The sequence below is a fragment of the Serratia sp. BNK-23 genome (genome assembly GCF_047456145.1).
GTDB classification, from domain to species: Bacteria; Pseudomonadota; Gammaproteobacteria; order Enterobacterales; family Enterobacteriaceae; genus Serratia; species Serratia nematodiphila.
Map to the genome: position 1 here is coordinate 3,406,664 of NZ_CP179900.1, position 111,655 is coordinate 3,518,318.

Sequence of the window (111,655 nt, forward strand, 5' to 3'; positions counted from 1 at the left end):
CACCTGGCCGGAACTGTAGAAGTTGGCCATCATGGCGATATCGGCGGCGCGATCCAGATCGGCATCGTCAAAGATAATCAGCGGCGACTTGCCGCCCAGTTCCATGGTGACTTCTTTCAGCGTCGAACCCGACGCGTTGGCCATCACCTTCTTGCCGGTTTTCACCCCGCCGGTGAAAGAGACTTTGGCGATGCCCGGATGGTCGGTCAGGTACTGCCCCACCTCCGCACCGCTGCCGGTCACCACGTTGAACACGCCGTCCGGCAGGCCGGCTTCGGTGTAGATTTCCGCCAGCTTCAGCGCCGTAAGCGACGTGACTTCGCTCGGTTTGAAAATCATCGCATTGCCCGCCGCCAGCGCCGGCGCGGACTTCCACAGCGCGATCTGAATCGGGTAGTTCCAGGCGCCGATGCCGGCCACCACGCCCAGCGGTTCGCGGCGGGTGTAGACGAACGAGGTATCGCGCAGCGGGATCTGTTCGCCTTCAATGGCCGGGATCAGGCCGGCGTAATACTCCAGCACGTCGGCGCCGGTGACGATGTCCACCGCGGTGGTTTCCGACATCGCTTTGCCGGTATCCAGCGTTTCCAGCGCCGCCAGCTCATCGTTGCGCTCGCGCAGAATATCCACCGCGCGACGCAGGATGCGCGAACGCGCCATCGCCGTCATCGCCGCCCACACCTTCTGCCCGCTGGCCGCGCTGGCCACCGCACGATCGACGTCTTCAGCGCCGGCGGACTGGACTTCAGCCAGAACTTCGCCGTTCGCCGGGTTAATGGCGTTGAAGGTTTTTCCAGCGGTGCTGTCTACATAGGCGCCATGAATATAGAGCTTCTGCAAGCCAAAACGGGACATAGGATCTCCTTGAGTTATCCTCCGGGCGACGTCTGCCCCCGGAGTTGGAACGTGATGTATTCGGTCGTGAGCGCCAGCGCCTGCGCCTGATTGAACGCGGAGCCGCGCAGCGCGCTGCGCAGCCACAGCCCATCGATCAGCGCCGCCAGCCCCTTGGCCGCCAACCGCGCCTGCGGCTGCGGCATAACGCGGCGAAACTCGGCGCACAGGTTGGAATAAAGCCGGCGGCCGTTCACCTGTTGCAGCCGGTTGAGCTGCGGCTGGTGCAGGCTGCTGGCCCAAAAGGCCAGCCAGGTCTTCATCGCCGCGCTGTTGATCTGGCTGTCGTCGAAGTTGCCGGCGACGATCGCCTGCAGCCGCGCCGCCGGGCTGTTATCGGTCAGCGCCTGCAGCCGCAGCTTCACCGCCTCGCCCAGGTGGCTGATCAGATAGCGCATCGTGGCTTCCAGCAGGCCGTTCTTGTCCTTGAAATAATGGCTGATAATGCCGTTGGAAACGCCGGCGCGCCGCGCGATCTGCGCGATGGTGGCGTCATGCATTCCCACTTCGTTTACCGCGGCGAGCGTGGCATCAATCAACTGCTGCCTTCTGATTGGCTGCATTCCTACCTTTGGCATATTTCGACTCTCACAAAACCGACTTCGGCCTTATCTCAGCGGGCAAATTTCACTGCCGTTTCGCCCGTGATTCAGGTCATCATGCGGACTATTAAACTTTTTTTTGATTGAACGTTCAATAAAAATTGCATATATTTTATTGCCGCCTGGTTAAAAATTTGTACTATCTGGTTGTGGAACTGGCTGATTTTTGTGAGGTAATTAACGAATCTGACCAAAATCAGTGGCTGTAAGCGGTTCCCACCGCGAAGCGCTCCGGTGCTTCGGTAACAGGCGAAAGCGGCGTTACTCAGGCCATTCCCATGGGGATGGTCGCCGCCTTCATTCGCCCGTTTTTCGGCGGCGCCAACGCGCCCCGAAATGCGGAGCGGCACGATTTTACTCAGTTCAGAGGATGACGATGACAACACGCGAAACCTCCTCCAAACCGCAGCAGGACCGCCTCAACCCTGTGGTTTTCTTCACCTCGGCGGGGCTGATCCTGGCCTTCTCGCTGATGACCATCTTTTTCACCGACTTCTCCGGGCAGTGGATCACCCGCACGCTGAATTGGGTGTCGACCACCTTCGGTTGGTACTACCTGCTGGCGGCGACGCTGTACATCGTGTTCGTGGTGTTTATCGCCGCCTCGCGCTTCGGTTCCATCAAGCTCGGGCCAGAGCAGTCCAAGCCGGAGTTCAGCCTGATGAGCTGGGCGGCGATGCTGTTCGCCGCCGGCATCGGCATCGACCTGATGTTCTTTTCGGTCGCCGAGCCGGTGACCCAGTACATGATGCCGCCGGAAGGCGACGCGCAAACGCTGGAGGCCGCGCGCCAGGCAATGGTCTGGACGCTGTTCCACTACGGCCTGACCGGCTGGTCAATGTATGCGCTGATGGGCATCGCCCTCGGCTACTTCAGCTATCGCTACAATCTGCCGCTGACCATCCGCTCGGCGCTGTACCCAATCTTCGGTAAACGCATCAACGGCCCGATCGGCCACAGCGTGGACATCGCCGCGGTGCTCGGCACCATCTTCGGCATCGCCACCACGCTGGGCATCGGCGTGGTGCAGCTCAACTACGGCCTCAAGGTGCTGTTCGAGATCCCGGAAAACCTGACGGTGCAGGGCTCGCTGATCCTGCTGTCGGTGATCATGGCCACCATCTCGGTCACCTCGGGGGTCAACAAGGGCATCCGCATCCTGTCCGAGCTGAACGTGCTGCTGGCGCTGGGCCTGATCCTGTTCGTGCTGTTCTTCGGCGACACCGAGTTCCTGCTCAACGCGCTGGTGCTTAACGTCGGCGATTACGTCAACCGCTTTATGGGCATGACGCTCAACAGCTTCGCCTTCGATCGGCCGGTGGAGTGGATGAACAACTGGACGCTGTTCTTCTGGGCCTGGTGGGTGGCTTGGTCGCCGTTCGTCGGCCTGTTCCTGGCGCGCATCTCGCGCGGGCGCACCATTCGTCAGTTCGTGGTCGGCACGCTGATCATACCGTTCGTGTTCACCCTGCTGTGGCTGTCTATCTTCGGCAACAGCGCGCTGTATCAGATCATTCACGGCAACGCCGAGTTTGCTCAGGAAGTGATGCAGTTCCCGGAGCGCGGCTTCTACAGCCTGCTGGCGCAATACCCCGGCTTCACCTTCAGCGCCTCGGTGGCCACCATCACCGGCCTGCTGTTCTACGTCACCTCGGCGGACTCCGGCTCGCTGGTGCTGGGTAACTTCACCTCGCGCCTGGCCGACATCAATAATGATGCGCCGAACTGGCTGCGGATTTTCTGGTCGGTGGCCATCGGCCTGCTGACCATCGGCATGCTGATGACCGACGGCGTGCCGGCGCTGCAGAAAACCACGGTGATCATGGGCCTGCCGTTCAGCTTCGTGATCTTCTTCGTGATGGCCGGGCTGTATAAATCGCTGCGGGTAGAAGACTACCGCAAGGCCAGCGCGCTCAGCACCCTGGCGCCGGTGCCGGTCTCCAGCCACGACGTGCTCAACTGGAAACAGCGCCTGTCGCGGGTGATGAACTACCCGGGCACGCAGTACACGCAGAAAATGTTGGATAAGGTTTGCCGCCCGGCGATGCAGGACGTGGCGCGCGAGCTGGAGTTGCGCGGCGCGAAAGTGGAGTTCAGCGAAGTGCCGCCGACCGAAGACGAACGCCTGAACCACCTGGAGCTGCTGGTACACCTGGGCGAGGAACAGAACTTCATCTATCAGATCTGGCCGATGCGCTACTCGGTGCCGGGCTTCACCTACCGCGCCCGCTCCGGCAAGTCGCACTACTACCGGCTGGAAACCTTCCTGATGGAAGGCACCCAGGGCAACGACCTGATGGACTACAGCAAGGAACAGGTGATTGGCGATATCCTCGACCAGTACGAGAAGCACCTGAACTTCCTGCACATTCATCGCGAAGCGCCGGGGGGCACCCTGACCTATCCTGATTAAAATAATGCCATTCCCACCAGCCTATTAGTTGGTGGGAATATCCCCCCAAAAAATTCAATACATATTTATTCTAAACCTCATCAAAAAACATCATAAGTATCTTTTTTGAAGATTAAAAGACACTCCAAGACAATTAAAACCCTATAAACTACAAATAGTTACTTTATTTTACATAAACAAAAAACATCATTTATACCTTACCAGCATCGATAAAATGATGACCATGCATCCAATATCAGAAATTTCCTCAGCCAGACTTTCAATTCTTTCCTATAATTACTTAGCCTTTAAAAGAGAACTGCAAGTCATTAGTAAAAAACATTATCACAATGAGGAATTAAATTATGGCTGAGATAAAATACGAAAAACAGATTGCCAGCATTTATTATGCAATCACTCGGAAAAGCCCACCTGAAAAAGATTTAAAATCACTTAGTGAAAATTTACAGAAAAATGGACCTGCGGGTTTAGAGGATTTAATCACAAGGCTAATGAAGACGCCTGAAGCAAAAGAAATATATGGTGGATATCATAATAACTTTGAGATCATGTTTTTCTTTTTTAACACCATTCACGGTAGAACCATGGGAGAAATAGAGTTTAAGCTCTGGTCAAACGAGTCATATATCAACCCTAATCTCAATAATAATCTCTTCAAAATTACTAAGGAACTTGTAACTAATACGGCACCATGGCCTCAATTGAACGACGACTGGAGTATAAATAATAGTTATGAATATAATTACCCGGTACAACGTCAGATAGATAGGGAGCATTTTGTAGACAACGGAAATCAGGCTCTTTATCCTGGCTCTCCCTCCCCATCATCAACGAATGAAACTGATAGCACAGCTGATATTCAAGGCGTTTTTCATATCTTAGGGGCAGGAATCACCCGTGATGTGATTGAGTATTGGGCTCCATTAATCAATAACCATGAAAGAACATTACTTCAAGCCACAGAAAAATTTATTAATGATCGTCCATATCTAAGTAAAGTAACTAATAAGACATTTATACAAAAGTTATTCGAGAATGGTTATGAGCGTTCAGCATCTGATAATGAATTGAACTTTTATGTCAATCTATTATCAACGGGAATATCTCGTGGAGAGATTGCAATAAAATTAATGAATACATTAAAAGAAAGTAACAATGAACAAGATCACGTTGCAAGGGAACATTTAAAAGGCGCTTCATATGTTTATAAAGCAGGAGAACTGCCTCCTTTAGAGTATCAGGAGTTTATCGCCGAACTTTATTTAGCTGGCGCGGGAAGAAATCTAAATTCTGAAGCACTATTTGGCTGGAGCCAAAAAATGGCCTCAGGTACCAGCTACGACAAAATGGTAGATATTTTACTCAATACTTCTGAGTTCACTCGCATATCAACATATTTAGAAATTACCGCATACGCGCAAAAAGTGTATAATTTTGTTTATGGGCATGATGCAGATAGCGCCACAATACAGCAACTTGTTACCCTATCCGATAAAGGTGAGATAATTAAAAGTGTAATAAACAGCGCACTAAATACAACCGCGGGCACAACAAATGAATTTCATGAGAAGTTCCAATTCATATTTAGAGTTGCAGACAGCCTGAATTATAAAACCTATGCAACATTGACAAACAATTCAGATAACTATCTTTCTAGTAGTGTTAATTCTGGGTTGCTACATAATATCAGTAAAATAGAAATGTCAAAATTAGAAAAAATAGATATCAATCTTGCAACAAAAAGCAATATTAACCTTAATCAGGCAGCAAACATTAAACAAATAAGCATTAGCGGAAACCAACCTGTGAAAATAGCTTTGCCCGATAATAGTGTTAATGATTTCATTTTCGCTTATATGAACGGAAGCATTTCAGAGTTAACGTCTAAAAAAGCAAACACATTATTAATGTTAACACAGTCAGCTGATATCACCACAGCGCCAACTCATTTTAATTTTGGTATCGGTAACGATTTTCTTGGATGGACAGGAAATAATAGTAACAAATCCGGAAATAAAATAAACACTTTGTTTACGGCAGATGGCGGTAACGGAGTCAACTCAATATCTGCGAACTTTATCAATACTCGATCTGAAATAACAATCACCAAAGGTATTAATGGTGCTCCAGACACAAAGAGCATCCAATATACAAGCAATCTCGACCAGTTTAAAAACTTCTCGCTTATCGACTTATATAAATACACAGGTCAAATATCAACATTAACTTATACAAAAAATGTAGATGGTACTATATCCAGAACATCATCAGTAATCAGCAACACTTTAGATTATGATATATTTATTGAAAACACCAACATCATTAGTGGAGGGAATATTAATCAAATTGGCAAAGCAGGGTTCTCATTTATAAACACAGCGAATCAATCAAAACCTGCCACTGCAGATATAGTTTCCGTCATCAACATACCTAAAGAGGCGGCAAATTTTTATATTGGAAACCGCAGTGACGGACCTTACTCTGTGAGTAATGTAAATTACTCACTGAAATTTAAGAATGATGTAACAGAATTAAACTTCCTTACCAATCAAAAAAATGGTGAAGACACATTAACCAAATCGGTAGAATCATCTGGCACTAAAAGCGTTATTTATGCAGGAGCATTTGAGTTAATAGGGGAAAACCTGAGGAATGTTAATATAAAAACCGTAGGGGAATCAAATGACAAAAATGGTTTGACGTTAAAATTAACCAAGTCACATGTTGAAAAAATAACTATTGAAGGCACACACAAAATAAAATTGAATACTATTCTTGGAGGAGATAACAATACTACTGAATTTACTATTGATGCTTCAAAAAACTCTGGTGTAGATCTTTCGATTGAACCTGATTTATTTACAACAATAAGTAAGAACATCGTCATTTTTGGCGGTTCGCAAGGCAATAAATTTGCACTCTCGAATTCAATATACCGAGAGGTATCAAGCACTATAAAACTCATCGGCGGCGATGGGGACGATTATTTTGACGTGAGTGATATCGTAACAGCCATTGGAGGAAAAGGGGCGGACATGTTTAATATTATGTCAATCGCTAAAAACACCAGTACTCTTTATGATTTTAATGCACGAGAAGATATTATCGCTCTCAGTGATGATAATTTTTATATTTCAGGAAGAAAAAAAGGGGAGAAAATACCTTTCGTAGATAACGTTAGTGGAGGGAGTAGCTTGGACAACTATGGATATATAGAGTTCATTTCAGACCCAGAAAACCCATTGCAATTTAAAGGGAAGGCTGGTGTCGTTTCCACTCTGGACAGTAATTTGAAAAAAGATACGTATATCGTGGTGGATCTTAATAATAACAAAATATTTGATAACTCAGATGCATTAATAAAAATATCCGGACAGCCAGATACTGAACTCCTTGCATCACAACTATATTATTAATAAAAAAAGGGATTAGTTAAAATACAAACATGCAGTAACCATTCTGTCGCTAAAATGTAAAAGCCCGATGAGTACATCGGGCTTTTTAGGGCTAAATTGTGTCAACCATATTAGTATTGGTCACTGCTCGGCCGGCAAGTCGGCTTTCAGCAGCACCAGGGAGCCGGCCAGCAACACCAGATCCTTGATTAAAAAGCTGGTGGCCCCGGCCATGGCGGGAAAACCGCCGGCGGAGGGCTCCCAGGCGCCCGGCGTGGAAAAGATCAGCGTCAGCGTGGTCAGGTAGGTCACCGTCGATCCGATCGCCCCCAGCAACCCCAACCGCCGCGACCAGAATCCCGCCAGCAGCAGCAAACCGAAGCTCCATTCAGCGACGCCTAATGCATAACTGGCGCCGCGAATGCCGAACGCCTGATGCATCCAGCTCAGCAGCGGGCTGTTGCCGATCAACGGCACCAGCCCCTGCGCCTCGTAATCAAACCATTTGGCGTAGCCGAAGGCGGCGAAAATCACCACCAACGCCGCGCGCATAAAGATAACGTCCCCGTTCGAGCGCTGAAAGCGCCGCAGCCATGTCGCCAACATCATCCTCTCTCCTTATGCTGCCCGCAGCCGCCGCGGTTTGCCGCTTGCGGCCGCGGGGTGAGGCGGCTTAGTGCCCCATCGCATCCTTTTTCATCTCGTCTTTCTTCATGCCGTCTTTGGCCATACTGTCTTTCGCCATGCCATCCTTTTTCATGGCGTCTTTGCCCATTTTGTCTTTCTTCATGCAGTCCTTGCCCATGCACTCTTTCTTCATCCCATCTTTCGCCATGCCGTCGTGCGACATCTGGCTCATGCCGTCCTTTTTCATCGCGTCTTTACTCATGCCGTCCGCGGCGTTGGCGCCGGCCACGCCCAGCATCAGCGCGCTGCACATCATCATTGCGAATAACTTTTTCATGGTATTTCCTTCCGTCATGTCAAAGGCACCGGAGTGCCGGAGAATGGCCGGCGGCCGCCTCAGCTGCCGCCAAACCAGTTGTAGCCCTGGTCTTCCCAGTAACCGCCCGGGAAGCGGTTGGTGACCTCGATCACCTGAATGTGTTTCGGATTCTTGTAGCCCAGCTTGGTCGGCATGCGCAGCTTCATCGGGTAGCCGTACTTGCGCGGCAAGATCTGGCCGTCGTAGGTCAGCGCGATAATCGTCTGCGGATGCAGCGCGGTGGCCATATCGATGCTGGTGTAGTAGTCGTCGGCGCATTTGAAGCTGACGTAGCGGGCGCTCAGATCCGCGCCGATTACCTTAAGAAAGGTGGCGAACGGCACGCCGCCCCACTTGCCGATGGCGCTCCAACCCTCGACGCAAATATGACGCGTCACCTGGCTGACCTGCGCCATCCGATGCAGCTGCGGCAGGCTCCAGGCGCGCTTGTCCTGCACCAGCCCCGCCACCTCCAGCCGATAGTCGTCGCCGTTGATGTCGGGCGCGTCCTCCTCGGCGTAAAAGGCGTTGAACGGGAATGGCCGGGTGATCATCGATTCCGGGTAGACCGGCGCCAGGCGATCGCCGTTGAACAGCCAGCCCTGCACCCGATCGTTGAGACGCGAAATGCGGCTCAGCGCCTGTTCAACGTTGGCGTTGCCGCTGAGATCGCAGCCGGTGAGCATGGCGATGCCGCCCAGCGTCAGGCCGTTGCGCAGAAAGCGGCGGCGGGACGACGCGGTCAACAAGCGCTGCGCTTCTTTGACGATCGCCTGCCCTTCAACGATCGTCATGATCGGTTTATCCTTTTTCATCGTGAACTCCTTAACGTCCGCGCAGCATGGCCAGCAGCGTGCGGGGCACCAGCGCCACCATCACCAGATGGATCGCGACGAAGGCCACCAGCGCCGACATGGCGAAAAAGTGGATATATCGCGCCGCCTCATAGCCGCCAAGCAGCGTGCGCAGCAGCGGAAACTGCACCGATTTCCACAGCACCAGTCCGGACAGCACACTCAGCACGCCGAGGAGCATCACCGACAGATAGGCCACGCGCTGCACCATGTTGTAATGGCGCAAATCGGCGTGCTGCAGCCGGCCGCGCAGCGCCGCGCCGACATCGGCGAGAAACTGCTTCGGGCTGAGCGGCCAATATTTGCGTTTGAAACGCCCGCTGGCGAGGTTAAGCAGCAGGTAGCACAGCCCGTTGACGCCAAACAGCCACATGCCGGCGAAGTGCCACTGCAGCGCACCGCCCAGCCAGCCGCCAAGCGTCAGCTCGTTGAGAAAGCTGAAGTTGAACAGCGGCGAGGCGTTATAGATGCGCCAGCCGCTGGTGACCATGATCAGCATCGCCAGCGCATTCAGCCAATGCGTCAACCGCAGCCAGAGAGGATGTACCGTCTGTCGTTGTTCCGGGGTGAGGGTGAAGCTCATAGCGATTCCTGCCAGCTAACGATGCGATGAGCCCAGTATTCCCCGGATTTGTTCCCCAAGACCTCACGCAAAGTTAAATAAAATGTGATAACTCCGCCGGTGGCGGTTGTGTAGACTTCAGAGAGAATCGGGCAATCAGCGGTAATGAGAATGGACAAGCCAAAACGAATTTTGATCGTCGAGGACGACGGCGACATCGCCGAGCTGCTGCAGCTGCATCTGCGTGACGAGGGTTACGCCATCAGCCACGCCGCCGACGGCAATCAGGGCATGGCGATGCTGGAACAGGGCGGCTGGGACGCCCTCATCCTCGATCTGATGTTGCCGGGCGTCGACGGATTGGAGATTTGCCGCCGGGCGCGCACCATGACGCGCTACACGCCGATCATCATCACCAGCGCGCGCTCCAGCGAGGTGCACCGCGTGCTGGGGCTGGAGCTGGGCGCTGACGACTATCTGGCCAAACCTTTTTCCATGCTGGAGCTGGTGGCGCGGGTCAAGGCGCTGTTTCGCCGCCAGGAGGCGATGAGCCGCAACCTGCGCCTGGACGCCGGCGCGCTCAGCTTCAACGATCTGACCATCGATCCTATCGCCCGCGAGGTGCGCCTGCACCAACAGCCGATCGAGCTGACGCCGCGCGAATTCGACCTGCTGTACTTTTTCGCCCGCCACCCGGGCCAGGTATTCTCGCGCCTCAGCCTGTTGAATCAGGTCTGGGGCTATCAGCACGAAGGGTATGAGCACACCGTCAACACCCATATCAACCGGCTGCGCATCAAGATTGAGCGCAATCCGGCGGAACCCGAGCGCATCCTCACGGTGTGGGGCATGGGCTATAAATTCGCGGCCGCGCCGCAAGAGTGAGCCATGAAAAACCTTACGTTAGCGCAACGCCTCACGATTATCTTCGCGCTGCTGATCGTCATCGGCTGCGCCTTTTCCGGCTGGATGCAGGTGCGCAGCAATACCCAGTACAGCCAGGCGGTGATCCAGCGCCTGTCCGGCAACCTGGCGCAGCATATCGCCGACAGCAATCCGCTGCTGGGGGTGAACGGGCCGGATCCGCAGGCGGTGCATACCCTGTTCGATCAGCTGATGGCGGTGAACCCCAGCGTTGAGGTTTATCTGCTCGACAAACAGGGCGCAATCATCGGCAACGCCGCGCCGGCCGGGCATCTGAAACGGCAGCGGGTCGCGCTGCCGCCGCTGCAGGCGCTGCTCGATGGCGCGCAGATGCCGGTGTATGGCGACGATCCGCGCAGCGCGGACGGGCGCAAGGTGTTCAGCGTTGCGCCGCTGAAGGTCGACGGCCGGGTCGAGGGCTATCTGTATGTGGTCTTGCTCGGTGAGGAGTACACGGCGCTGGCCAGCAACGCCCAGTTCAATTCGGCGGCCAGGATGGCGCTGTGGACCTCCGGGGTGATGGTGCTGTTCAGTCTGCTGGCCGGCGGTTTCGCGTTCTACTGGGTCACTCGCCCCATCCGGCGCCTGACCCGTCAGGTCAATGCGCTGGACAGCGGCGGCATCGAGGCGGTGCAGGCCTACGCGGCGCGGCCGGCGGCGCCGGCCGGGCGCGACGAGGTCAGCCAGCTGCAACAGGCCTTTCACCGCATGGCGCAGCGCCTCGCCGAACAGTGGCAAACGCTGGCGCAGCAGGATCGGCTGCGGCGCGAATTCATCGCCAACGTCTCGCACGATCTGCGCACCCCGCTCACCTCGCTGCACGGCTATCTGGAAACGCTGTCGGTCAAGGCCGCCACCCTGAGCGACGCCGATCGGCGGCGCTATCTGGAGATCGCCCTGGCGCAGAGCCGCAAAGTGGGCAAGCTGGCGCAGGAGCTGTTCGAGCTGGCGCGGCTGGAGTACGGCGTGGTGAAACCGCAGAAAGAGCCCTTCTCCCTCAGCGAGCTGTTGCAGGACGTGTTCCAAAAGTTCGAGCTGGCGGCGGAGGCGCGTAATCAGCGGCTGCATGCCGACATCGCCCCCGGCGTGCCGCCGGTGTTCGCCGATCTCAGCATGATTGAGCGGGTGCTGACCAACCTGCTGGACAACGCCATTCGCCATACGCCGCCCGGCGGCGACATCGGCGTGCGGCTGTGGCGGCAGGAAGATCGGGTGATGGTGCAGGTCAGCGACAGCGGCCCCGGCATTCCGCAGACGCTGCGCGCCGATCTGTTCGTGCGGCCGTCTGTCCTGAGCGGCGCCCGGCGCCCTGCGGGCGGGCTGGGGTTAATGATCGTGCGGCGCATTCTGCAGCTGCACGACAGCGATATTCAGCTGATCGAACAACCGCAAAGCGGCGCCTGCTTCCGCTTTGCCATTCCGCCGCGTTAATCCGGCTTAACGGTTATTGCGCTAACGGGAACCGCAGGCTGAAAATGAGGCTGGCGGCAGACGCGCGCCCGGTACATTCGGCGCGCGCCTCACCGCCGTGCAGCGTCATGATGGCGCGTACGATAGACAGCCCGAGACCGCTGGCATGGCTGCCGGCGCTGCGCGCGGGATCGGCGCGGTAGAAACGATCGAACAGTTTTTCCAGCTGTGCCGGCGCGATCGGCGGCCCCTGATTGATGACCTGCACCCACCAGGCATCGGCGCGCCGTTCAGCCCGCAATACGATCAGGCTGTTTTCATCGGCATAGCGCACCGCGTTGGCCACCAGATTGCTCAGCGCCCGCTGGAACAACATCGCGTCCGCCTTCAGCTCGCCTTCCCCTTCGCAGTTCAGCGCGATGCCGCGTTCTTCCGCCAGCCCTTCGAAGTAATCCGCCACCCGCCGCAGCTCGACCGCCACATCCAGACGACTGTAGTTCAGCACGGACTGCGCCTCACCGGCGCGCGCCAGAAACAGGATGTTTTCCACCATGCGCGAAATACGCTCCAGCTCATCCATATTGTTCGACAATAGGGTTTCGTACTCCTCCACGCTGCGGGGTTGATACAGCGCCACCTGACACTGGCCCATCAACGCGCCCACCGGGGTGCGGATCTCATGGGCCAGATCGGCGGAAAACTGCGTCAGCCGCTGATAGCCTTCATTCAACCGATCGAGCATCGCATTAAACGCCCGGGTCAATTGCTGTAACTCCTTCGGCGCCCCCTGTTCACTGAGGCGCGTCGACAATGTATTGGGCGCGATCTCCGACGCCTGCGCCGCCATGCGCCATAGCGGCCGCAATCCGCGGCGCATGACCCCATAGCCCAGCAGCGCAATCAGCAGGAAAGCCACAACGACCGCCGCGACAATGCGCCACAGGTAGCGCGCCAGCATTTTCTGTTCGTTGACCATCACGTGCGCGGCGGAAATCTGCAGCAAACTGCCGTCTTCCAGGCGCACCATTGCCGACGCCGCGCGCAGCGGCACCCCCTGCGCCGTTTCCCCGCCGCGCACGGCGGCCAGCGTCTGCGCCTGTTCGGGCAGCGTCGGCGCGATCGGCGGCAGGGCCACCCTGGCCGGATTCACATTGATGAGCGGTTTTTGCCCCGGAATTTGGAAAATCAACACATCCTGTTCATTGCCCAGCATATTTTCGAACAGGCCGTTATTAGCCGTCAGGCGCGCCAAAGGAAAGCGCTGCCCCAGTAAATGGCGGAAATACTCTACGCGCCCGGTCACCTGCAGATCGCTGCGGAGCGTCATTTCCTGACGCATGGCGCCGAACAGATACCAGCCCGCCCCGCTCACCACGCAGGCGGCCACCAGCGCGAACAGCATGGCGGTGCGCAGCGTCAGCGACACCGGCCGACGTGAAGCGCGGGCGTTCACGAGCGCGGCTCGCAAACATAGCCGATGCCGCGCACGCTGTGGATCAGCTTGACGTCGAACGGCCGGTCGATTTTGGCGCGCAGGCGTTTGATCGCCACATCAACCACATTAGTGTCGCTGTCGAAATTCATGTCCCACACCTGGGAGGCGATCTGCGTGCGCGACAGCACTTCACCTTCGCGCCGCACCAGCAGATGCAGCAGCATGAATTCTTTATTGGTCAACGGGATCACCTGATCCTGGCGCACCGCCCGGCGGCGCAGCACGTCCAACTGCAGATCGGCGATGGCGTAATGATCGGCTTCGCGCGCCGGCCCGCGGCGCAGCAAGGTGCGCAAACGCAGCACCAGCTCGGTAAAGGAAAACGGTTTGATAAGATAGTCGTCCGCGCCCAGCTCCAGACCGTGGATGCGATCCTGTACGCCGTCGCGGGCGGTGAGAAACAGGATCGGCACGTCGCTTTTCTTGCGCAATACCTCGATGATCTGCCAGCCGTCCAGCCCCGGCAGCATCACGTCGAGCACGATCGCATCGTAATCCTGCTCCAACGCGCGAAACAGCCCGTCGGTGCCGGTGCGCGCCAAATCGACGCCGTAGCCCGCTTCCCCCAGCCCTTTCTTCAGGTAATCCCCTGTGCCGATATCGTCTTCAACTACCAGTATTCGCATGCTCGCCACCTCGTTACGTCTGCAAAAATACTAGCAGCTTCGGCGGACAAACTTGATGACATTAATGTCATCAAACGGCCATGGCGCTGACCCAATGGCTCAACCATGCTTAACCGGCAAACTCATTTCAGGAGAACGTTATGATTACCCGTCATCGTATAGCCGGTTTACTGTTATCCACCTTGCTGCTGTCCAGCGGCTTGGCCGCCGCCGCCCAACCGCCGGGCAAGGTGATTGCGCCGCTGCGCGGCACCATCAGCCAGGTTGCCGACGGCAATCTGCAGCTGACCGATCGCAAGGGCGAGACCCTCAGCGTCAAGCTGAACGATCAGACCAAAGTGCTCAGCGTCTCCAAAGCCACGCTGGACGACATCAAACCGGACAGCTTCATCGGCACCGCAGCCGTGCCGCAGCCGGACGGCACGCTCAAAGCGCTGGAGGTGCACGTGTTCGCCGCCAGCCTGCGCGGCACCGGCGAAGGGCACTCTGCCTGGGAATCCGCCGACGGCAAAGTGGACACCATGACTAACGGCACCGTCGGCAAACTGGTGAAATCCAACGGCCGTACCCTGACCGTCACCTACGGCAACCAGCAGAAAACCGTTGTCGTGCCGGAAGACGTGCCGATCGTGACGCTGGATCCGGGCGATCTGAGCCTGCTGAAACCGGGCGTGCACATCGTGCTGTTCTCCGCCGCCAACGAAAAGGGCGAGCGCGTCGCCACCCGCATTTCCGCTGGCAAAGACGGCACCGTGCCGCCGATGTAACCGGAGGAATGCCATGAAGACCAACGCGTCGCCGCCGGTGCATCGCAGGCCGGTTCGCATCACTCATTGGATCAACCTGTTCGCCATGGTGTGCATGTTCATGAGCGGTTGGGAAATCTACAACGCCTCGCCGCTGTTCGATTTCCGCTTTCCGCCGCAGATGACGCTGGGCGGTTGGCTGGGCGGCGCGATTGGTTGGCATTTGGCGGTGATGTGGCTATTGGCGCTCAACGCCGTCTGCTATCTGCTGTGGAGCCTGTTCAGCGGTCATTTTCGCCGCGATCTGTTGCCGCTTCGCATCGGCGCGCTGCGGCAGGATATCTGGCTGGCGTTGACGCTGCGCCTGCGCCACCGGCATGGCCACTATAACGCCATTCAGAAACTGATGTACCTCGGCGTACTGGCGCTGGGGCTATTACTGGTGCTGTCCGGCCTGGCGATTTGGAAACCGGTTCAGCTGCAGGGATTGGTCGCGCTGTTTGGCGGCTTCGACTTCGCGCGCTACGTGCATTTCTTCGCCATGGCCGGCATCGGCCTGTTTGTGGTGATCCACGTCTTTATGGTGGCTGTCGTGCCCAAAACCCTGTGGGCGATGATAACGGGTGGCAAACATGAATGAGAAAAAACAGCGGGCAACCGCGCCGACGCTGGAACCGGACCAAAAAAAGCAGCTGGTCAATCTGCAGCGCCGCCTGATGCTGCGTTCCGGCCTGACGCTGGGCGGCATCGCCATGCTTACCGGTTGCAACCTGCAAGACGGCGATCGGGTGGATAAGGTGCTGTGGGCCATGTCGCGCTGGAACGACCGGGTGCAGGCCTGGCTGTTCAGCGGCCAGCGGTTGGCGCAAACTTACCGGCCGGATCAGATTACCCACCCTTTCCCCTTCAACGCGTTTTACCCGGAATATAACGTCCCCGAGATCGATCTCGCCGGCTATCGGCTTGAGGTCGCGGGGAAAGTGGAGAAAAAAGCACCCTGGACGCTGGAACAGCTGCAGCGGCTGCCGCAGCAAAGCCAAATCACGCGCCTGATCTGCATTGAGGGGTGGAGCGCCATTGGCCAATGGGGCGGCGTGCCGCTGCGCACCTTTCTGCAGCATGTCGGCGCGGATCTGAATGCCGGTTATGTCGGCTTCAAATGCGCCGATCGTTACTACTCCAGCCTCGACATGGCCACCGCGCTGCACCCGCAGACCATCCTGGCGCTGGATTTCGGCGGCAAGGCGCTGCCGGCGGACTATGGCTACCCGCTGCGGCTGCGCGTGCCAACCAAGTTGGGGTTCAAAAACGCCAAACATATCGCCGCGATCTTCGTCAGCGACGTCAATCCGGGCGGCTACTGGGAAGATCAGGGCTACAACTGGTTCAGCGGCATTTAGTTTTGCGCGGCGCTGCGCACAACCTTCATCGGCGGCTGGAGGAGCCTCTCCGCCGCGGTTAATAATCTGTTCGTCATAAAGGGGATAACTATAGGAAAAATAATAGTAAAAAGGATTTTATCATGGATATTGATGTGAGGGAGTCACACACTGGAATAGCAGACACATACAGATATCAGATTGCAGTAAGTAAAGATGATGGTAAAACGGCCATCTATCATTTGGATTTCAAGAGAATTGGGCAAAACATGCACCATTGGTTTGCCCCAGTGTATGTGGACACTGCTCTCCTCAATAATGCTTTCTCTCTGGAGTTTTATGATGTTAAGGCGTTGAGCGACGTAAACAGGCATCGGCGCTCAGCTTTCGATACCTATACCGCAATGCGTTATACCCTTTTCCAACGCGAACGCTTATTCGTAGTTGGCATCGGGGAAACCCTTCTCAAGTTTGCCTATCAGTATCATGCCAGGCTCATCTTAAGCGCACCGTTAAGGCCAGCATTAGCTAAAATTTATGATTTATTGTTGAAAAAATACGCCCACAAAGGGCATTATTTATACAAAATAGAGTTTATAAAGGACGGCCTCTATGTCATCGAAATCCCGCGTAACCCCCATAGCATCCCACACTTACCAGCAGCACGTTAAGGAACAGCGCCTGAAAGAGATGCAAGCTTTCCACGAAGAGTGGTGGGAACAAAGGCGCCGCGAATGGCGTGAACGCGGCGGCGTTGAAGCCAGTGAAGCGCCCGCACTTGGCATCGATACCGAACTTCCATCCTGATTCCGGTTCGTTCTTATTCTTCTTCTTCCGCCGTCAGCAATGCAATCCCCGCGTGCTCAATGGCCTCCCGCGCGGCGGCGGGCAACCCCTCATCGGTAATGATGGCGTCAAAGGCGGCGATCGGCAGCGCCAGATAGGTGGCGACTTTGCCGTATTTGGACGTATCGCTGAGCAGAATGCGGCGGCGGCTGGCCTCGACGATGGCCTTCTTCACCATCACCTTATCTTCGTTCGGCGTCGACAGGCCGCGCATGCCCCACGAAGAGGCGGAGATGAACGCCAGATCGATAAACAGACCGCGCAGCGCCTGCGCCGCCGCTTCGCCGACGCAGGAGCGGTTTTCCCGGCACACGGTGCCGCCGGTGTGGATGATTCGGCACTGGCTGTGTTCGATCAGGAAGCCGGCGATGACAAAGTCGTTGGTCACCACCGTCAAATCGTCACGTTCTCCGATCTGTTTCGCCAGCGCCAGCGTGGTGGTGCCGGCATCCAGATAGATACAGCTGTTGGCGGGAATTTGCCGCGCCGCCAGCCGACCGATGGCGATTTTCTGCCGGCCGAACATCCCCTCTTTGGTCTGGTGAGAAGGTTCGCTCGCCACCCGTTCCGGCGCCTGCACGCCGCCCGAGACCGACTGCACCGCCCCCTGCTCTTCCAGTTTTTGCAAATCACGGCGGATCGTCATATGCGACACCCCCAGCCGTTCGGTCAGCTCGGCGATGCTGACGACGCCGCGTTCGGATACCAGCGCAAGAATTTGTTGATGGCGTTCTACAGGTATCACGGTTCCCTCTCGTTGCTGCGGTGATAATAATTGTGATTTTACGTCAATTTTCGTTCGCCGATAGCCCTAATTTCTCGCGGCGTGACGGCGAGCGCAGTTAGGCCAGCCAAAAACAAACTTATTTAAAAACATAATAGTAATGTTGCTTCAGGCCAGAAATCGCACGAAAAACCCGTTTCACGCATTGTTAATTATTGTGATAACGATCGCGGATAATCGGCCGACAAGCGCTTACATTTAACACAACAAAACAAATTATCACTAAAATTAACAGGAGTGCAGTATGACACACCCAGGGAATTATGCCGTTTGCGTCATCGGGCTGGGGGCGATGGGCATGGGCGCCGCGCGTTCATGCCTCCGCGCCGGATTGACCACCTACGGCGCCGATCTCAATCCGCAGGCGCTGGCGGCGCTGCAACAGGCCGGCGCGCAACAAGCGTCTACCAGCGCGCGCGACTTCGCCGCCGAGCTGGACGCCGTGCTGCTGCTGGTGGTGAACGCCGCGCAGGTGAAGCAAATCCTGTTCGGCGAGCAAGGCCTGGCGCCACAGCTCAAGCCGGGCACGGCGGTGATGGTGTCTTCGACCATTTCCGCCGATGACGCCAAACAGATCGAGCAACGGCTGCTGGACTACGGCCTGGCGATGCTGGACGCGCCGGTTTCCGGCGGGGCGGCCAAGGCGGAGGAAGGCCAGATGACGGTGATGGCCGCCGGCGCCGACGCCACCTTCGAGCGTCTGCAACCCGTGCTGAACGCCATCGCCGGCAAGGTTTGCCGCATCGGCGAGACCATCGGTCTGGGCGCGACGGTAAAAATCATCCACCAGCTGTTGGCCGGCGTGCACATCGCCGCCGGAGCGGAAGCCATGGCGCTGGCCGCCCGCGCCGGCATCCCGCTGGACGTGATGTACGACGTGGTCACCCACGCCGCCGGCAACTCCTGGATGTTCGAAAATCGCATGCGCCACGTGGTCGACGGCGACTATACGCCCAAATCGGCGGTGGATATCTTCGTCAAGGATCTGGGGCTGGTGGCGGATACCGCCAGGGCGCTGCACTTCCCGCTGCCGCTGGCCTCCACCGCTTTCACCATGTTTACTGCCGCCAGCAACGCCGGTTACGGTAAAGAAGACGACAGTGCGGTAATCAAAATCTTTGCCGGCATCGATCTGCCGCAAAAAAAGGAGGCGCTCTGATGCTGCTTGGCGTAATCGCGGATGACTTTACCGGCGCGACCGACATCGCCAGTTTTCTGGTGCAAAACGGCCTGCCGACGGTGCAGCTGAACGGCGTGCCGCAGGACGAAACGCAGGTAAACGCACAGGCGGCGGTCATCAGCCTGAAATCGCGTTCCTGCCCGGCAGAACAGGCGGTCGAACTGTCGTTGCAGGCGCTGGCCTGGTTGCAAAAACAGGGCTGCCGCCAGTTCTACTTCAAATACTGCTCCACTTTCGACAGCACCGCACAGGGCAATATCGGCCCGGTGACCGACGCCCTGCTCACCGCGCTGGGGGAAAATTTCACGGTTGTCTCACCGGCGCTGCCGGTAAACGGCCGCACGGTCTATCAGGGCTACCTGTTCGTCGGGGAGCAGCTGCTGTCTGAGTCCGGCATGCGTCATCATCCGGTCACGCCGATGATCGACAGCAACCTGCTGCGCCTGATGGAATCCCAGGCCGCCGGGCGCTGCGGGCTGGTGACGGCGGCGGAACTGGATCGCGGCGCCGAGGCGGTCAGCGAGAAGCTGCGCCAACTGGCGCAGGAAGGCGTGCGCTACGCGGTACTGGATACGCTCAACGAGCGGCATCTGCTCATCCAGGGTGAAGCGTTGAAAACGATGAAGCTGGTGACCGGCGGTTCGGGCCTGGCGATCGGCCTGGCGCGGCAATGGGCGCAAAGCGGCGATCGTGCGGCTGAGGCAGCCGGCGCGCCGCAGGGGGAAAAGGCAGCAGTGCTGTCGGGCTCGTGTTCTGTGATGACTAACCGGCAGGTGGCGCACTACCGCGAGCGCGCTTCGGCGCAGGCCATCGATATCAGCCGTTGCCTCGAACCACAGGCACGCGCCGCCTACGCCGCCGAGTTGGCGCACTGGGCGCAGCATCACGCCGGGGAAGCGCTTGCCCCGCTGATCTACGCCACTGCGCCACCGGAAGCGCTGCAGCAAACGCAACGGCAGCACGGCGCCGCCGCCAGCGAAGCGGTGGAAGCGCTGTTCGCCGAATTGGTGGTGCAACTGCGCCAGTTGGGATTCAGCCGCTTTATCGTCGCCGGCGGAGAAACCTCCGGCGTGGTCACGCAGGCGCTGGGCATTCGCGGCTTCCATATCGGCCCCGGCATTTCCCCCGGCGTTCCCTGGGTGCGCGCCAGCGATCGGGCGATTTCCCTGGCGCTGAAATCAGGCAATTTTGGCGATGAAGCCTTCTTCTCACGCGCGCAAACGGAGTTTCCAGTATGAGCATGACGACCGAACAGCAAGCGCGTGAAGAGATGGTGCGCCTCGGCGCCTCATTTTTCCAACGCGGCTACGCCACCGGTTCCGCCGGCAACCTCTCGCTGTTGCTGCCGGACGGGGCGCTGCTGGCGACGCCGACCGGCTCTTGCCTGGGCGAGCTGCAGGCCGATCGCCTGTCTAAAGTGAGCCTGAACGGCGATTGGCTGTCCGGCGACAAGCCGTCGAAAGAGATCAGCTTTCACCGAGCGCTGTATCTGAACAATCCGGAATGCAAAGCAGTGGTGCACCTGCATTGCACCTACCTCACGGCGCTCTCTTGCCTGCAAGGGCTGGACGTCGACAACGCCATCAAACCGTTCACCCCCTATGTGGTGATGCGCGTCGGCAAGGTGCCGGTGGTGCCCTACTATCGCCCTGGCGACGAAAGGCTGGCGCAGGATCTGGCGCGCCTGGCGCCGGCCCACCGCGCCTTTTTACTGGCCAACCACGGGCCGGTGGTGACCGGTAAAGACCTGCGAGCGGCGGCGGACAATACCGAAGAGATGGAAGATGCGGCGCGGCTGATCTTCACCCTCGGCGATCGTCCTATCCGCTATTTGACCGATGATGAAATTGCCGAATTACGGAGCTGACCCATGCCTAAATTTGCCGCCAATTTATCGATGATGTTTAACGAAGTGCCGTTCCTAGAGCGCTTCGCTGCCGCTGCCGAACAAGGCTTCAACGCGGTGGAATTCCTGTTCCCTTACGAGCATCCCGCCGAGCTGTTGGCCGAAAAGCTGCGCGAACACGGCCTGCAACAGGTGCTGTTCAATACCGCGCCCGGCGATGTCGCCGCCGGCGAATGGGGGCTGGCGGCGCTGCCGGGCCGCGAGCAAGATGCGCGCGCTGATATCGATCGCGCGCTGGCCTACGCCATCGCCCTTTCCTGTCCCTGCGTGCACCTGATGGCCGGCGTGGTGCCCGCGGGCGCGGATCGGCAACGTTATCTCGACACCTTTATCGCCAATGCGCGCTATGCCGCCGACGCCTTCGCCCCGCACGGCGTCAAGGTGCTGATCGAAGCGCTCAGCCCACCGGTCAAGCCCGACTACCTGTTCGCCAGTCAACATCAGGCGGCGGAGGTGGTGACGGCGATCGAGAGACCGAACGTGTTCATTCAGTTCGACTTTTTCCACGCGCAGTTAGTGGACGGCAATATCAGCGGGCTGCTGGAGACGCTGGCCGGGCGCTACGCGCATATCCAGATAGCCTCAGTGCCGGATCGTCACGAACCGGACGAGGGCGAACTGAATTACCCATGGCTGTTCGACAGGCTGGATGCGCTCGGCTATCAGGGCTGGATCGGTTGCGAATATCGGCCGCGCGGCGACACCGCCGCCGGGCTCGGCTGGCTGAAGCCTTACCGCTAACGTCGCACGCCGACACCAGGAAAACGATTTTATAACAATGAAACGCACCCGTATCGCCACGCGGCGATCGCGGTGCCCAACGCTTACCCAACGAAAGGCTTTTTTCATGTCTACCTCTCTGCTGTTGCTGATTGCCGTACTCGGCGTGGTGCTGCTGTTATTGATGGTGATTAAGGCGAAGGTGCAACCCTTTGTCGCGCTGTTGGTGGTCAGTCTGCTGGTGGCGTTGGCCAGCGGCATTCCGACCGGTGAAGTGATGAAAGTGATGACTGCCGGGATGGGCGGCGTGCTCGGCTCGGTAACCATCATCATCGGTCTGGGGGCGATGCTCGGGCGCATGATCGAACACTCGGGCGGCGCCGAGTCGCTGGCGCAACGTTTCAGCCAGGGGCTGGGGCCGAAACATACCGTCGCCGCGCTGACCCTCGCCGCATTTATCCTCGGCATTCCGGTATTCTTCGATGTCGGCTTTATCATTCTGGCGCCGATTATTTACGGCTTCGCCAAGGTCGCCAAAGTGTCGCCGCTGAAGTTCGGCCTGCCGATGGCCGGCGTGATGTTAACGGTACACGTCGCGCTGCCGCCGCACCCCGGCCCGGTCGCCGCCGCCGGCCTGCTCAACGCCGACATCGGTTGGCTGACCATCATCGGCCTCGCGATCTGTATTCCGGTCGGCGCGATCGGCTATTTCGCCGCCAACTACCTCAACCGCAAAACCTATCCGTTATCGATAGAGGTGCTGGAACAGCTGCAGCTGGCGGCGCCGGAGCCGCGGCCGGAAGGGCGAGCGCCGCTCAGCGATCGCATCAACCCGCCCGGCGCTGGCCTGGTGGCGGCGCTGATCGTCATCCCGATCGCCATCATCATGCTCGGCACCGTCTCCGCCACGCTGTTGCCGGCAGGCTCGGCGCTGCGCGATGCGCTGTCGTTGCTGGGGTCGCCAGCGGTGGCGCTGATGATAGCCCTGCTGCTGGCCTTCTACTTCCTGGCGCTGCGCCGCGGCTGGAGCCTGCAACACGCCGGTGACGTGATGGGCGCCGCGCTGCCAACCGCCGCGGTGGTGATCCTGGTGACCGGCGCGGGCGGCGTGTTCGGCAAGGTGCTGGTGGAATCCGGCGTCGGCAAGGCGCTGGCCGAAGTGCTGACGGCCATCGGCCTGCCGCTGGTGCCCGCCGCGTTTATCATTTCGCTGGCGCTGCGCGCTTCGCAGGGTTCCGCCACCGTGGCGATCCTGACCACCGGCGGCCTGTTGTCGGAAGCGGTCAGCGGGTTGAATCAGCTGCAGCTGGTGCTGGTGACGCTGGCGACCTGTTTTGGCGGGCTGGGGCTTTCCCACGTCAACGACTCCGGTTTTTGGATCGTCACGCGCTATCTGGGGCTGTCGGTGGCCGACGGCCTGAAGACCTGGACGGTGCTGACCACCCTGCTCGGCCTGAGCGGCTTTCTGTTCACCTGGCTGTTGTGGCTGGCGGTGTGATTTCTCTGGCATACTGAACGCCGTTGTTTTTCATCGCCTTTCACCCTGTGCAGGAGCAGCAACATGACCGTAATCAACACCGCGCCAACGCTTATCACCGAACGCCTGCGGCTGGACGCGCACACGCTGGACGACTTCGACTCGCTGGCCGCTCTGTGGGCCGATCCGCTGGTGGTGCGCTATATCGGCGGCACGCCGCGCGACCGGGAAGACTCCTGGGGGCGCCTGATGCGCTACGTCGGCCACTGGGCGCTGTTGGGATACGGGTATTGGGCGGTGCGTGACAAACAGAGCGGCGAGTATCTCGGCAGCATCGGCTTCTCCAACTTCCTGCGCGACATCACCCCGGCGCTCGACGCGCCGGAAATGGGCTGGACGCTGGTGAGCTCGGCGCACGGCAAAGGCTACGCCACCGAGGCGCTGCGGGCGGCGCTGGCCTGGGGTAAAACGCACCTGCCTGGCAAGCAAACCGTCTGCATCATCTCACCGGAAAACCAGGCTTCGCTGGCGCTGGCGAAAAAAGTCGGCTTTAGCGAAAGCCACCGCAGCGAGTATCACCAGAGCCCGATCGTGGTGATGCATTGCCCGCTTTGAATGCCTAAGTGCGTTGCGCCGCCAACGCCGTCTGAATGAAGTTGTCCCGCAGCGCATCGGCGCGCTGCGGATCCCAGGCGATACCGACCTGCCACTCCGTCTCCTCGCCGCTCAGCGGTAAAATGTCGATGCCGGCCGGCGCGATATGCGTGATGCTGTGCGGCAGCAGCGCGACACCGACGCCGGCGGCAACCAGCGCCAGCAACGTCTGGATATCGCCGGCCTGCTGCACCACGTTCGGCGTCAACCGGTGGGCGGCGATAAACCGCAGCGACTGATCGCTGAGCCCGCGCCCGCGTTTGGGAGTCAACTGCAACAGCGGCAGCTGATTGAAACGCGCCATCAGATCGTCGGCGCGCAGCGCCAGCGCGCCCGGCGCGGCCAGCACCAACCGATCGCTCAGCAATGCCACGCCGCACAGCGGCGTATTGACCGGCAAGCGCACGAACCCCGCCTGCAACTCTCCCTGCAGCAACAGCTGATACTGGCGTTCCGACGGCAAGTCCTCCAGGCCGATCGCCACCTCGGGAAACCGTTGGCGAAAGGCTGCCACCAGCTGCGGCGCCAGATGAAAGCTGGAAAGGCCAAACCCCAGCGCCAGCCGCCCCGCTTCCCCGAGCGCCACCCGCCGCGCGCGCCGCTGAAACTGCTGGTACTGCTCCACCAGCGCCTGCGCTTCCGGGTAGAGCCGCTGCCCGCCGGCGGTGAGCACCGCCCCCTGTCGGCCACGCTCGAACACTCGAACGCCGAGCTGGGTTTCCAGCGCCTGAATTTGCTTGCTCAGCGCCGGTTGGCTGATGCATAGCCGGCTCGCCGCCTGCCGATAGTTGCCCTGTTCAGCCAGCGCCACCAGGGCGCGCAGTTGTTTTATATCCATTCCATTAGGTTATCGAATAGGGAATTTAATTGATTATACAGTAATCAAACCACCTGCTGTAATCAACGCAGACCCTAATCGGAGAGACACCATGACCATCTCATTACGCGCCGCCACGGTGCAATTCCAGCATCGCGCCAACGATAAGAATTACAACCTGTCGACTATCGAGCGCTTTATCGCTCAGGCGGCCGAGCAGCAGGTACAGCTGCTGGCCTTCCCGGAAATGTGTATCACCGGCTATTGGCACGTGCGCCATCTGTCCGCCGCCGAAGTGCGGGCGCTGGCGGAACCGATCGCGTCCAGCCCTTCGCTGGCGCGCATTCGCCCGCTGGCTGAGCGTTACAATATGGCGATCGGCGTCGGGCTGATCGAACTGGGCGACGACGGCCGTTGCTACAACGCCTACGCCGTATGCCTGCCGGACGGCGCGCTGCATGTGCACCGTAAACTGCACGCCTTCGAACACCCGGCTATCGCCAGCGGCGATCGCTATACGGTGTTCGACACTCCCTGGGGCGTGCGCGTGGGCGTATTGATCTGTTGGGACAACAATCTGGTGGAGAATGTGCGCGCGACGGCGCTGCTGGGCGCGGAGGTGTTGATGGCCCCGCACCAGACCGGCGGCACCCATTCGCGCAGCCCGCACGGCATGAAGCCGATCCCACAGGCGCTGTGGCAGCGGCGAGCGGAAGATCCGCAGGCGATAGAAGCCGCCTTTCGCGGCGAACACGGCCGCGGCTGGCTGATGCGCTGGCTGCCCTCGCGCGCTCATGACAACGGGCTGTTTTTGTTATTCAGCAACGGCGTGGGCCGCGATGACGATGAGGTACGCACCGGCAATGCGATGATCCTCGATCCCTACGGCCGCATCGTAGCGGAGACCTGGGCGGCGGAAGACCGGCTGGTCAGTGCCGATCTCGATCTGACGCTGATCCCGCTCAGTACCGGACGCCGCTGGATTTACGGACGCCGCCCCGAGCTGTACGGTTTACTGACCGAACCGCAAGGCTATGAGCGCGATGCCCGCAGCGCGCGCTTTTCGACGCAGCCGACGGGGCGCAGCGGCTAATGACAGATAAAAAAAATCCGCCCGAAGGCGGATTTTTTATCCGCGCGGCAACCTGTGCCGCGCATTCACGCCCGCAGGCATGAAGAAATCTTAGAAGCGGTAGCCTACGCCAACGTTCCAGCTGCCAACGTCCACGCTGCGGATGCGGCTCTGCTCGTAGCCAACGTCCAGGGCAACGTTTTCGATTGGGTTGAACTGCAGACCTGCACCGTAGGTGAAGCCGTAGTCGCTGTTGCCACCTTTGTTACCGCCAGCCTGGGCGTTGTCGATGTTTTTGCCGTAGCCAACACCGATCACACCGTAGATGCTCGCCCAGTCGTTGAAGCGGTAAGCTGGACCTGCGGTGATGGAATCGTACTGAGATTTCTTGTAGAAACCGCTTTCAGAACGATTTTTTTCCAGGTGGGTGAAGGAGCCGATCACACCCAGTGGGTTGTTGTCGAACTCGTAACGGTATTTCAGGTTGAAACCGTTGGCCTTGTTAGCAACGCCTTGGAGATCACCCTGCGCATAGCCAGCGGATACGGTGCTCTGACCAGCGAATGCGGTACCTGCGCTAACTGCTAATACGCAAGCTGCTACTGCGGAAAGACATGCAATTTTTTTCATAACCACCTCAAACGCGTTTTATTATTAAGTACATCCATTTGTTCATGCTTTGAAAATATAACAAAAATTAGCGTGAAACTCTGCCTTGAAATGAGTGTCTAATGCTTTATATCGTGTAACAGAAGATTTCAAGAACAGTGTATCTGCTTCTTTTCGCTCTATTTTCGGCCGTATTCTACGGCTTTCTGTGACAAAAATCACCAATTTAATATCCAGATAATTCTTAAGAAAAAGCGCACTTTTTGACCAAATCCGCCACATCTCATCCGAGGATCGGCGGATTTCACCGCGATGCGCGCTTTTCTCAGACAGATTTTCGCCATTTCATTTACACTGCTCGCATCCCCGTTTCGACCGTTTTCTCAAGGCTGAGGAACGGCGCAAAAAAGGCCCGTTAAGGATGTCGTTATCTACTTCCGGCAGAGCGCCCTCCGCGCTGCTGCCCATCTGTCTGTTAATCATCGCCATGGTGTCTATCCAAAGCGGTGCCTCGTTGGCCAAAAGCCTGTTCCCGATCGTGGGCGCGGAAGGCATTACGACGCTGCGTCTTTTCATCGGCACCCTGATTCTGTTCATTATCTTCCGCCCGTGGCGTATGCGCATCGTCGCCGGCAGCCGCTTGCCACTGCTGATTTACGGCCTGTCGCTCGGCGCGATGAACTACCTGTTCTACCTTTCGCTGCGCACCGTGCCGCTCGGCATCGCCGTGGCGCTGGAGTTTACCGGCCCGTTGGCGGTGGCCATGTTCTCGTCGCGGCGGCCGATCGACTTTCTCTGGGTGGCGCTGGCGATCGCCGGGTTGTGGTTCCTGTTGCCGCTCGGCCACGGCGTAGGCGGGATCGATCCGTTCGGCGCCGCCTGTGCGCTCGGCGCCGGCGCCTGCTGGGCGGTCTATATCATTTTCGGCCAAAAGGCCGGCGGCGATCACGGCCCCGGCACGGTGGCGCTCGGTTCGTTGATCGCTGCGCTGGTGTTCTGCCCGATCGGCGCCTGGCAAACCGGCAGCGTGCTGTTCAACCTCGATATTCTGCCGGTGGCGCTGGCGGTGGCGATCCTCTCCACCGCGCTGCCTTATTCGCTGGAGATCATCGCGCTGCCCAAAATTCCGGCGCGCACTTTCGGCACCTTAATGAGCCTGGAGCCGGCGATGGCGGCGCTGTCCGGCATGCTGTTCCTCGGCGAACACCTGAGCGGCGTGCAATGGTTGGCGCTGGCGGCGATTATCGCCGCCTCCATGGGTTCCGCCCTGACCATTCGCCCCAAACCGCGCCTCGAAAGCCTTTCCTGATCGCCTGACTCGCCTGCCGTCCGCAACGCCGGAATGCAGGCGGGTTAACTGTTTTCCTCGTGACAAATCGGCATACTTCCCCTTAGCCTGTATCGCAGGCTCTTTGGACTTTCGCTCACATGGAGAATAACAGTGATTCACAACAGCCTGTTCAACCCACGCTTCGGCCGCGGACTCGCGCCGGCGCTGGTTTCAACCCTGACCGAGTTGCGCCGATGCGACCTGCCCGAACTGGCGCTGGGCCATCACCCGATCGACGGCGACAACATCTTTATGGACGTGATGACGCTGACCACCGCGCCGGCGGCGGAGAAGCGCGCCGAAATGCATCAGGAGTACATCGCGCTGCATCTGCTGATCAGCGGCGAAGAACGCATCGAATACGGCCTGGCGGGCGACGGGCATCGCGAACATCCGCATGCAGAAAATAGCGATCTGCTGCTGCTGGACATCAAACGCCACCCGCAAACCCTTCACATGACGCACGGCATGTTCGCGATCTTTTTCCAGATGGAACCGCATAAGACCGGCTGCCTGTGGCAGCGGCCGCAGCACATCAAGAAAGCGGTGGTGAGGATCCATCACCGCCTGCTGCTGTGAGCCTGCGGCAGCGTCCGTAGAAAATCGGCGGCCTGGCGGGGAGAGCGCAAGCGCTTGAAACGGCCCCCTATATCGGTACGGGCCATCTCCGCCAGGTATTTTCGCCGGTTCTTCGAGTAAGTGCGGATCGTCCACAGCACGATCGACTCGCGGCTAAAGAAAGAACGGCGGAAACTTTCCCGATTGCCGGTGCCCGGCCACAGCTCGCTTTTGCCGGCCGCGCGTCGGCACGCGCGGCGCACGGCCTGCCACAGCGTGCGGCAGAAACCGTAGTCCAGCCACAGGATATAATCGACCTCGCGCCACTTGATCGGTTGCGTGCGGCTGTAGTTGCCGTCCAGCACCCAGCCTCCTCCCGCTTCGGCCAGCGTCTGCTCAAGCCGCGCCAGAAACGCGCCATCGGGCGTCCCCTGCCACTCGGGCCGCCAATAGAGTCTGTCCATCTCGATATAGGGAACGTCAAGACGTTCCGCCAGTTGACGCGCCAGGGTGCTTTTACCGCTGCCGCTGGTGCCGACGACGTTAATTTTCATCACTCGCCAATAAAGACTGGGATAATTTCCATACTTTAGCCGTATCAATTACGCCTATCAATCTGAATAGGCTTGGCATTAACACCACGATAACAAAGTGGATATTTAACCAAACCTGCGCGCCCGCAGAAAATAAGATAACGGGGATAAATTGTCACTGAAAAAAATAATAATAAAAAACAAAATAACAATAAAATTCATAAAATTACACAATAGACAAAAACCAAATAAAAATATTGTCATTAGGCCCCCCCCTATTTGTGCAATAGCCATTTTCGTGCGGCAAAAATAAACATCCCTGCTATAATTAATCCCGTAACGAAATAGGACAACGACTAATCAAGAGGATATCTGATATGAGTACCGCTAAACTGGTGAAAACGAAATCTTCTGATCTGCTGTATACCCGTAACGATCTGGACGAAAAAGTTAAACTGGCCGCCATCAAGGCGCTGAACCATCAGGTCGTGCAATTCATCGATCTTTCGTTGATCACCAAACAGGCGCACTGGAACATGCGCGGCGCGAACTTCATCGCGGTGCATGAAATGCTGGACGGCTTCCGCACCGCCATCATCGAGCATCAGGACACCTTCGCCGAGCGCGTGGTGCAGCTGGGAGGCGTGGCGCTGGGCACCGTACAGGTGGTCAACGATCGCACGCCGCTGAAAAGCTACCCGACCAATATCCACAGCGTGCAAGAGCACCTGAAAGCGCTGGCCGATCGCTACGGCGCGGTCGCGAATGACATCCGCAAAGCCATTACCGAAGTGGAAGACGAAGACACCGCCGATATGTTCACCGCCGCCTCGCGCGATCTGGACAAATTCCTGTGGTTCATCGAATCCAATATCGAATAACGCGAAAGCGTTGCAGATCGCCCGTCGTTCCGGGCAGCGCAGGCTGGGCTTTGCCCGGCCTGTTTTCTTTTGCGCGACCGTTGCATTGTACAAAAAACGGCCCATATTAAACGGTAGGGTTTCCTTGTCAGGAGGTGATGATGGCCAGCGGCTGGGCGGCGGACGGCGCCGTACAAGATCAGATTGATTCCACCGTCGACGATGCGGTGCAGCGCGCGCGTGAAGCGCTCGGGCACGGCGAGAGCGAACGCTATTGCCAGGAATGCGGAGAACCGATCCCCGAGGCGCGCCGCAAGGCGCTGAAGGGCGTGCGTTTTTGCGTCGCCTGTCAGGCCGAACAAGACAAAAAACACGCGGCCACCAGCCTGTACAACCGGCGCGGCAGCAAAGACAGCCAGTTGCGTTAGCATTATCTGCTCCCTTTTTGCCCCTCTCGCAGTCACCCTTGCACCGTCAATGGATCATGAAAGTTAGAGTTAGTTATCAATATTGAAGCAAAAACGTTAAAGAACGGTTGTTTCACAGCCAAAATTTGGTTAATGATAGCCCCGTGCACCAAGATAATTCTTACGCACCATTTCGGTGCCTCATTGTGGTGCATAACCATAACTATTCGCCGTCACGGCACAACATCACGCAGTAACTCTTTGTTTTTATATTAGTTGAAAACATGGCACGATTTTTTCATGGCACCAACTGCAATATAAAAAATGGGTAATCCGCAACCTGTACAGGAATTCCTCTCATGAAGTCGATTTTTAAAGTCTCCCTGGCCGCACTCTCCCTGGCCTTTGCCGTAAGTTCCCACGCAGCAGACAAACTGGTGGTCGCCACCGACACCGCTTTCGTTCCTTTTGAGTTCAAGCAAGGCGACAAATACGTCGGCTTCGACATCGACCTGTGGGCCGCGGTCGCCAAAGAGCTGAAGCTGGACTACACCCTGAAACCAATGGACTTCGGCGGCATCATTCCGGCGCTGCAGACCAAAAACGTCGATCTGGCGCTGGCCGGCATCACCATCACCGATGAGCGCAAGAAAGCCATCGATTTCTCCGACGGCTACTACAAGAGCGGCCTGCTGGTGATGGTCAACGCCGACAACAACAGCGTGAAAAGCATCGACGATCTGAACGGCAAAGTGGTGGCGGTGAAGAGCGGCACCGGCTCGGTGGATTACGCCAAGCAGCACATCAAAACCAAGGATCTGCGTCAGTTCCCTAACATCGACAACGCCTACATGGAACTGGGTACCAAGCGCGCCGACGCGGTGCTGCACGACACGCCAAACATCCTATACTTCATTAAGACGGCCGGCGCCGGCAAGTTCAAAACCGTCGGCGATTCGCTGGAAGCGCAGCAGTATGGCATCGCCTTCCCTAAAGGCAGCGACGAGCTGCGCGAGAAGGTGAACGGCGCGCTGAAAACGCTGCGCGAGAACGGCACCTATAACGAGATTTACAAGAAGTGGTTCGGCACCGAACCTAAGTAAGCTGTGAATTTGGCAAGCGATTAACTTAAGCACAGGGGGCGCTTAACCCCCTGCGCTTTGTTGTATCTGATACCCACGTTTGGGATCACCGGGAGAAATATCATGCAGTTCGACTGGAGCGCCATCTGGCCCGCCATTCCTATCTTGTTAGAGGGCGCCAAAATGACCCTGTGGATTTCGGTCCTCGGTCTGATTGGCGGCCTGATCATCGGCCTCGTCGCCGGCTTTGCCCGCACCTACGGCGGTTGGATCGCCAACCACATCGCGTTGGTGTTTATCGAAGTGATCCGCGGCACGCCGATCGTGGTGCAGGTGATGTTCATCTACTTCGCCTTGCCGATGGCGTTCACCGATTTGCGCATCGATCCTTTCACCGCGGCGGTGGTGACCATCATGATCAACTCCGGCGCCTACATCGCGGAAATCACCCGCGGCGCGGTGCTGTCTATCCATAACGGTTTCCGCGAGGCCGGCCTGGCGCTCGGCCTGTCGCGCCGCGAAACCATCCGCTACGTCATTATGCCGCTGGCGCTGCGCCGCATGCTGCCGCCGCTGGGCAACCAGTGGATCATCAGCATCAAAGACACCTCGCTGTTCATCGTGATCGGCGTGGCGGAGCTGACCCGTCAGGGTCAGGAAATTATTGCCGGTAACTTCCGCGCGCTGGAAATCTGGAGCGCCGTGGCGGTTATCTATCTGATTATTACCCTGGTGCTGAGCTTCGTGCTGCGTCGTCTGGAAAGAAGGATGAAAATCCTGTGATTGAATTTAAAAACGTCTCCAAGCATTTTGGCCAAACCCAGGTGCTGCACAACATCGATTTGAAGATCGACAAAGGCGAAGTAGTGGTGATCATCGGGCCGTCCGGCTCCGGCAAATCCACCCTGCTGCGCTGCATCAACAAGCTGGAAGAAGTCACCAGCGGCGATCTGATCGTCGACGGCCTGAAAGCCAACGATCCGAAAGTGGACGATCGGCTGATCCGCCAGGAAGCCGGCATGGTGTTCCAGCAGTTCTATCTGTTCCCGCACCTGACGGCGCTGGAAAACGTCGCCTTCGGCCCGATCCGCGTGCGCGGCGCGAAGAAGTCCGATGCGGAAAAGCTGGCGCGCGAACTGCTGGCCAAGGTCGGTCTGGCGGAGCGCGCCCACCATTACCCGTCCGAACTGTCGGGCGGCCAGCAGCAGCGCGTGGCGATCGCGCGCGCGCTGGCGGTGAAGCCGAAAATGATGCTGTTCGACGAGCCGACCTCCGCGCTCGATCCGGAGCTGCGCCATGAAGTGCTGAAGGTGATGCAGGATCTGGCCGAGGAAGGCATGACGATGGTCATCGTTACCCATGAAGTCGGCTTTGCCGAAAAAGTGGCGTCGCGCCTGATCTTTATCGACAAGGGCCGGATTGCCGAAGACGGCAACCCGCACGATCTGATCAATCATCCGCCAAGCCCGCGTCTGCAGGAGTTCCTGCAGCACGTGTCCTGATCCTGGCGGTTTAACGGCGGGCGCACCACGCGCCCGCCGCTTTCATTCCGCACGCTCTCCCACGCCCCGTCGCGCCACCTTTCCTACTATATTCATTGTTTTTCATCGTATTGCTTTTACATCCGCCGATCACAGAACGCCAAAGAGAGGAACCATGCCGCCAAACGCAGACTCCCGACGAGGTTCTCATCTGCGAGAACACCTGCTTTTCCTGCTGCTGTTGCTGACCCTGAACGTCTTCGCACCACCGGCCCTGGCGCAAAATGCGCCGCCCGCGCCCGCCGACAAGAGCGAGCAGCAGAAAGCCGCCTACGCCGCGCTGGCTGAGCTGCTGCAAGACGACAAAGCGCGCGCGGAACTCATCAACCACCTGAAACAGACCGCCGGCGACGCCCCCGCCGCCGCGCCGGCAACGCCGGAGGAATCGACGCCCGCTACGCTGAGCGACAGCCTGAACTCGCTGGCGCAGGAAGGCATCGGCACCTTTAACCAAAAGCTCGGCGCGCTGCAAAAGCTGATCGACTCCGGCCCGAAGCGCGTTTTCAATCCCGCCGGCTTTTTCCGCGCGCTGGGCTACTTTCTGCTGACGGTGGCGGTCACCTTTGCGCTGTTCCACCTGATCCGGCGGCTGATCGCGCCGCTGTACAAACGCATGGGCAGTTGGGGACACAATGCGCGGCTACAGCGCGGCCCGTGGTATAAACGCCCCGCCGCCATTCTCGGCGCTTTCGCCATCGATCTGCTGGTACTGCTGCTGGCGCTGGCGGCGGGCAATCTGTTCGCCCGCCACGTCCACGCCGACAGCGCCACCATTCTGCGGCTGCAGACCCTGTTTCTCAGCGCCTTCGCGGTGATTGAATTTTTCAAGGCGGTGCTGCGGCTGATTTTCGCCCCCCGCTTCGACTATCTGCGCCCCTTCCCCTTCAGCGACCGGAGCGCGCACTACTGGAACACGCGCCTCGCCTGGCTCAGCGGCCTGATCGGCTACGGCCTGATGGTGGTGGTGCCGGTGGTGGCGGTCCAGATAAGCTACCCGGCCGCCGCCACCGTCAACCTGGTGGTGATGCTGGCGCTGACGCTGTACGCCATTTGGCTGATCCTGCACAACCGCAAGCCGATACAGCAACAGATCAACCTGCTGGCCGAACGATCGATGGCGTTTTTCAGCGTGATCCTGCGCGGGCTGGGGCATATCTGGCATCTGTTGGCGATCACCTATTTTCTGGTGTTGTTCGTGCTGTCCCAGTTCGACATCGGCAACAGCCTGCGCTTTATGATGAGCGCCACGGTGAAAAGCCTGTTGGTGGTCGGCGTCGGCGCGCTGCTGTCCGGCATGCTGACCCGCTGGATTTTCCGCCGCATTTCACTGCCGACCGACGTCAATCTGCGCTACCCGATGCTCGAGCGGCGCATCAACTCCTACATCCCCAACGGGCTGAAGATACTGCGGGTGATGGTGGTGCTGGCGGTGACGCTGTTCCTGCTCGATGCCTGGCACCTGATCAACCTGTACCAGTGGGCGGGCAGCGAAAATGGCCAGCGGACGCTCGGCGGGCTGGTGCATATCCTGCTGATCCTGTTGATCGCCGTGTTCAGCTGGACGCTGATGGCCAGCATCATCGAGCACCGTCTGGCGCTGGAGCTGAGCAACGGCGTGCGGCCGAGCGCGCGCGAACGCACGCTGCTGACGCTGTTTCGCAACGTGCTGGCTATCGTTATCAGCACCATTACCGTGATGATCGTGCTGTCGCAGGTGGGATTGAACATCGCGCCGCTGCTGGCGGGCGCCGGCGCGCTGGGGCTGGCCATCAGCTTCGGCGCCCAGACGCTGGTGAAAGACGTGATTACCGGCGTGTTCATCCAGTTCGAAAACGGCATGAACACCGGCGAGTACGTCACCGTCAGCGGCATCACCGGCACCGTGGAGCGCATGACCATCCGATCGATCGGCCTGCGCGACGACTACGGCGTCTACCACATCGTGCCGTACTCCTCGATCACCACGCTGGCCAACTATGCGCGTGAGTTCGGGGTATACCGCGCCAACTACACCGTCAGCCGCGACGAGGACATCGATCGGGTCAATGAGGTGCTGCATCAGGCCGTCGCGGCGCTGAAGCAAGATGAACAGGTGAAGCATTTCCTGATTGGCGAGCCGGTCTTCAACGGCGTGGTGGCGCTGGGAGACCGCTCGTTCACCACCCGCGTGACGGTGCGCACACAGGCGCTGAAACAGTGGGTGGTGCAATACGCCCTCGATCGGCTGGTGAAAATCCATTTCGATCGGGCCGGCATCGGCATGCCGCAGCAGGCGATGCAGATCTCCCGCGCGCCGCAGCCGCATGAAGAGCCGCCGCCTGCCGCGAGCTGAGGCTAACGCCCCTGGCCGCAAGGATGGGCGGCCAGGAAGGCCGCCACGTCCCGCCGGTAGGCGTCGTATTGCACCGAGCGCGGGGCAAACAGGCCCACCACGTTGATCAGCCACGGATGGCGGGCGAACAGCGGTTTGATCATCACGTGGTCTGCTTCGGCGATACGCGTCACCGTCAGCAGCGAGGCCGGGATCGTTTGCCGATACACGCGCTCGGTTTCGTCCGCGTCCACGTTGACGTCGCGCCCGCCCAGGATCAGGTGCACCGGCGTGGCGAAATGCCGCAATCCCGCCGTCGCGTCGCTGGCCATGTTGGCGCGGATAAAACGCCAGCGGTCGGCGCTCAATGCGGCGGCGCCAGACTCGCGACGGTACTGCGCGTAGCCGTCCGGTTGCTCGAGCAGGGTCTGGATATGGCGCCAATGCGCCTCGCGCGCCAGGATCTGCGCTTCATCGTCCCCTGCCGCCGCCATCGCCGCCCGGGTGTTATAGCGCCCTTGCCGCAGCCAGTTGATCGCCGGCGAGAGTGCAAGAGTGAAAGCAATGTCAGGCCGTAAACGCGCCACCTCCGGCATCACCCATCCCGCCTGGCTAGCGCCCCACAGCCCCACGCAGCGCGCATCGAAGCGCCCGTCCCGTCTGGCCCAGTCGATGATATCAGCGGTTTCCCGCGCGCGATCCGCCATGGTCTGATGCAGCCAGTTGCCGCTGGAACCGCCTACGCCCGGCTTGTCGAAGGATAAAACCGCATAGCCCTGCTGCGCTATCGCCTCCCAAATGCCGTAATAGCCTTCGTCGCGGCTGGCGTTGGCCGGCCCATCGCCGTGTATGAACACCACCACGCCGGGTTTGACCGGCGCATGCTCCGGCAGCACCAGCGTGCCGCTCAGCCGGTTGCCGCCGGCGGTCACCGTGACCGGTTCGGTGACAAAGCGAAAGTCGTTGACGTAAATCACCCAGCCAAGCGCCGCCAAAACCAGCGCCACGAGGCACAGCCCTATTTTGCGCACATCGCCTCCCCGTTGCGTTTCTCCATCAATACCCAATCGGCCTGGCCGAACAGCACCCCCAGCAAGGCGTAGTGCTCTTCGCGCCGTACCAGAAAACCGCAGCGCCGGTACAGGCGCTGCGCATCGACGTTGCGCCGGCTGACGTGCAGGCTCAGGCGCCGGCCTGCGCCCTGTTCGGCGGCGTAGTCGTTCATCCACTGCAACAGCCGCCTGCCCATCCCTTTGCCGCGCTGGTTTTCCGCCACCGCCAGGTAGGAAAGATACAGCTCATCGGCCGCCGGAGTATGCTGCAATACCACAATTTGCAGATACATGCGCCAAACGTTCAGCCAGCCGTAGCGGCGGCATAGCCGCCAAATCGGCAAGGCGCGCGGGCGCAGCCCGCCGTCGCCCTCTGCCTCGGCCGCATTGAGGGCAAAAGCCGCCACCACCTGCTCATCCTGTTTCACTACGAAGCTACGCTCCCGGCTGCCGCTTTGCTGCCAGCTCCACAGCCGATAAAACAGACGCCACTGCCGGCGGGCGCTCAAACGGCGCGCGCGCTGGAACTTGTCGCAGAACGCGGCGTAGATCAGCGCCGCCGTTTGCAGGCGGTCAGCGTCGCGATACGGCTCAATGTGCAGCATATCCACCTCGATTAGGGATGCCGGTAGAGCAGTTGTTCCAACAGCCGCACCGGCGTGGTCTCCTCCGGTGCAGGCGACGCAAAGATCGCCTGCCGCCAGGCCTGGCTTTCGATCACGTCCAGCACCAGCTGCGCGAGCGGTAACGGCGCTATCGCCGCCGCGATTTCACCGGTTTGCTGAGCCTCGGCGATCACCGTCGCCAGCGCCTCAATCAACTGCCGCTGGTTGGCGCTGAACGGCTCGGCCAACGCCGGGTTGCGCGCCACCTCCGCCACGATCTCCGCCGACAGCTGAACATTGGCCGGTTCGGCGACAAAGGCATGATAGGCGGTGAAAAAAATCGACAGCGCCTGTTTCGGCCGCTTTCTGTCGGCCAATAATCCGGCGGCGAACTCGGCGAATACGCCGTTTTCCAGCAGCGCTATCTCGCCGATCAGCGCCTCCTTGCCGGAAAAATGGTTATAGAGGTTGCCCACGCTGACGCCCGCCGCCTGCGCGATATCCCGCATGCTGGTCTGGTGAAATCCCTGATGGGTAAAGCTGTGCAGCGCGGCCTCGACAATCTTTTCTCGGTTTCCCATCGTCAGTTCCCGAAACGGTGAAGGGGGCGCCTGGCGCCATAAATTGATATTAATTAATGAACGAACGTTCGTTCACATCAAGTCTAGCATAGACCGGTAAAATTGAACCGCAGCTCAACGGCGCAGGAATCGGTGGGGGAAGGCAAACGCCGCCTCGTTTTCAGAGGCGGCGTCCGGCAGACTCAGTGCAGCGCATCGCCCTGCTTCACCGAGGTAAAGGCCTGCATCAGCTTCACGACGTCATGCATGCCGATATTGACCTGGTTAATCACTTCTCCGGCGTCATGGGTCAATGCCACACCGCCGCCGGCCTGTTCCACGCAGGTCGCCATGCCGGCGATCGCCGCCGCCACGCCTTGCTGGATAGACTTGGTCATGCGTTCGATCTCGGTCGCCGCCTTGCGCGACTGTTCCGCCAGCGTGCGCACCTCGTTGGCCACCACCGCAAAACCGCGCCCGTGCTCACCGGCGTGGGCAGCTTCGATGGAGGCGTTAATCGCCAGCAGGTTGGTTTGGGAGGCGATTTTACGAATGGCTTCGACGATGGTGCCGATCTGCTGAGAGCACTTGCCGAGCTCGGTGACCACGTCCGAGGTTTCGCGCGCCGCCGCTTCGACCTGCTGCATGCCCTTCACCGCCTGCTGCACGATGACCGCGCCCTGCGCCGCCTGCCGGTCAGTATCCAGCGACAGATGATGCGCGTTGCGCACCATCTCTTCTTCGTGCTGCTGCTGTTGCATCAATCGGGTGATGTCCTGGGCGATCTTCACCACTTTCACCACCTGGCCTTCATTGTCGAGGATCGGGTTGTAACTGGCCTCCAGCCATACCCGTTCGCCGCGCCGGTTGACGCGCTCAAAACGCCCGGTGATAAACTCGCCGCGCGCCAGGCGCTGCCAGTGCCGCCGATAGTCGTCGGAAGCGGCGAACGCCGGCGGGCACAGCACCGCATGCGACTGCCCGCACGCCTCATCCAGCCGATAGCCCATCAGCGCCAGCATATTGTCGTTGGCGCTGACAATGGCGCCCTGCGGCGTGAAAGCAATCATCGCCATCGATCGATTCAGCGCCGCCAGCAGGCTGCGGTGTTCCTGCGCCTGGGTCACTCGCTCGGTCACTTCGCTGGCGATCTTGACGATTTCCACCACCTTACCCTGTTTATTCAGCACCGGCGCGTAGGTGCCCTGCAGCCATACCGTCTCGCCGTTTTTCGCGATGCGTTTTAGGGTGTCCGTGATGGGTTGCCCCTTATTCAGCGTCTCCCAATGCTTGCGGTACAACGGGCTGGCGACATAGTTCGGATCGCAGAAAATACGGTGATGCCGGCCAATCACGTCATCGCGTTGAAATCCCAGCGTGTTGAGGAAGAGATCGTTGGCGCGCAAGACCGTGCCGTCGGGCGAGAATACGATCATGGGAACGGCGTGTTCTATCGCGCCCAGCTCGGCGCCTTTGTGGGTAGTTAACTGACTGAATCGTAACAGCATAAGGTGTAGTCCTTGTGGCAGATGATGGCGCTTTTCTTATTTTGTCTGGCCACATGCCGCGCCCACACGCAGACGTGCCATCGCGGAAGGAACGGGCAGCGCCGAACCTTCTGGTTATTGCTATTAACCGGATTAAATTTATTTATTCAGTAAAGTAATTATTCGAATTTAAATAAACCAACAACCTAAGATTTTTATTATTAAATGCGTAATGAGAATAACGTAAGTGATGAAAATTGAAAGGTAAAATGCGGATTTTTGTCGGCGCCGGCAGGATAACCGGCGCCGGGGAGATTAGCGCCAGCGTTCGGCTGCCCAGGCGGCCTGTTGCTCGGCGTTATGGAAGGTCCAGGCGACGAAGCGGCTGATCTTCTGCCCTTGCGCCATCTCGATGGTGCGCACCTCGGCCGCCCCCGCCACTTTCAACGCATGGTAGATGGCCGGCAACGTGGTGTTTTTCGAGATGAGCGAGGTGAACCACAGGCAGTTGTTGGCCTTGCCGACGCTCTCTGCCACCATCTTGCGCACAAAGGCTTCTTCGCCGCCTTCGCACCACAGCTCGTTGTTCTTGCCGCCGAAGTTTTGCACCGGCTTGTCGGCCACTTCCCCTTTACCCAGTTTATGCAGCTTGCGCCGGGTGCTGGCGCGCGCTTCCTGCTCGGACGCGTGGAACGGCGGGTTGCACAGGGTGGCGTCGAATTTCTCGGCCGCGCCGATAATGCCGCTGAAAATCAGCTCAGGCTGTTTTTGCAGCCGCAGGCGCACGCTGTTGCGCAGCGTCGGGTTCATCTCGACGATCATCTTGGCCGAGTTGAGCGACACCGGATCGATTTCGGAGCCGGTGAAACGCCAACCGTATTCGCGCAGGCCGACGATCGGGTAAATGCAGTTGGCGCCGACGCCGACGTCGAGGATCGCCACGCCCTTGCCACGCGGGATCTCGCCGCCGTTGCTGGTCGCCAGCAGATCCGCCAGGTGATGCAGATAGTCGGCGCGGCCGGGGATCGGCGGGCACAGATAATCAGCCGGAATATCCCAGTGTTCGATGCCGTAAAAGTGTTGCAGCAACGCACGGTTGAGCATTTTCACCGCCGCCGGATCGGCGAAGTCCACCGAGACATCGCCCCAGGCGTTCGGTTTTACGAACGGCGCCAGCGCCGGGCAACTGGCGATCAGCGACGGGAAGTCGTAGCGCGAACGATGACGGTTGCGCGGATGCAGGCCGCTTTTCTGCTGCGGGAAGGTTTTCTTTTTTTCCACCGTGACGGGCTCTCTTGAAGGGATTTCCGGCGCGTAAGATAACACATCCGGCCCGCAATGGCGCAGCGGCGGGAAACCCGGCACAATGAAAGCTTCATCGATTGCCGCAGGGTCTCCCATGAACCGTGAATCTCGTTATTATTATGAACCCGCCGCCGGCCACGGCCTGCCGCACGATCCGCTGAACGCCATCGTCGGCCCGCGCCCCATCGGCTGGATCTCTTCCCGCAGCGCCGCCGGCTTGCGTAATCTGGCGCCCTACAGCTTTTTCAACTGCTTCAACTATCGCCCGCCGATCATCGGTTTCGCCAGCACCGGTTGGAAAGACAGCGTGGCGAATATCGTGGAAACCGGTGAGTTCGTCTGGAACCTGGCGACACGCCCGCTGGCGGAAGCGATGAACCACAGTGCAATCAACCTGCCGCGCGGCGAAGATGAATTCGCCTTCGCCGGCGTCACGCCGCTGCCCGGACGCCGGGTCAAAGCCGAGCGCGTGGCCGAAAGCCCGGTGAACTTCGAATGCCGGCTGACCCAGTGCATTCAGCTGCAAACCGCCGCCGGCGAACAGGTGGAGACCTGGCTGATATTGGGCGAAGTGGTGGCGGTGCACCTCGATCCGGCGCTGCTGGACGAACACGGCGTCTACCAGACCGCCGCTGCCGAACCTATCCTGCGCGCCGGCGGCCCAACCGCCTACTATGGCATTTCCGAACAGCACCGTTTCGATCTGGCGCGCCCGACGCGCTGATCGTCTCCCCCCTGTTTATGCAGAAGATGAACGGGGGAATTAATAATCAAAAAATCTGAACAAAACTGTCAACACTCTCCGATTTCATCCCGCCTGTCACTGCGCAATAATCCTCCCATCGAAAGGCAAACCCCTTTCTCCCTAATTCACTTTGACAGGAATGACCAACATGAAAACCATCAAAACTTTTGCTGCCGCTATCGCCCTGGCTACCGTTTCTTTCACCACTTTCGCCGCTGAACACGTCAGCGCGCAGGATGCCGCCCAATTCGAAAAAGCCGGCGTGATCGTCGCCAGCGGCGCAACCGACCTGAGCAGCCTGAAGTCTCAGCTGGCCGCCAAAGCCGATGCGGCGGGCGCCAAGGCTTTCACCATCACCTCCACCAGCGGCAATAACCTGATGCACGCCACCGCGGTTATCTACAAATAATCGCCGCCCCAGACGTCAAAAAGCCCGCCGGCTATCACCCCGGCGGGCTTTTTTTATGTTCGCGTACGTCAGCGCTGAATGGGCACAACAGCGAATTTCTTGCCGTCCGCTTTATCAGCAATCCACGCGCCAACAAGCCGGAAAATTCTGTCGCCAACAGGCAGAAACCCTGTATTCAATGGGGTTTGCGGGGGGCTTGCACACACATTTTTTTACCTGCCCATGGCTGGACTAACGGGAGAGGATGATTATCATGTTACGCAGACTACAGATGCAGAGAGCGTTGTATGCAACATATCATTGAAGGTTTCCTCAGTTTCCAGAAAGAGATTTTCCCGCAGCGCAAGGAACTGTTCCGCAGCCTTGCCTCCAGCCAAAATCCCAAAGCGCTGTTTATCTCATGCTCTGACAGCCGTTTAGTGCCTGAGCTGGTCACACAGCAAGAACCTGGGCAGCTTTTCGTTATCCGTAACGCCGGCAACATCGTCCCTTCCTTTGGCCCGGAGCCGGGCGGGGTTTCTGCGACCATCGAGTATGCGGTGGTGGCATTGGGTGTTACCGATATCGTGATTTGTGGCCACTCGAACTGTGGCGCCATGAAGGCTATCGCGTCCTGCCAGTGCCTCGACCCCATGCCTGCGGTAGCTCACTGGCTGCACTATGCGGATGCGGCCAAAGCAGTGGTCGAGAAGAAAACCTGGAATAGCGAAACAGACAAAGTTAACGCTATGGTGGAAGAGAACGTTATTGCTCAGCTAAATAATATCAAAACCCATCCTTCTGTGGCGGTGGGTCTGCGCAACAGCGGGCTGCGCCTGCACGGCTGGGTGTACGACATCGAAAGCGGCGAAATTCGCACGCTGGATAGAAACACCAAGAGCTTCGTGTCTCTGGCCGATAATCCCGACGTCTATTTCGAATAAAATCACGCCTGGTTTTAACCATTAAATAAAATCCACGCTTCCGCGTGGATTTTATTGTCAGCCTTAAACCAAACGCGCCTCTATCGCCGCGGCGAAGTCGCGGCACATCCGTTCGTCACCGTCGGCGTTGTCTGCCAATACCGTCTCGCCATCCACCACCCGAATATGCGCCTGCAAATCGAAATCCGCCGGCGGCTGCGGGCGGGCGGCGGCGGCGGCCATCGTCTGCTGCGCCTCATGCCACGCCTGCGCCACCGTCTGGTTGCAGGCCTGCGCCAGATAGTCCGGATTAAACCCTTCGCCGGTCAGGCTGCGCAGCGTGTCGTCGTGGCTGACGCTGTTACCCGGCAACCAATAGTGTTGCGCCAGATCCGGGCCAATGGCCGGGTTGTCCGTCAGATAACCGTCGCGCTGCAGGAAGAAATGACGGGTTTGCTCCACCGCCATCATCGCCAGCAGGTAGCCCTGATAAGAACAGGCGGACTCCAGCGACAGCAGATGCGGGATCGCCAGCGTCGGGCGCGGGCTGCCGCTGATGCCGAGGATCTTCTGCTCAACCTCGCGCGCCAGCGCGGTGATGGCTTCCGGCGTGCGCTGCTCGTCATCCCACTGATACAGCGCCCACTCGAAGTACGGCACCAGCAGGATATGGCGTTCGTTGAACGCGCGCATCGGCTGGCGCGCCGCGATGCCGGCTTCGATCAGCGCATCCGGCACTGCCTCACCGGCGGCGTTTTTCGCATAGCGTTTCAGCCAATCGGCGTCGTCCAGCAGGCTGTCGCAGAACATCGACTGGGTTTCGGCATAGGCCATCGAAGTCGGTGGGAACTCCTGCGAGAAGCACGGCGCATTCTGGCGAATGTTGGCGAAGTGCGCCGCATGGCCGCCCTCGTGGAACAGCGTGTTAAGCCCGTAAGCGCCGCTGCCCACCTGCCCCGGCTGCGCCAGGCTGGTGAAGTTGATGCGCGCCGGCACCCACTCCCCCTGGCGTACAAACGGCGGCACCGGGCCGTGCATGAAGCCGTTCTCATACTTGCCTTTACGCACCAGCAGATCGAGGTTCATCTCCGCGCCGCCAAAACCGATGTGCAGGCGTTTGAAGCTGTCGACCCAGCGTTCCAGCGAACGGGAAAACGGGAAGTAAGGATCCAGTTGGCGGGTGACGTCGCCGGCGCTGGCGAAGCGCACGTTCCACGGCTCCAGCGCCTGGCTGCCCTTCTCGGCCGCCAGCTGCTGCAGGCTGCGCGCGTTGGCCTCGCGGGTTTCCCGCTCGAAACGATCCAGAATGGCGAACAACTGCTCCGGCGTCATGCGTTCGGTCTTGTTCACCTTGTAGTCGAAATAGTTGCGATAACCCATCTGGCGCGCAAAGCGGTTGCGCAGGCCGATCAGCTCCGGCAGGCCGTTATGCAGCAGCCATTGCTCCAGATCGCGCAGCGCCTGCTGCGAGCTGCGGCGATACTCTTCGTTCGGGTTGGTCGCCTGGTTGGTCAACAGCTCGCCGAGCGAAGCCGCCACGCGCTGGCCGTCGGCGTTCAGATGGGTGACCTGATAGCCCTTGCGGCGCGAGTAGAGATCGGACTCGGCGTGGATGATCTGATCCAACAGCGCCTGCGCCTGCGGATCTTCAATGGCGTTGCAGTCGAAAAAGCGCAGCCAACCCTGCAGGCCGTGGATCAGCGCATCGCGCTGCGCCTCCTGCGGCAACGCTTCCAATCCGGCCAGCAGAGTGCGGATCTCCGCCAGCCGGCGCGGTTCGGCGATAAAGCGCTTATAGTCGCTTTCGGCGGCGGAAAAGCGCGCCGAGACGTCTTCACCGCCGGTGCCCATGTAGTTTTGCCAGAACAGCTCTTCTTTGGCGCGGTGTACGTCGAGGTAATCCTGGTTCAATTGATTGAAGTAATCGAGAGCCTGTTGCATAACCGTCCTTCTCAGCCGATGAGGAAATATCCCAGTATAGTCGCGCTCAGGCCTGATGCAGGCGTTTCAGCCCCTGCTCCAGCGTCTCGCTCTCGCCGGCGGCCACCAGGCAACAGGCAACCTGCCGCTGGATGGCCTGCGGTATCGCCACCTCGCCCGCCAGACAGCGTTCAGTCCAGCGCGCGGTGGTTTCCGCGTCTTTCGCCGCCGGCAATGCCGGCGTTTCATCCGGCAAGGTGCGCTCCAGCAATATGCGCTGTTCGCCGCCGACGATGTGGTGAATTTGCGGGCAGCGCAGCGGGTTGGCGTAAGCTTCGCCTTCCGTGCCGTGCATCAGCAGCCCGCGGGCGCCGATCTGGCGGAAAAACGACGCCACCCGGCCGACATACTCCGGGTGTGAAACGCTGGCGAGGCGCAGCGCATCCTGTTCGCCGAACGGCGTCGCCAGCTTGGCCAGCGTATGGGCGCTGTTGCGCACCCCCATGCGCCAACGCAACCCGAGCTGCCGCGCCAGCGGCGCCGACAGCGTGGAAACCGGCATGAATACCGCCTCGCCGTTATCGAGACGCTGTTGGGCGTGAGCGGCCTGTTCCGACCACGGCAGCCCAAGCGCGCGGAAAATCTCGGCGCTGGTCACGCGGGTGCTGTCGTCCAGCACGCCGTGCACCACCACCGGCAGGCCCACTTTCGCCAGCAGCAGCGCCAGCAGCGGCGTCAGGTTGGCCTGCTTGCGCGCGCCGTTGTAGCTCGGCAGCACCACCGGCAATGGCCTCCCCTGCGGCGCCTGCAGCGACAATACCTGCTGCTGCATCGCCTGGTAGAACCCCAGCATCTCCTCTTCGGCTTCGCCCTTGATGCGCAGCGCGATCAGAATGCCGCCCAGCTCAAGTTCGGGGACCTCCCCGGCCAGCATCGCCTGATACAGCTCAAAGGCGGTCTGTCGATCCAGATCGCGCGCATGGTTTTTGCCGCGGCCTATTTCTTTGATAATTTTGGTGTAATCCATCCGAAGGTTCCCTCAGCCCACTCTTCGGTTAGCATACCCTATCCGCGCCGCCGCTCAACCTCCGCCGCCAGTCGCCGCTGCGCTTCATCGCCATCGCGCAGCCCGGCGATCACCCCGCCGGCATCCTCGGCGCTGCGGTTTTGGCTCATTTTCCATTTGCCTTCGCGCCGGGTGACGGCGATCTCAATACCGACGATGCCTTTAAGCTGTGCGGCGATGTAGTTGGCCGGCGCATCCTCGAGCCGCCAGGGTTCAGGACGCCGCCCTTCCTGCTGCGCGGTGAGATCGATCAGTTGGCGGCGCAGCCAGGCCGGGTCGTCCGTCACCGTCGGCACGCCATGCAGTTGCACCACGCTGTAATTCCAGGTCGGCACCACCTTGCCGGTCTGGCGCTTGCTCGGGTACCAGCCGGGCGACACATAGCCCTCCTGGCCCTGAAAAATCACCAGACATTCCGCCGCCTGTTGCAAACGTCGCCAGTGCTCGTTGGCGCGCGACAGGTGCGCCCGCAGCCGGATCTGCCCCTGTTCGACATCGGCCAGAAACGGCAACGGATCGGCCGTCAATCCCTGCTCGCCGTGGCTGACCAACAGCCCCAGCGGGTGGGCGCGCACCAACGCCAGTTGGGCATCCAGATCGTCTTCGCGAAATGCGGCGGGTTGAAACATCAGTGTGGCTCCTTATCGCGCTCTCATGATGACGACAGTAAAGCACCCGCCGGCGGCCTACTTAAGATCCGCTTTCTGAGTATTTCGAGTGATCCGGTTTAACAAGATCAGGGCGACGCCCATCGCCACCAAATTACAGAGCATCGCACCGGCAAAGGCCTGGGCATAGCGTTCCGCCGCGCCGCCGCTCGCCAACAGCGGCACAAAACCGACGCCGCTGACCACGATACCCAGCGCGCCCCCCACCTGCTGCACGGTGGCCACCAGACCCGCCGCCATGCCCGCCTGCCGCTCCTGCGCCAAACCCAGCACCAGATTCAGCAGCGGCGTCATGCTCAGCGCCTGGCCGAATCCCAACACCACCAACCCCGGCAGCAGCCGCAGCGGATGCGCCAGCGCCGCCCCCCACAGCGCCTGCGCCATCAATAGCGCCAACCCGGCGGCGTAAATCGCCACGCCCACGCTCAGCACGCCGTTGCCCCAACGCAGCGTCAGCCGGGGCGCCAGCATCGAGGCCAGCATAAAGGCCGCGCTGGCCGGGGCGAACAGGCTGCCCGCCTGAAAAGGCGTCAGCCCCGCCCCCGCCTGCAGCAGCAGCGCGAAGCACAAGAAAAACGAGGAAGCGGTGGCATAAATCGCCAGCACCACCGCCATACCCGGCGCGAAGCCCGCCTGGCGGAACAGCGCCGGATCGAGCACCGCATCATCACCGCGCTGCGCCAGGCGGCGTTCCCAACGCAGGAAGCCCCACAGCGTCAGCAGCGCCAATGCCAACATCGGCGCGATCCACCACGGCCAACCGCGCGCCGGGCCTTCCAGCAACGGCAGCAGCAACAGCGACAGGCCAGCCGCCGCCAGCCACAGGCCGACGCCGTCCAGCCGCTGCGCCTGCGCCACCCGCGATTCGGGAATGCGCCGCGCCGCCCACAGCGCCAGCGCGCCGATAGGCAAATTGATCAAAAAGATCATGCGCCAGCCGCTGCCGAACAGGTTGGCCTCAATGATAAATCCGCCGAGGATCTGGCCGAAGATTGCCGCCAACCCCAGTGTCATGCCCAGCCAGGCGAAAGCGCGCCGCCGCTGTTGCGGCGCGTACAGCACCCGCATCAAGGCGTAAATTTGCGGGAACAACAGCGCCGCCGCCGCCCCCTGCAGGATACGCGCGGCGATCAGCAGGCTGAGCGATCCCGCCAGTCCGCACAACAGGGAACTCAGCGTGAATCCCAGCATGCCGAGGCTGAACAGACGCCGACGCCCGAAGCGATCGCCCAGACGCCCACCGGCGATCAACAGCACCCCAAACGCCAGTTCATAACCGGCGACGATCAAACCGACCCCGGCGAAATCGGCGGCGAACTGTTGCTGGATCACCGGCGCCGCCACGTTGACCACAAACAGATCGAACACCGTGACGAAACCGCCCAACAGCAGCACCGGCAGGCCGGGCAATCCTCGCCGTTCAACAGATAATGAATGTTCCATACCACCTCCAGAGATTATGATGGTCGCAGTATGGAATAGAGTTTAAACTGTTACTATATAGCCATTTATACTATTACTGACAGCAACAGGACGGCCGACATGCCCCCACGCACCCTCGAACGCACCCGCCACGAACTGGGGGATTTTCTGCGGCAAAAGCGAGAACAACTGTCGCCGGAGGCAGTCGGCTTGCCGAGCGGCAGCCGCCGCCGCACGCCGGGCTTGCGGCGCGAGGAGGTGGCGGCGCTGGCCGGCGTCGGCCTCACCTGGTACACCTGGCTGGAGCAAGGCAGGGAAATCAATGCGTCGGTGACGTTTTTGGAAAATCTGGCGCGGGTGCTGCAGCTCGATGCCGCCGGCCGCTACCACCTGTTTTTATTGGCGCATCAGCGCCCGCCGGTGCCGGTCGGCCATCAGTGGTGCCAGGTTTCGCCGTTGGTGCGGCGCCTGCTGGACGACCTGACGCTGCGGCCGGCCTACGTCATGAACCTCAGTTGGGACATCATCGCCTGGAATCCGGCGGCGCAGCGGCTGTTCGCCATCGGCGAGCGCCCGGCGCAAGAGCGCAACATGTTGTGGATGCTGTTTGCCGATCCGCAGCTCAATGCGCGCCTGCTGGAGTGGCGGGCGCAGGCGCCGCAAATCCTGGCCAGCTTCCGCCGCGACTACGCCCGTGCGCCGGAGGATGAGGTGATGCGCCAACGGGTACAGGCGCTGGAGCAGGTATCGCCGCAGTTCCGCCAGCTCTGGCGGCAGCATGATATTCACGGACGTTGCCAGGGGCGGCGCAGCTTCACCCTCCCGGAGATCGGCCCGGTCACCTTTGACCACGCCTCTTTCATCGTCGACGAAGAGAACCACCTGCGGCTGGTGATGTACAGCGCGCTGCCGGACGAACCGGCCAGCGCGGCGTTTGAAGCGCTGCTGCGCGAAGATTAACGACGGCTGTCGAAAATGAGTTTGCAGGCCAGCCCGGCGAACACGCCGCTCAGCAGATAGTTCGGCCAGCGGGCGCTGAAGCGACGGCCGACAAAACGGCTTTTCATGCCGCTGACCGCCAGGATCACCCCGCCGTTAATCAGCAAGCCGACCAGATTCAGCACCGTCGCCAGCGCCAGCATCTGCACCACCACCGAGCCGGCGCGCGGATCGATAAACTGCGGGAACAGCGCCAGCACGAACAGCGCCATCTTCGGGTTGAGGATGTTGGTGAACAATCCCTGACGGAAAATGCGCGCCGTCGGCACCGCCTGCAACCCGGCGGAAGCCTGCAGACTGCTGCCGGATCGCAGCGTTTTCCACGCCAGATAGAGCAGATAGGCCGCACCCAACATTCTCACCGCGTCGTAAGCCAGGGGTACGGCGACGAACAGTTGCGACAACCCCAGCGCCGCCGCCAGCGCGTGGCAGTACGTGCCGAGCTGGATGCCCGCCAGCGAAGCGAAACCGGCGCGCCGCCCCTGGCTGACGCTGCGCGAAGCGATCAGCAGCATATCCGGGCCGGGGGTCAGCGCCAGCGCCACGCAGGCGCCGGAAAACAACAACAGCGTTGCGGCATCAATCATGAATCACCTGATAAGAAGACGGACGGGGATGGAGCCTCCATCATAGCGACGCCGACGTGGCTTGTCAGCGCCGCTCGCGTCAGATCACCCACAAATCGAGGTACTCATTGACCGGCATCTGCGCCAGCCGCTGCCGATCCAGCGACACCTCGAGAATGCGCTGCTGCTGCAGGGCCGGGAACTGGCGCGCCAGGTTGGTTTTGAACTTCTCGATCAGCAGCGGGATGCCCGCTTCGCGCCGCCGCGCATGGCCGATAGGATACTCCACCGCCACCTCATCCAGACGGCTGCCGTCGGCGAACTCCACCGTCAGCGCATTGGCGATCGAGCGTTTTTCCGGATCGTGATAATCGCGCGTGAAGGCGGGATCTTCATGGCAGTGGATCTTGCCGCGCAATGCGTCGATGCGCGGATCCTCGGCCACCCGATCCTCGTAATCGGCCGCCGTCAGCCGGCCGAACAGCAGCGGGATCGCCACCATATACTGAATGCAGTGATCGCGATCCGCCGGGTTATCCAGCGGCCCTTGCTTGTCGATAATGCGCAGGCAGGCCTCGTGGGTGCGGATGCTCACCCTGGCGATATCGGCGGCGGTTTTGCCGGCGGCCTGCATCTGGCGGTGCAGCGTCATGGCCGCCTCCACGGCGGTCTGGGCATGGAACTCCGCCGGGAACGAAATTTTAAACAGCACATTCTCCATCACATACGCGCCGTACGGCCGCTGGAAGCGGAAAGGTTTGCCGTTGAACGAGACGTCGTAGAACCCCCAGGTCGGCGCCGTGAGCGCCGAGGGATAGCCCATCTCGCCGGTGGCGGCCATCAGCGCCAGCCGCACTGCGCGCGCGGTCGCATCCCCCGCCGCCCAGGATTTGCGGGTGCCGGCGTTCGGCGCATGGCGATAAGTGCGCAGCGACTGCCCGTCCACCCACGCCAGCGACACCGCGTTCAGGATCGCCTCGCGGCTCAGGCCGAGCAGCTGCGCCACCACCGCGGTGGACGCCACCTTCACCAGCAGCACGTGATCCAACCCCACCCGGTTGAAGGCGTTTTCCAGCGCCAGGCAGCCCTGGATCTCGTGCGCCTTAATCATGGCGATCAGCACCTGCCGCATGGTCAGCGGCGCTTTGCCCGCCGCCACCGCCTGACGCGAGAGCCAGTCGGCCACCGCCAGGATCCCGCCCAGGTTGTCCGACGGGTGGCCCCACTCCGCCGCCAGCCAGGTGTCGTTGAAATCGAGCCAGCGGATCATGGCGCCGATATTGAACGCCGCCTGAACCGGATCCAGCTGGAAACGGGTGCCCGGCACCCGACTGCCGTTCAGCACCTCGGCGCCCGGCACCACCGGCCCCATCAGTTTCTTGCAGGCCGGGTAGCTCAGCGCCTCCAGCCCGCAGCCGAGGGTATCGAGCAGGCAATAGTGGGCGGTGCGGTACGCCGCCGGGGTATCGACGGCCTCTTTCATCACATAATCGACGATATCGACCATCTCGCGATCGAACGGCGGACGGCCGGTGTTGGCAGACTCAAGCATCATGATCCCCAAAGGCTCCATAGTGAAAACGACACGATAACGATCGGCGCTCAGCGCTGATCCAGCGGTACGAACGCCCGCGCTTCCGGCCCGGTATAGTTGGCGGACGGGCGAATGATTTTGTTGTCCTGCCGTTGCTCGATGATGTGCGCCGACCAGCCGCTCACCCGCGCCATGACAAACAGCGGCGTGAACATTTCGGTAGGCACCCCCAGCTGGTGGTAAGACACCGCCGAGAACCAGTCGAGGTTGGGGAACATGTTTTTGGTGTCGCGCATCACGCTTTCCAGCCGGTCGGCGATGTCATACAGCTTCATCGCGCCCGCTTCCTGCGACAGGCGCAGCGCGATCTCTTTGATCACCTGATGGCGCGGATCGGAGACGGTGTACACCGGGTGCCCGAAGCCGATCACCACCTCTTTGTTGTCGATGCGGCGGCGAATGTCGGCTTCCGCTTCGTCCGGCGTTTCATAGCGTTGCTGGATCTCCAGCGACACCTCGTTGGCGCCGCCGTGCTTCGGCCCGCGCAGCGCGCCAATGGCGCCGACGATCGCCGAATAGACGTCGGATCCGGTGCCGGCGATCACCCGGCCGGCGAAGGTCGAGGCGTTGAACTCATGCTCGGCGTACAGGATCAGTGACGCATGCATGGCCTGCTCCCAGCTGGCGGAAGGCGCTGCGCCGTGCAGCAGGTGCAGGAAGTGGCCGCCGATGGAATCGTCGTCGGTCTCCGGCTGAATGCGCTCGCCGTTGTGGCTGTAGTGATACCAATAGAGCAGCATCGATCCCAACGACGCCAGCAGCCGATCGGCGATGTCGCGCGCGCCGGCTGCGCCGTGCTGTTCTTTTTCCGGCAGGGTGCAGCCGAGGGCCGAAACGCCGGTGCGCATCACGTCCATCGGGTGAGACGCCGCCGGCAGCGCCTCCAGCACCGTGCGCACGCTGGCGGGCAGGCCGCGCAGCGCTTTGAGACGGTGTTTATAGGCCTGCAGCTCGTCGCGGTTGGGCAACTTGCCGTGGATCAGCAGATGGGCGACCTCTTCAAACTCGCAGTGGCGCGCGAGATCGAGAATGTCGTAACCGCGATAGTGCAGATCGTTGCCGCTGCGTCCTACGGAACACAGCGCGGTATTCCCGGCGGGCACGCCGGATAACGCCACGGATTTTTTCGGCTTAACGCCAGTCGGGCTTTGCGGGGGGATCGCTTGGCTCATACTGTCCTCATTTGGCTTCTGCGTGAATGGCGCTTATTCGTCGCGCTGGCGAGCGAACAGAGCGTCGAGTTTCTCTTCGAACAAATAGTAGTTGATGCTTTCGTACAGCTCGTTGCGGGTCTGCATGGTGTCGATGACGCTTTTCTGCGTGCCCTCCTCGCGCAGGGCGCGGTACACCCGCTCCGCCGCCCGGTTCATCGCCCGAAAGGCCGACAGCGGATACAGCGCCATATCCACCCGGGCGCTGCGCAGCTCGTCGGTGGTGAACAGCGGCGTCGCGCCGAATTCGGTGATGTTGGCGAGGATCGGCACCTGCGTCGCTTCGGCGAAGCGGCGGTACATGCCCAGCTCGGTGATCGCCTCCGGAAACAGCATGTCGGCCCCGGCCGCCACGTAAGCCTGAGCGCGCTCGATGGCCGCCTCCAGCCCCTCCACCGCCAGCGCATCGGTGCGCGCCATGATCACGAAGTCCGGATCGCTGCGCGCATCCACCGCCGCCTTGATGCGATCCACCATCTCTTCGGTGGAGACGATGGCCTTATTGGGCCGATGGCCGCAGCGCTTGGCGCCAACCTGATCTTCGATATGCAGCGCCGCCGCCCCGGCCTTGCTCACCGCGCGCACCGTGCGGGCGACGTTGAACGCCGATGCGCCGAAACCGCTGTCGACATCCACCAGCAGCGGCAGCGGGCAGACGTCGGTGATGCGGCGAATATCGGTCAACACATCGTCCAGCGTCGAAATGCCCAGATCCGGCAGCCCCAGCGAACCGGCCGCCACGCCGCCGCCGGAAAGATAGATGGCCTGGAACCCCGCCCGCTGGGCCAGCAGGGCATGGTTGGCGTTGATCGCGCCGGCGATTTGCAGGGGTTTCTCTTTACTCAGGGCCTGACGAAAGGCGAGCCCGGGTGAGCGCAGCGTCATGACGTTCTCTCCGATTAGCTAGATGGAACAGACAGAGCAAGGGACGGGCCAGGTTGCACTTTGGCGGGGAAAAAATTAAAAGCGATAAAAATAAGTGAGTTATAAAATTCGCGTCGCCATTGGGCAGACCAAGCGATAAAAAACGTTTCAGTTAACGTTTCAATCGCTGTTTCACGCGGCATGTTTGAAACATGACTGAAACAAGACTACACCTACTGCAGCCACTTTCATTCGGTAACCTACCATGAGCGATCACATCACGCCGTCCCGCACGCCTGACAAACCGGTGATCTGGACCGTCTCCATCACCCGCCTGTTCGATCTGTTCCGGGATATCAGTCTCGAGTTCGACCATCTGGCGACCATCACCCCGATCCGTCTCGGCTTCGAGGAGGCGGTGCAGCATATTCGCGATCGCCTGGCGACCGAGCCTTGCGACGCCATCATCGCCGCCGGCTCCAACGGCGCCTACCTGAAAAGCCGCCTGTCGGTGCCGGTCATTTTGGTCAAGCCCGGCGGCTTCGACCTGCTGCAGGCGCTAAGCAAGGCGCGCAGAACCGCCGATCGAATCGGCGTCATCACCTACAAAACGCCCCTGCCCGCGCTGCTGGAGTTCCAGCAAACCTTCGATCTGCCGCTGGAGCAGCGCAGCTACGTCACCGAAGAGGACGCGCGCGGCCAGATCGCCGAGCTGAAAGCCGCCGGCATTCAGGCGGTGGTCGGCGCCGGCCTCATCAGCGATCTGGCGGAAGAGGCCGGGCTCACCGCCATTTTTCTCTATTCCGCCGCCACCCTGCGCGCCGCCTTCAGCGACGCGCTGGACGTGACGCGCCTGATGCTGGGCGGCGCCAAACGTGGCGGTGACTACGCCGCGCGCAATACCCTGCAACCGCGCTATGGGCTGAGCGATTTACAGGGCGATTCCCCGCAGATGGAGCAGACGCGGCGCACCATCATGCTGTACGCCCGATCGCCGGCGGCGGTGTTGATCGAAGGCGAAACCGGCACCGGCAAAGAGCTGGCGGCGCAGGCGATCCACCGCGAATACTTTTCCCGGCGCGGCGCGACGCCGCCGTTCGTCGCCATCAACTGCGGCGCCATCGCCGAATCGCTGCTGGAGGCGGAACTGTTCGGCTATGAGGAAGGCGCCTTTACCGGCTCACGGCGCGGCGGCCGACGCGGGCTGTTGGAAACCGCCAACGGCGGCACCCTGTTTCTGGATGAGATCGGCGAAATGCCGCTGCACCTGCAAACCCGGCTGCTGCGGGCGCTGGAAGAGAAAACCATCACGCGGGTCGGCGGGCAACAGCCGGTGGCGGTCGATTTTCGCGTTATCAGCGCCACCCACAATCGCCTGGAGCAGGCGATTCAACACGGCGATTTTCGCGCCGATCTGTTCTACCGTCTGAGCGCCCTGCGGCTGCAGCTGCCGCCGTTGCGGGCGCGTGGCGACGATATTGCGATGCTGGCGGAACACTTTCTGAAACAGTCGCTGGCGGCGCTCGACGTGCCGCTGACGGAGCCGCTGCGCACCGCCCTGGCCGGCTGTTACGCCGCGCTCAGTCATTACGCCTGGCCCGGCAACCTGCGCGAGCTGCGCAACATGATGGAGCGGGTGGCGCTGATGCTGAGCACCGGCGTCGCGCCGAGCGGCGAGACCCTGCAGTGGCTGCTGCCGGAGCTGGCGGTGGCGCCGCCGCCCGAGACGCCGGCGGCGCCCGTCTCCGCCCACGAAGCCCTGGCGCGGTGCGGAGGCGACCACGCCGCTGCCGCCCGGTTGCTCGGGATCAGCCGCACCACTTTATGGCGCCGGCTGAAAAAACCGCGCTGAGCATCAGCCGGCGCGCCGGCCGTCCGAGGCCGGCAGCAGCCGCGCTCGCCGCTCGCCCAGCAGGTTCATGCCCGCCGCCGCCAGCAGGATGATCGCCGCGCCCAGCAGCTGCCACACAGACAGCCGGTGGCCAAACGCCAGGCGATCCACCAGCATAGCGGCGATCGGGTAGATGAACGACAGCGAGCCGATCAGATTGGTGGGCAGCTTCTGCAGGGCGCCGTACATCAACACGTACATCAGGCCGGTGTGCAGCACGCCGAGCGTCGCCAGCATCCCCCACTGCCCCACGCTGGCCGAAACGTGGAAATCCACCAGCGGCAACAGCATCACCGCCCCCACCGTCACCTGGATCAGCGCAATAAGATGCGGCGGCGTGCCCTTCAGCCGCTTGGCCGCCAGCGCCATCAGGGCGTAGAAAAACGCCGCGCCGAGCGCCAGCGCGATGCCCGCCAGATAATGACTCTGCTCCCCCGCCTGCCGCGGCTGCGCCAGCACCACCAGCATCATGCCGCCGAACGCCAGCCCCAGCCACAGCAGCTTGCGGGCGGTCAGCCGTTCCCCCAGAAACAGCGCCCCCAGCCCCACCAGCATAAACGGCTGGGTATTGTACACCGCGGTGGCGATGGAGATAGACGCATAGGAATAGGCGGCGAACAGCAGCAGCCAGTTGATCACCAGCGCGACGCCGCCGGCGATCGCCAGCAGCAGCGTGGCGCGCGTCAGCGCATCGCGCCGCAGCTGCCCCAATACGCCGCACACCGCCAGCAGCACCAGCGCGCCTACCGCGCAGCGCCAAAACACCACGTTGATAACCGGCTGGCCGGACATCAACACAAACCAGCCGATGGAGCCGGAAATCAACATCGCCGCCGCCATCTCCAGCGATCCGCGTTTTATCTCTGCATTCATTCTGCGTTCCTCGAAGCTTGCCCAGAGACATAGCTTGCGGCTTCGCTGGGCGGCTTTCCATAGCATAAAAAAGGCAGATATGCTTAACTGCCTTTTTCTCGCAGCTATAATAAATAAAATACCTAACGGAGGCGTTATGGATGATATCGATCGCCAAATCCTGACCATTCTGGCGGACGATGCGCGCGCATCGTTGAAGACGCTGAGCGCGCAGGTGGGCCTGTCGTCGCCGAGCACGTCGGAAAGACTGCGGCGGCTGGAGGAAAGCGGCGTGATCCAGGGCTATACCCTGAACGTCAATCTGCAGGCGGTGGGCTACGCCTTCGAGTCGCTGGTGCGCATCAAGCCGCTGCCGGGCATGCTGAAGAAGGTCGAGCAGCTGATTCAGGCGATCCCGGAAGTGGTCGAATGCGATAAGGTGACCGGCGAAGACTGCTTTATCGTGCGGCTGGTGGCGCACTCGATGGAACAGCTCGACCACACCCTCGATCGGCTGGCCGAGCATGCGCAGAGCAACACCTCGATCGTGAAAACCACGCCGGTCAAGCGCCGCCTGCCGCCGCTGCTCTGATTAACGCCGCCGCTTGCGGGCGAACGGGTTGCCGCGCTTCTTCTCTTTTTTGGCCGCGTCGGCGGCGGATTTCAGCGCCGCCAGATGCGCCTTGTCGGCCTCCGGCACCGCGCGCTGCTCGATCGGGAACACCGGCAGCGACGCCAACAGCCGCGAACCGTAATTTTTGGTCAGCAACCGGCGATCGTAGATCACGATCTCGCCGTAGCATTGGTTGCTGCGGATCAGACGGCCGACCTGCTGGATCAGATTGAACGAGGCGCTCGGCAGGCTCTGCACTTCGAACGGATAGCGCTTCAGCGATTTCAGCCACTCGCCTTCGGTGATGATCACCGGGCTGTCGATCGGCGGGAACGCGATTTTGTGAATATGCACCTGGGTCAACAGTTCGCCTTTCAAATCCAGCCCTTCGGCGAACGATTGCAGCCCCACCAGCACGCTGGCGACGCCCTTCTCCACCCGCTTGCGGTGCTCTTCCACCAGCCGGTAGCGCGGCTGGTCACCCTGCACCAGCAGCATCAGCCGCAGATCGGTCACGTAGCTGAGGAAAGTCTGCATCGCCCGATGGCTGCTGAACAGGATCAGCATGCCTTTGTGCTTGCCGCTCGCCTGCTCGGCGCGGAAAAACCGCGCCATCTCCTCGAGGTGCTCCGCCTCATTGGCGAGCGCCGGTTCATAGCGCATCTGCGGAATAACAATCTTGCCCTGTTCGACGTGATTGAACGGCGAAGAGAGCGTTTCGAAGCGATCGCCGGCCTTCTCGCTCAGCCCGCTCATCTCCTGCAAACGCGCGAAGCTGTTCAGTGAACGCAGCGTGGCCGAGGTGACCACCACGTGCGGCACCTTGCGCCACAGCAGCTTCTCCAGCTGATCGCTGACGCGGATGCCGACACAGTGCAAATACAGATGGGTGACGTTATCGCGCAGTTCGCGCGTGACCCATTTGGAGATCGGCGCGTTGGACGACTTGTCGAGCGCCGCCAGCCGCCACAGCTTGCTCATCGCTTCCAGATAGCCCAGCGTGCGGCTCATCTGCAGGATGGCGCGGTGCAGGCGCATGATGTCGTGCTTGCCGGTCTGCTCAGTAAGATCGTTAAGCACGAACTCCGCCAGCCCGCGCAATGCATCGGTCAGTTTAAACAGCCGCGCGCAACTCTCCACCATCTCCGCCGGCAGCTCGCCCATTTCAAAACGGTGCTCGGCGGCCACGCTGTCGCCGGGCAGGTAGGCGCTGACCTGATGCTCGAAGATCTGCACCAGTTCGCGCAGCTCCTCGCAATGGTTTTTCAGCCGTTCGCTGTTGGCCAGCCCCGGCGGATTCTTCGGCCGGTACTGCGTCATGCACTGTTCGACCTGGCGCACGATCATGTCCAGCTGCAGGTTGGTCGACAGCGCGGTGATTTCCCCGTCGATCTCCAGCGCGTCGCGCGCCACCTCCGGCAAATGGTGACCTTCGTCCAGCACCAGCAGCAACTCTTTCGGGTTCGGCAGCACCGATTCCGTCTCCAGCGCCGCCATCACCAGCGCGTGATTGGCCACCACCACGTCGGCGCTCTCGATCTCTTTGCGGGCGATATAGAACGGGCATTCGCGAATGTAGTGACAGTTGCGCCCCAGGCAGTTGGCCTTGTCGGTGCTCAGCTTGGCCCACAGCGGATCGTCGATGCTCTGCTGATAGTGATCGCGCAGCCCATCCCACTCAAAGCGGGCCAGCGCCTTGGTCAGTTTCTGGCACAGCGCCTGCTCTTCGCCGCTGGACGGCGCCAGCTCGTCGTCGAGGAACAGCGTCAGATCGCCCTGTTGACTGACGTCGGTGCTCATCGCCGCCAGGTTGCGCGGGCAGACGTAACGCCCGCGGCCAAAGGCGCCGGTAAATTTCAGATCGGGGATAATCTTCTTCAGCAGCGGCAAATCCTTGCTGTAAATCTGATCCTGCAGCGCCACGTTGGCGGTGCTCACCACCAGCGGCTTGCTCTCCGCCCGCCCGACGGCGATGCCCGGGATCAGGTAAGACAGCGTTTTGCCGACGCCGGTCGGCGCCTCGATCGCCAGATGGCGCGGGTAGTCGCCGGCCAGCGTCTTGGCCACCTCGGCGATCATCTGGCGCTGGGGCGCGCGGGAAATAAAATCCGGTATTTGCTGCTGCAGGGCTTTGTACCACTGGCCAATCTGATCTTTAACTGCGGAGGAGAGCGCCATTCAACTCTTATCTAAACGAAATGATGGCGCTATTGTCCCACAGACCGCCGACGACGTCAGCCCGAGTTACGTCTGCGGATCGATCATTGAGGCGCGCCCGCCGCCGAATGACCACTCGTCCCGCTGGGTGGTGGCGATCACCACCATCACATCCTCGGGGTTCAGCCGCAGGTTTTCCGCCAGCAGCGCCGCCAGCCGCCCGTAGAAGCGCCGCTTGGTGTCGCTGTCGCGCGGCCGCCCGGCGGTGATGTAAAACAGCACGAAATCCGCGCTGCGCGGCCCGCCGAGATAGTCGCGATCGTAGATAAGCTCACCGGGGCGGTATTGATCGATCGCCTGAAACCTGTCCGCCGGCGGCACCTCGAAGGCCTCCACCAGCGCCTGATGCAGGCTGTCGGACAAGGTTTGCAGATAGTCGGCGGACTTGCCCTGATGCAGGGCGATGCGGCTAAACGGCATGGGGCGCCTCCGGTTCCAGCTCGCGCAGGCGCGCCACGGCCGACGCCGCCGCGGGCCAGCCGGCGTAAAACGCCAGGTGGGTGATGAGCTCCGCCAATTGCGGGCGATCGACACCGTTGCGCTGCGCCAGCTGCAGATGAAACGGCAGTTGCTCCAGGCGGTTGAGCGCCACCAGCGCGGCGACGGTGATCAGGCTGCGCTCGCGCGGGCTCAGCTCTGGCCGCTGCCAGACATCGTCAAACAAGACGCTGTCGCTGAGCTGCGCCAGCTTGGGGGCGATCTCGCCGAACGCCTGTTGCCCGGCCTGGGATTTTGATGGCATCACACTCTCCTGTCAGTTGCGGATAGCCTTACGCTACCCGCCGCCGAGGCGAGTGAAAATCGGGATTTTCGGCACTCTCGGTTCAGAAAAACGGGAGGGTTCCCCGCCAGGCGGCGGGGCGATTTCACGGTTCCAGCGAGGCAACGCCGTCGAAATGGGCGCTCAGCAGCGCATTCAGCTCCGGCCGCCGCTCCACCCGTTCGGCAATGGCGTAAAGCCGCGGGCAGTGTTGCCGGAACCACGCGCGGCCCGGCCGCCAGTTGCACATTACCGCCACGTACAGATCCAACGCGCTGAAGCTCTTGCCGAGAAACCACGGGCCAGACGCCCCTGCGGCGGCGTTCAACTGCCGCAATAAACGCTCACGATAATCCATTACCGCGTTTTTCAGCTGTTCCGCCCCTGCCGCCTGCGGCTGCCAGCGCTGCGGATGGTCGGCATAGGTGAAGGTGGGGTAAATCTCCGCGTTGATGAACAGCAGCCAGCGCAGAAAACGCGGCAACAGCGGCGAACCGCCGGGCGGCGCCAGCTCGGCATGCGGCGCGCGATCGTGCAGCAGCAGGATAATCGCCGCACTCTCCGTCATCACTTCGTCATTGGGCAGCACTAAGGTGGGCACCTGACCCAGCGGGTTCAGCGCCAACAGGCGATCGCGTTCCGGGCCGTCCTGCGTGTAATCCACCTCCTCATAGCCCCAGGGGAAAGCAGTCAACGCCAACGCGGCGGCCACGATGGTCGAACCGCAGCCCTGCGTACCGAACAAAGTATAAGTATCGTGCATGATTCCTCCCGCAGCGGAACAAGGTATCGGTAACTGTAGACCAGCCGCAGACCATCGGCTGAAGAAAAAATTCACCCTTTGCGCGACTTTTTTTATCGTTCGACATGAAAATGAATTTTTTGTCATAAATAGATCACATTACTACGGTAAAAATTCTCCGCCGCCAACAATCAGGCGGCACAGTAAAACAGCAATGCAACTGATGATAAGCGTCTTTCAATCGAATAAAGCAGGGTAACCCATGAAACGTAATCTTCTGGCCGTTATTATTCCGGCACTTTTACTTGCGCAAGCGGCACAGGCAGCAGAAATCTACAATAAAGACGGCAACAAACTCGATTTTTACGGCCGTGTGAAAGCCCTGCATTATTTCTCTGATGATGCAGGCAATGATGGTGATAAAACTTACGTCCGTATCGGCTTTAAAGGCGCGACTCAGATTAACGATATGCTGACCGGCTATGGCCAGTGGGAATATCAGATCGCCGCCAACCATTCTGAATCCGACGGCACCAAAGACACCAAAACGCGTCTGGGCTTCGCCGGTCTGAAATATAAGGACCTCGGCTCCTTCGACTACGGTCGCAACTACGGTATCATTTACGACGTAGGCGCCTGGACGGATATGATCCCTGAATTCGGCGACGATGCTTATATCAAGACCGACAACTTTATGAACGGCCGTACCAATGGCGTCGCCACCTACCGTAATAACAACTTCTTCGGTCTGGTTGACGGCCTGAAATTTGCCGTGCAGTACCAGGGCAAGAACGAAAACGACGGCCGCTCCGCCAGCAAGGCAAACGGCGACGGCTGGGGTCTCTCCTCCAGCTATGAAATCATCGACGGCCTGAGCGTGGGCGCCGCCTATGCTTCTTCCAACCGCACCGCCACGCAAAAGGCGGGCACCTTCGGTAAAGGCGACAAGGCCGATATCTGGGCTGGCGGTCTGAAATACGACAACAACAATGTCTACCTGGCCGCGACTTATTCGCAGAGCCGCAATATCGCGCCTATTTCCGGCACCGCTACCATCAATAATAACTCGACCTCCGTTAGCGGCTTCGCCAATAAAGCGGAAGGGATTGAATTGGTCGCGCAATATCAATTCGACTTCGGCCTGCGCCCATCGCTGGGTTACGTTCAGCAGAAAGGCAAAGATATTGAAGGCATCGGCGACGTCGATCTGGTGAAATATTTCGACGTGGCGGCGACCTATTACTTCAACAAAAACATGTCCACTTATGTCGAATATAAAATCAACCAACTTGATGACGACAACAAGCTGGGTCTGAAAAACGACGACGTCGTTGTTGTCGCCCTGACCTACCAGTTCTGATGTGATGAATGAATAACCACCACTGCAAACTTTAGCGTCACTTGATACCCAGAGTTTTATTTCGCCGGGCGGCTGCGTCCGGCTTTTTTGTTTTTATTTTCCCCGCCGGCGAATCCCTCCGCTTGCCTTGCAAAACAAACGGGTCTACATGTATAGCTTTCCCCCGAGCGGAATCAGCCATGCATAACGACGGACGCTTCGACTACCACAACGCCTTGCGCTACAGTAGCGACGAACTGGCCAACATCCTCAACCACTGTTTTGAAAACTACATCGTGCGTTTCGTGCTCGACGGGCCGACCTTCGCCGCCCGCTTCAGCGCCGAAGACCTCAGCCTGAACGACAGCCTGATCGTCACTCACCGCCATGAACCGGTGGCGGTGGCGCTGATCGCCCGCCGCGGGCGTCAAAGCCGGGTGGCGGCCTTTTCCGTGCGCCCGGAGATGCGCGGCCAGGGGCTGGGCAAGGCGCTGATGCAGCGGCTGGTGGCGGATGCCCGCCAGCGCGGCGATCGGCGGCTGTCGTTGGAGGTGATCGAAGGCAACGACGCCGCGCTGGCGCTGTACCACCGCGCCGGGCTGCGCATCGTGCGCACCCTGACCGGCCATCAGGCGCCGGCGGAAGTGCCGCCAGGCACGGCGGCGCTGCAGGCGGTCGATCCGCTGACCGTCAGCCATCGCCTGACGGCGGAAGGCGCCACCGATCTGCCCTGGTTGATCGCTCCCGAATCGCTGTTCAAGCTGCCAGGCACACCGCAAGCCTATACGCTCAATCGTCAGGCCTACGCCGTGGTGATGCCCGGCGCCGAGCACTGCTGGCTGCGCCTGATCTACGTGCCGCCGCAGCACCGCGGCCAGGGGCATGCCCGCGCCTTGCTGGCCGCCCTGCAAGCGCAGTTCGCCCCTTTGCCGCTGACCGCCAACGTTTTTGTGCCCGAGGTGGCCGCCCCCTTCTTTACGCATCTTGGCTGGCGGCAGGATCCTCTGCGCCAGTTCGAGATGGATATGCTGCTGGACAGCCCACAAAAATAAAACCGGGAGAGATAACGATGGCAGGAAAACAGGCAAGGAAACTCACCCTCGGCGCGGCGGTTGGCGTCGCGCTGCTGGCGTTGGCCGGTTGCGCGCAGCCGCCGCACACCGACGCCCAGGCCCAGCAGCGGCTGGCGGATCAGTCGGTGCTGGCGGTGAACTGGTTCCAACAGTCCGGTGAATACCAGGCGCTGGCCCACCAAGCGTTCAACAGCGCGCAACGCGCCTTCGATCGGGCCAGGGCCGCGCCGGGCCGCAAAAAGGCGGTGGTGGTCGATCTGGATGAAACCATGCTGGACAACAGCCCCTACTCCGCCTGGCAGGCGCAGCAGGGCCAGCCGTATGACGGCGCCACCTGGGCCCAATGGACGCAGGCCGAACAGGCCGGCGCGGTGCCGGGGGCAGTGTCGTTCGCCCGTTACGTTAACGCCCACCAGGGGACGATGTTCTACGTCTCGAACCGCAAACAGAGCGAATATGCCGCCACGGTGGCCAACATGCAGAAGCTCGGTTTCACCGGCATGTCGGAAAAAACCGTCTTGCTCAGTACCGACACGTCCAATAAGCAGGCGCGCTTCGACGCCATCAAACAAGCCGGCTATGACATCGTGGTGTACGCGGGCGACAACCTGAACGACTTCGGCGCCGCGACCTACCACCAGGATAATGCGCAGCGCCGAGCGTTTGTCAGCGAGAACCAGAACAAATTCGGCACCGAATTCATCGTGCTGCCCAACCCGCTGTACGGCGATTGGGAGAGCGGCCTGGCTCGCGACTACAACAAGCTGACGCCGCAACAGAAGCTGCAGGTGCGCCAACAGGCGCTCAAGGCCTGGCGCGGGCGCTAAGCCTCACAGCAGTTTGTACATATAGCAGGTGGCCTCCAACGCCCCGCCGTCGCTGGCGCGGGCGTATTGCGGGATGTCGCCCGCCGCCTCGAACCCCAATTGGCGGTACAGCCCCTGCGCCGCGCTGCCGCTCAGGGTGTCCAGCACCAACAGGCTGCGGCGATGACGCGCCGCCAGCGCCTGCACTTCCTGCATCAACAGCCGGGCAACGCCCTGCCGCCGCGCCTGCGGGTGCACCATCAGCTTGACCACTTCCGCGCGGTGGCGGCCGTTGTCCGGCATCGCCAGCAGCAGTTGCACGGTGCCGACCGGTCGGCCGTTCGCGAGCGCCACCAGCATCGCACGCTCTCCCCGCGCCAGAGCCGGCAGCACCCCCTGCCAAAATGCCTGCGCCTGTTCCTGCGTAAAGGGCATGACAAAACCGATGCTGGCGCCGTGCGCCACGCTGGCGTGCAGCATCTCGGCCAAGTCGGCAATGGCGCTTTGCGCCGCAGCGGCATCCCACTGTTGCAATTCAATCATGGCTATGGCCTACAGATAACGAGCGTGTAATGAGCCGGCTCATCGCCGGGGACATGGAAACGGGAGGCGCCGAACAGGCGGTAGCGCAGGCAGTCGCCGGCCGACAGCCGGAAAACGCGCCCTTCCAGGGTCAATTCCAACTGCCCGGACAGCAACCAGAGGTGATGTTCCAGCGCCGGAATCGACGGCAGGTCGTAATCGATCTGCGCGCCGGCATCAAGCCGGGCTTCGATAAACTCGGCCTTATACAGCGCGGCGGGTGGGGAAACGGAGCGACGGTGAAAACCGCTGGCGCGATCGACCCAAACCGGTTGCTGCTGCGGCCGCAGCAGCTCCGGCGGCTCGTCTTCGATTTCGCTCAACAGGCGCGACATGGTCAACCCGTAGGCGGCGCACAGCCGGTTCAGCAACGACGCCGTCGGGCTGGTCTCGGCACGCTCCACCCGCGAGAGCGTCGCCCGGCTAAGACCGGTGCGCTGCGCCAATTCCTCCAGCGACCACGCCCGCTGCTGGCGCAAATCCGCCAGCCGCTGCGCCAACCTCAGGTCGGCAGTCTCCAAACCGTTATCCACCGCTCACACTCCGCTTGAAAATCCCATATAAGAGAAATAATCTCAAATTAGAGATATAGCAAGCGGATTTTAAAAAATATCGCGCAGGAAGAACGCCAGGATCACCGCAAACATCGCCGAATGAGGAGAAGCGTTCTAGCACTCGCGCGAGGGCGGAGTTTGTACAAAATTGCCCGTCTCTGCGCCCGGCGGCGCGATCGCGGCACAGCGCCAGGCGCTGAATACCGCCAGCAGCGGCGCCAGCGCGAACGCCAGGAACAGCCAACGCGCCGCCGATGCCGCGCCCGCCGCGCCGCCCGGATCGTTCAGCCCCGCCAGATTGGCGATCATCCCGGCCAGCGCCGCGCCGAATGCGGTGGCGAACAGCTGCACCGTGGTAATTGAAGCGCCGGCGATATCTTTGTCCGCTTCAGGCGCCACCTGCAAAATGCGCGTCAGCAGATGCGGCCAACCGAAGCCGATGCCGAACCCTACCAGCGACAATGCGATAACGATCGGCGTCAGCGCCTGCCAGTCACCGCCGGAGGGCGTCGGCATCAGGATCGCCAACGCCAGCAGGCCCACCAGCACGAACAGCGGCCCGCTGACGATCGCCCGGCGAATGCCCGCCCCGCGCCAGCCGGAGCTGAGGATTTCGGACAACGTCCAACCGGCGGCCATGGTGGCGGCGATATAGCCGGAGATCAGTGGCGACTGGCCGTGCAACAGCTGCAGGAAATAGGGCACGAAGATTTCGCTGGTCATGCCGATCACCAGCAACGAGACCGTAATATAGAGCGCCGCCAGCGATGAGCCGCGCCGCAGCGAGCCATGCGGCAACAGGCGCGCGCGTGCGTGCGCCTCGCGCTTCATCAGCCAGGCCATCAGCACCAGCGAAAGCGCGATGCCCGCCAGATTGATCCAGACGCTGTGCGCCAGGCTGCCGGCGGACACCACCAGCACCGCCACGGTCAGCAACAGCAGTTGCGCAGTCGGCAACGGCGCGGCCGCCTGCTGCGCCTTGCCTTTGGGCAGGATCAGGAAGGTAAACGCAGCGTACAGCGCCATGATCGGCAGCAGAATGCCGAAAGCCCAACGCCAGGCGTGCAGCTCGGCAAAAATGCCGCCCACTGCCGGCCCCACCAGGGTGGCGATGCCCCACATCGCCGAGATAAGCGCCATGGCGCGCGGCCACAATCGCTGCTCGAACACCAGGTTGATCATCGCGTAGGAGAGCGCAAAGATCAGCCCGCCGCCGAAGCCCTGCACCGTGCGGCCGATCAGCATCACCGGCATGCTCGGCGCCAGCGCGCACAGCGCCGCCCCGACGATAAAGAACAGCGAAGCCACCAGATAGGCGCTACGCGCGCCGTAACCGCTGAGCAAGCGGGCAGACAACGCGGAGCCGAGGATCGACGCCACCACGAACAGCGTAGTGTTCCAGGCATAGAGATCCAGCCCGCCGATATCCTGCACCACCGAGGGCAGAATGGTGGTGGCGACCAGAATATTGATGGCATGCAGCGCCACGCCGAGCGAAAGCGCGATCGCACTGGCCGCATTTTTGCCGGAGAAAAGGTCGCTCCAGCGGCTGTCGTCATGGGTTATCACGGTTGTCGTCCTGTTTTCAGAGGAATGGCATTGAGTTGGTCATAAGATTGCGTTAAATTTAACAAGAGTTATCTTGGAATAAGTTAGGGCGAGGCGGAGAAATATGTCAAGAATAAACTTGGAAAATAGCGGCAGCACCGCACAATCGGTCAGTGACCGCTTGCTGACGTTATTGAAAACCCGCGGCCCGCAGCTAGCTTCTGACGCAGGAAAAGTGCTCGGCACCACCGGTGAGGCGGCACGCCAGCAGTTCGTCAAGCTGGCGAAAGAGGGGTTGGTCGAAGCGGTGGCGGAAACGCGCGGCGTGGGCCGCCCGGTGCAGCTGTGGCATTTGACCTCTGCCGGGAACGCGCGCTTTCCCGATACCCATGCGGATCTGACGGTGCAGCTGCTGCGCACCGTGCGCGACAAGTTGGGCGAACAAGCGATCGACGTGCTGATCGAGACCCGCGAGCAGGAAAACCGCATCAACTACAAGCAGGCGATGATCGGCGCCACCGAGCTGCGCGAACGCGTGGCGCGCCTGACCGAGATCCGCTGCCGCGAAGGGTATATGGCCGAATGGCGCCAGGAGGAGGACGGTTCCTATCTGCTGGTGGAAAACCACTGCCCGATCTGCGCCGCCGCCACCGTCTGCCAGGGCTTCTGCCGGGCGGAATTAAGCATCTTCACCGAAGTGCTGCAGGCGCAGGTGGAGCGCGCCGAACACATTCTGGCCGGCTCGCGCCGCTGCGCCTACCGGATTTCCCGCCTGTAACACCGGTTTTTGCCCACGTTTTCAACCGGTACAGATTATTCTGCTTGTGCACCCCGCACCTTCCCTTCTAAGGTTGAACTAACGAACATTCAGGCAAACAGCGGGCCTCGCGCCCGCTCTGGCAAATCCGTCGGCGCTTGGCGCAGCGGCAGAGTAACCCCACGGGAGTTGAACGATGAAGAAGCCGCATGCCGGATTCTGGCTGGCGACGCTGGGACTGGGCGTTTGCTGGCTGCTGGCGCTGCTGACTCGCGATCGGCTCAACGGCATACTGCTGGCCGGCGCGGCGCTGGCGCTGATCTTTACCCCTGCCGCCCGCCGCAAAGGCGCGGCCCTGGCCGCCCTGGGCGGTATCGGCATGGATGGGCTGTGGAGCTACAGCGGCGTGCTGCACTACAGCGGGCAACACGGCCTGCCGCTCTGGACCATCGCGCTGTGGATCGGCTTCGGCTGCTGGTGGTATTGGTTGCTGGACGTGGTCAGAGCGGCCCCCTGGCCGCTGGCGGTGTTGGGCGCCGCCGTCGGCCCCTTCGCCTACGCCGTGTCCTGGAAGCTGGACGCCTTGTTGCCCGGCGTGCCGCCCGAGTTCATGCTGCTGCTGCTGGCCGTCGGCTGGTCGATTTACCTGCCGGCCGTCAGCTGGTTGCAGTGGAAACAGCAAGGCCATTGAACGGCTTTCAGCCGCCGGAAAAATAATGCCGAAGGCCATTGCTTATCGGTTGCCCGATCGGGTTTACTGAGCGTTCTAATAATAATCATTCCCGCAAAATACAATCCTATGCTTAGCCAACAAAGCCGTAGCGTCCTGCCGTTGATCGGGGCGTTGTTCACGTTATATATCGTTTGGGGTTCCACCTATTTCGTCATTCGCCTCGGCGTCGCGCAGTGGCCGCCGCTAATGATGGCCGGCATTCGCTTTCTGACAGCCGGTATCGTGCTGTTCAGTTTCCTGGCCTGGCGCGGCCACGCCCTGCCGACGCTGAAGCAGTGGCTGGCCGCCGGCGCCATCGGCATTCTGCTGCTGGCGGTGGGCAACGGCCTGGTGACGGTGGCGGAACACCAACATGTGCCCTCCGGCATTGCCGCGGTGATGGTGGCGACGGTGCCGCTGTTCACCCTCTGCTTCAGCCTGCTGTGGGGCATGCGCAACACCAAACTGGAATGGGCCGGCATCGCGCTCGGGTTGGTGGGCATCGTGCTGCTCAACACCGGCAACAACCTGGTGGGCAACCCGACCGGCGCGCTGCTGATTTTGCTGGCTTCGGCCAGCTGGGCCTTCGGATCGGTGTTGGGATCGCGCATCTCGCTGCCGGCCGGGCCGATGGCCGGCGCGGCGGAGATGCTGGTCGCCGGCGTGGTGTTATTGGCAGCCAGCCAGCTGAGCGGCGAGCGCCTCACTCAGATGCCGAGCACCGGCGGCTTTCTGGCGCTGGGCTATCTGATCGTCTTCGGTTCGATGCTGGCGATCAGCGCCTATATGTTCTTGTTGAAGAACGTGCGCCCGGCGGTCGCCACCAGTTACGCCTACGTCAATCCGGTGGTGGCGGTGCTGCTCGGCATCGGTTTTGCCGGCGAATCGCTGGCGCCGCGCGAGTGGCTGGCGCTGGTGATCATCGTGGCGGCGGTGGTGCTGGTGACGCTGGGAAAATACCTGTTCGCCCGCCCGGCCAACGTGCAGGCCATCGACTGCGAACGGCGATGATCACAAAGGGCGGTCTGCGGGCCGCCGTTAAAAACGATTCTTGTTTCACCCGGCGAAGGGGCTATAATTCCCGCTGTTCCAAGCAACCTGCGAAATTATTCCTATGCTGAAAAAAGCGTTCGTCATCGTCATCGCCCTGTGCGCCTTCGGTTCTCTGGGCGGCGTATTCCTCGCCGGGCTGAACATCTACACCCGTTCCACCACCCCGCACGAAGAAAGCGCGCCTGCCGGGGATACCGCCGCTACGCCGGCGCAAACCGAAACCCTTCAGGCCAAGTGATCGTCCATCCAGCGCTGGCAGCGCTGCTGTAAAAAGCGCTGCAGTTGCCTGACGCGCTCCGACACCTGCGAACGATGCGGGCAGACCAGATTGATCGGCACCGCGTCGCTGCGCCATTCCGGCAACAGTTGCACCAACCGCCCGGCGCGAATATCCGCCGCCACGTCGATCGCCGACTTGCGCACCACGCCGTGCCCGGCCAGCGCCCAGCGCCGCGCGACCTCACCGTCATCGGTAAAATAGCTGCCGTTCAGCGGCAGCTCGACCAGCTCCTCACCGCGCCACAGCCGCCATTCCACCTGCCGTTTGCCGCTGGGCTGATACACCAGAATGCTGTGCCGAACCAGATCGGCCGGCGCTTGCGGCGCGCCATGCCGCCGCAGATAATCCGGGCTGGCGCAGATCAGCCGCCGATGCTGCGGCAGGATCGGCAGCGCCACCAGCGAAGAGTCGGCCAGCGGCCCGAAGCGCAACGCCACATCCACCGGTTCGCGGAACAGATCCGCCTGCCGATCGTTGATCAGAAGCTGCAGCTGAATGTGGGGATGCTGTTGCCGAAACTCGTCCAGCCAGCCGAGCAGCAGATTGCGGCCAAAATCCGACGGCGCGGAAATCTGCAGCACTCCGGACAGCCCCTGATGCTTCTCGCGGATCGCCTGCTCTCCTTCGGCCAACGCCCCCAGCGCCAGGCGCGCGCTGTCGAGATAGCGCGCCCCCTCCTCCGTTAACCTCAGGCTGCGGGTGGAGCGCACCAGCAGCCGCGCGCCCAACTGCTGCTCCAGCCTTTTCACCGCAATGCTGGCCGCCGCCGGCGTGATATCCAGCGCGCGCGCCGCGGCGGAAAAACTGCCGCCGTCCACCGTGCGGACAAACACCTCGAGATCGACAAATGAGGTCATGTATTTCCCTTCTTAGAGAGCCGGATTCACGGCGTATCGGATTGACGATAAAACGCCCAATAGTTATGATTAGATCATAATAAATGGAGCTTTGATCAATGGATGAACACAACGGACTGGACTACATCCTTAGCCTGCATGGCACGCGGGTCAATCGTGAGGATGGCTATTGGTGGAAAATCGAGGCCTGGACGGTGACCCAAACGGCCTTTATCCCTCACGGCATCCGTTACAATTTGACCTTGCATGATAACCACAATACCCGGGTTTTTGGCATAGATAACGCGCATGCCATTAAAACACCCCGCAAAGGTAAATTTTCAGGCCGCGTCGTTTATGATCACCAACATGACTCCCCGACGGACAAAGGCTCACCCTACGAGTTTCATTCCGCCTATCAGTTGGTGGAAGATTTCTTTACCCGGATAGACGAAGTCATACGCAAGAGAGAAAACCGAGGTTGATGATGAAAGCACTGATTGGCGTGATGCCTGAAGAACTGATTCGCAAGCGCACACTGGCGATCGCAAAAGGGGAATACCAGCCACAGGAACGTGAGCCCAAAGTGTGGTTTACGTCGATGATTGCGCTGGCCCAGGTGCTCAGCAACGAGAATATTGCCCTGCTGCGTCTGATCGACACTGCCCGCCCCGAGACCATCAGCCAGTTGGCCGAACTGTCCGGCCGGCAGGTCAGCAATCTGTCCACCACGCTGAAAACGCTGAGCGGGCACGGCCTGGTGGCACTGGAAAAACAGGGGCGTTCAGTGAAACCCCGGGCGCTGTTTACCGATTTCGAAATCATCGTGGATCAGAAGCTAAACGCCCGCTTTAGCGCAGCATGATCTTTAAAATTCATTAACAAGTGTTTGTCAGTAAGGCCGATTGTTAGGTCATTTTCAATCAGGAAAGATAGATCCCGTTGAAACTTACCTAAAAAGAGGCCTTAACATGACGATTCCCGACTCCCCCCTGAAACGACAAAAGCTGGTGATCCTGGGCGGCACCAGCGGCATTGGCGCCGCGGTGGCCTACGCGGCGGCGGCGCGTGGCGCTGAAGTGGTGCTGGCTTCGCGTCGTCTCCCTCACGCCGGGGAGAAGAACGACGCGCTGCGCCTGATGCAGGCCGATCTGACCGATGACGCGTCGCTACGCGCGCTGTTCGCCGCCGTCGGCGCTTTCGACCATTTGGTTATCACCGCCGGGCCGTTGGTGCAGGCGAAGCCGCTGGCGGAGACCGCCCTTGAACAGGCGCAGGCCGACTTCAACGTCAAATTCTGGGGAAGTTTGCGCGCGGTGCAGGCGGCGCTGCCGACGCTGGCGCCGCAGGGCTCGATCACCCTGACCTCCGGCCAGCTGTCGCGCAAATACCTCGGCGGTCAGTTGATCAAAACCGGCATCAACGCCGCGCTGGAAGCGGTCGGCAAACAGCTGGCGAAGGAACTGGCGCCGCGGCGGGTAAACGTGGTCAGCCCCGGCATCACCGCCACCGAAGCCTACGACGGCATGAGCGCCGCACAGCGTCAGGCGCTGTTCGAACGGGTTGGCGTCAGCCTGCCGGTCGGCAGGGTCGGGCAGGCGGCCGACGTCGCGGCGGGTTATCTGCTGGCGATGGAGAATGGCTTCGTCACCGGCAGCGTGATCGACATCGACGGCGGCGGCCTGCTGTAACGGCGGCTAGAGCGCCGTCACGCCCTGCGCGGCAGCCTGCTGTTCCAGCACGGTGATAATCTGGTAGGCCGAACGCGGCACCAGGCTGAAATCGCCGATCAGCAGGCGGTCGCTGACCGCCTCATCCAGCATCGCTCGGGCGCCGGCGCGCAGAATTTCCAGCTGCTCCGGCGGCGTGCCCGCGGCGGTGATCAGCGGCAAACCCGGCACCGCCGCCGTGCGACCGATGATTTTCAGCCCTTCCAACGCTTGCGGCTGTGCGCGGCGCAGCAGTTCCATGCTGATGGAATCGATGGCGGCGATATCGGCCTGCCCGCTGCGGATCAGCTTCAGCGACTGATAATGCGCGCCGGAGGCGATAGCCGCGCCGAAGAATTTCCCGTCCTGCGCCAGCGGCGCGATCAGCGCGCGCAGGCCGTTGTAACCGGACTGGGAATCGGTACTGTTATAGGCCGCCGTCCGGCCGCGAAAATCCGCCAGCCGCTCGCCGGGGTCGTCCGCGCGCACCACCAGCCAGCTGCGGTAATTCGGCCCGTCGCACCCTTCCACCCGATAATGATAGGTGCCGATCAACTGTATCTGCGGCAGACTGCTGACCAACGGATAACCGCAGGTTTGGCTGAGCAAGAGATCCTCGCGTCGCCAGTGCTGCGCCAGATCGTCCGGCCAGCTGAGCCGTTCCGGCGCCGCCGGCAACCCCAGCCGCAGCAGCTTGTCGCGCAACACCTGCCAGAAGGATTCGGCCTGCTCCCGGCCAACGCCGTACATCGGTAGAGACACCTGCATCATTTCCCCCTTACCCCGCCGGAGTGGTCGCCAGCGTCTGCTGACGCCAGGCGGTGAGATAACGCACCCAACGTTCGAACAGCATATCGGTGATAATAGCCAACAACGCCACAACCGCCGCGCCCTGGATCACATAGGCGGTGTTAAAGCCGCTCAGGCCGATGATGATCGGCGAACCGAGCGTCTTGGTGCCGACGGTGGAAGCGATGGCCGCCGTGCCGATATTGATGATCACCGAGGTGCGGATCCCGGCGACGATCACCGGCGCCGCCAGCGGCAGTTCAACCCGCCACAGAATTTGCCAGGCACTCATCCCCACGCCGCGGGCGATCTCGCGCGTGGCGGGCGGCACCGATTCGATGCCCGCCAGCGTGCCCTGCAGGATCGGCAGCAGGCCGTACAATACCAGCGCAATGATCGCCGGCTGTTCGCTGAAGCCCATCACCGGCACCGCTACCGCCAGCACCGCCACCGGCGGGAAGGTCTGCCCCACCGCCACCACCGTTTCCACCAGCGAACGAAACTCCCGGCCGCTGCGTCGGGTCACGGCCACGCCTGCCGCCACGCCGAGAGCCACCGCGATCAGGCTGGAGATCGCCACCAGCGACAGGTGCGCCCCCACCAGCGCGATAAAGCTGTCCTGCTGGTAAATGGGCCGCTCCAGATCGGGGAACCAGGCGGCGAACAGGCCGCGCAGATGATCCATGCCGAACACCAGCGCCAACAGCAGCGCCAGCGTCCAGGGCAACGGATCGCGCAGCAGGCGCCCGATGCGCCCGCTCATGACAGCGCCTGCCCGGCGATCAGATCATTGAAGTGCAACACCCCCAACGCTTCGCCCCGTTCATCCACCACCGGCAGGCAGTCGCTGCCGCGCGCCACGAACACCGACAGCGCCTCGCGCAGGCTCATGGCGGCGGCGATCGGCTCGCCCCCGGCGACACCGGGCCGCACCCGCTCCGCCACCGTCCCCAGCGACAGCAGCTTGATGCCGCGATCGCTGCGCCCGAAGAAATCACGCACGAAATCGTTGGCCGGGGCGGTCAACAGCGTCAGCGGCGTGCCCTGCTGCACCACCCGCCCCTGATCGAGCAACACCAGACGATCCGCCAGGCCCAGCGCTTCGTCGATGTCGTGCGTCACCAGCACGATAGTGCGGCCGGAGAGCTGATGGATGCGCGCGATCTCCGCCTGCAGCGCCGTGCGGGTGACCGGATCCAGCGCGCCGAACGGTTCGTCCATCAGCAACACCTCGGGATCGGCAGCCAGCGCGCGCGCCACCCCCACCCGCTGCTGCTGCCCGCCGGACAGCTGGTGCGGATAGCGGCGGCGAAACAGATCCGGCTCCAAATGCAGCAGCTCCAACAGTTCGGTCACCCGATCGCGAATGCGCGCGCGCGGCCATTTCAGCAGCTGCGGCACGGTGGCGATGTTCTCCTCCACCGTCCAGTGCGGAAACAGGCCGATCGATTGGATCGCATAGCCCATGCGCCGCCGCAGATCCTGCGGTTTGAACGACTGGATCTCTTCGCCGGCAAAGAGAATCTTGCCCCTATCGTGTTCGATCAGGCGATTGATCATTTTTAACGTCGTGGACTTACCGGAACCCGAGGTGCCGATCAACACGGTGAATTCGCCCTCGGCGATGTGCAGCGTGAGATCGTCCACCGCCGGCTTGCCCTGAAAAATTTTGCTGACTTGCTCAAAGTGAATCATCGGCGCGATACGTCCAGGATTGAAACCCAAAATTTAAACAGCGAATCGACGATGACCGCCATCATGACCACCGGGATCACCCCCAGCAGAACCAGATCCAGCGCGCTGCTGAGCAGCCCCTGAAATACGATGGCGCCAAAACCGCCGGCGCCGATCAGCGCCGCCACCACCGCCATGCCGACGGTCTGCACCGCCAGAATGCGCACGCCGGTCAGGAACAGCGGCAGCGCCAACGGCAGCTGCACGCGCAGGAAGATCTGCCCGCGCGTCAACCCCATGCCGGTGGCGGACTCAATCACGCCGGCCGGCACGCTTTGCAGCCCCGCCACCACGCTGCGCACCAGCGGCAACAGCGCGTACAGCACCAGCGCCACGATCGCCGGCGCCATGCCGATACCGCTGACGCCGTGTTCCGCCAGCCAGGGCACCGCCACCGCCAACCCCGCCAGCGGCGCGATCAGCAGGCCGAACAGCGCGATCGACGGTACGGTCTGGATAATGTTCAACACGGAGAAGATCGGCCGCTGCCAGCGCTCGGAACGAAAGCACAGCACCCCGAGCGGCACACCGATCGCCAGCGCCGGCGCCATCGTCGCCAGCAGAATGGTCAGGTGCTGCAGCAGCGCGGCGTCAAACACCTCCTGCCGATTATGGTACTCCTTCAGCAGCGACAGCTGATCGAGCTGATGGCCGAACAGCAGCAGCGCCGGCGGCACCAGCACCAGCGCGTTGCCGAGCATCCGCCGCAGGTGCGACGCGGTGAGACGCGCCATGGCGTCGGCGGCGATCAGCAGGCTCAGCGCCATGGTCAACCAGCAGCCGCTGCCCCAGGAGGTGCGTGCCAGGCGCGATCCCTCCTGCGCCAGACGCCCGGCGGCCTGCCCGCTGATCCAGAACGCCAGCGTCAGCACCCCGCAGGCGGCCAGCGCCGCCAGCAGCGCCCGCCCCCGCGTCGGCGGCAGCAGGCTGAGGATCGCCAATGCCGCCAGCGGCAACAGCAGCCACAGCGCCGGGCCGTGCAGCAGGGAGAACAAGGAGAGGCTTTTGCCCGACAACAGGCGATTGGGGGCATAACTGAGGAACGGCAGGCCGAACGCAGCCAGCAGCAACAGCATGAACAGCGTCAACAAGACGCGATGTTTTACGGCGATAGTCAAAGAAACGCTCCGGCTCCCTCGGTTTACCCCCTCTCCCGACGGCAAAGGGGGCACCTCGGCATTATCCCTTAACAAACCCTTTCTCTTTCAGGTAAGCGGCCGCCACCTGTTTGGCGTCCTGGCCTTCCACAGCGATCTGCGCGTTGAGTTTTTGCAGCGTCGGCCCGTCCAGCGAGGCGAACACCGGCTTCAGCAGTTCAGGCAGATTGGCGTGCGCCTTCAGCGCCGCTTCACGCACGATCGGCGCCGGCGCGTAGATCGGCTGTACGCCTTTCGGATCCGCCAGCGTCTGCAGCCCCAGCGCCGCCACCGGGCCATCGGTGCCGTAGGCCATCGCCGCGTTGACGCCGGAGGTCTGCTCCGCCGCCGCCTTGATGGTCACCGCCGTATCGCCGCCGGCCAGGGACAGCAGCTGATCCTGATTCAGCTTGAAGCCGTAGGCATTCTGGAACGCCGGCAGCGCATCCGGCCGCTCGATAAATTCCGCCGAGGCCGCCAGCTTGAACTTGCCGCCGCCGTTGATCCACTTGCCGAGATCCGCCAGCGTTTTGAGATGGTTGGCGTCCGCCACGTCCTGACGAATGGCGATGGTCCAGGTGTTGTTGGCCGGCGCCGCATCGAGCCAGACGATTTTGTTTTTGTCGTAGTCGAGCTGCTTCACCTTCTCGAAGCCGGCCTGGGCGTTCTTCCACGCCGGGTCCTTCTCATCGGAGAAGAAAAACGCGCCGTTGCCGGTGTATTCCGGGTAGATGTCGATCTCGCCGGAAGTGATGGCGCCACGCAGCACCTTGGTGGTGCCGAGCTGCAGCTTGTTGGTGGTTTTGATGCCGTTGGCTTCCAGCACCTGCACGATGATGTTGCCGAGCAGCGAACCTTCGGTATCGATCTTGGAGCCGACGCGCACCGAGTCGGCCGCCTGCGCCAGACCGCCGACGGCCAGCAGAGCCAGCGCGACGGCAAAGGAACGTCCGCGTGATAAGGTGATTGCCATACTTTTCCTCTGGTTATATGTTTTCCGGCTCATGGGCCAGTTCGGTTGGAAAATCCTGAGAAACGCGCTTCCAGCGCGCAATAAGTTTTTTCTTCGGCCGGGCGCCGCGTTCCTCCCGCCGCTCGCAGGCGCTCAGCGGATGCACGCCGACGTCGATCGGCGTCAGTGCGTAATCGCGCAGCCACTCGCCATAACCCTGCGCGACGAATCCCTGGCTGCGGCGCTGATACGCCTCGCGTTCCGCCAGATAGACTTCGCGCAGGCCATACCAGGGCAAGCCGGGCAAATCGTGATGCACTAAATGGTAGTTCAGATTGAGAAACAGCAGCCGCCACGGCCAGCCCGCCTCATTAATAATAGAACGTGCCTGCGGTGCGTCCACGGCGCGATGCTCAAAAAACGATCTTACCTTGGTCAGCGCCAGCGCCGGGTAGCTGATGGCCAACAGGTAAAACGCCGTGCCGATGCCCTGCATCTGCAGCCAGTGCAGCAGCGCCGCCAGCAGCGACAGATGCGCCAGCCACATCGCCCAGGCGCGCAGATCGCCCGCTGCAAGCGTCTTCACTGCGCCGAACAGCGTGGTGACGATATCCAGCGCCGGGCCGAGGAGCACCCGGCCGATCAGCGTATTGCGCACCGCGGCCAGCCGCGGCAGCAGGCGGGGATAACGCCGCCACTGTGCGGCGCTGAAGTAGTAACTTTCGGGATCTTCATGCGGATCGGTCAGGTGGTCGTTGCGGTGGTGGCGCAGATGCGAATCCCGATACAGCCCGTAGGGATACCACACCGCCAGCGGCAACAGGCCGAATAGCTGATTGACGCGCGGCCAGCGCGTCGGATGGCCGTGGATCAGCTCGTGTTGCAGCGACATATACCCGGTGGTCAGCAGGATCAGCAGCGGCGCGCCAAGCCACGGGCCCAGCGCCTGCCAATAATGCGCCACGCCGAACCAGCCGCCGTACACTGCCGCCATGATCCCCCAGGTGGGCAACTCCAGCCGCCAGTGCCAGCGCCGATGAAGCCGCCGGATGCGGTCGCGTTGTTCAGGGTGCAAATAGTGGGCGTGGGACATGCTGCGGCTCGCGGTTGGGGATTTTCCCCCAGTATCCGTGAGCCGTACCGGCGTTCAAAATAACGAAAATGGCAAAGCTAAGTGAAAATTCAGCGGGTTGCGTACGCGGCAAAGCGAAAAAACGGGCCGCGCAGGCGGTAATATCAGCCAGTTAAACCTGACTGGCATTTTTTATCCCATCTTTGTGTGTTTTGTGTAGCCTGAATTGCCGTAAATGTTCCGCATTTCTGTGTTACTACAATGAACGGCAATTGGAGGGGCCGAAGGCGCGGCCCCTCCACCCGCGCCTTCGCTTAACACCGTCTGTCCGCTGTGCGGATGCCCTCGCCGCGTCTGCATTGTCGGGCGGGTCGGCTACGACAAACGTCCCTGTTAGTCTCGCCTCAACCGGCCTTCCCTGGCCGGTTGCCCCTGACAACGCTGTCTTGCTCGGCAGCCGGTGATGCGCGCCAAAGGTCAACACCCGAGCTGGCAGCTACCGGGCAACCCATATATCGCAAAGAAGACGAATCGGAGATGAGCACGGTATTGGACGCCCTTGAAGACGCCGAACGCAGGCATAGCGCATTAGGCGAAACCGCCATGGACGGCGGTTTCAGGTGAGACAGGCAGGGACGCCTGTCGCAACCGGCCTCAATGCGGTATGGCGGAGAGAGGACAAATCTGCCTGGAGCAGATTTGAACGCTGCTTGCAGCGGCCCCGAAGGGGCGAGGCCCAGGGATGGGCTGAGTAACGTTGGCAAAGCCAACCGTCTGATAGGGCAAAGGCGCGGGTTGCCAGGGGCCGCGCCTTTCGGCCCCTGGCTCGGTCGAGGTGCAGGAGCCTCATGATGCACCTCTCATTTATCGACCGAAAACGTCACGAGTACTTCAAAAAAACGCTAACTGACAAGCATTGGCCGCGCAGACGGCCCGTCGGTCATATCCCTTCAGGGAACGAAATCGAGCACCACGGCGTTGAACAGCGCGTATTCGGTAGCGCTGGCCATCGGCGGAAGCTGCGCGCGCTGCACCGCAGCGCTCGCCGCTGCGCACAGGGGCGCATCGCCTCTTACGATCTTGCTGCTCGCCAGCTTGCCGTCCGGCTGCAAACGGATAGCGAGGGTACAACGCTGACCGTGCGCATGTTCCGGCAAGCGCAGCTCGCGGCTCACCGCGTTATGCACCCGCTCCGGGTAACTGAGCTGCGTTGCGGCCAGTGCCGGGGCCTGCGGCAACGGTATGCCGGCCTCACGCCCGGCGCCGCAGCCGCTCAGCAGCAACAACGCCAACAGGCTTAGTGTCTTTTTCATTCCCGATGTCCTTATTGGGGGATTTATCCTTATCGAGCGGCCCTCACTGCGCCGCCGGGTAGGCCTCGCCGTCGTCCGCGTAGCGCTGCAGCCGTTCGCGCCACCATTTGGCCGCCAGGCCGCTGGCGCTTTCCCGCCAACCGAAATAGGCGATGTCGCTGCAGCGTTCCGATTCAACGCGTTTCGCCACCAGTTCGCCGCTGTTCAGGTAAGGTTCCGCCAAAGAACGCGGCAGATAGCCGCAGCCCAGCCCGGCCAGCTGCGCCTGCAGCTTGGCGTCGAAACCGAAGACCGTCAGCGTATCCTGCTCTTCCAGCAGATTCAGGCTCTGCGGCGCGTTGACGCGCGAAGTGTCGCGCACCACCACCGCCCGGTGCTGACGGATTTCGTCCTTCGGCAAGGGTTCCGGCAATGCCGCCAGCGGATGCTGCGGCGCGACGGCGAACACGTAATCCAGCTGCCCCAGCCTGCTGAACGCATAGCCCACCCGTGACGGCGGCTCGCAGATGGCGCCGATGATAATGTCGGCGCAGCCGTAAACCAGCGACTCCCAGGAGCCGGCCAGCACTTCGTGGCTGAAACGCAGCCGGGTATGGTGATGCTGCCGATAGAACTCGTCGATCAGCGGCAACAGGCGGGCAAACGGGAAAGAGGCGTCAATCCCGAGCGTGATTTCGCTTTCCCAGCCGTTTTCGACATAGCGCGCCTGCTGCTCCAGATCCTGCGCCGCCCGCAGCAGCACCCGCCCCTTTTCCAGCATCAACTTGCCGGTATCGGTGAACTTCGCCCGATGCCCGGAGCGATCGAGCAGGGTGATGTCGAGATCGTTCTCCAGCTTTTGCACCATATAGCTCAGTGCCGAAGGGGTTTTAAACAGTGCGGCGGCCGCGGCGGCGAAAGATCCGTGCCGGTCCAGCGCGTCCAAAATCAGCAGCGCTTCCAGGTTTAATCTCATGCTTTCTCCCGTGTATAAAAAAACTCAACAAGTCGGCAAAAATTCTGCGGTATCTTTGAAATCGCCCTCTGCCTACCATGGGTTTTATCGGCGTTACACTCATCAGATGTTCAACCGAAATATCACTGGGAAGGTAAATTATGTCCAAGTTTCAACTGCTTGATAAAGACAATTCCGCACTGATTTTTATCGATCATCAACCACAAATGGCCTTCGGCGTGGCTAATATTGATCGTCAGCAACTGAAAAACAACGTTGTTGGTTTGGCGAAGGCAGGCAAGATTTTCAACGTTCCCACCCTTTTCACCTCGGTCGAAACCGAAAGCTTCAGCGGCTATATCTGGCCGGAACTGCTGGCGGTACACCCTGAAATCACCCCGATTGAACGCACCTCGATGAACTCCTGGGAAGACGCGGCCTTCGTTAAAGCCGTGGAAGCCACCGGCCGTAAAAAGCTGGTGATCTCCGCGCTGTGGACCGAGGTGTGCCTGACCTTCCCGGCGCTGATGGCGCTGGAAGCCGGCTATGAAGTGTATGTGGTGACCGACACCTCCGGCGGCACCTCCGTCGATGCGCACGAACGTTCGATCGACCGCATGGTGCAGGCCGGCGCCGTACCGGTGACCTGGCAGCAGGTGCTGCTGGAGTACCAACGCGACTGGGCGCGCAAAGATACCTACGACGCGGTGATGGCGCTGGTGCGCGAACACAGCGGCGCGTACGGCATGGGCGTCGACTACGCTTACACCATGGTGCACCACGCACCGGCCCGCACGGTGAAATAATTCCCCTTGCCCCGGCCTCGCGCCGGGGTATTTTCAGGAGTCGGTTTTATGGCCCATCCGCAGCATGTCACGCTGGTGATCACCCACCGTTTGGCACCGGGGAACGAACAGGCCTATGAGGCCTGGCTGAACCGCATCATGCCCGACGCCGCAGGCTTCACCGGCCATTTAGGCGTCAACGTGATTCGCCCTTCCGGCGACGAACAGGCCTATACGGTGCTGGTCCGCTTCGACAATCTCGACAATCTCTACCGCTGGCTCAACTCGCCGCAGCGCAAGCAATACATCGAAGAAGTCACTCCGCTGTTGCTGGAGAACGACCATATCGAGATCCGCCCCGGCGCAGAGTTCTGGTTTACCCCGCCCAACCCCAGCGTGCGCCAGCCGCCCCAGTGGAAGCAATTCATCATCACCCTGCTGGTGATCTTTCCATCCACCAATCTGGTGCCCTGGTTTTGGGGACGGGTGCTGCCGCAGCTGGACGGCTCGCTGCTCGGCCATTTTCTCAATGACGCCACCGTGGTCGCCCTGGTGGTGTACCTGTGGATGCCTATCGTGACTCGCGTTTTTCATCAATGGCTGACCCGCCGCTAGGCGGTTCGCCGGGAGAATGTTATGAACCACCACGCTTCATTGATCATCACCAACGGCAAGTTTCACACCGTTGACCGCCAACACCCCACCGCGCAAGCGGTCGCCATCCGCGACGGCAAGTTTCTGGCGGTCGGCAGCGAAAGCGAAGTCATGCAGCACGCCGGGCCGGAAACCCAGGTGATCGATCTGCACGGCCACACCGCCATTCCCGGCCTGAACGACTCGCACCTGCACCTGATCCGCGGCGGCCTGAACTATAACCTGGAGCTGCGCTGGGAAGGCGTGCCCTCGCTGGCCGACGCGCTGCGCATGTTGAAAGAACAGGCGCTGCGCACCCCGAGCCCGCAATGGGTGCGGGTGGTCGGCGGCTGGACCGAATTCCAGTTCGCCGAGCGCCGCATGCCGACGCTGGACGAAATCAACCAGGCGGCGCCGGACACGCCGGTATTTATTCTGCATCTCTACGATCGCGCGCTGCTCAACCGTGCGGCGTTGAAGGTGGTCGGCTACACCAAAGACACGCCGAACCCGCCGGGCGGCGAGATCCAGCGCGACGCCAACGGCAACCCGACCGGCATGCTGATCGCCAAACCCAACGCCATGATCCTGTACGCCACGCTGGCGAAAGGGCCGAAGCTGCCGCTGGAGCAGCAGGTCAACTCCACCCGCCAGTTTATGCGTGAGCTGAACCGCCTCGGTCTCACCAGCGCCATCGACGCCGGCGGCGGCTTCCAGAACTACCCGGAGGATTATCAGGTGATCGCCGAGCTGCACGAGAAAAAGCAGCTGACCATCCGCATCGCCTATAACCTGTTCACCCAGCGGCCTAAACAGGAGCTGGAAGACTTCGAGCTGTGGACCGACATGCTCAAGCCGGGCCAGGGCACCGACTTCTATCGCCACAACGGCGCCGGCGAGATGCTGGTGTTTTCCGCCGCCGACTTCGAAGACTTCCTGCAGCCGCGCCCGGATCTGCCGCCGGGCACCGAAGACGAACTGGAGCGGGTGGTGCGCCATCTGGTCGAGCACCGCTGGCCGTTCCGCCTGCACGCCACCTATGACGAATCCATCAGCCGCATGCTGGACGTGTTCGAGAAGGTGAACCGCGACATTCCGTTCAACGGGCTGCACTGGCTGTTCGACCACGCCGAAACCATTACCGAGCGCAATATCGAGCGCGTCAAGGCGCTGGGCGGCGGCATTGCGGTGCAGCACCGCATGGCGTTCCAGGGGGAGTATTTCGCCGACCGTTACGGCATCGAAGCCACCAAACATACGCCGCCGGTGGCGAAAATGCTGGCGGCCGAGCTGCCGGTCGGGCTGGGCACCGACGCCACCCGCGTCGCCAGCTACAACCCGTGGACGGCGCTGTACTGGCTGGTCTCCGGCCGCACCGTCGGCGGCATGGCGATGTACGACGACAGCGCGCGGCTGGATCGAGAAACGGCGCTGATGCTGTGGACGCAAGGCAGCGCCTGGTTCTCCACCGAGCAGGGCAAGAAAGGCCAGATCAAGGTCGGCCAACTGGCGGATTTGGCGGTGCTGTCGCAGGACTATTTCAGCGTGCCGGAAGAGCAGATCAAAGGCATCGAGTCGGTGATGACGGTGGTGGACGGCAAAGTGGTCTACGCCGCCGGCAGCTTCTCGCCGCTGGCGCCGCCGCCGCTGCCGGTGCTGCCGGAGTGGTCGCCGGTCACCCAGGTGCCGGGCCATTACCGCTCCGCACCGCCGTCGGCGGCGGCCCGCGTCGGGGTAGTGAGCCAGGCGCATCAATGCTGCGGCCCGTGCGGCGTGCATGCACACCAGCATGACATCGCGCGCCGCTCCAGCATCCCGGTGTCGGACGAGAATGCCTTCTGGGGCGCGTTCGGCTGTTCGTGTTTCTCGTTCTAAGTTATCAAGCCAATAACTTATTATAAAGTTAACTTAATAAGCTATTAAGCTGGCAACATAATAAATTAATGGCGCTGTCCACGGGAGAGCGCCATTTCATTTTCAATCGCGGTTGATCTCCAGCCAGCGCCGCTGTTCGGCGGAGGCGGCTATCGCGTCCAGCACGCACGACACCTTCCAGCCCTCTTCAAAGTCCGGCCACATGCGATCGCCCGCGGCGATGCCGTTGACCAGATCGCGGATCTCCACCGTCTTCTGATCGTTAAAACCAATGCCGTGCCCGGCGCTGATGCAAAACGCCGCATAGTCCGGGTGCTTCGGCCCCACCAGCAACGTCTTGAACCCCTGCCGCTCCGCCGGTTCATCGTGCCGATACAGCTTCAGCTCCGCCATCCGTTCCTGGGTATAACTCAGCGTGCCTTTGGTGCCGGTAACCACATAGGTCAACCCCATCTTGCGCCCGCAGGCAATGCGCGACGTTTCGATAGTGCCCATCGCGCCGCCGGCGAAACGCAGCAACGCACTGGCCTGATCTTCGTTTTCCACCGGGTGCAGGCGCGTCGGGTCCTGCGGATCCGGGCGCTGTTTGATCACGGTCTGCATATCGCCGGAAACCGCCACGATATCGCCCACCAGGTAGTGCGCCATATTGACGATGTGCGCCGCCAGATCCCCGAGCGCGCCTAATCCGGCGCTGGCGCGGCGGCAGTGCCAGTCGATCGGCGTGCGCGGATCGGCCAGATAATCCTCATTGTGGGTGCCGTAAAAATGCACCACCTCGCCGATTTCGCCGTTGGCGATAATTTCGCGCGCCAGTTGGCTGGTGGGGTTTTTCATGTAGTTAAAACCGACCAGCGTTTTCACCCCCTTGGCGCGCGCGGCCTGCACCATCTCCGCCGCGTCGGCGGCGTCCAGCGCCAGCGGCTTTTCCGAATACACGTGCTTGCCGTGGCGGATCGCCGCCAGCGCCATCTCTTTATGCAAAAAGTTGGGGGCGCAGATGTCCACCACATCGATCGCCGGATCGGCCACCAGCTGCCGCCAGTCGCCGGTCGAGCGCGCAAAGCCGAATTCGGCGGCGCGCTGCGCCGCCAGCTCGGGCGTCACTTCCGCCAGCATCTCCAGCACCAGGTCCCCTTTCAGAGGAAAGACCGTGGCGGCCTGCGCATAGGCGATAGCGTGACAACGCCCGATATAACCGGTGCCGATTAACCCAACGCGTACCTGTTTCATCATTTTCTCCCGTGACCAAAACTCTGCGTAGAACCAGGCGTCGCTCAATGAAACGCGCCGGTTGATAACGGGTTTATATGGAATATAAATTTCAATAACAAGCACACAGGAAAATAAAGTTCATATTCGTGATGCCGTTCATGAAACGTTGACGGGATGATGTAATGAGGAAAGTCCGGACACGGCGGGGCGTATCCGGACAAGATAAAATGAACCGTTTATTTCATATCACGGTAAACCGTTAGCACCGTGCTGCACGTAGCCAGGGCGTTGCAACAGACGCTGCTGATAGGCCGCCAGCGCCGCATAATGCGGCCGCTCGAACGGCGTCATCAGCCAGCGGTTCAGCGACAGCCCCAGCACCACGTCCGCCAGCGTGAAGGCGGCGCCGGCGGCATAAGGGCCGTGCTGCGCCAGATGTGCGTCCAACAAGCCCATCAGCCGGTTCCATTCGCGCTCGGCGGCTGCCAGGCTGGCGGCATCCTGATAATCCGCATGCCCACGCACCCGCGACATAAACACGTAGCGCCAGGCGCCGTTCAGATCGGTGGCCTGCCAGTCCATCCACATCTCCACCGCCGCGCGCGCGCCGGGTGCCTGCGGCAGCAGATCTTGCCGCCCTTCCCGCCCCGCCAGATAGCGGCAAATGGTATTCGACTCCCACAGCACCCGCTCGCCGTCGATCAGCACCGGCACCAGGCCGTTGGGATTCAGCGCCAAAAACGCCGGCTCCTGCGTGGAGCGATAACCGCTGCCCCAGTCCTCCCGTTCCAGCGTCAGCCCCAACTCCTGACAGGTCCATAACACCTTGCGCACGTTGATCGATGAGGCTTTACCCAATAATTTCAGCATTGACTTTCCTTATTCTCTCCAGAACGGTTTATACCCTTCCCTCCAGGCCTCCGCCCGCGTCAGGCCGATATCCGCCAGCTGCCTGTCGTTCAGCAGCAGTAACTCTCTGCGCGTTCTGCGACGCAACAAATACCAACGCCAGCGTGACCAGCCTACCCGTCGCCACATCGTCATGCCATCAAACAGAGCCATTTTATTATCCCCCCTGATGTTTTCGCCTGGTAGTGATGATGCGCGCCAGGCAAAAAACAATACAGATTCACGCTGGCGCTATTTTTTTCATACAGCTGCGCCAAAAAACCCGCTGAATGGTTTATTTTGAACGTATCTGTACCGGTTTTTTTAATCCTTACCCCCGATGAGAGGCCTCTGTATGACACGCTACGCCACGCTGGCCGCCATTCTCAGCCAACGCATTCAGCAAGGGTTGTATCCGGCCGGCCATCGCCTGCCTTCGGTGCGCGCGTTGAGCCAGGAGCACGGCGTCAGCATCAGCACGGTGCAGCAAGCCTACCGGTTGCTCGAGGAACAGCGCCTGGTGGAAGCACGGCCGAAGTCGGGCTACTTCGTGCATACGCGGCGCGCGCAAGCCGAGCTGCCCGCCATGACGGCGCCAGTGCAGCGGCCGGTGGACATTTCGCAATGGGAGCAGGTGCTGGAACTGGTGCGCAGCCGGCCGCGCGAAGGCCTGATCCAGCTGGGGCGCGGCATGCCGGATATCGCCGAACCGACGATGAAGCCGCTGATCGTCGCCCTGCGCAACGCCGCCCGCCACGGCGACCTGCGCAGCCTGTATTACGACAGCATTCAGGGCGTGGCCGCGCTGCGCGAACAGGTCGCCCGTCTGCTGCTGGACTCCGGCTGCCAAATCGGCCCCGATCAGCTGCTGATCACCACCGGTTGTCAGGAAGCAATCTCCGCCGGACTGCGCGCCGTTTGCCAACCCGGCGACATCGTGGCGGTCGATTCGCCCTGCTTCCACGGCACCATGCAGACGCTGAAGGGTCTGGGCATCAAGGCGCTGGAAATCCCCACCGATCCGCTCACCGGCGTCAGCCTGGCCGCGCTGGAGATGGCGCTGGAACAGTGGCCGGTCAAGGCCATCCTGCTGACGCCCAACTGCAATAATCCGCTGGGCTACATCATGCCCGACGCCCACAAACAGCGGCTGCTGACGCTGGCGCAGCGTCACGACGCGGCGATCATCGAAGACGATGTCTACGGCGACATCGCCTATCACTACCCGCGGCCGCGCACCATCAAGTCATTCGACGACGACGGCCGCGTGCTGCTGTGCAGCTCGTTTTCCAAAACGCTGGCGCCGGGGCTGCGCGTGGGCTGGATCGCGCCCGGCCGCTACCTGGAACGGGTGCTGCACATGAAGTTCATCGGCTCCGGCGCCACCGCCACCCAGCCGCAGCTGGCGATCGCCGAATTTATCCGCGGCGGGCATTACCTGCAGCACCTGCGGCGCATGCGCGCACGCTACCAGCAGAACCGCGACCGCATGACCGATCTTATCCTGAAACACTTCCCGGCCGGCACCCGCGTCAGCCGGCCGCGCGGCGGTTTTATGCTGTGGATCGAACTGGACGAAGCGTTCGACACCCTGCGGCTGAACCGCCATCTTGAACAGCAAGGCGTACAAATCGCCGTCGGCAGCATCTTTTCCGCCGCCGGCAAGTACCGCAACTGCCTGCGCATCAACTATGCGCCGACGCTGACGACAGAGATCGAGCTGGCAGTGCAGAAGGTCGGCGCCACCATCCAGCGGCTGATGCCGGCCGACAGTTTGGCGCAATCGGATTAAATCTTGACGCGATCGGATTATCGCTGCGCTGCCCGTCGCTCTAAAGTGGCATCACACCCACTCGCAATCAGGAAGGTCATGATGTCTCAGTCACAGGTATGGTTAATCACCGGCAGTTCCCGCGGCCTGGGCCAACAGCTGGCGCAGGCGGTGTTGGCCGCCGGGCACCGTCTGGTCGCCACTGCCCGTCAGCCGCAACAGCTGCAGCCGCTGGTGGAACGCTACGGCGATCGGGTCGCCACGATCGCGCTCGACGTCACCGACACCGCCGCCGCCGAACGCGCGGTGCGCACGGCGATTGAACGCTTCGGTCGGCTGGACGTGCTGGTCAACAACGCCGGCTACGGCAATATCGCACCGGTGGAGGAAGCCGATGAAACCGATTTTCGCGCGCAGCTCGAAACCAACTTCTTCGGCGTGTTCAACGTCACCCGCGCGGCGCTGCCGATATTACGCCTGCAGGGCAGCGGCCATATCATCCAGATCGCCACCATCGGCGCTCGCCTCGGCATTGCCGGCCTCAGCGCCTACCATACCGCCAAGTGGGCGGTCGAAGGGTTCTCCGAATCATTGGCCAAAGAGATGGCTCCCTTCGGCGTCAAGGTGACGATGGTCGAACCCGGCGGCTTCCGCACCGACTGGGCCGGTTCTTCAATGACCATTGCGCCGATCGGCGAAGCCTATCAGCCGACGCTGGGGCCAATGCTGGCCTTCCTGCAGCAGCATAACGGCAGCCAAACCGGCGATCCGGCCAAGGCGGCGCAGGCGATCCTGCAGCTGGCGGCGCTGGAAGCCCCTCCGCTACGCCTGCTGCTCGGCAGCGACGCGGTGCATATGGCGGCGCAGGTGTTGGCAGAACGCCAGGCGGAGGACGCCGCGTTTCGCACTCTCAGCCTGAGCACCGACCACGACGACAGCTCGCCGGATCACGCCGCGATGGCGGCGGTGGTGACGGGAAAACCCTAAGGAGCCCGCATTGAGCAGCGATCAAATTCCGGTTTCCGGCGCACTGGCGGTACACCTGGCGGCGCAGGGCGTCGATATCGAGCAGCTCGGCCGATTGGCCGGGTTGCCCGCCGGGCTGTTCGGCGAACGGCGCGACAAGATTAAACTCACTACGCAACAGTTCTTCTCTCTTTGGCGCAGTCTGCCGCAGTTGAACGACGATCCCGCCTTCGGCCTGCGCCTGGGCGGCGAGGCGGCGCCGGAACACTATGACATTGCGTTGGTCGCCGCGTTGCATTCCGCCACGCTGGGCGAAGCGTTGCAAAAGGTGGCGCGCTATAAACGACTGGTTTGCCCGGAAGAGCTGATGCTGGAAGAAGACGGCGACAGCATCCGCTTGCATACGCGCTGGATCATGAGCGAGGGCCACGCGCCGGCGCTGCTGATCGACGCCATGTTCGCCGCCATCACGGCCCTGTGTCGGCGCGGCACCGGCTTGCCCCTGCAGCCGCAGGCGATCGAATTGACCCGGCGGCCGGACGCCGCCTCGCCGCTGGCGCGCTATTTCGGCTGCCCGGTGACATTCAACGCCCCGCAGGACGTGCTGGTGTTTGACCGCGCGCTGATAGACCAACCGTTCATCACTTACAATCAGGACATGCTGGCCGTATTGCTGCCGGGGCTGGAGGCGGAACTGGCCAAATCGCAGCCGGCGCACGATCTGCCCACGCAGGTGATGGCGATCCTCAGCCGCAGCATGCGCGGCCAGCGCCCCAGCGTCAACAGCGTGGCCGCTGAACTCTATCTCAGCCCGCGCACGCTGCAGCGCCGCTTGCAACAGCACGGCTACAGCTACCAGCAATTGTTGGACAAAACCCGCCACCGCACCGCCTGCCGGCTGTTGGCGGAAACCGACCTTGAACCGGGCGAAATCGCCTTTGTGCTGGGATTCGAAGAGCTGAATTCGTTCAGCCGCGCCTTTATTCAGTGGGAAACGCTGACGCCCAGCCGCTGGCGCACGCAGCGCGCCGCCGGCCAGTGGGAGAACAGAGCATGAAAGTGATTATTTTCGGCGCCAGCGGCATGGTGGGCCAGGGCGCGCTGCGGGAATGCCTGCACGATCCGCGCGTCAGCGAAGTGCTCAGCATCGGCCGAAGCCCGTTGGCCCAGAGCCACGCCAAACTGCGCCAGCTTTCTGTACCCGATCTGCGTGATCTGTCGGCGCTGGAGCCGCAGTTCGCCGGCTACGACGCCTGCTTCTTCTGCCTGGGGATTTCGTCCTCCGGCCTGAGTGAAGCTGAATATCGCGCGGTGACTTACGATCTGACGCTGGCCGCCGCCCGCCCGTTGGCGACGCTGAATCCGTCGATGGTCTTCGTCTACGTCTCCGGCCTCGGCACCGACAGCAGCGAACGCGGCCGCAGCATGTGGGCCAGGGTCAAGGGCGCCACCGAAAACGCGCTGCTGGCGCTGCCGTTCCACGCGGTAATGTTCCGTCCCGGCGCCATTGTGCCGCTGCACGGCATTCGCTCCAAAACCCGCCTCTACGATCTGGCCTATCGGCTGTTCAAGCCGCTGTGGCTCGGCGCATTGCGGCTGTTTCCCGCCCGGGTAAGCAGCACCGAACGAATCGGGCGGGCGATGCTGGCGGTGGCGCGACGGGAAAGCGCGCTGCGCATCATCGAACCGGCGCAGATCAACCGGCTGGCGGCATCCTGAACAACGGGGTTAACCGCCCTGCCGCCAATACTCCGCCACCCGGCGGCGCAGGTGTTCGATACCCTGCGGATGGTGAATAAACTGCTCCACCGGCATCATCCGCCAACGCTGCCCCTCGTCGCCGAAACGTATGGCGGCGATCTGCGCCGGAGTGATCATCCCGGCCATGAACCAGGTCGGCGGATAGCCGGGCAAAATGCCGTCGTAGCGCCGCCGCCAGACAACCTGACGTTCGGCGATCGCCACGCCGAACTCTTCCTGCGTCTCCCGCTGCACGCACTGCAGCGGCGTTTCGCCGTACTCCCGCCCGCCGCCGGGCAGATCCCACAGGCCGGGCCACGGAATGCCCGGTTTATCGTCCCGTTGGTAAACCAGCAGGAAACCATCGCACAGCAGCGCGATCTTGGCCCCGCCAAACGCCTCGTCCGTCATGATTTTTCCGCTCCCTGCCCATTGCCTTTGACTGAACATCATACTTCATCCCCGCGCGGCCTGGTGTATAGTGAAAATCCGTTTTCACAACAGGCGAACAATAACGATGAACTCTCCGTTTCTGGTGACCCCTCAATGGCTTGCGCAACATATCAACGATGAAAATCTGGTGGTGATCGACGTCCGGATGTCGCCGGTGGGGCTAACGCCGAAAAAGGACATGCTTGCCGAGTTCGAACGCGGCCATATCCCCGGCGCGGTCTATTTCGACATCGACGAAGTGGCGGACAAAAACACCGCGCTGCCGCACATGCTGCCGACGGCGGCGGAGTTTGGCGCGGCGGTGGGCAAGCTGGGCATCAGCGAGCGCGATACCCTGGTGATTTACGATGAGGGTAACCAGTTCTCCGCGCCGCGCGGCTGGTGGACCTTCCGCAATTTCGGCGCCCAGCATGTTTACGTACTGGACGAAGGGCTGAACGGCTGGACAGCGCAGGGCCAGGCGCTGGCCACCGGCCCGGCGCAGCCTGAACCGCAGGCGTTCAACGCCCGGTTCAACGCCGACGCGGTGGTGGATATGCGGCAAGTGGAACAGGCGTTAGGCACGCCGGTGCAAATTCTCGACGCGCGCGCCGCGCCGCGCTTTTATGCCGAAGCGCCGGAGCCGCGCCCCGGCCTGCACCGCGGCCACATTCCCGGCAGCATCAACATTCCGTACGGCGAGCTGCTGGAAAACGGCCGCTTCAAATCGCTGGAGGCGCTGCGCCAAACCTTCAGCGACAAGGGCGTGGATATCAACGGCCCGATCATCACCAGCTGCGGCTCCGGCGTGACGGCGGCGGTGCTGGCGTTCGGCCTGCTGTCGCTCGGCGCCCCGCAGGTCAAACTGTATGACGGCGCCTGGAGCGAATGGGGCCAGCTGAGCGGCAAACAGCCCATCGCCAAAGATTAGGTTTCGATCCGCTCGACCACGATCTGCGCCAGCCGCTGCACGGCCGCCGAGGGCTGATCCTCGGCGCGGTGCAGCACCACGCCGAGCTGGCCGAGAACGGGCAGCAGTTCGGGCGCCAACGGTGACAGGCCGGGCGGCAAACCCGCCGCCGTGCGCACCGTGACGCCCAACCCGGCGCTCACCGCCGCCCAAACGCCGTTCAGGCTGCGGCTGGTAAAGGCGATGCGCCAGGGAATGCCGGCGCGATCCAACGCCTGCGTCGCCGCGCTGCGCATCAGACAGGGTGCGTCGAACATCACCAACGGCAAGGGTTCGTCCCCTTCTCGCCACGGCGCCAGCGCGAAGCCGGGCGACGCGATCCAGTGCAACTGCCGCTGCCCCAGCGCCTGATGAAACGGCGTGCTCAAACCGCCGTCCCACGCCAGCGACAGATCCAGCTGGCCTTTCAGCACCCAGTCGATCAGCTCGGCATTGCGGGCGATGCGCGCCTCGATGCGCACCTTCGGATTGGCGCGCGCGAAGCTGCCCAACACCTGCGGCAGAAACGTCTCGCCGAAATCTTCCTGCAGCCCCAGCCGCACCGTGCCCTGCAGATCCAACCCGCGCACCGCGGCGGCGGCTTCGTCATTGAGCTCCAGCAGGCGGCGCGCGTAACCGAGCAGGGTTTCCCCCGCCTCGGTCATCACCATGCCGCGTCCGGCCTTGCGCAGGATCGGCGCGCTGACCTGCTGCTCCAGCTTTTTCAGGTGAGCGCTGACCGCCGACGTCGAACGCCCCAGCCGTTCCGCCGCCTTGGCGAAGCTGCCCAGCTCGACGCCGGTGACGAAGCTGCGCAAATCCTCGAGATCGAACGTGATTCGCCCCATGCTGACCATCCTGATTTTCTGAACCATCAATCAAAATAATACCGATTTTACTGATAAAGATGGCGTGTCACGCTCTCCCGGTCAATGTCTTTGCGGAGAATCCTTATGCTCGCGATGCAATACCGTTTCACCCTGCCCGCCGATTACGACATGGCGATCGTCCGCCGCCGCATCGCCGATTTCGGCCATCGGCTCGACGCCTGCCCGCAGCTGATCGTCAAAGCCTATCTGTACGCGCAGCGCAGCGAAGGCAGCGCCGAAAATCTCTACGCTCCCTTCTACCTGTGGAACAGCAGCGCCGGCATGAACGATTTCCTGACCGGCGAAGGTTTCAGAGGCCTCAGCCAGGCGTTCGGCTGGCCGCGCGTCAATCATTGGCTGCCGTGGCTGACGCATTTCGATCGCCCTCATCTGGCCGAGGCCGCCTGGGCAACCTGTCAGGAACAGGCCATCATCCCCTACAGCGATCTCCCTGCGCTGCGTCGGCAACAGCAGGCGGCGCCCGGCGCGCTGGCCTCCATCGTGGCGTTCGACCCCGCCGAGTGGCGGTTAGTGCGGCTGGATTTATGGCGTGAACCGCCGCAGGCACGGCCGCAAAACGGCCAGCTGTTCCGCGTCGGCCATCTGTCCGCCCCCTTTGACCACACTGCGCCGCGGGTTGACAGTCAAACTTGATATTGATAATCATTATCAACATTAAACATTCACTTGCGGCTCGCGGGATGCGGGCCGCTCTCCGGGGTCAACCGTCATGTCGTCATCACCAATCACACCTTACGCCACCACCTGCTGCATCGTGGGAGGCGGCCCCGCCGGGCTGATGCTCGGCTATCTGCTGGCGCGGGCGGGGATCGACGTGACGGTGCTGGAGAAGCACGCCGATTTCCTGCGCGATTTTCGCGGTGACACCATTCACCCGTCGACGCTGGAAGTCATGCATCAGCTGGGTCTGCTCGACGAACTGCTGACGCTGCCGCATCAGCGCGCGGAATCTCTGCACGCCGAAGTCGCCGGCCGCGACATCAAACTGGCGGATTTCAGCCGCCTACCGACGCGCTGCAAATTTATCGCCTTTATGCCGCAGTGGGAGTTCCTCAACTTTTTGGCCCAGCAGACCGCCGCCTTCCCCAACTTCAGGCTGCTGACCTCAACGCAGGTTCATGAGCTGCTGTACGACCGCGGCCAGGTGTGCGGCGTGCTGGCCGATACGCCGGAAGGCCCGATCCGCGTGCGCAGCCAGTTGGTGGTCGGCACCGACGGCCGCAACTCGGTGGTGCGCGAACAGGCGGCGCTCAGCAGCCGATCCTTCGGCGCGCCGCGCGACGTCTTGTGGATGAAGCTCAGCAAGCAGCCGGGCGATCCGGCCTGGTCGATGGGCCACACCGGGCCGAAACAGAACTTCATCATGATCGATCGCGGCGACTACTGGCAGTGCGGTTACTCGATCGATAAAGGCAGCTTCGACGCGATCCGCCGCAGCGGGCTGGAGAAATTTTTACTGCACCTCGCCGAGGTGGCGCCGTTCCAGGACGATCGCCTGCAGGAGATCGTCGAGTGGGATCAGGTCAAACTGCTGAGCATTCGCATTGATCGTCTGGATCGCTGGGCCAAACCGGGGGTGCTGTGCATCGGCGACGCCGCGCACGCCATGTCGCCGATCGGCGGCGTGGGCGTCAACCTGGCGATTCAGGACGCGGTGGCCGCCGCCAACGCCCTGATCCCGCCGCTGCGCCAGCATCGGCTGCAGCTGAAGCATCTGCTGAGCGTGCAGCGCCGGCGCGAATTCCCCACTCGCGCCATCCAGTTTTTGCAGATCAAAATGAGTCAGCGTAAGCCGGGTCAGCGCCGCGCCGCCGGCGGCTCGCGCCTGATCGCCCGCGTCGGCAACAGCCGCTGGCTGCCGCGCCTGTTCGGCCGCATCATCGGCCTGGGTTTTCGCCGCGAAACGCCGCGGCATCTGTCCAACGAAACCTGCCCGCCGGAATAACATTGGTGATTTTTTCATCGCGCCGTATAATGATTGAATCGAACGATTTAATTAACTGGAGCGATTAAATGTACGCACTCACCGCGAACGAGGCCAAAACCCAATTCGGCGATTTGCTGCTCAAGGCGCAGCGTGAACCGGTGCAAATCAATCGCAACGGCAAACCGGTCGCCGTCGTCATGTCAGTAGAAGATTACCAGACGCTGGAAGATCTCAAATTACGCGCGCTGCAGCAAAAAATCGCGCAGGCTACCGCCGAGGAAGACGCCGGTAAGGCGGTAGACGGCGATGCCTTCTTCAACCGTCTGCTCACCGATGAAACCGACTGAGATGCCCGCGTTTCGCCTCACCCCGCAGGCGCAACAAGATCTGCTGGCTATTCGCCATTTCACCGTCGAGCACTGGGGCCAAGCGCAATCTCGCCGCTATCTTGAGCAGTTGAGAGAGGTCATGCATCATCTGGCGGATATGCCGGAAGCGGGTAAGGCCCACTTTCACGATCTGGGCGAAGAGATACGCAGTTTTCCTTACGCCAGCCATAGGATCTATTACCGCAGCCGCCCTGCCGGCATCACCGTTCTTGCCATTCTGCATCAGGCGATGGTGCCCCACCGGCATCTGGAACAACGGCTGTAATTCTTCTTACTCAAAGGGGCACAGATGTTCACCGTCCGTCAGGCATTGGTAGAAGATTTAACCCAGGTGCGCGATATCGGCATCAGCACCTATCGTTCGCACTTCGGTGAGCTGTGGCACTACCCGCACGAGCTGGAGGCCTTTCTGGCCGAGGATTTTTCCGTCTCCGCGCTGGAACGGACGCTGCGCCAGCCGGACGTGTGCTGGCTGTTGGCCTATGAGAATGATGCCCTGGTCGGCTATGCGCGGGTGAACTTCGACAGCCTGCTGGCACCAACCGAACAAATCGGCGCAGAGCTGCAGAAAATCTATTTCCTGCCGGGCCATGCCGGCAACGGCTTTGGCCAGCACCTGTTCGAACAGGTGCAGCAGCGGGCTATCGACCGTCGGCAAAAAACGCTGTGGCTGGAGGTGCTGCAACGCAACACCCGCGCCCAACGTTTTTATCAGCGCCAGGGATTGAGCATGTGTGGCGAGACCTGCTACACCAGCGCCCAGGGCTCGATAGGCATCTGGTATATGAGCAAGGCGCTGTAACCGCGCCCCACTCCGCCTTCGTTAACGCGGCTCCCGCTGCAGCATCAGGAACAGCAAGGCAAACGCATTGGGCGCCAGATAGATCAGCGCCCCCAGCTGCACCGCCAACGGATCCTTCTTGGCCTGCCAGGCCATAAACCAGTCGCCGGCGACCACCATAAAGCCGACGCCCCACACCGCGATCGCGCAAAGCGCCCCCAACATCGCCCAGGCTTTGCCCTTGGCGAAGGCGGCGTAAGGGCCTTTCAATCGCCCGATCATCAGCGCCACGCCCGCCGCCGCGAATAGGCCGGCCAGCGTTTCCAGCGCGGTGATGACCGCCAACCCCAACATGCAGGCCCAGTCGGCGCTGATCGCGCGCCACATCAGCCCCGGCGTTTGATAAGTATCCTGCATGGCGAGCAGCGGCCCCACCGCATTGCGCGCGGTGCCGGCGAAATCCGCCGTATTGTTCAACAGACTGAACAACCCCCACAGGGCCGGAAACAGGGACAGGACGATGCAACCGAGGCGTGACACAGTGATTTCATTCATGATGATGTTAGCTATCCATGGCAAGGGATTAATAAAGAACGCCTTTTAGATTAATCCATAACATCAGCAAGGAAAAACAACGGCACGACTTTCAGACATGCGGCTCCCATTTTTTCGTTCAAATCGCCACCAGCGCGCGTACGCCGTCCTGTTCCATATTGCTGCCGGCGCCGCGCTGCACGATGCTGCCGCGCGACATCACCAGATAGCTGTCCGCCAGATCGGCGGCGAAGTCATAGAACTGCTCCACCAGCAGGATCGCCATATCGCCGCGCGCCGCCAGCTGTTTGACCACTGCGCCGATCTCCTTGATCACCGAAGGCTGGATCCCTTCCGTCGGTTCGTCGAGAATCAACAGCTGCGGCCGGCAGGCCAGCGCCCGGCCGATCGCCAGCTGCTGTTGCTGCCCGCCGGAGAGATCGCCGCCGCGCCGATCCTTCATCTGCCGCAGCACCGGAAACAGGTCATAGATCGGATCCGGCACCGCGCGCGCGTCGGCGCCGGAAAAGCGCGCCAGCCCCATCAGCAGATTTTCCTCCACCGTCAGACGCGGGAAGATTTCCCGCCCCTGCGGCACATAGGCGATGCCCGCCTGCACCCGCTGATGCGGCTTTTTACCGGTGATGGCTTCGCCCTGCCAACGGACGCTGCCGCTGCGCGCCGGGATCAGCCCCATCAGGCATTTCAGCAACGTGGTCTTGCCCACGCCGTTGCGCCCCAGCAGGCAGGTCACCTCGCCGATGCGCGCCTCGAACGACAGGCCGCGCAAAATGTGGCTGCCGCCGTAAAACTGATTCAATTCCTCTACCTGCAGCATGATTACGCCTCCTCAGCGCCCCAGATATACCTCAATCACCCGTTCATCGGCCTGCACCTGCGCCAGCGATCCTTCCGCCAGCACCTGTCCCTGATGCAGCACCGTCACGCGATCGGCAATGGTTTCCACAAACCCCATGTCGTGCTCCACCACCATCAGCGAATGCTTGCCCGCCAGCTCGCGGAACAGTTCGGCGGTATAGTCGGTTTCGGCGTCGGTCATGCCGGCCGCCGGCTCGTCGAGCAGCAGCAGGTGCGGTTCCTGCACCAGCAGCATGCCGATCTCGAGAAACTGTTTCTGCCCGTGGGACAGCAGCCCGGCGGGCCGGTGGCGCTCATGCCCCAGCCGCAGGGTCTTCAGCATCTCGTCGATGCGGTCGCGCTGCTCGCTGCTCAGGCGAGCGCGCAGGCAGGCCCACACCGACTTGCGGGTTTTCTGGGCGATCTCCAGATTTTCGAACACCGTCAGCGCCTCGAACACCGTCGGTTTTTGAAACTTGCGGCCAATGCCGGCGTGGGCGATCTGCATCGGCGCCAGCCGAGTCAGATCGACGGTCTGGTCGTAAAACACCCTGCCGCTGTCCGGCCGGGTCTTGCCGGTGATCACATCCATCAGCGTGGTCTTGCCGGCGCCGTTGGGGCCGATCACGCAGCGCAGTTCGCCGACGCCAATGCACAACGACAGATCGGTCAGCGCGCGAAAACCGTCGAAGCTGACGTTGACGTTGTCGAGCTGCAGCACCGGATCGGTTTGCTGCCGGTATTTGTCCGCCGGCAGCGGATGGGTAAACAGTTCGTCGGTCACTTGCATCGCCTTCATAAGCTTTTCCTCCGCCGCAGCAGGCCGATCACCCCTTTCGGGAGAAACAGCGTGACGACGATAAACATCAGGCCGAGGAAGAACTGCCAGTATTCGGGAATGGCCATGGTGAACCAGCTCTTGGCGCCGTTGACGATGCCGGCGCCGAGCAGCGGCCCCACCAGCGTGCCGCGCCCGCCGAGGGCTACCCAAATGGCGGCCTCGATCGAGTTGGTCGGCGACATTTCGCCGGGGTTGATGATGCCGACCTGCGGCACATAGAGCGCGCCGGCCAGCCCGCACAGCACCGCCGACAGCGTCCAGACGAACAGCTTGAAGCCCTTCGGATCGTAGCCGCAGAAGGTCAGGCGGTTTTCCGCATCGCGCACCGCGGTCAGCACCCGGCCGAACTTGCTGCGCGCCAGGGCAAAGCCGATGGCCAGGCTGGCGGCCAGCAGCAGCACCGTCGCCAGAAACAGCGCCACCCGCGTGCCGGCGGCGGTGATGGGAAAGCCGAGCAGCGTGGTGAAACCGGTAAAGCCGTTATTGCCGCCGAAGCCGGTTTCGTTGCGAAAGAACAGCAGCATGCCGGCATAGGTCAGCGCCTGGGTCATGATCGAGAAATACACCCCTTTGATTTTCGAGCGAAAGGCGAAGTAGCCGAACAGGAAGGCCAGCAGGCCCGGCACCAGCACGATCAGGCACAGCGCCCAGGCGAAATGCTGGGTGCCGCTCCAGAACCACGGCAGCTCATTCCAGGAGAGGAACGCCATAAATGCCGGCAGCCCGTCGCCCGCCGCCTGCCGCATCAGGTACATGCCCATGGCGTAGCCGCCGAGCGCGAAGAATAGCCCGTGGCCGAGCGACAGCAGCCCGGCATAGCCCCACACCAGATCGAGCGCCACCGCCACCACCGCGTAGCACAGGATCTTGCCCGCCAGCGTCAGGGTATAGGTGGACACCGCCAGCGGATGATCCGCCGGCAACAGCGTCAAGAACGGCATCACCAACAGCGCCAGCAACGCCAGCGCGCCGATGCTCAACGCCAGCCGGGGCGCTTTCTGCACGCCGGTTACGGTCAATGGTTGGCTCATCAGTCAATCACCCTGCCCTTGAGGGCGAACAGCCCCTGCGGACGCTTTTGAATAAACAGAACGATCAGCACCAGGATCAGGATCTTGCCCAACACGGCGCCGATCTGCGGTTCGAGGATCTTATTGACGATGCCGAGGCCGAAAGCCGCCGCCACCGTCCCCGCCAGTTGGCCGACGCCGCCGAGCACCACCACCAGGAACGAATCGATGATGTAACCTTGCCCCAGCTCCGGCCCGACGTTGCCCAACTGCGACAGCGCCACCCCGCCGAGCCCGGCGATGCCGGAACCCAGCCCGAAGGCCAGCATGTCCACCCGCCCGGTGGGCACGCCGCAGCAGGCGGCCATCGCGCGGTTTTGCGTCACCGCGCGCACGTTCATGCCGAGCCGGGTCTTGTTCAGCAACAGCCAGGTCAACGCCAGCACCAGCAGCACGAACGCGATCACCGCGATGCGGTTCCACGGCAACACCAGGTTCGGCAACAGCTGCACGCCGCCCGACAGCCACGCCGGGTTGGCGACCTCGACGTTCTGCGCGCCGAACAGCACCCGCACCAGCTGGATCAGCACCAGACTGATGCCCCAGGTGGCCAGCAGGGTTTCCAGCGGCCGGCCGTACAGGTGGCGGATCACCGTGCGTTCCAGCGCCATGCCGATCCCGGCGGTGATGGCGAACGCCACCGGCAGCGCCGCCAGCGGATAGAGCGCCAGCCACTGCGGCGCAAACTGTTGAAACAGCCCCTGCACCAGATAGGCCGAATAGGCGCCGAGCATCAGCATTTCGCCATGCGCCATATTGATGACGCCGAGCAGGCCGTAGGTGATCGCCAGACCAAGCGCCGCCAGCAGCAGGATCGAACCGAGCGACAGGCCGCTGAACGCCTGGCCGAGCAGATCGCCGATCATCAGGCGATGCTGCACGCGCTGCAGGCTGCGCTGCGCCTCGGCGCGCACCGCGGCGTCCGGCTCATTGGCCGCGTCGGTCAAGGCTTGCAGCCGCGCGCGGGTTTCCGGCTCGCCCGATTCCCCCAGCAGCCGCACTGCATTGAAGCGCACCTGCGGGCTGGCGTCGGTCAATTGCAGGTTCGCCAGCGCAATGCTCAGCGCGTCGCGTACCTGCGGGTCTTTCTCCTGCCCCAGCCGCCGGGTCAACAGCGGCAACTGTTCGCCCTGCGCCTCGCGCTGCAGCGCGGTCGCCGCCTGCAGCCGCACCGCCGCATCCGCGCTGACCAGCCGCTGCGCCGACAACGCGTTGGCGATCAGAATGCGCAGCCGGTTGTTCAGCCACACCTTCTTCGGTTCACCAACCGGGGCCGCCTCACCTTCAAGCGGCAAATAGCGATCGCCCTGGCGGATAAAGGCGCGTTTCGCCCCGTCGATCGCCACGGTTTCCTGCTGCAGCCCCTGCAGCAACGGCAGGCGCGCGGCGTCCGGCTCGGCCGCCCACGCCTGCAGCAGTTTGGCCTGCTGCGCGCGAGTGGCCGCCGCGAACTCATCGGCCGGCCCGGCCTGCGCCAGCAGGGGCCAGGCGCACAATAGCCACAGCCCGGCGCGCAGAGAGGATAAAAACGGAGATTGCATCAGCTGCCTCTTCTGTTGGGCCGGCGCGCGTCGAGCCGCGCCGGCGCTGAGTGACGTTACTTGCCGCCTTTCACCGGGTAATCCGGCTTTTTGTCGTTGCCGGCGATATACGGACTCCACGGCTGCGCGCGCACCGGCGCCTCGGTCTGCCACACCACGTTGAACTGGCCGTTGCCCTCGATCTCGCCGATCATCACCGGCTTGTGCAGGTGGTGGTTGGTCTTGTCCATGGTCAGCGTGAAGCCCGACGGCGCGGCGAAGGTTTGCCCGGCCATCGCCGCGCGCACCTTATCGACGTCGGTGGTGCCGGCCTTTTCCACCGCCTGCGCCCACATGTGCAGGCCGACGTAAGTGGCTTCCATCGGATCGTTGGTCACCGCAGTGGCGTAATTCGGCAGGTTGTGCGCCTTGGCGTAGGCTTTCCACTGGCTGACAAACTGTTTGTTGGTCGGGTTATCCAGCGATTCGAAGTAGTTCCAGGCCGCCAGGTTGCCCACCAGCGGTTTGGTGTCGATGCCGCGCAGCTCTTCCTCGCCGACCGAGAAGGCGATCACCGGCACGTCGGTGGCCTTGACGCCCTGGTTGGCGAGTTCTTTGTAGAACGGCACGTTGGAATCGCCGTTGATGGTGGAGATCACCGCGGTGTTGCCGCCGGCGGCGAACTTCTTGATGTTGGCGACGATGGTCTGGTAATCGCTGTAGCCGAACGGCGTATAGACCTCTTCGATATCCTTGTCCTGCACGCCTTTGCTGTGCAGGAAGGCGCGTAGGATCTTGTTGGTGGTGCGCGGATAGACGTAATCGGTGCCCAACAGGAAGAAGCGCTTGGCGCCGCCGCCGTCCTCGCTCAGCAGGTATTCCACCGCCGGGATCGCCTGCTGGTTCGGCGCCGCACCGGTGTAGAACACATTTGGCGACATCTCTTCACCTTCGTATTGCACCGGATAGAACAGCAGTCCGTTCAGCTCCTCAAACACCGGCAGCACCGACTTGCGCGACACCGAAGTCCAGCAGCCGAACACCGCCGCCACTTTGTCCTGGCTCAGCAGCTGGCGCGCCTTTTCGGCGAACAGCGGCCAATTGGAGGCCGGATCCACCACCACCGGCTCCAGCTTTTTGCCGAGCACCCCGCCTTTGGCGTTGATCTCGTCGATGGTCATCAGCGCCACATCCTTCAGCGGCGTCTCGGAAATCGCCATGGTGCCGGAGAGCGAACTCAGAATACCGACCTTGATGGTGTCGGCGGCCTGCGCGCTCCAGGCCAGGCCCAGGCCGATCGCGGCGGCGGACAGCGCAAAAGCTTTGATAAAACGACGACGTTGCATAGTTCAAACTCCTGATGTGTGTGAAATCAAAATCGTTACGCCGAGCGCACAGGCTGCTGAGCCCGCGCCTGGTGCAACATGTGCAGCGTTATTTTTCGTACCTCTGCCTTGCTGACGGCGATATGCTCGCCGAGCAGCGTTTGCGCCGCCCCGCTTTGCCGCTGCAGGATCGCCTGCAAAATGGCGGCGTGTTCGCGGTAGGTGGCGTCCACCCGCGCCTGCTGGGTGAAATCCAGCCGGCGAATGATGCGGATTTTTTCGGTCAGTTCGCGGTGAATGCGCGCCATTTCGCCGTTGCCCGCCGCGGCCACTAACGCCTGATGAAACTGCTCATCGTGCTGCGACACCGCCTTGCCGTCCGCCAGGCGCGGCGCTTCGGCCCAAAAACGGCTCAGCGCCGCCAGCGCACCTGGCGTTTCCCCGGCCGGGCGTTCGCACAGCCGTTTCACCGCCTCTTGTTCCAGCACGATGCGCAGGTCGTACAGCTCTTCGAAGTAGGCGAAATCGAACGGCCGCACCTGCCAGCCGCTGCGAAACAGCACCTCGACATAGCCTTCGCGCTCCAGCCGAAACAGCGCCTGGCGCACCGGCGTGCGGCTGGCCGCCATGCGCTGCGCCACCTCGCTTTCGCTGAAGCGATCGCCCGGCAGCAGGCGAAACTCGAAAATGTCGGCCTTGAGCTGCAGATAAATGCGCTCCGCCAGCCCCTCCGGGCGCGCCTTGTGCTCTCCGTTGGTGATTTGCATCATCGCTTCTCCGTTCAGACCGCCTTTTCCAGCCACAGCAGGGCGTCGCCCGGCCCGACCGGCCGCCCCTGCCGGCAGCTGATGCGCTTAACGATCCCGGCGCGCGGCGCGGTGACCGCCAGCTCCATTTTCATCGCCTCGACCACGATCAGCGGCTGCCCGGCCGCCACCGCCTGCCCCGGTTCCACCAAGATCTTCCACACGCTGCCGTTCAGATCGGCGCTGACCAGATCGCCGTCGATGGCGTCTTCTTCCTCCGGCGGCAACAGCTGCGCCTCGGCCTCGTCGTCATCGCTGCGCCAGCGCGCCACTTCGGCGCTGAACGCCTGCTGCTGGCGATGCTGGAAGTCGGCGATCGCCCCGGCGTTGTCGGCCAGGAAACGGGTGTAGGCGGCGAAGTCGAACTCGCTCTCGTCGATGCGCACCTGCATGCGCCCTTCGCGGAACGCTTCGCGCTGCTCGTCCAACTCTTGCTCGCTGACCGGGTAGAAGCGCACCTGATCGAAAAAGCGCAGCAGCCAGGGCTCACCGGCGGTGAACTGCGGGTTTTTGAGGAATTTGTTCCAGATCGGCAGCGTGCGCCCCACCAGCTGGTAACCGCCCGGCGAGTCCATGCCGTAGATGCACATGTACATGCCGCCGATGCCGACCGTCCCTTCGGCGGTATGGGTGCGCGCCGGGTTGTATTTGGAGCTCAGCAGGCGATGGCGCGGATCGAGCGGCACCGCGCAGGGCGCGCCGAGGTACACGTCCCCCAGCCCGAGGATCAGGTAGCTGGCGTCGAACAGAATGTCGCGCACCTGCTCGCGTCGGCTCAGGCCGTTGATGCGCTGAATGAAATCGACGTTGTTCGGCAGCCAGGGCGCCGAGGCGCGCACCGTCTGCTGATAGCGATCCACCGCCCCCAGCGTGGCCGAATCCTCGAACGCCATCGGCAGCCACACGGTGCGCGTCGGCACCTTCAGGCGGCTGACGTCCCCCAGCGCCCGTTCGCGCGCCAGCAGGCGCTGCAGCAGGTCGGCCTGGCTAATCTGCCGGCTGTCGTAGCGGATCTGCAGCGAACGCACGCCCGGAGACAGCTCCGCCACGCCCGGTATCGCCTCCTCACGCAGCGACTGCATCAGCAGATGAATGCGCAGGCGCAGCGCCAGATCGAGCACGTTGTCGCCGTACTCCATCAGGATGTAGCCGTCCCCCGCCTGGCGATACGCCACCGCCGGGCGCCCCTCCGCCGCCGGCAGCGCTGCCAGCACCGCGGCGGAAACGGTCTCCGCCGGGGCCAGATCCGGCGGCGGCAGGGTGATGGCCTTCACCGCCGCCAGCGCTTCGATGCTGCCGAGCTGCGCCTGCTCCAGCGACTGCGCCTGCCGGAAGCCGATCGGATGGAAACGGATGCGGTCGCCCGGCTTCACCTGCCCCACTTTCCACAGTTCGGCCTTGGCAATGGTCACCGGGCAGACGAAGCCGCCGAGGCTCGGCCCATCGCGGGTCAGGATCACCGGGAAGTCGCCGGTGAAGTTGATCGCGCCGATGGCGTACTCGCAGTCGTGCACGTTGGAAGGGTGCAAACCGGCTTCGCCGCCGTCCTCCCGCGCCCACTCGGGCTTCGGCCCCGCCAGGCGCACGCCGAGGCGGTTGGAGTTGTAATGCACCTGCCAGTCGGTGGCGAAGAAGGCCTCTATCGATTCGGCGGTGAAAAAGTCCGGCGCGCCGTGCGGCCCGTACAGCACGCCGATGTGCCATTGATCGCCGTAGTGCGGGATCAGGCTGTCGTCCATCGCCTGCGGCGCGGCGATCGGCGCCGGCGTGGTGCTGGCCGCCAGCGCCGGTTGGGCGATCGCCAGCATGTCCGCCACGCGCAAGGTGCGCCCGGCGTGGCCGCCGAACTGCCCGAGCGCGAAGGTAGAGCGGCTGCCGAGATATACCGGCACGTCGAAGCCGTTACGCACCGCCAGATAGGTACGGCAGCCGTGCGTAGCGCGCCCCAGCGTCAGCACCTGCCCTGCCCGCACCGTAATCGGCCGCCAATACGCAACCGCCTCGCCGTCCAGATCGGCCGGGCAGCTGGCGCCCGTCAGCGCGATGGTGGCGTCGCAGTGAAAGCGCAGCGTCGGCCCCTGCAGGGTAAACTCCAGCCCGGCCGCCGCCGGATGGTTGCCGACGATGCGGTTGGCCAGCCGAAACGCGAAGTCGTCCATCGGGCCGGACGGCGGCACGCCGATGTCCCAATAGCCGAGGCGGCCGGGATAATCCTGCACGCTGCTGTAGGTGCCGGGTTGCAGCACTTCGAGGCAGTGCGGCTGGAAACGCAAATCGTCCAGCAGGCGCGTCCAGACGTCGCCGCGCTGAAATTGCGGCGTGGCGATCACCTGCCGCAGATAGTCGAGGTTGGTGGCGATGCCGTGCAAACGGGTCGCCGCCAGCGCCACGCGCAGTTTTTCCAGCGCCTGCGCCCGATCGGCGCCGTGCACGATCAGCTTGGCGATCATCGGGTCGTAAAACGCCGAAACTTCGCTGCCGGTCGCCACCCAGCCGTCGAGGCGCACGTCGTCAGGGAAATGCACCTCGGTCAGCACGCCGGGGCTGGGCTGGAAGTTTTTCAGCGGATCTTCGGCATAGAGGCGCACCTCGATCGCCGCGCCCTGCGGTGCGCGGCGCAACGCCGCCCAATCCAGCGCGTCACCCGCCGCCACCTGCAGCATGCATGCGATCAGATCCAGGCCGGTGACCATCTCGGTAACCGGGTGCTCTACCTGTAAGCGGGTGTTCACTTCCAGGAAATAAAACTCGTCGCGCGCGGCGTCGTAAATGAACTCCACCGTGCCGGCGCTGCGGTAATTCACCGACTCGCCCAGCGCCACCGCCGCCCGATGCAGCGCCTGGCGGGTCGCCGCCGGCAGATGCGGCGCCGGGGTTTCCTCCACCACCTTTTGGTTGCGGCGCTGCAGTGAACAGTCGCGCTCGCCGAGCGCCGCCACCTGCCCCTGGCCATCGCCGAAAATCTGCACCTCGACGTGGCGCGCCCGATCGACGAAGCGTTCGATAAAGGCGCCGGCGTCGCGGAAGAACTGCTCCCCCAGCCGTTTGACGCTGTCGTAGGCGTCGCGCAGCGCCGCCTCGTCGTCACAGCGCGTCAGGCCGATGCCGCCACCGCCGGCGGTGCTTTTCAGCATCACCGGGTAGCCGATGCGCGCGGCGGCGGCGACCGCCTGCTCAACGCTCTCCAGCAAGCCGGTACCCGGCGTCATCGGCACCCCGGCCAACGCCGCCAGCTCGCGCGCCCGGTGCTTGAGGCCGAACTCGCGCATCTGCGCCGCCGTCGGGCCGATAAAGGCAATGCCCGCCGCCTCGCAGGCGTCGGCAAACTCGGCGCTCTCGGACAAAAAGCCGTATCCGGGGTAGATCGCCTGCGCGCCGGTGGCCGCCGCGGCCGCGAGGATCTTGTCGATGCGCAGGTAACTGTCGGCGGCCTTGTCGCCGCCGAGCGCCACCGCCCTGTCGGCCTCGGTGACGTGCGGCGCATTGCGGTCGGCGTCGGAATAGACCGCCACGCTGGTGACGCCCAGGCGTTTCAGGGTGCGAATGGCGCGGCAGGCAATTTCGCCGCGGTTAGCGATCAGTACGGTAGTAAACATGTTCATGCCCCCTTAACGCTGGCGAGATAGTCGCGCCAGCCGCCAAACTCAGTGATATCCGTGGCGCCTTCCAGCGCCCAGGCTTCGCAGATAAACCCCTTCACCCGCCGGCCGTCCGCCAGCAGCAGCGTGCCGATGCCCAATGGCGCCGGGATTTCCGCCACAAACTCGCCGAAACGGGCCAGCGGGATGTCCCACAGCTCTACGCGGATCGCCGCCCCCTGCGCCGCGCGCGCCAGCCCCGGCTTCGGCGGATCGGTATCGGCCAGCGCGTAGAGGCGATAACAGGGGGCGGTGACGGTTTGCTCTACCCACACCGCGTCGCGCTGCGTCAGCTGGGCGTTGAGCGGCATGCCGCTAAGGTGAGCGCCTACTACCGCCAGACGCACGTGTCCCGAAGACGGGGCCGGCGCCGGCTGCGGCGGCAATGCCCGGCCGATAGCGCCGAGCGGCAAGGCGCTTTGCCGTTGCCAGCGCAGGCCAAACGCCGCCAGCGCCCGGTCATGCCAGGCGGGCGCAATCAGGGTGATGCCCGCCGGCAGACCGTCTTCGCGCAGCGGTCCCGGCAGCGCCAGCGCGCTCAGATCGGCCAGGTTGGTGAAATTGGTGTAAGTGCCGAACTGCGAATTGAACAGCACCGGTTCCTGCGCCATCTCCGCCAGGGTGCGGATAGTGGGCGCGGTCGGCACCACCAGCGCGTCGAACGGCGCCAGCCGCTGGGCGATCTGCCGCGCCAGCTCGGCGCGCAGGTATTCCGCCTTGTAGGCGTCGCAGGCGCTGTAGCCGAGGCCGTTACCAACGATGCCGCGCACCACCGGATCGATAGCCTGCGGGTTCGCTTCCAGCACCTGCTCAATGGCTACCGTGCGCTCCGCTACCCAGGGGCCGTAATACAGCTGTTCCGCCAGAGTGCGAAACGGCGCGAAATCGAGGGGTTCCAGCGTGGCGCCGCCCGCCTGCAGCTGCGCCAGCGCTCGGTGAAACGCCCGCTCGGCCTGCACGTCGCCGAAAAACTCCAGCTGGGCGGGAACGGCGAAACGCGGCGCGGCGGGGATATCCGCCGGCGCGGTATGCGGATCGGCGCGGGAATACGGATCTGCCGCGTCAAAGCCGCTCGCCAGCTCCGCCACCTGCGCGGCATCGGCCACCGTCAGCGCGAAGATCGAAACGGTGTCGTTCAACCGGCAGGCCGGCACCACGCCGCGATTGGACAACCGCCCTTTGGTCGGCTTCAGCCCGACGATGTTGTTGAACCCGGCGGGCACGCGCCCCGAACCGGCGGTATCGGTGCCCAGCGCGAACGGCACCAGGCCGCGCGCCACCACCGAAGCGGAGCCGGAACTGGAACCGCCGCTGACGTAGCGGCTGTCGAAGCTGTTGACCACCGCGCCATAAGGTGAGCGGGTGCCCACCAACCCGGTAGCGAACTGGTCGAGGTTGGTTTTACCGAGGGCGATCGCCCCGGCGGCGCGCAGGTGGGCGACCACGGTGGCGTCCGCCGCGGCCTGATAGGTGAACGCCGGGCAGGCGGCGCTGGTCGGCCAGCCGCCGACGTCGATATTGTCTTTGATGGCAAAGGGCACGCCGAACAGCGGCAGGCGGCTGAGATCGCCGGCGACCGCTTCGAGCCTCTGCGCCAGCTGCCGATACTGCTGCTCGCGCTGCGCCGACGTGGCGAGATACAGCCAGGCGTTATCGTCCGGGTTCAGGCCGGCGACCAGCGTTTCGATCGTCGCACTGACGCAGGCAAGGCGCTCGCCCGCCGGACGGGTTTGATAATGGTGCTGCCATTCACTGAGGGTAAAACCGCACGCTTCAACAGGTTCGCTCATCGGCTGAATTCCATCTGGTACACAAGATGGGATCCAACAGAGCAACCGTCGTGCCAATTTTTAATCTCATGATTTCAATAAATTATAATTAAAACTTATGACAGCGGCGGCAAACGGGCTGCACCAGCGGTGCGCAGCGGAAGAACAAAAAGAGTGCAATGGCGGGATGACGCAGAGGAAAAACCGGGGCGGCGACACTCGCCGCCCCGCAGGCCGATGGGGATCAGTCGTTGATGCGTTTCAAACCGACCGGCGTAATGCAGTAGGTCTGTTGCTTGCCCTTCTCCGTCAGCCGCAGGTGCTGCATTTCGTTGACGATCGCCAAGCGGTTGTCCGGCTCTTCATGCCGCAGTTGAATCACTTCACCGCCGTAACCCGACAGCGGCAACACCCAGGTTTTGGCCGGTTGATTCTGGCTGCCGATGACGTCGTAACTGAGCAAGACATTGCCGTCCGCATCCGTCACGCTGAGGAAGGCGTAGCTGTCGGCAAAGTAGTGGTGAGCAATCCCCGCCGCCAGCGTGACAGTAACGGTTTTCTTCACCAGATCGATGGCGCCGGTCAGGAACTGGCGATCGCCGATCCCTTTGGCAGCCACGGTAAACGCATTGCCGACGTTGGCACCCGGCGGCGTATTGTCGGCCGGCAGGCAATCCCGATAGGTCGCCAACAGTGACTCGCGCTGCGGCTCGGCAAAGGCGCCGATCGCCAGATAAATATCATCTTTGAACGACGATGATGGCGCATAGTAAGCCGGCAGCAGATGGCGCAAACGCTGCGCCGCCTGTTCCAGGCGCGCCAGCAGCGCTTGTTCAGGATCGCCGGACAGCGCCGGGTTTTTCAGCCCGCTTTTTTCGATACGCAGCACGTTGGTTTTGTTTTTATTATCGATAACCCCGGTCGCCGCCGGATTCAGGCGCACCCGACTCGGCTCCACATGGTAAATCTCGATGTCATCGCCCTCGGCAAACGGCAGCTCGTCATGACTTAAGGTAGCCTGAGTGCCCTGAATCTCCTTGCTGAAGCGCACCGCGCCCTGCCGATCGCGCAGCGTCACCCGTGCATAGGTTTCACCCGGGAAGTAGGCGTGCGGCGTGGTGCTGGTCACGTCAACCACCACCGCTCCTTTGGCGCGATCGACGACCACGGTGGCAAAGACCGCATCGCTCAGGCCCAACAGATTGATCTCCTGAGAAACGATCGGCGAAGCGGCTTTGCGCTCAAAGCGAAGCGTCACCGCGTTTTTCCCCTGTTTCACCGTCAGGTATTCCGCCGTCGGCCGATATTTACGATCTTTACCGGTCGGCAACCGCAAGGTATACACGCCGACCGGCAGCGCGGTCAGCGCCAAGGTCGGCGTGTCGATACGGACTTTGTGGGCATAGCGCGCCCCTTCCATCAGGATCAGGTCTTCACCGTAGATCTGCGCAAAGTCATCGATATCCAGACTCAGGGTGACGTCGCCTTTCAGCCCGCTGGCCTTGAGCTGGCAGGAATCGACCAGCCGCAGCGAGGAATCCAGTTTCAGCTGCGCCTGCACCGCCGGCAGACTCTGCGCGTCCACCAGTTGATACAGCGGATACACCGCCTTGGCGTGGCTGAACGCGTTGCGATCGCGCTGCGCTTGGGTGATCACGCCGCCGGTCAGCTCGACGAACGGCGTCACGTCGATCTGCTCACCGGCCGCGGCGAAGCTTGCCGACAGCAGATCCAGCAAGGCATGTTCCGACGGCACGAAGCCCGGCGTGTTGCAGCTTTGACGATATTGCTGATTAAAGTGCGTGAAGGCGTTCTTGCCTGCCTTGTCGACCATCAGCATCGCGAAGAACAGCTTGGAGCGCAGATCCCACTGGTTGAGCGGCGTGCCCTGAGCGATCAGATCGATGATTTTCTTCTCGACGCCGGCCGCGTTGCCGTAGTTATACAGCCACCCCTCCTGGTATTTGCGTTCCCCCAGCATCACGTCCTGATAGCAAGCGGCATAAATATTGTTCCACATCTCACCGGTGGAGAAATATTTGTCGCCCATAAAGTGCCCCTGATAGCCGTGCGCGATCTCATGCAGGCTGCCCCAGTTGCTGTCTTTCGGCGTCAGCCAGAAGCTGCTGACCGAGTTGCTGGTTTCCGCCGTCCAGCGGCCGCCGTAATACGCGGCGCCGGCGCCATGCTTATCGGCCTTCATAAAGTAGCGGTTGCGAATATTGCGATCGGATTCGTGTTCAGCCTCGAACGAGACGCCGGTCAGCGCATTGTAGAAAGTGAAAATGCGATCGTAGTAGGCGATCAGCCCGTCGATGTTTTTCGCGTCGCCCAGCGACTTCAGCGCCGGTTTACTGATTTTCGGCACCAGCAACACTGCGTACTCCGCATCGACCAGGGCAAACTCGGCGTCCCGATCGTCCCAGCGGGCAAAGAACGCGGCTTCGTTTTCGCCACGGCGATAAACCGGCAGCGCTTTCGCCGTGTCCGGGTACTCGAACTCCAGCACCGGCTCGCCCTGCCCATACGGCGTATCGATGAACGGCACCGAGACGGCATTGACCTGGGCCTCGACCCAGCTCGCGCCAACGCTGCATTCCGCCTCCGTTTTGCTGTCGTCATTCAGCAAGCGCAGCGTGAGCTTGCCGGTAAACGCCGCGTTGGTCTGGCGCACTCGCAGCACCTGCCCGGCGGCGAGAATGATGCCCAGGTGCTGGCGATCGTGATCGATGCCTTTGCTCATGCCTGCCGCATCCAGCCAGACAGGCCGGGTCAACGTGTAAAGTGATTGGGTTTTCGTGATGGTTGGCATCCTGCTTTCCTCATGGTTTGGGTGATTGAATTGACCATGAAAAAGTAACCGGATAGGCGGCACGCCCTCCATCGATGACGGATGGCTGAGGGCCAGTACAACAACGGCGGGCGGGAGAAAGATAATAAAAAAGGCGCAACCTTGCGATTGCGCCTGATGTTCGATGAACGCTGCGCGTTACTCGCCGCGAACGCGCTGCGCCAGCCCTTTGAGGAAGTAGCGCAGCATCTGATCGCCGCACGGGCGGTAGTTCTTGGTGCCCTCTTTGCGGAACAGCGCGCTCAGCTCCGGCTTGGAGATGCGGAAATCCACCGCGGTGAAAATCTGGTGCATGTCGGTGTCTTTCAGCTCGAACGCCACGCGCAGCTTTTTCAGCACCAGGTTGTTGGTGATTGGCAGCTCAACCGCCGGCGCCGGGAACTTGTCGTCCTTGCCGCGTTTGAAGAACACCAGGCCGTTGAGGAAGTGCGCCATCACTTCGTCCGGGCACTTCTCGTAGCCCGGCTCGCCTTCTTTGATCACGTAAGCGTCCATCGCCGACACCGCCACCTCGAAATCGTCCAGTTTGATAATCTCGACCATTTTGGCGTTGTTAATGCTCAGCATATAGCGCACGCTGCGCAGCACGTCGTTGTTCATCATGGGATTGCATTGCCTTATTTGTCTAACGGGGACGTGCGCATTGTAAAAAAATGCCCCATACCCAAAATAATTGGAGTTGCATCGCGGCGGCAAATTTGTAAGCCCCCGGAGCATAGTTAACTATGTGACCGGGGCGCGCAAATGCAGCCAACAAAGAGGCAGCTCCAAGTATAACGGGTATGGCCGCACACCTTGAATGTGCGGCAGTATAGGGATCGGCAAGGGGTTTCTCAATCGATTTGGCTTTTTTGCTGATACAGCGGGATGTCTTCGCCGATGATGTACTTGTTGCGCAGCAGCGACGAGACCTTGTCCATGATCATCACCACCACCACCAGGATCAGGGTGATGAACATCACCACGTCCCAGTTCCACAGCCGCATGTTCTCCGCGTACACCAGGCCGATGCCGCCGGCACCGACGAAACCCAGCACCGCCGCAGAGCGGGTGTTGGATTCGATCTGGTACAGGCTGAGCGCCAGGAAGGTGGGGAACGACTGGGTGAAGATGCCGTAGCGGTGCTTCTGCAACCCGTTGGCGCCCACCGCCGTCAGGCCGCGGCTCGGGGACTTGTCCACCGCCTCGTGCCCTTCGGCGTACAGTTTGCCCAGCAGCCCGACATCCTGCATCACGATAGCCAACACCCCGGCCAGCGGCCCCATGCCGACGGCGCGCACGAAGATCAGCCCCCAGATCGCCATATCGATGCCGCGCAGCACGTCCAGCAAGCGGCGCACCAGCACCGAAATTGGCCGCAGCAACGGCGTCGACATCACGTTGCGCGCGGCGAAGAACGACAGCGGCAGCGCGATCAGCGACGCGGTGATGGTGCCGGCGAACACGATGGCGATGGTGATGCCAATCTGCTGGAAGTAGTACATGAACGGCCAGTTGGCGAAGTCATGCCAGACGAACATGCGCAGGAAATAGCGCCCCAGCTGCTGGCAGCCGTTGATAAACTGCGGCCAGCTAATGCCGAAGACCAGGAAGAAGAACACGTAGTACAGCACGATCGCCAAGGCGATCAGGCCGACGGTGCGCAGGTAACGCCCCTGCTGCGCGAAGATCGCCGGATGCTGCTGTTTTAGCTGGCGCAGCGTTTCCGCCGACGCCGGAGTGCCCGCTGTCATTTTGCCCCCTCCACCACGCGCTTGCGCAGCTCGCCCGACACATAGTCGAGCACGGAAACCACCACGATGATCAGCAGCAGCGTCATGCTGACCTGATCGTAGCGGTCGAGTTTAATGTTGGTCATCAGCTCCTGGCCGATGCCGCCCGCCCCCACCAGCCCCAAAATGGTCGACTGGCGAAAGTTGATCTCCAGCCGCATGAAGCTGTAGGAGAGAAACACCGGCTTCACCTGCGGCCACAGGCCAAAGCGCATGCGCTGCAGCGGCGTGGCGCCGCAGGCCGCCAGCCCGCGCACCGGTTTGTTGGAGGCGGTTTCGATCGATTCGTAGAACAGCTTGGTCAGGCTGCCGATGGTGTGCAGCGCCAGCGCCAGGAAGCCGGGAATGGCGCCGATGCCGAACGCCATCACGAACATCACCGCCCACGCCAGCTCCGGCATGGTGCGCAGAAACGCCACCAGCGTGCGGATCGCCAGCCGCACCGAGGCCGGAGTATAGGTGTTGCCGGCCGCCAGGAACGCCAGCACGGTCGCCACCAGCACCGAAAAAATGGTCGCCGCCAGCGCCAGCTGCAGGGTCTCCCAGATCAGCGGCAACTGGATGTTCAGGCGATAGCCCCAATAGGCCAGCGAGCCTTCGGTGCGCCCGTCGGCGAACAGCAGGTGCCAGTGCAGCGTCGGCACGGTTTCGGCCAGATAGTCGAAGAAGTGCGGAATAGACACCCAGACGGTGTGCAGGTTGAACTCGGCGAGGTTGCCGGCGCCCAGGTACAGCACCACCAGCCCGAGCGACCACAGCAGCGCTTCGCGCTTTTGCTTGCTGCGGATCCGTTGGTAATAGTGTGCGAAATCGGTATTCAAAACAGGTC

General features: G+C 61.7%; 113 protein-coding genes (1 of these 113 only partly in view). 52 read left to right on the top strand and 61 right to left on the bottom strand.

Annotation, left to right across the window (positions count from 1 at the left end; genetic code table 11):
• The 3 genes from betB to ACMGF9_RS16165 form a co-directional block, all read right to left on the bottom strand.
• On the bottom strand, positions 1-855 hold the 5' portion of the coding sequence (gene betB, locus ACMGF9_RS16155; protein WP_004939102.1) for a betaine-aldehyde dehydrogenase. 618 nt of this gene lie to the left of the window's left edge; 855 of the gene's 1,473 nt are visible here — the first part of the coding sequence; the start codon lies at positions 853-855; its stop codon lies off the left edge, out of view.
• A 14-nt stretch (positions 856-869) separates the two neighbouring features.
• Positions 870-1,472, bottom strand: a complete 603-nt coding sequence (gene betI / locus ACMGF9_RS16160; RefSeq protein ID WP_075685587.1) for a transcriptional regulator BetI — start codon at positions 1,470-1,472, stop codon at positions 870-872.
• Between the two features lie 71 nt (positions 1,473-1,543).
• Positions 1,544-1,882, bottom strand: coding sequence for a hypothetical protein (locus ACMGF9_RS16165; RefSeq protein WP_414160323.1), 339 nt, complete (start codon positions 1,880-1,882; stop codon positions 1,544-1,546).
• On the opposite strand from ACMGF9_RS16165, the gene ACMGF9_RS16170 reads away from it, so the two are divergent.
• Both ACMGF9_RS16170 and ACMGF9_RS16175 read left to right on the top strand, forming a co-directional pair.
• The gene (locus tag ACMGF9_RS16170; RefSeq protein WP_015377179.1) at positions 1,873-3,909 is read left to right on the top strand and encodes a choline transporter; all 2,037 of its coding nucleotides are present in this window, start codon (positions 1,873-1,875) and stop codon (positions 3,907-3,909) included. The genes ACMGF9_RS16165 and ACMGF9_RS16170 overlap by 10 nt on opposite strands.
• Positions 3,910-4,253: 344 nt before the next feature.
• Entirely contained in the window at positions 4,254-7,325 is a 3,072-nt protein-coding gene (locus tag ACMGF9_RS16175) for a DUF4214 domain-containing protein (RefSeq protein ID WP_118911652.1), read from the top strand.
• 120 nt (positions 7,326-7,445) lie between these two features.
• Here the strand turns inward: ACMGF9_RS16175 and ACMGF9_RS16180 are convergent, their stop codons facing one another.
• The 4 genes from ACMGF9_RS16180 to ACMGF9_RS16195 all read right to left on the bottom strand — a co-directional run bounded on the left by ACMGF9_RS16180 (position 7,446) and on the right by ACMGF9_RS16195 (position 9,726).
• Entirely contained in the window at positions 7,446-7,913 is a 468-nt protein-coding gene (locus ACMGF9_RS16180) for a YkgB family protein (RefSeq protein ID WP_033640910.1), read from the bottom strand.
• 64 nt (positions 7,914-7,977) lie between these two features.
• A complete protein-coding gene (locus tag ACMGF9_RS16185) occupies positions 7,978-8,268 on the bottom strand; it encodes a pentapeptide MXKDX repeat protein (RefSeq protein ID WP_015377176.1) in 291 nt (96 codons plus the stop codon).
• A gap of 59 nt (positions 8,269-8,327) precedes the next feature.
• On the bottom strand, positions 8,328-9,104 hold the full coding sequence (locus ACMGF9_RS16190; RefSeq protein ID WP_015377175.1) for a molybdopterin-dependent oxidoreductase: 777 nt from the start codon (positions 9,102-9,104) through the stop codon (positions 8,328-8,330).
• A gap of 10 nt (positions 9,105-9,114) precedes the next feature.
• Positions 9,115-9,726, bottom strand: a complete 612-nt coding sequence (locus ACMGF9_RS16195) for a cytochrome b/b6 domain-containing protein (protein WP_088381395.1) — start codon at positions 9,724-9,726, stop codon at positions 9,115-9,117.
• A gap of 150 nt (positions 9,727-9,876) precedes the next feature.
• Here ACMGF9_RS16195 and ACMGF9_RS16200 point away from each other — a divergent pair, with 150 nt between their 5' ends.
• Both ACMGF9_RS16200 and ACMGF9_RS16205 read left to right on the top strand, forming a co-directional pair.
• Positions 9,877-10,590 carry a response regulator transcription factor gene (locus tag ACMGF9_RS16200; RefSeq protein WP_004939128.1) on the top strand — a complete coding sequence of 238 codons (714 nt, stop codon included), beginning with the start codon at positions 9,877-9,879 and terminating at the stop codon, positions 10,588-10,590.
• Between the two features lie 3 nt (positions 10,591-10,593).
• Complete coding sequence (locus ACMGF9_RS16205; protein WP_118892290.1) at positions 10,594-12,060, top strand: sensor histidine kinase; 1,467 nt, start codon at positions 10,594-10,596, stop codon at positions 12,058-12,060.
• A 13-nt stretch (positions 12,061-12,073) separates the two neighbouring features.
• Here ACMGF9_RS16205 and ACMGF9_RS16210 read toward each other — a convergent pair whose 3' ends face one another.
• Together ACMGF9_RS16210 and ACMGF9_RS16215 are read right to left on the bottom strand one after the other, a co-directional pair.
• Entirely contained in the window at positions 12,074-13,492 is a 1,419-nt protein-coding gene (locus tag ACMGF9_RS16210; RefSeq protein WP_118892291.1) for a heavy metal sensor histidine kinase, read from the bottom strand.
• The gene (locus tag ACMGF9_RS16215) at positions 13,489-14,160 is read right to left on the bottom strand and encodes a heavy metal response regulator transcription factor (protein WP_021504273.1); all 672 of its coding nucleotides are present in this window, start codon (positions 14,158-14,160) and stop codon (positions 13,489-13,491) included. The genes ACMGF9_RS16210 and ACMGF9_RS16215 overlap by 4 nt, the downstream gene beginning before the upstream one ends.
• Positions 14,161-14,300: 140 nt before the next feature.
• Between ACMGF9_RS16215 and ACMGF9_RS16220 the strand changes: the two genes are divergently transcribed.
• The 4 genes from ACMGF9_RS16220 to ACMGF9_RS16235 all read left to right on the top strand — a co-directional run bounded on the left by ACMGF9_RS16220 (position 14,301) and on the right by ACMGF9_RS16235 (position 16,956).
• On the top strand, positions 14,301-14,927 hold the full coding sequence (locus tag ACMGF9_RS16220) for a hypothetical protein (protein ID WP_004939163.1): 627 nt from the start codon (positions 14,301-14,303) through the stop codon (positions 14,925-14,927).
• A gap of 13 nt (positions 14,928-14,940) precedes the next feature.
• A complete protein-coding gene (locus ACMGF9_RS16225; RefSeq protein WP_088381393.1) occupies positions 14,941-15,546 on the top strand; it encodes a cytochrome b/b6 domain-containing protein in 606 nt (201 codons plus the stop codon).
• Positions 15,539-16,306 (top strand): molybdopterin-dependent oxidoreductase, encoded by a 768-nt coding sequence (locus tag ACMGF9_RS16230; RefSeq protein WP_118892292.1) that lies wholly within the window; start codon positions 15,539-15,541, stop codon positions 16,304-16,306. The genes ACMGF9_RS16225 and ACMGF9_RS16230 overlap by 8 nt, the downstream gene beginning before the upstream one ends.
• Before the next feature lie 122 nt (positions 16,307-16,428).
• Positions 16,429-16,956, top strand: coding sequence for a hypothetical protein (locus ACMGF9_RS16235; RefSeq protein ID WP_118892293.1), 528 nt, complete (start codon positions 16,429-16,431; stop codon positions 16,954-16,956).
• Positions 16,957-17,105: 149 nt separating this feature from the next.
• Here ACMGF9_RS16235 and ygbI read toward each other — a convergent pair whose 3' ends face one another.
• Positions 17,106-17,876 (bottom strand): DNA-binding transcriptional repressor YgbI, encoded by a 771-nt coding sequence (gene ygbI, locus ACMGF9_RS16240; RefSeq protein ID WP_118892294.1) that lies wholly within the window; start codon positions 17,874-17,876, stop codon positions 17,106-17,108.
• A 283-nt stretch (positions 17,877-18,159) separates the two neighbouring features.
• On the opposite strand from ygbI, the gene ltnD reads away from it, so the two are divergent.
• The 6 genes from ltnD (at position 18,160) to ACMGF9_RS16270 (ending at position 23,813) form a co-directional block, all read left to right on the top strand.
• On the top strand, positions 18,160-19,074 hold the full coding sequence (gene ltnD / locus ACMGF9_RS16245) for an L-threonate dehydrogenase (RefSeq protein ID WP_414160324.1): 915 nt from the start codon (positions 18,160-18,162) through the stop codon (positions 19,072-19,074).
• Positions 19,074-20,333: a 3-oxo-tetronate kinase gene (otnK, locus tag ACMGF9_RS16250; RefSeq protein WP_080497819.1), complete on the top strand. Its 1,260-nt coding sequence runs from the start codon at positions 19,074-19,076 to the stop codon at positions 20,331-20,333. The genes ltnD and otnK overlap by 1 nt, the downstream gene beginning before the upstream one ends.
• Positions 20,330-20,962, top strand: coding sequence for an aldolase (locus ACMGF9_RS16255; RefSeq protein WP_015377162.1), 633 nt, complete (start codon positions 20,330-20,332; stop codon positions 20,960-20,962). The genes otnK and ACMGF9_RS16255 overlap by 4 nt, the downstream gene beginning before the upstream one ends.
• A 3-nt stretch (positions 20,963-20,965) precedes the next feature.
• On the top strand, positions 20,966-21,742 hold the full coding sequence (gene otnI / locus ACMGF9_RS16260; protein ID WP_015377161.1) for a 2-oxo-tetronate isomerase: 777 nt from the start codon (positions 20,966-20,968) through the stop codon (positions 21,740-21,742).
• A 106-nt stretch (positions 21,743-21,848) separates the two neighbouring features.
• Positions 21,849-23,219 (top strand): GntP family transporter, encoded by a 1,371-nt coding sequence (locus ACMGF9_RS16265; RefSeq protein WP_015377160.1) that lies wholly within the window; start codon positions 21,849-21,851, stop codon positions 23,217-23,219.
• Between the two features lie 63 nt (positions 23,220-23,282).
• Positions 23,283-23,813, top strand: a complete 531-nt coding sequence (locus tag ACMGF9_RS16270) for a GNAT family N-acetyltransferase (RefSeq protein WP_004939196.1) — start codon at positions 23,283-23,285, stop codon at positions 23,811-23,813.
• Between the two features lie 4 nt (positions 23,814-23,817).
• On the opposite strand, the gene ACMGF9_RS16275 is transcribed toward ACMGF9_RS16270, so the two are convergent.
• Entirely contained in the window at positions 23,818-24,690 is an 873-nt protein-coding gene (locus ACMGF9_RS16275) for a LysR family transcriptional regulator (RefSeq protein WP_021504266.1), read from the bottom strand.
• Between the two features lie 91 nt (positions 24,691-24,781).
• Here ACMGF9_RS16275 and ACMGF9_RS16280 point away from each other — a divergent pair, with 91 nt between their 5' ends.
• Positions 24,782-25,762 carry a nitrilase family protein gene (locus ACMGF9_RS16280; RefSeq protein WP_015377158.1) on the top strand — a complete coding sequence of 327 codons (981 nt, stop codon included), beginning with the start codon at positions 24,782-24,784 and terminating at the stop codon, positions 25,760-25,762.
• Positions 25,763-25,852: 90 nt separating this feature from the next.
• Here ACMGF9_RS16280 and ompX read toward each other — a convergent pair whose 3' ends face one another.
• Entirely contained in the window at positions 25,853-26,371 is a 519-nt protein-coding gene (ompX, locus tag ACMGF9_RS16285; RefSeq protein ID WP_004939201.1) for an outer membrane protein OmpX, read from the bottom strand.
• 400 nt (positions 26,372-26,771) lie between these two features.
• Between ompX and rhtA the strand changes: the two genes are divergently transcribed.
• Together rhtA and nanQ are read left to right on the top strand one after the other, a co-directional pair.
• A complete protein-coding gene (rhtA, locus tag ACMGF9_RS16290) occupies positions 26,772-27,659 on the top strand; it encodes a threonine/homoserine exporter RhtA (RefSeq protein ID WP_004939202.1) in 888 nt (295 codons plus the stop codon).
• 132 nt (positions 27,660-27,791) lie between these two features.
• The gene (gene nanQ, locus ACMGF9_RS16295; RefSeq protein WP_015377157.1) at positions 27,792-28,259 is read left to right on the top strand and encodes an N-acetylneuraminate anomerase; all 468 of its coding nucleotides are present in this window, start codon (positions 27,792-27,794) and stop codon (positions 28,257-28,259) included.
• On the opposite strand, the gene ACMGF9_RS16300 is transcribed toward nanQ, so the two are convergent.
• On the bottom strand, positions 28,241-28,792 hold the full coding sequence (locus tag ACMGF9_RS16300; protein WP_160125253.1) for a shikimate kinase: 552 nt from the start codon (positions 28,790-28,792) through the stop codon (positions 28,241-28,243). The two genes, nanQ and ACMGF9_RS16300, sit on opposite strands and share 19 nt — an antisense overlap.
• 356 nt (positions 28,793-29,148) lie before the next feature.
• Here ACMGF9_RS16300 and dps point away from each other — a divergent pair, with 356 nt between their 5' ends.
• The 6 genes from dps (at position 29,149) to ybiO (ending at position 34,993) form a co-directional block, all read left to right on the top strand.
• Entirely contained in the window at positions 29,149-29,652 is a 504-nt protein-coding gene (gene dps, locus ACMGF9_RS16305) for a DNA starvation/stationary phase protection protein Dps (protein ID WP_004939215.1), read from the top strand.
• A gap of 140 nt (positions 29,653-29,792) precedes the next feature.
• Entirely contained in the window at positions 29,793-30,059 is a 267-nt protein-coding gene (locus ACMGF9_RS16310; protein ID WP_015377155.1) for a DksA/TraR family C4-type zinc finger protein, read from the top strand.
• A 338-nt stretch (positions 30,060-30,397) separates the two neighbouring features.
• Positions 30,398-31,141 carry a glutamine ABC transporter substrate-binding protein GlnH gene (glnH, locus tag ACMGF9_RS16315; RefSeq protein ID WP_004939223.1) on the top strand — a complete coding sequence of 248 codons (744 nt, stop codon included), beginning with the start codon at positions 30,398-30,400 and terminating at the stop codon, positions 31,139-31,141.
• Positions 31,142-31,243: 102 nt separating this feature from the next.
• Entirely contained in the window at positions 31,244-31,903 is a 660-nt protein-coding gene (gene glnP / locus ACMGF9_RS16320; protein ID WP_004939229.1) for a glutamine ABC transporter permease GlnP, read from the top strand.
• Entirely contained in the window at positions 31,900-32,622 is a 723-nt protein-coding gene (glnQ, locus tag ACMGF9_RS16325; protein ID WP_004939230.1) for a glutamine ABC transporter ATP-binding protein GlnQ, read from the top strand. The genes glnP and glnQ overlap by 4 nt, the downstream gene beginning before the upstream one ends.
• 154 nt (positions 32,623-32,776) lie before the next feature.
• The gene (gene ybiO, locus ACMGF9_RS16330; RefSeq protein WP_118911651.1) at positions 32,777-34,993 is read left to right on the top strand and encodes a mechanosensitive channel protein; all 2,217 of its coding nucleotides are present in this window, start codon (positions 32,777-32,779) and stop codon (positions 34,991-34,993) included.
• A 2-nt stretch (positions 34,994-34,995) separates the two neighbouring features.
• Here ybiO and ACMGF9_RS16335 read toward each other — a convergent pair whose 3' ends face one another.
• From ACMGF9_RS16335 to rlmF, 5 genes are all read right to left on the bottom strand, one after another.
• Positions 34,996-36,003, bottom strand: a complete 1,008-nt coding sequence (locus ACMGF9_RS16335) for an alpha/beta hydrolase family protein (protein ID WP_021503911.1) — start codon at positions 36,001-36,003, stop codon at positions 34,996-34,998.
• Positions 35,991-36,629, bottom strand: coding sequence for a GNAT family N-acetyltransferase (locus ACMGF9_RS16340; RefSeq protein WP_015377152.1), 639 nt, complete (start codon positions 36,627-36,629; stop codon positions 35,991-35,993). The genes ACMGF9_RS16335 and ACMGF9_RS16340 overlap by 13 nt, the downstream gene beginning before the upstream one ends.
• A gap of 11 nt (positions 36,630-36,640) precedes the next feature.
• Entirely contained in the window at positions 36,641-37,210 is a 570-nt protein-coding gene (locus ACMGF9_RS16345) for a TetR/AcrR family transcriptional regulator (RefSeq protein ID WP_004939249.1), read from the bottom strand.
• 182 nt (positions 37,211-37,392) lie between these two features.
• Positions 37,393-38,697: a methyl-accepting chemotaxis protein gene (locus ACMGF9_RS16350; protein WP_118892296.1), complete on the bottom strand. Its 1,305-nt coding sequence runs from the start codon at positions 38,695-38,697 to the stop codon at positions 37,393-37,395.
• A gap of 294 nt (positions 38,698-38,991) precedes the next feature.
• Positions 38,992-39,957: a 23S rRNA (adenine(1618)-N(6))-methyltransferase RlmF gene (gene rlmF / locus ACMGF9_RS16355; RefSeq protein WP_165876050.1), complete on the bottom strand. Its 966-nt coding sequence runs from the start codon at positions 39,955-39,957 to the stop codon at positions 38,992-38,994.
• 118 nt (positions 39,958-40,075) lie between these two features.
• On the opposite strand from rlmF, the gene ACMGF9_RS16360 reads away from it, so the two are divergent.
• From ACMGF9_RS16360 to ACMGF9_RS16370, 3 genes are all read left to right on the top strand, one after another.
• Entirely contained in the window at positions 40,076-40,705 is a 630-nt protein-coding gene (locus ACMGF9_RS16360) for a flavin reductase family protein (RefSeq protein WP_015377149.1), read from the top strand.
• A gap of 169 nt (positions 40,706-40,874) precedes the next feature.
• On the top strand, positions 40,875-41,135 hold the full coding sequence (gene bhsA / locus ACMGF9_RS16365; RefSeq protein WP_015377148.1) for a multiple stress resistance protein BhsA: 261 nt from the start codon (positions 40,875-40,877) through the stop codon (positions 41,133-41,135).
• A 287-nt stretch (positions 41,136-41,422) separates the two neighbouring features.
• A complete protein-coding gene (locus ACMGF9_RS16370; RefSeq protein WP_004939270.1) occupies positions 41,423-42,058 on the top strand; it encodes a carbonic anhydrase in 636 nt (211 codons plus the stop codon).
• Positions 42,059-42,121: 63 nt separating this feature from the next.
• On the opposite strand, the gene ACMGF9_RS16375 is transcribed toward ACMGF9_RS16370, so the two are convergent.
• Genes ACMGF9_RS16375 through ACMGF9_RS16390 form a run of 4 tightly spaced genes read right to left on the bottom strand, consistent with a single transcriptional unit; the run spans position 42,122 to position 47,134 of the window.
• Complete coding sequence (locus ACMGF9_RS16375; protein WP_118892297.1) at positions 42,122-43,978, bottom strand: M3 family metallopeptidase; 1,857 nt, start codon at positions 43,976-43,978, stop codon at positions 42,122-42,124.
• Positions 43,979-44,024: 46 nt separating this feature from the next.
• Complete coding sequence (gene ybiB / locus ACMGF9_RS16380) at positions 44,025-44,984, bottom strand: DNA-binding protein YbiB (RefSeq protein ID WP_015377146.1); 960 nt, start codon at positions 44,982-44,984, stop codon at positions 44,025-44,027.
• 38 nt (positions 44,985-45,022) lie between these two features.
• Complete coding sequence (locus ACMGF9_RS16385; RefSeq protein WP_015377145.1) at positions 45,023-45,652, bottom strand: FMN-binding negative transcriptional regulator; 630 nt, start codon at positions 45,650-45,652, stop codon at positions 45,023-45,025.
• A gap of 57 nt (positions 45,653-45,709) precedes the next feature.
• Positions 45,710-47,134 (bottom strand): MFS transporter, encoded by a 1,425-nt coding sequence (locus ACMGF9_RS16390; protein WP_164122742.1) that lies wholly within the window; start codon positions 47,132-47,134, stop codon positions 45,710-45,712.
• A 99-nt stretch (positions 47,135-47,233) separates the two neighbouring features.
• Between ACMGF9_RS16390 and ACMGF9_RS16395 the strand changes: the two genes are divergently transcribed.
• Positions 47,234-48,073, top strand: coding sequence for a helix-turn-helix transcriptional regulator (locus ACMGF9_RS16395; protein ID WP_004939285.1), 840 nt, complete (start codon positions 47,234-47,236; stop codon positions 48,071-48,073).
• Here the strand turns inward: ACMGF9_RS16395 and ACMGF9_RS16400 are convergent.
• From ACMGF9_RS16400 to prpB, 4 genes are all read right to left on the bottom strand, one after another.
• Complete coding sequence (locus ACMGF9_RS16400; protein ID WP_015377143.1) at positions 48,070-48,699, bottom strand: LysE family translocator; 630 nt, start codon at positions 48,697-48,699, stop codon at positions 48,070-48,072. The genes ACMGF9_RS16395 and ACMGF9_RS16400 overlap by 4 nt on opposite strands.
• A 79-nt stretch (positions 48,700-48,778) precedes the next feature.
• Positions 48,779-50,230 carry a bifunctional 2-methylcitrate dehydratase/aconitate hydratase gene (locus tag ACMGF9_RS16405; protein ID WP_414160641.1) on the bottom strand — a complete coding sequence of 484 codons (1,452 nt, stop codon included), beginning with the start codon at positions 50,228-50,230 and terminating at the stop codon, positions 48,779-48,781.
• Positions 50,231-50,280: 50 nt separating this feature from the next.
• On the bottom strand, positions 50,281-51,444 hold the full coding sequence (gene prpC, locus ACMGF9_RS16410; RefSeq protein ID WP_004939298.1) for a 2-methylcitrate synthase: 1,164 nt from the start codon (positions 51,442-51,444) through the stop codon (positions 50,281-50,283).
• 33 nt (positions 51,445-51,477) lie between these two features.
• Positions 51,478-52,368, bottom strand: coding sequence for a methylisocitrate lyase (prpB, locus tag ACMGF9_RS16415; RefSeq protein WP_015377140.1), 891 nt, complete (start codon positions 52,366-52,368; stop codon positions 51,478-51,480).
• Between the two features lie 244 nt (positions 52,369-52,612).
• Here prpB and prpR point away from each other — a divergent pair, with 244 nt between their 5' ends.
• Positions 52,613-54,199 (top strand): propionate catabolism operon regulatory protein PrpR, encoded by a 1,587-nt coding sequence (prpR, locus tag ACMGF9_RS16420; RefSeq protein WP_015377139.1) that lies wholly within the window; start codon positions 52,613-52,615, stop codon positions 54,197-54,199.
• Positions 54,200-54,202: 3 nt separating this feature from the next.
• Here prpR and ACMGF9_RS16425 read toward each other — a convergent pair whose 3' ends face one another.
• Positions 54,203-55,111, bottom strand: a complete 909-nt coding sequence (locus ACMGF9_RS16425; RefSeq protein ID WP_004939309.1) for a DMT family transporter — start codon at positions 55,109-55,111, stop codon at positions 54,203-54,205.
• A gap of 136 nt (positions 55,112-55,247) precedes the next feature.
• Here ACMGF9_RS16425 and ACMGF9_RS16430 point away from each other — a divergent pair, with 136 nt between their 5' ends.
• A complete protein-coding gene (locus ACMGF9_RS16430; RefSeq protein WP_004939311.1) occupies positions 55,248-55,682 on the top strand; it encodes an Lrp/AsnC family transcriptional regulator in 435 nt (144 codons plus the stop codon).
• On the opposite strand, the gene dinG is transcribed toward ACMGF9_RS16430, so the two are convergent.
• The 4 genes from dinG to ACMGF9_RS16450 form a co-directional block, all read right to left on the bottom strand.
• Positions 55,683-57,881: an ATP-dependent DNA helicase DinG gene (gene dinG, locus ACMGF9_RS16435; RefSeq protein WP_015377137.1), complete on the bottom strand. Its 2,199-nt coding sequence runs from the start codon at positions 57,879-57,881 to the stop codon at positions 55,683-55,685.
• Between the two features lie 66 nt (positions 57,882-57,947).
• Positions 57,948-58,340: a tautomerase family protein gene (locus tag ACMGF9_RS16440; RefSeq protein ID WP_021503923.1), complete on the bottom strand. Its 393-nt coding sequence runs from the start codon at positions 58,338-58,340 to the stop codon at positions 57,948-57,950.
• Positions 58,330-58,662 (bottom strand): carboxymuconolactone decarboxylase family protein, encoded by a 333-nt coding sequence (locus ACMGF9_RS16445; RefSeq protein WP_015377135.1) that lies wholly within the window; start codon positions 58,660-58,662, stop codon positions 58,330-58,332. The genes ACMGF9_RS16440 and ACMGF9_RS16445 overlap by 11 nt, the downstream gene beginning before the upstream one ends.
• Positions 58,663-58,786: 124 nt before the next feature.
• Positions 58,787-59,443, bottom strand: a complete 657-nt coding sequence (locus ACMGF9_RS16450) for a glutathione S-transferase family protein (RefSeq protein WP_015377134.1) — start codon at positions 59,441-59,443, stop codon at positions 58,787-58,789.
• 241 nt (positions 59,444-59,684) lie between these two features.
• On the opposite strand from ACMGF9_RS16450, the gene ompC reads away from it, so the two are divergent.
• The 3 genes from ompC to ACMGF9_RS16465 all read left to right on the top strand — a co-directional run bounded on the left by ompC (position 59,685) and on the right by ACMGF9_RS16465 (position 62,661).
• A complete protein-coding gene (ompC, locus tag ACMGF9_RS16455; protein ID WP_004939326.1) occupies positions 59,685-60,782 on the top strand; it encodes a porin OmpC in 1,098 nt (365 codons plus the stop codon).
• Between the two features lie 179 nt (positions 60,783-60,961).
• Positions 60,962-61,813 (top strand): GNAT family N-acetyltransferase, encoded by an 852-nt coding sequence (locus ACMGF9_RS16460; RefSeq protein ID WP_118892301.1) that lies wholly within the window; start codon positions 60,962-60,964, stop codon positions 61,811-61,813.
• Positions 61,814-61,830: 17 nt separating this feature from the next.
• Entirely contained in the window at positions 61,831-62,661 is an 831-nt protein-coding gene (locus tag ACMGF9_RS16465) for a 5'-nucleotidase, lipoprotein e(P4) family (RefSeq protein ID WP_118892302.1), read from the top strand.
• Positions 62,662-62,664: 3 nt separating this feature from the next.
• Here the strand turns inward: ACMGF9_RS16465 and ACMGF9_RS16470 are convergent, their stop codons facing one another.
• The 3 genes from ACMGF9_RS16470 to ACMGF9_RS16480 all read right to left on the bottom strand — a co-directional run bounded on the left by ACMGF9_RS16470 (position 62,665) and on the right by ACMGF9_RS16480 (position 65,345).
• On the bottom strand, positions 62,665-63,183 hold the full coding sequence (locus ACMGF9_RS16470; RefSeq protein ID WP_004939331.1) for a GNAT family N-acetyltransferase: 519 nt from the start codon (positions 63,181-63,183) through the stop codon (positions 62,665-62,667).
• Positions 63,184-63,185: 2 nt separating this feature from the next.
• Positions 63,186-63,755 carry a helix-turn-helix domain-containing protein gene (locus ACMGF9_RS16475; protein WP_015377131.1) on the bottom strand — a complete coding sequence of 190 codons (570 nt, stop codon included), beginning with the start codon at positions 63,753-63,755 and terminating at the stop codon, positions 63,186-63,188.
• A gap of 135 nt (positions 63,756-63,890) precedes the next feature.
• Positions 63,891-65,345: an MFS transporter gene (locus ACMGF9_RS16480; protein ID WP_015377130.1), complete on the bottom strand. Its 1,455-nt coding sequence runs from the start codon at positions 65,343-65,345 to the stop codon at positions 63,891-63,893.
• Between the two features lie 103 nt (positions 65,346-65,448).
• Between ACMGF9_RS16480 and ACMGF9_RS16485 the strand changes: the two genes are divergently transcribed.
• The 4 genes from ACMGF9_RS16485 to ACMGF9_RS16500 all read left to right on the top strand — a co-directional run bounded on the left by ACMGF9_RS16485 (position 65,449) and on the right by ACMGF9_RS16500 (position 68,084).
• The gene (locus ACMGF9_RS16485; protein WP_015377129.1) at positions 65,449-66,102 is read left to right on the top strand and encodes a helix-turn-helix transcriptional regulator; all 654 of its coding nucleotides are present in this window, start codon (positions 65,449-65,451) and stop codon (positions 66,100-66,102) included.
• Positions 66,103-66,277: 175 nt separating this feature from the next.
• On the top strand, positions 66,278-66,772 hold the full coding sequence (locus ACMGF9_RS16490; protein ID WP_015377128.1) for a DUF2878 domain-containing protein: 495 nt from the start codon (positions 66,278-66,280) through the stop codon (positions 66,770-66,772).
• A gap of 108 nt (positions 66,773-66,880) precedes the next feature.
• On the top strand, positions 66,881-67,804 hold the full coding sequence (gene yedA / locus ACMGF9_RS16495; RefSeq protein WP_015377127.1) for a drug/metabolite exporter YedA: 924 nt from the start codon (positions 66,881-66,883) through the stop codon (positions 67,802-67,804).
• Positions 67,805-67,907: 103 nt separating this feature from the next.
• The gene (locus ACMGF9_RS16500; RefSeq protein WP_004939348.1) at positions 67,908-68,084 is read left to right on the top strand and encodes a hypothetical protein; all 177 of its coding nucleotides are present in this window, start codon (positions 67,908-67,910) and stop codon (positions 68,082-68,084) included.
• Here the strand turns inward: ACMGF9_RS16500 and ACMGF9_RS16505 are convergent.
• Positions 68,072-68,983, bottom strand: coding sequence for a LysR family transcriptional regulator (locus tag ACMGF9_RS16505; RefSeq protein WP_118892303.1), 912 nt, complete (start codon positions 68,981-68,983; stop codon positions 68,072-68,074). The genes ACMGF9_RS16500 and ACMGF9_RS16505 overlap by 13 nt on opposite strands.
• 98 nt (positions 68,984-69,081) lie before the next feature.
• Between ACMGF9_RS16505 and ACMGF9_RS16510 the strand changes: the two genes are divergently transcribed.
• The 3 genes from ACMGF9_RS16510 (at position 69,082) to ACMGF9_RS16520 (ending at position 70,653) form a co-directional block, all read left to right on the top strand.
• Complete coding sequence (locus ACMGF9_RS16510) at positions 69,082-69,447, top strand: DUF6516 family protein (protein ID WP_004939355.1); 366 nt, start codon at positions 69,082-69,084, stop codon at positions 69,445-69,447.
• A complete protein-coding gene (locus tag ACMGF9_RS16515) occupies positions 69,447-69,827 on the top strand; it encodes a MarR family transcriptional regulator (RefSeq protein ID WP_004939357.1) in 381 nt (126 codons plus the stop codon). Before ACMGF9_RS16510 ends, ACMGF9_RS16515 begins: the two co-directional genes overlap by 1 nt.
• A 106-nt stretch (positions 69,828-69,933) precedes the next feature.
• Positions 69,934-70,653, top strand: a complete 720-nt coding sequence (locus ACMGF9_RS16520) for an SDR family oxidoreductase (protein WP_118892304.1) — start codon at positions 69,934-69,936, stop codon at positions 70,651-70,653.
• Between the two features lie 6 nt (positions 70,654-70,659).
• Here the strand turns inward: ACMGF9_RS16520 and ACMGF9_RS16525 are convergent, their stop codons facing one another.
• The 8 genes from ACMGF9_RS16525 to ACMGF9_RS16560 form a co-directional block, all read right to left on the bottom strand.
• Positions 70,660-71,442: a phosphate/phosphite/phosphonate ABC transporter substrate-binding protein gene (locus ACMGF9_RS16525; protein WP_162895234.1), complete on the bottom strand. Its 783-nt coding sequence runs from the start codon at positions 71,440-71,442 to the stop codon at positions 70,660-70,662.
• Between the two features lie 7 nt (positions 71,443-71,449).
• Positions 71,450-72,223, bottom strand: coding sequence for an ABC transporter permease (locus tag ACMGF9_RS16530; RefSeq protein WP_004939366.1), 774 nt, complete (start codon positions 72,221-72,223; stop codon positions 71,450-71,452).
• Positions 72,220-73,155 (bottom strand): ABC transporter ATP-binding protein, encoded by a 936-nt coding sequence (locus ACMGF9_RS16535; RefSeq protein ID WP_118892306.1) that lies wholly within the window; start codon positions 73,153-73,155, stop codon positions 72,220-72,222. Before ACMGF9_RS16535 ends, ACMGF9_RS16530 begins: the two co-directional genes overlap by 4 nt.
• Complete coding sequence (locus tag ACMGF9_RS16540) at positions 73,152-74,312, bottom strand: ABC transporter permease (protein ID WP_015377121.1); 1,161 nt, start codon at positions 74,310-74,312, stop codon at positions 73,152-73,154. The genes ACMGF9_RS16535 and ACMGF9_RS16540 overlap by 4 nt, the downstream gene beginning before the upstream one ends.
• Positions 74,313-74,373: 61 nt before the next feature.
• Complete coding sequence (locus ACMGF9_RS16545; RefSeq protein WP_004939374.1) at positions 74,374-75,303, bottom strand: ABC transporter substrate-binding protein; 930 nt, start codon at positions 75,301-75,303, stop codon at positions 74,374-74,376.
• Positions 75,304-75,316: 13 nt separating this feature from the next.
• Positions 75,317-76,375, bottom strand: a complete 1,059-nt coding sequence (locus ACMGF9_RS16550) for a fatty acid desaturase (RefSeq protein WP_118892307.1) — start codon at positions 76,373-76,375, stop codon at positions 75,317-75,319.
• Positions 76,376-77,304: 929 nt separating this feature from the next.
• Entirely contained in the window at positions 77,305-77,667 is a 363-nt protein-coding gene (locus tag ACMGF9_RS16555) for a cell envelope integrity TolA C-terminal domain-containing protein (RefSeq protein WP_075684837.1), read from the bottom strand.
• Between the two features lie 43 nt (positions 77,668-77,710).
• Positions 77,711-78,622, bottom strand: coding sequence for a LysR substrate-binding domain-containing protein (locus tag ACMGF9_RS16560; RefSeq protein WP_004939387.1), 912 nt, complete (start codon positions 78,620-78,622; stop codon positions 77,711-77,713).
• Positions 78,623-78,762: 140 nt separating this feature from the next.
• Here ACMGF9_RS16560 and ACMGF9_RS16565 point away from each other — a divergent pair, with 140 nt between their 5' ends.
• The 3 genes from ACMGF9_RS16565 to ACMGF9_RS16575 are packed head-to-tail and all read left to right on the top strand — an operon-like array spanning position 78,763 to position 81,894.
• Positions 78,763-79,407 carry a hydrolase gene (locus tag ACMGF9_RS16565; RefSeq protein ID WP_004939390.1) on the top strand — a complete coding sequence of 215 codons (645 nt, stop codon included), beginning with the start codon at positions 78,763-78,765 and terminating at the stop codon, positions 79,405-79,407.
• Positions 79,408-79,455: 48 nt separating this feature from the next.
• Positions 79,456-80,001, top strand: coding sequence for an antibiotic biosynthesis monooxygenase (locus ACMGF9_RS16570; protein WP_004939393.1), 546 nt, complete (start codon positions 79,456-79,458; stop codon positions 79,999-80,001).
• A 21-nt stretch (positions 80,002-80,022) separates the two neighbouring features.
• The gene (locus ACMGF9_RS16575) at positions 80,023-81,894 is read left to right on the top strand and encodes an amidohydrolase (protein ID WP_015377117.1); all 1,872 of its coding nucleotides are present in this window, start codon (positions 80,023-80,025) and stop codon (positions 81,892-81,894) included.
• Positions 81,895-81,996: 102 nt separating this feature from the next.
• Here ACMGF9_RS16575 and ACMGF9_RS16580 read toward each other — a convergent pair whose 3' ends face one another.
• The 3 genes from ACMGF9_RS16580 to ACMGF9_RS16590 form a co-directional block, all read right to left on the bottom strand.
• A complete protein-coding gene (locus ACMGF9_RS16580; RefSeq protein ID WP_015377116.1) occupies positions 81,997-83,127 on the bottom strand; it encodes a Gfo/Idh/MocA family protein in 1,131 nt (376 codons plus the stop codon).
• A gap of 228 nt (positions 83,128-83,355) precedes the next feature.
• Positions 83,356-83,979, bottom strand: a complete 624-nt coding sequence (locus tag ACMGF9_RS16585; RefSeq protein ID WP_004939402.1) for a glutathione S-transferase family protein — start codon at positions 83,977-83,979, stop codon at positions 83,356-83,358.
• A gap of 9 nt (positions 83,980-83,988) precedes the next feature.
• Positions 83,989-84,171 (bottom strand): DUF1127 domain-containing protein, encoded by a 183-nt coding sequence (locus ACMGF9_RS16590; RefSeq protein ID WP_004939404.1) that lies wholly within the window; start codon positions 84,169-84,171, stop codon positions 83,989-83,991.
• Between the two features lie 181 nt (positions 84,172-84,352).
• Between ACMGF9_RS16590 and ACMGF9_RS16595 the strand changes: the two genes are divergently transcribed.
• From ACMGF9_RS16595 to ACMGF9_RS16610, 4 genes are all read left to right on the top strand, one after another.
• Positions 84,353-85,789, top strand: coding sequence for a PLP-dependent aminotransferase family protein (locus tag ACMGF9_RS16595; protein WP_021503937.1), 1,437 nt, complete (start codon positions 84,353-84,355; stop codon positions 85,787-85,789).
• Between the two features lie 78 nt (positions 85,790-85,867).
• On the top strand, positions 85,868-86,755 hold the full coding sequence (locus ACMGF9_RS16600; RefSeq protein WP_240437448.1) for an oxidoreductase: 888 nt from the start codon (positions 85,868-85,870) through the stop codon (positions 86,753-86,755).
• 10 nt (positions 86,756-86,765) lie between these two features.
• Complete coding sequence (locus tag ACMGF9_RS16605; protein ID WP_118892310.1) at positions 86,766-87,791, top strand: AraC family transcriptional regulator; 1,026 nt, start codon at positions 86,766-86,768, stop codon at positions 87,789-87,791.
• Complete coding sequence (locus ACMGF9_RS16610) at positions 87,788-88,453, top strand: epimerase (RefSeq protein ID WP_118892311.1); 666 nt, start codon at positions 87,788-87,790, stop codon at positions 88,451-88,453. Before ACMGF9_RS16605 ends, ACMGF9_RS16610 begins: the two co-directional genes overlap by 4 nt.
• Positions 88,454-88,462: 9 nt before the next feature.
• Here ACMGF9_RS16610 and ACMGF9_RS16615 read toward each other — a convergent pair whose 3' ends face one another.
• Complete coding sequence (locus ACMGF9_RS16615) at positions 88,463-88,885, bottom strand: NUDIX hydrolase (RefSeq protein ID WP_044031671.1); 423 nt, start codon at positions 88,883-88,885, stop codon at positions 88,463-88,465.
• A 106-nt stretch (positions 88,886-88,991) separates the two neighbouring features.
• Between ACMGF9_RS16615 and sseA the strand changes: the two genes are divergently transcribed.
• Complete coding sequence (sseA, locus tag ACMGF9_RS16620) at positions 88,992-89,837, top strand: 3-mercaptopyruvate sulfurtransferase (RefSeq protein ID WP_015377110.1); 846 nt, start codon at positions 88,992-88,994, stop codon at positions 89,835-89,837.
• Here the strand turns inward: sseA and ACMGF9_RS16625 are convergent.
• Positions 89,834-90,703, bottom strand: coding sequence for a LysR substrate-binding domain-containing protein (locus tag ACMGF9_RS16625; protein ID WP_118892312.1), 870 nt, complete (start codon positions 90,701-90,703; stop codon positions 89,834-89,836). The two genes, sseA and ACMGF9_RS16625, sit on opposite strands and share 4 nt — an antisense overlap.
• Before the next feature lie 105 nt (positions 90,704-90,808).
• Here ACMGF9_RS16625 and ACMGF9_RS16630 point away from each other — a divergent pair, with 105 nt between their 5' ends.
• From ACMGF9_RS16630 to ACMGF9_RS16650, 5 genes are all read left to right on the top strand, one after another.
• A complete protein-coding gene (locus ACMGF9_RS16630; RefSeq protein ID WP_126180900.1) occupies positions 90,809-91,378 on the top strand; it encodes a DUF4865 family protein in 570 nt (189 codons plus the stop codon).
• A gap of 76 nt (positions 91,379-91,454) precedes the next feature.
• Positions 91,455-92,690 carry an FAD-dependent oxidoreductase gene (locus tag ACMGF9_RS16635; protein WP_118892314.1) on the top strand — a complete coding sequence of 412 codons (1,236 nt, stop codon included), beginning with the start codon at positions 91,455-91,457 and terminating at the stop codon, positions 92,688-92,690.
• Between the two features lie 68 nt (positions 92,691-92,758).
• The gene (locus ACMGF9_RS16640) at positions 92,759-93,019 is read left to right on the top strand and encodes a type II toxin-antitoxin system Phd/YefM family antitoxin (protein WP_021503943.1); all 261 of its coding nucleotides are present in this window, start codon (positions 92,759-92,761) and stop codon (positions 93,017-93,019) included.
• Positions 92,979-93,326, top strand: a complete 348-nt coding sequence (locus tag ACMGF9_RS16645; RefSeq protein ID WP_015377105.1) for a type II toxin-antitoxin system RelE/ParE family toxin — start codon at positions 92,979-92,981, stop codon at positions 93,324-93,326. The genes ACMGF9_RS16640 and ACMGF9_RS16645 overlap by 41 nt, the downstream gene beginning before the upstream one ends.
• A 24-nt stretch (positions 93,327-93,350) precedes the next feature.
• Positions 93,351-93,863, top strand: a complete 513-nt coding sequence (locus tag ACMGF9_RS16650) for a GNAT family N-acetyltransferase (RefSeq protein ID WP_099982641.1) — start codon at positions 93,351-93,353, stop codon at positions 93,861-93,863.
• A 21-nt stretch (positions 93,864-93,884) separates the two neighbouring features.
• Here ACMGF9_RS16650 and ACMGF9_RS16655 read toward each other — a convergent pair whose 3' ends face one another.
• From ACMGF9_RS16655 to phnE (ACMGF9_RS16715), 13 genes are all read right to left on the bottom strand, one after another.
• On the bottom strand, positions 93,885-94,397 hold the full coding sequence (locus ACMGF9_RS16655) for a DUF2165 family protein (protein WP_414160325.1): 513 nt from the start codon (positions 94,395-94,397) through the stop codon (positions 93,885-93,887).
• 118 nt (positions 94,398-94,515) lie between these two features.
• Entirely contained in the window at positions 94,516-95,214 is a 699-nt protein-coding gene (gene urtE, locus ACMGF9_RS16660; protein WP_021503947.1) for an urea ABC transporter ATP-binding subunit UrtE, read from the bottom strand.
• A gap of 12 nt (positions 95,215-95,226) precedes the next feature.
• Positions 95,227-96,033: an urea ABC transporter ATP-binding protein UrtD gene (gene urtD, locus ACMGF9_RS16665; RefSeq protein ID WP_414160326.1), complete on the bottom strand. Its 807-nt coding sequence runs from the start codon at positions 96,031-96,033 to the stop codon at positions 95,227-95,229.
• Entirely contained in the window at positions 96,030-97,106 is a 1,077-nt protein-coding gene (gene urtC, locus ACMGF9_RS16670; RefSeq protein ID WP_015377101.1) for an urea ABC transporter permease subunit UrtC, read from the bottom strand. Before urtC ends, urtD begins: the two co-directional genes overlap by 4 nt.
• Positions 97,106-98,686: an urea ABC transporter permease subunit UrtB gene (gene urtB / locus ACMGF9_RS16675; RefSeq protein WP_118892316.1), complete on the bottom strand. Its 1,581-nt coding sequence runs from the start codon at positions 98,684-98,686 to the stop codon at positions 97,106-97,108. Before urtB ends, urtC begins: the two co-directional genes overlap by 1 nt.
• Positions 98,687-98,742: 56 nt before the next feature.
• On the bottom strand, positions 98,743-100,011 hold the full coding sequence (gene urtA, locus ACMGF9_RS16680) for an urea ABC transporter substrate-binding protein (RefSeq protein WP_099982638.1): 1,269 nt from the start codon (positions 100,009-100,011) through the stop codon (positions 98,743-98,745).
• A 35-nt stretch (positions 100,012-100,046) separates the two neighbouring features.
• Positions 100,047-100,757 carry a GntR family transcriptional regulator gene (locus ACMGF9_RS16685; protein WP_031299707.1) on the bottom strand — a complete coding sequence of 237 codons (711 nt, stop codon included), beginning with the start codon at positions 100,755-100,757 and terminating at the stop codon, positions 100,047-100,049.
• 14 nt (positions 100,758-100,771) lie between these two features.
• Complete coding sequence (gene uca / locus ACMGF9_RS16690; RefSeq protein ID WP_312425448.1) at positions 100,772-104,392, bottom strand: urea carboxylase; 3,621 nt, start codon at positions 104,390-104,392, stop codon at positions 100,772-100,774.
• A 2-nt stretch (positions 104,393-104,394) separates the two neighbouring features.
• Complete coding sequence (gene atzF, locus ACMGF9_RS16695) at positions 104,395-106,224, bottom strand: allophanate hydrolase (protein ID WP_118892317.1); 1,830 nt, start codon at positions 106,222-106,224, stop codon at positions 104,395-104,397.
• Between the two features lie 223 nt (positions 106,225-106,447).
• The gene (locus tag ACMGF9_RS16700) at positions 106,448-109,015 is read right to left on the bottom strand and encodes a putative mucin/carbohydrate-binding domain-containing protein (RefSeq protein WP_193152041.1); all 2,568 of its coding nucleotides are present in this window, start codon (positions 109,013-109,015) and stop codon (positions 106,448-106,450) included.
• A 177-nt stretch (positions 109,016-109,192) separates the two neighbouring features.
• Positions 109,193-109,657, bottom strand: a complete 465-nt coding sequence (locus ACMGF9_RS16705; protein WP_004939471.1) for a DUF1456 family protein — start codon at positions 109,655-109,657, stop codon at positions 109,193-109,195.
• 230 nt (positions 109,658-109,887) lie between these two features.
• Positions 109,888-110,787, bottom strand: coding sequence for a phosphonate ABC transporter, permease protein PhnE (phnE, locus tag ACMGF9_RS16710; protein ID WP_033633798.1), 900 nt, complete (start codon positions 110,785-110,787; stop codon positions 109,888-109,890).
• A complete protein-coding gene (gene phnE / locus ACMGF9_RS16715; RefSeq protein ID WP_021503954.1) occupies positions 110,784-111,647 on the bottom strand; it encodes a phosphonate ABC transporter, permease protein PhnE in 864 nt (287 codons plus the stop codon). Before phnE (ACMGF9_RS16715) ends, phnE (ACMGF9_RS16710) begins: the two co-directional genes overlap by 4 nt.
• Positions 111,648-111,655 lie beyond the last annotated feature (8 nt).

Excerpts from the sequence above, each read along its gene's own strand:
- betI (WP_075685587.1), bottom strand. The coding sequence starts at position 1,472 with ATGCCAAAGGTAGGAATGCAGCCAATCAGAAGGCAGCAGTTGATTGAT.
- ACMGF9_RS16170 (WP_015377179.1), top strand. The coding sequence starts at position 1,873 with ATGACAACACGCGAAACCTCCTCCAAACCGCAGCAGGACCGCCTCAAC.
- ACMGF9_RS16175 (WP_118911652.1), top strand. The coding sequence starts at position 4,254 with ATGGCTGAGATAAAATACGAAAAACAGATTGCCAGCATTTATTATGCA.
- ACMGF9_RS16180 (WP_033640910.1), bottom strand. The coding sequence starts at position 7,913 with ATGATGTTGGCGACATGGCTGCGGCGCTTTCAGCGCTCGAACGGGGAC.
- ACMGF9_RS16185 (WP_015377176.1), bottom strand. The coding sequence starts at position 8,268 with ATGAAAAAGTTATTCGCAATGATGATGTGCAGCGCGCTGATGCTGGGC.
- ACMGF9_RS16190 (WP_015377175.1), bottom strand. The coding sequence starts at position 9,104 with ATGAAAAAGGATAAACCGATCATGACGATCGTTGAAGGGCAGGCGATC.
- ACMGF9_RS16195 (WP_088381395.1), bottom strand. The coding sequence starts at position 9,726 with ATGAGCTTCACCCTCACCCCGGAACAACGACAGACGGTACATCCTCTC.
- ACMGF9_RS16200 (WP_004939128.1), top strand. The coding sequence starts at position 9,877 with ATGGACAAGCCAAAACGAATTTTGATCGTCGAGGACGACGGCGACATC.
- ACMGF9_RS16205 (WP_118892290.1), top strand. The coding sequence starts at position 10,594 with ATGAAAAACCTTACGTTAGCGCAACGCCTCACGATTATCTTCGCGCTG.
- ACMGF9_RS16215 (WP_021504273.1), bottom strand. The coding sequence starts at position 14,160 with ATGCGAATACTGGTAGTTGAAGACGATATCGGCACAGGGGATTACCTG.
- ACMGF9_RS16220 (WP_004939163.1), top strand. The coding sequence starts at position 14,301 with ATGATTACCCGTCATCGTATAGCCGGTTTACTGTTATCCACCTTGCTG.
- ACMGF9_RS16225 (WP_088381393.1), top strand. The coding sequence starts at position 14,941 with ATGAAGACCAACGCGTCGCCGCCGGTGCATCGCAGGCCGGTTCGCATC.
- ACMGF9_RS16230 (WP_118892292.1), top strand. The coding sequence starts at position 15,539 with ATGAATGAGAAAAAACAGCGGGCAACCGCGCCGACGCTGGAACCGGAC.
- ACMGF9_RS16235 (WP_118892293.1), top strand. The coding sequence starts at position 16,429 with ATGGATATTGATGTGAGGGAGTCACACACTGGAATAGCAGACACATAC.
- ltnD (WP_414160324.1), top strand. The coding sequence starts at position 18,160 with ATGACACACCCAGGGAATTATGCCGTTTGCGTCATCGGGCTGGGGGCG.
- otnK (WP_080497819.1), top strand. The coding sequence starts at position 19,074 with ATGCTGCTTGGCGTAATCGCGGATGACTTTACCGGCGCGACCGACATC.
- ACMGF9_RS16255 (WP_015377162.1), top strand. The coding sequence starts at position 20,330 with ATGAGCATGACGACCGAACAGCAAGCGCGTGAAGAGATGGTGCGCCTC.
- otnI (WP_015377161.1), top strand. The coding sequence starts at position 20,966 with ATGCCTAAATTTGCCGCCAATTTATCGATGATGTTTAACGAAGTGCCG.
- ACMGF9_RS16265 (WP_015377160.1), top strand. The coding sequence starts at position 21,849 with ATGTCTACCTCTCTGCTGTTGCTGATTGCCGTACTCGGCGTGGTGCTG.
- ACMGF9_RS16270 (WP_004939196.1), top strand. The coding sequence starts at position 23,283 with ATGACCGTAATCAACACCGCGCCAACGCTTATCACCGAACGCCTGCGG.
- ACMGF9_RS16275 (WP_021504266.1), bottom strand. The coding sequence starts at position 24,690 with ATGGATATAAAACAACTGCGCGCCCTGGTGGCGCTGGCTGAACAGGGC.
- ACMGF9_RS16280 (WP_015377158.1), top strand. The coding sequence starts at position 24,782 with ATGACCATCTCATTACGCGCCGCCACGGTGCAATTCCAGCATCGCGCC.
- ompX (WP_004939201.1), bottom strand. The coding sequence starts at position 26,371 with ATGAAAAAAATTGCATGTCTTTCCGCAGTAGCAGCTTGCGTATTAGCA.
- rhtA (WP_004939202.1), top strand. The coding sequence starts at position 26,772 with ATGTCGTTATCTACTTCCGGCAGAGCGCCCTCCGCGCTGCTGCCCATC.
- ACMGF9_RS16300 (WP_160125253.1), bottom strand. The coding sequence starts at position 28,792 with ATGAAAATTAACGTCGTCGGCACCAGCGGCAGCGGTAAAAGCACCCTG.
- dps (WP_004939215.1), top strand. The coding sequence starts at position 29,149 with ATGAGTACCGCTAAACTGGTGAAAACGAAATCTTCTGATCTGCTGTAT.
- ACMGF9_RS16310 (WP_015377155.1), top strand. The coding sequence starts at position 29,793 with ATGGCCAGCGGCTGGGCGGCGGACGGCGCCGTACAAGATCAGATTGAT.
- glnH (WP_004939223.1), top strand. The coding sequence starts at position 30,398 with ATGAAGTCGATTTTTAAAGTCTCCCTGGCCGCACTCTCCCTGGCCTTT.
- glnP (WP_004939229.1), top strand. The coding sequence starts at position 31,244 with ATGCAGTTCGACTGGAGCGCCATCTGGCCCGCCATTCCTATCTTGTTA.
- ybiO (WP_118911651.1), top strand. The coding sequence starts at position 32,777 with ATGCCGCCAAACGCAGACTCCCGACGAGGTTCTCATCTGCGAGAACAC.
- ACMGF9_RS16340 (WP_015377152.1), bottom strand. The coding sequence starts at position 36,629 with ATGCTGCACATTGAGCCGTATCGCGACGCTGACCGCCTGCAAACGGCG.
- ACMGF9_RS16345 (WP_004939249.1), bottom strand. The coding sequence starts at position 37,210 with ATGGGAAACCGAGAAAAGATTGTCGAGGCCGCGCTGCACAGCTTTACC.
- ACMGF9_RS16350 (WP_118892296.1), bottom strand. The coding sequence starts at position 38,697 with ATGCTGTTACGATTCAGTCAGTTAACTACCCACAAAGGCGCCGAGCTG.
- ACMGF9_RS16360 (WP_015377149.1), top strand. The coding sequence starts at position 40,076 with ATGAACCGTGAATCTCGTTATTATTATGAACCCGCCGCCGGCCACGGC.
- bhsA (WP_015377148.1), top strand. The coding sequence starts at position 40,875 with ATGAAAACCATCAAAACTTTTGCTGCCGCTATCGCCCTGGCTACCGTT.
- ACMGF9_RS16370 (WP_004939270.1), top strand. The coding sequence starts at position 41,423 with ATGCAACATATCATTGAAGGTTTCCTCAGTTTCCAGAAAGAGATTTTC.
- ACMGF9_RS16375 (WP_118892297.1), bottom strand. The coding sequence starts at position 43,978 with ATGCAACAGGCTCTCGATTACTTCAATCAATTGAACCAGGATTACCTC.
- ybiB (WP_015377146.1), bottom strand. The coding sequence starts at position 44,984 with ATGGATTACACCAAAATTATCAAAGAAATAGGCCGCGGCAAAAACCAT.
- ACMGF9_RS16385 (WP_015377145.1), bottom strand. The coding sequence starts at position 45,652 with ATGTTTCAACCCGCCGCATTTCGCGAAGACGATCTGGATGCCCAACTG.
- ACMGF9_RS16390 (WP_164122742.1), bottom strand. The coding sequence starts at position 47,134 with ATGGAACATTCATTATCTGTTGAACGGCGAGGATTGCCCGGCCTGCCG.
- ACMGF9_RS16395 (WP_004939285.1), top strand. The coding sequence starts at position 47,234 with ATGCCCCCACGCACCCTCGAACGCACCCGCCACGAACTGGGGGATTTT.
- ACMGF9_RS16400 (WP_015377143.1), bottom strand. The coding sequence starts at position 48,699 with ATGATTGATGCCGCAACGCTGTTGTTGTTTTCCGGCGCCTGCGTGGCG.
- ACMGF9_RS16405 (WP_414160641.1), bottom strand. The coding sequence starts at position 50,230 with ATGCTTGAGTCTGCCAACACCGGCCGTCCGCCGTTCGATCGCGAGATG.
- prpC (WP_004939298.1), bottom strand. The coding sequence starts at position 51,444 with ATGAGCCAAGCGATCCCCCCGCAAAGCCCGACTGGCGTTAAGCCGAAA.
- prpB (WP_015377140.1), bottom strand. The coding sequence starts at position 52,368 with ATGACGCTGCGCTCACCCGGGCTCGCCTTTCGTCAGGCCCTGAGTAAA.
- prpR (WP_015377139.1), top strand. The coding sequence starts at position 52,613 with ATGAGCGATCACATCACGCCGTCCCGCACGCCTGACAAACCGGTGATC.
- ACMGF9_RS16425 (WP_004939309.1), bottom strand. The coding sequence starts at position 55,111 with ATGAATGCAGAGATAAAACGCGGATCGCTGGAGATGGCGGCGGCGATG.
- ACMGF9_RS16430 (WP_004939311.1), top strand. The coding sequence starts at position 55,248 with ATGGATGATATCGATCGCCAAATCCTGACCATTCTGGCGGACGATGCG.
- dinG (WP_015377137.1), bottom strand. The coding sequence starts at position 57,881 with ATGGCGCTCTCCTCCGCAGTTAAAGATCAGATTGGCCAGTGGTACAAA.
- ACMGF9_RS16440 (WP_021503923.1), bottom strand. The coding sequence starts at position 58,340 with ATGCCGTTTAGCCGCATCGCCCTGCATCAGGGCAAGTCCGCCGACTAT.
- ACMGF9_RS16445 (WP_015377135.1), bottom strand. The coding sequence starts at position 58,662 with ATGCCATCAAAATCCCAGGCCGGGCAACAGGCGTTCGGCGAGATCGCC.
- ACMGF9_RS16450 (WP_015377134.1), bottom strand. The coding sequence starts at position 59,443 with ATGCACGATACTTATACTTTGTTCGGTACGCAGGGCTGCGGTTCGACC.
- ompC (WP_004939326.1), top strand. The coding sequence starts at position 59,685 with ATGAAACGTAATCTTCTGGCCGTTATTATTCCGGCACTTTTACTTGCG.
- ACMGF9_RS16460 (WP_118892301.1), top strand. The coding sequence starts at position 60,962 with ATGCATAACGACGGACGCTTCGACTACCACAACGCCTTGCGCTACAGT.
- ACMGF9_RS16465 (WP_118892302.1), top strand. The coding sequence starts at position 61,831 with ATGGCAGGAAAACAGGCAAGGAAACTCACCCTCGGCGCGGCGGTTGGC.
- ACMGF9_RS16470 (WP_004939331.1), bottom strand. The coding sequence starts at position 63,183 with ATGATTGAATTGCAACAGTGGGATGCCGCTGCGGCGCAAAGCGCCATT.
- ACMGF9_RS16485 (WP_015377129.1), top strand. The coding sequence starts at position 65,449 with ATGTCAAGAATAAACTTGGAAAATAGCGGCAGCACCGCACAATCGGTC.
- ACMGF9_RS16490 (WP_015377128.1), top strand. The coding sequence starts at position 66,278 with ATGAAGAAGCCGCATGCCGGATTCTGGCTGGCGACGCTGGGACTGGGC.
- yedA (WP_015377127.1), top strand. The coding sequence starts at position 66,881 with ATGCTTAGCCAACAAAGCCGTAGCGTCCTGCCGTTGATCGGGGCGTTG.
- ACMGF9_RS16500 (WP_004939348.1), top strand. The coding sequence starts at position 67,908 with ATGCTGAAAAAAGCGTTCGTCATCGTCATCGCCCTGTGCGCCTTCGGT.
- ACMGF9_RS16505 (WP_118892303.1), bottom strand. The coding sequence starts at position 68,983 with ATGACCTCATTTGTCGATCTCGAGGTGTTTGTCCGCACGGTGGACGGC.
- ACMGF9_RS16510 (WP_004939355.1), top strand. The coding sequence starts at position 69,082 with ATGGATGAACACAACGGACTGGACTACATCCTTAGCCTGCATGGCACG.
- ACMGF9_RS16515 (WP_004939357.1), top strand. The coding sequence starts at position 69,447 with ATGATGAAAGCACTGATTGGCGTGATGCCTGAAGAACTGATTCGCAAG.
- ACMGF9_RS16520 (WP_118892304.1), top strand. The coding sequence starts at position 69,934 with ATGACGATTCCCGACTCCCCCCTGAAACGACAAAAGCTGGTGATCCTG.
- ACMGF9_RS16525 (WP_162895234.1), bottom strand. The coding sequence starts at position 71,442 with ATGATGCAGGTGTCTCTACCGATGTACGGCGTTGGCCGGGAGCAGGCC.
- ACMGF9_RS16530 (WP_004939366.1), bottom strand. The coding sequence starts at position 72,223 with ATGAGCGGGCGCATCGGGCGCCTGCTGCGCGATCCGTTGCCCTGGACG.
- ACMGF9_RS16535 (WP_118892306.1), bottom strand. The coding sequence starts at position 73,155 with ATGATTCACTTTGAGCAAGTCAGCAAAATTTTTCAGGGCAAGCCGGCG.
- ACMGF9_RS16545 (WP_004939374.1), bottom strand. The coding sequence starts at position 75,303 with ATGGCAATCACCTTATCACGCGGACGTTCCTTTGCCGTCGCGCTGGCT.
- ACMGF9_RS16550 (WP_118892307.1), bottom strand. The coding sequence starts at position 76,375 with ATGTCCCACGCCCACTATTTGCACCCTGAACAACGCGACCGCATCCGG.
- ACMGF9_RS16555 (WP_075684837.1), bottom strand. The coding sequence starts at position 77,667 with ATGAAAAAGACACTAAGCCTGTTGGCGTTGTTGCTGCTGAGCGGCTGC.
- ACMGF9_RS16560 (WP_004939387.1), bottom strand. The coding sequence starts at position 78,622 with ATGAGATTAAACCTGGAAGCGCTGCTGATTTTGGACGCGCTGGACCGG.
- ACMGF9_RS16565 (WP_004939390.1), top strand. The coding sequence starts at position 78,763 with ATGTCCAAGTTTCAACTGCTTGATAAAGACAATTCCGCACTGATTTTT.
- ACMGF9_RS16570 (WP_004939393.1), top strand. The coding sequence starts at position 79,456 with ATGGCCCATCCGCAGCATGTCACGCTGGTGATCACCCACCGTTTGGCA.
- ACMGF9_RS16575 (WP_015377117.1), top strand. The coding sequence starts at position 80,023 with ATGAACCACCACGCTTCATTGATCATCACCAACGGCAAGTTTCACACC.
- ACMGF9_RS16580 (WP_015377116.1), bottom strand. The coding sequence starts at position 83,127 with ATGAAACAGGTACGCGTTGGGTTAATCGGCACCGGTTATATCGGGCGT.
- ACMGF9_RS16585 (WP_004939402.1), bottom strand. The coding sequence starts at position 83,979 with ATGCTGAAATTATTGGGTAAAGCCTCATCGATCAACGTGCGCAAGGTG.
- ACMGF9_RS16590 (WP_004939404.1), bottom strand. The coding sequence starts at position 84,171 with ATGGCTCTGTTTGATGGCATGACGATGTGGCGACGGGTAGGCTGGTCA.
- ACMGF9_RS16595 (WP_021503937.1), top strand. The coding sequence starts at position 84,353 with ATGACACGCTACGCCACGCTGGCCGCCATTCTCAGCCAACGCATTCAG.
- ACMGF9_RS16600 (WP_240437448.1), top strand. The coding sequence starts at position 85,868 with ATGATGTCTCAGTCACAGGTATGGTTAATCACCGGCAGTTCCCGCGGC.
- ACMGF9_RS16610 (WP_118892311.1), top strand. The coding sequence starts at position 87,788 with ATGAAAGTGATTATTTTCGGCGCCAGCGGCATGGTGGGCCAGGGCGCG.
- ACMGF9_RS16615 (WP_044031671.1), bottom strand. The coding sequence starts at position 88,885 with ATGACGGACGAGGCGTTTGGCGGGGCCAAGATCGCGCTGCTGTGCGAT.
- sseA (WP_015377110.1), top strand. The coding sequence starts at position 88,992 with ATGAACTCTCCGTTTCTGGTGACCCCTCAATGGCTTGCGCAACATATC.
- ACMGF9_RS16625 (WP_118892312.1), bottom strand. The coding sequence starts at position 90,703 with ATGGGGCGAATCACGTTCGATCTCGAGGATTTGCGCAGCTTCGTCACC.
- ACMGF9_RS16630 (WP_126180900.1), top strand. The coding sequence starts at position 90,809 with ATGCTCGCGATGCAATACCGTTTCACCCTGCCCGCCGATTACGACATG.
- ACMGF9_RS16635 (WP_118892314.1), top strand. The coding sequence starts at position 91,455 with ATGTCGTCATCACCAATCACACCTTACGCCACCACCTGCTGCATCGTG.
- ACMGF9_RS16640 (WP_021503943.1), top strand. The coding sequence starts at position 92,759 with ATGTACGCACTCACCGCGAACGAGGCCAAAACCCAATTCGGCGATTTG.
- ACMGF9_RS16645 (WP_015377105.1), top strand. The coding sequence starts at position 92,979 with ATGCCTTCTTCAACCGTCTGCTCACCGATGAAACCGACTGAGATGCCC.
- ACMGF9_RS16650 (WP_099982641.1), top strand. The coding sequence starts at position 93,351 with ATGTTCACCGTCCGTCAGGCATTGGTAGAAGATTTAACCCAGGTGCGC.
- ACMGF9_RS16655 (WP_414160325.1), bottom strand. The coding sequence starts at position 94,397 with ATGAATGAAATCACTGTGTCACGCCTCGGTTGCATCGTCCTGTCCCTG.
- urtE (WP_021503947.1), bottom strand. The coding sequence starts at position 95,214 with ATGCTGCAGGTAGAGGAATTGAATCAGTTTTACGGCGGCAGCCACATT.
- urtD (WP_414160326.1), bottom strand. The coding sequence starts at position 96,033 with ATGAAGGCGATGCAAGTGACCGACGAACTGTTTACCCATCCGCTGCCG.
- urtC (WP_015377101.1), bottom strand. The coding sequence starts at position 97,106 with ATGAGCCAACCATTGACCGTAACCGGCGTGCAGAAAGCGCCCCGGCTG.
- urtB (WP_118892316.1), bottom strand. The coding sequence starts at position 98,686 with ATGCAATCTCCGTTTTTATCCTCTCTGCGCGCCGGGCTGTGGCTATTG.
- urtA (WP_099982638.1), bottom strand. The coding sequence starts at position 100,011 with ATGCAACGTCGTCGTTTTATCAAAGCTTTTGCGCTGTCCGCCGCCGCG.
- ACMGF9_RS16685 (WP_031299707.1), bottom strand. The coding sequence starts at position 100,757 with ATGCAAATCACCAACGGAGAGCACAAGGCGCGCCCGGAGGGGCTGGCG.
- uca (WP_312425448.1), bottom strand. The coding sequence starts at position 104,392 with ATGTTTACTACCGTACTGATCGCTAACCGCGGCGAAATTGCCTGCCGC.
- atzF (WP_118892317.1), bottom strand. The coding sequence starts at position 106,224 with ATGAGCGAACCTGTTGAAGCGTGCGGTTTTACCCTCAGTGAATGGCAG.
- ACMGF9_RS16700 (WP_193152041.1), bottom strand. The coding sequence starts at position 109,015 with ATGCCAACCATCACGAAAACCCAATCACTTTACACGTTGACCCGGCCT.
- ACMGF9_RS16705 (WP_004939471.1), bottom strand. The coding sequence starts at position 109,657 with ATGATGAACAACGACGTGCTGCGCAGCGTGCGCTATATGCTGAGCATT.
- phnE (WP_033633798.1), bottom strand. The coding sequence starts at position 110,787 with ATGACAGCGGGCACTCCGGCGTCGGCGGAAACGCTGCGCCAGCTAAAA.